This is a genomic window from Vibrio fluvialis (genome assembly GCF_900460245.1).
In the GTDB taxonomy this organism is placed as follows: Bacteria; Pseudomonadota; Gammaproteobacteria; order Enterobacterales; family Vibrionaceae; genus Vibrio; species Vibrio fluvialis.
In genome coordinates this window covers 1,439,497-1,554,839 of sequence record NZ_UHIP01000002.1, presented here as the reverse complement: position 1 = coordinate 1,554,839, position 115,343 = coordinate 1,439,497, and the positions used below count along the sequence as shown (strand labels likewise).

General features: G+C 44.9%; 91 protein-coding genes, 2 pseudogenes and 1 CRISPR repeat array (1 of these 94 running past the window's edge). Of the genes and pseudogenes, 63 read left to right on the top strand and 30 right to left on the bottom strand.

Going from position 1 to position 115,343, the window contains the following annotated elements; all coding sequences use genetic code 11:
• Positions 1-809: the 5' end (the start) of an FAD-dependent oxidoreductase gene (locus tag DYA43_RS22135; protein ID WP_061055712.1), read on the bottom strand. The gene continues 895 nt to the left of window position 1, outside the view; only the first 809 of its 1,704 coding nucleotides appear in the window; the start codon lies at positions 807-809; the stop codon falls past the left edge of the window.
• Positions 810-865: 56 nt separating this feature from the next.
• Positions 866-1,051: a YgaP family membrane protein gene (locus DYA43_RS22130; protein ID WP_020328450.1), complete on the bottom strand. Its 186-nt coding sequence runs from the start codon at positions 1,049-1,051 to the stop codon at positions 866-868.
• A 154-nt stretch (positions 1,052-1,205) separates the two neighbouring features.
• Here DYA43_RS22130 and DYA43_RS22125 point away from each other — a divergent pair, with 154 nt between their 5' ends.
• From DYA43_RS22125 to DYA43_RS22105, 5 genes are read left to right on the top strand one after another with little or no spacing between them, the layout of a single operon-like run.
• On the top strand, positions 1,206-1,508 hold the full coding sequence (locus DYA43_RS22125) for an ArsR/SmtB family transcription factor (RefSeq protein WP_020328451.1): 303 nt from the start codon (positions 1,206-1,208) through the stop codon (positions 1,506-1,508).
• 35 nt (positions 1,509-1,543) lie between these two features.
• Positions 1,544-1,963, top strand: coding sequence for a YeeE/YedE family protein (locus DYA43_RS22120; protein ID WP_020432696.1), 420 nt, complete (start codon positions 1,544-1,546; stop codon positions 1,961-1,963).
• Between the two features lie 24 nt (positions 1,964-1,987).
• On the top strand, positions 1,988-2,446 hold the full coding sequence (locus DYA43_RS22115; RefSeq protein WP_055453490.1) for a YeeE/YedE family protein: 459 nt from the start codon (positions 1,988-1,990) through the stop codon (positions 2,444-2,446).
• A 45-nt stretch (positions 2,447-2,491) separates the two neighbouring features.
• Positions 2,492-3,496 carry an efflux RND transporter periplasmic adaptor subunit gene (locus DYA43_RS22110; RefSeq protein ID WP_061055711.1) on the top strand — a complete coding sequence of 335 codons (1,005 nt, stop codon included), beginning with the start codon at positions 2,492-2,494 and terminating at the stop codon, positions 3,494-3,496.
• A 1-nt stretch (position 3,497) separates the two neighbouring features.
• Positions 3,498-6,659, top strand: coding sequence for an efflux RND transporter permease subunit (locus DYA43_RS22105; protein ID WP_061055710.1), 3,162 nt, complete (start codon positions 3,498-3,500; stop codon positions 6,657-6,659).
• Between the two features lie 72 nt (positions 6,660-6,731).
• Here DYA43_RS22105 and DYA43_RS22100 read toward each other — a convergent pair whose 3' ends face one another.
• Positions 6,732-7,634: an endonuclease/exonuclease/phosphatase family protein gene (locus tag DYA43_RS22100; RefSeq protein ID WP_172465309.1), complete on the bottom strand. Its 903-nt coding sequence runs from the start codon at positions 7,632-7,634 to the stop codon at positions 6,732-6,734.
• 293 nt (positions 7,635-7,927) lie between these two features.
• Here DYA43_RS22100 and nrdD point away from each other — a divergent pair, with 293 nt between their 5' ends.
• From nrdD to DYA43_RS22080, 4 genes are all read left to right on the top strand, one after another.
• Positions 7,928-10,048, top strand: a complete 2,121-nt coding sequence (gene nrdD, locus DYA43_RS22095) for an anaerobic ribonucleoside-triphosphate reductase (protein ID WP_024375453.1) — start codon at positions 7,928-7,930, stop codon at positions 10,046-10,048.
• 4 nt (positions 10,049-10,052) lie between these two features.
• The gene (gene nrdG, locus DYA43_RS22090) at positions 10,053-10,520 is read left to right on the top strand and encodes an anaerobic ribonucleoside-triphosphate reductase-activating protein (protein ID WP_020328458.1); all 468 of its coding nucleotides are present in this window, start codon (positions 10,053-10,055) and stop codon (positions 10,518-10,520) included.
• A gap of 73 nt (positions 10,521-10,593) precedes the next feature.
• The gene (locus DYA43_RS22085) at positions 10,594-11,775 is read left to right on the top strand and encodes an amino acid aminotransferase (RefSeq protein ID WP_061055709.1); all 1,182 of its coding nucleotides are present in this window, start codon (positions 10,594-10,596) and stop codon (positions 11,773-11,775) included.
• A 26-nt stretch (positions 11,776-11,801) separates the two neighbouring features.
• Positions 11,802-12,473, top strand: a complete 672-nt coding sequence (locus tag DYA43_RS22080) for an ATP-dependent zinc protease family protein (protein WP_020328460.1) — start codon at positions 11,802-11,804, stop codon at positions 12,471-12,473.
• A 155-nt stretch (positions 12,474-12,628) separates the two neighbouring features.
• Here DYA43_RS22080 and fruA read toward each other — a convergent pair whose 3' ends face one another.
• Genes fruA through fruB form a run of 3 tightly spaced genes read right to left on the bottom strand, consistent with a single transcriptional unit; the run spans position 12,629 to position 16,487 of the window.
• The gene (gene fruA / locus DYA43_RS22075; protein ID WP_055453494.1) at positions 12,629-14,371 is read right to left on the bottom strand and encodes a PTS fructose transporter subunit IIBC; all 1,743 of its coding nucleotides are present in this window, start codon (positions 14,369-14,371) and stop codon (positions 12,629-12,631) included.
• Between the two features lie 18 nt (positions 14,372-14,389).
• Entirely contained in the window at positions 14,390-15,343 is a 954-nt protein-coding gene (gene pfkB, locus DYA43_RS22070; protein WP_024375458.1) for a 1-phosphofructokinase, read from the bottom strand.
• A 10-nt stretch (positions 15,344-15,353) separates the two neighbouring features.
• Positions 15,354-16,487, bottom strand: a complete 1,134-nt coding sequence (gene fruB / locus DYA43_RS22065) for a fused PTS fructose transporter subunit IIA/HPr protein (RefSeq protein ID WP_061055708.1) — start codon at positions 16,485-16,487, stop codon at positions 15,354-15,356.
• A gap of 330 nt (positions 16,488-16,817) precedes the next feature.
• Between fruB and cra the strand changes: the two genes are divergently transcribed.
• The 4 genes from cra to DYA43_RS22045 all read left to right on the top strand — a co-directional run bounded on the left by cra (position 16,818) and on the right by DYA43_RS22045 (position 24,357).
• On the top strand, positions 16,818-17,801 hold the full coding sequence (gene cra, locus DYA43_RS22060; protein WP_024375459.1) for a catabolite repressor/activator: 984 nt from the start codon (positions 16,818-16,820) through the stop codon (positions 17,799-17,801).
• A gap of 181 nt (positions 17,802-17,982) precedes the next feature.
• Positions 17,983-19,125: an exonuclease SbcCD subunit D gene (locus DYA43_RS22055; protein WP_061055707.1), complete on the top strand. Its 1,143-nt coding sequence runs from the start codon at positions 17,983-17,985 to the stop codon at positions 19,123-19,125.
• Between the two features lie 3 nt (positions 19,126-19,128).
• The gene (locus DYA43_RS22050; protein WP_061055706.1) at positions 19,129-22,170 is read left to right on the top strand and encodes an SbcC/MukB-like Walker B domain-containing protein; all 3,042 of its coding nucleotides are present in this window, start codon (positions 19,129-19,131) and stop codon (positions 22,168-22,170) included.
• A gap of 138 nt (positions 22,171-22,308) precedes the next feature.
• Positions 22,309-24,357 carry an ATP-binding response regulator gene (locus DYA43_RS22045; protein WP_020432686.1) on the top strand — a complete coding sequence of 683 codons (2,049 nt, stop codon included), beginning with the start codon at positions 22,309-22,311 and terminating at the stop codon, positions 24,355-24,357.
• A gap of 35 nt (positions 24,358-24,392) precedes the next feature.
• On the opposite strand, the gene cqsA is transcribed toward DYA43_RS22045, so the two are convergent.
• The 3 genes from cqsA to clcA form a co-directional block, all read right to left on the bottom strand.
• Entirely contained in the window at positions 24,393-25,574 is a 1,182-nt protein-coding gene (gene cqsA, locus DYA43_RS22040; protein WP_061055705.1) for an alpha-hydroxyketone-type quorum-sensing autoinducer synthase, read from the bottom strand.
• A gap of 218 nt (positions 25,575-25,792) precedes the next feature.
• A complete protein-coding gene (locus DYA43_RS22035) occupies positions 25,793-26,749 on the bottom strand; it encodes a TDT family transporter (protein ID WP_061056082.1) in 957 nt (318 codons plus the stop codon).
• A gap of 164 nt (positions 26,750-26,913) precedes the next feature.
• Positions 26,914-28,311 (bottom strand): H(+)/Cl(-) exchange transporter ClcA, encoded by a 1,398-nt coding sequence (clcA, locus tag DYA43_RS22030; RefSeq protein WP_020328471.1) that lies wholly within the window; start codon positions 28,309-28,311, stop codon positions 26,914-26,916.
• Between the two features lie 460 nt (positions 28,312-28,771).
• On the opposite strand from clcA, the gene DYA43_RS22025 reads away from it, so the two are divergent.
• Positions 28,772-29,761, top strand: coding sequence for a CobW family GTP-binding protein (locus tag DYA43_RS22025; protein ID WP_061055704.1), 990 nt, complete (start codon positions 28,772-28,774; stop codon positions 29,759-29,761).
• Positions 29,762-29,818: 57 nt separating this feature from the next.
• Here DYA43_RS22025 and ylqF read toward each other — a convergent pair whose 3' ends face one another.
• Both ylqF and DYA43_RS22015 read right to left on the bottom strand, forming a co-directional pair.
• Entirely contained in the window at positions 29,819-30,763 is a 945-nt protein-coding gene (gene ylqF, locus DYA43_RS22020; RefSeq protein ID WP_020328473.1) for a ribosome biogenesis GTPase YlqF, read from the bottom strand.
• 607 nt (positions 30,764-31,370) lie between these two features.
• Positions 31,371-31,612: pseudogene (locus tag DYA43_RS22015) on the bottom strand (phage integrase central domain-containing protein); the annotation flags it as partial.
• A gap of 328 nt (positions 31,613-31,940) precedes the next feature.
• Between DYA43_RS22015 and hcp-2 the strand changes: the two are divergent.
• The 6 genes from hcp-2 (at position 31,941) to DYA43_RS21985 (ending at position 38,252) form a co-directional block, all read left to right on the top strand.
• The gene (gene hcp-2, locus DYA43_RS22010; protein ID WP_020432677.1) at positions 31,941-32,459 is read left to right on the top strand and encodes a type VI secretion system effector Hcp-2; all 519 of its coding nucleotides are present in this window, start codon (positions 31,941-31,943) and stop codon (positions 32,457-32,459) included.
• A gap of 120 nt (positions 32,460-32,579) precedes the next feature.
• Entirely contained in the window at positions 32,580-34,559 is a 1,980-nt protein-coding gene (tssI, locus tag DYA43_RS22005) for a type VI secretion system tip protein TssI/VgrG (RefSeq protein ID WP_115241601.1), read from the top strand.
• Positions 34,556-35,341 (top strand): DUF4123 domain-containing protein, encoded by a 786-nt coding sequence (locus DYA43_RS22000; protein ID WP_061055703.1) that lies wholly within the window; start codon positions 34,556-34,558, stop codon positions 35,339-35,341. Before tssI ends, DYA43_RS22000 begins: the two co-directional genes overlap by 4 nt.
• Complete coding sequence (locus DYA43_RS21995; RefSeq protein ID WP_061055702.1) at positions 35,331-36,950, top strand: hypothetical protein; 1,620 nt, start codon at positions 35,331-35,333, stop codon at positions 36,948-36,950. The genes DYA43_RS22000 and DYA43_RS21995 overlap by 11 nt, the downstream gene beginning before the upstream one ends.
• A 205-nt stretch (positions 36,951-37,155) precedes the next feature.
• Positions 37,156-37,944: a hypothetical protein gene (locus DYA43_RS21990; protein ID WP_061056081.1), complete on the top strand. Its 789-nt coding sequence runs from the start codon at positions 37,156-37,158 to the stop codon at positions 37,942-37,944.
• An 8-nt stretch (positions 37,945-37,952) separates the two neighbouring features.
• Positions 37,953-38,252 carry a type VI secretion system PAAR protein gene (locus DYA43_RS21985; RefSeq protein ID WP_061055701.1) on the top strand — a complete coding sequence of 100 codons (300 nt, stop codon included), beginning with the start codon at positions 37,953-37,955 and terminating at the stop codon, positions 38,250-38,252.
• 945 nt (positions 38,253-39,197) lie between these two features.
• On the opposite strand, the gene DYA43_RS21975 is transcribed toward DYA43_RS21985, so the two are convergent.
• Positions 39,198-39,773, bottom strand: coding sequence for a hypothetical protein (locus DYA43_RS21975; protein ID WP_123946149.1), 576 nt, complete (start codon positions 39,771-39,773; stop codon positions 39,198-39,200).
• Between the two features lie 253 nt (positions 39,774-40,026).
• Between DYA43_RS21975 and DYA43_RS21970 the strand changes: the two genes are divergently transcribed.
• From DYA43_RS21970 to DYA43_RS21960, 3 genes are all read left to right on the top strand, one after another.
• Positions 40,027-41,463 (top strand): hypothetical protein, encoded by a 1,437-nt coding sequence (locus DYA43_RS21970; protein ID WP_123946147.1) that lies wholly within the window; start codon positions 40,027-40,029, stop codon positions 41,461-41,463.
• Between the two features lie 213 nt (positions 41,464-41,676).
• Positions 41,677-42,330, top strand: a complete 654-nt coding sequence (locus tag DYA43_RS21965) for an inovirus Gp2 family protein (protein WP_061055697.1) — start codon at positions 41,677-41,679, stop codon at positions 42,328-42,330.
• A gap of 115 nt (positions 42,331-42,445) precedes the next feature.
• On the top strand, positions 42,446-42,874 hold the full coding sequence (locus tag DYA43_RS21960) for an RNase H family protein (RefSeq protein ID WP_061055696.1): 429 nt from the start codon (positions 42,446-42,448) through the stop codon (positions 42,872-42,874).
• A gap of 84 nt (positions 42,875-42,958) precedes the next feature.
• Here the strand turns inward: DYA43_RS21960 and DYA43_RS21955 are convergent, their stop codons facing one another.
• The 6 genes from DYA43_RS21955 to radC all read right to left on the bottom strand — a co-directional run bounded on the left by DYA43_RS21955 (position 42,959) and on the right by radC (position 46,901).
• Complete coding sequence (locus DYA43_RS21955) at positions 42,959-43,621, bottom strand: YagK/YfjJ domain-containing protein (protein WP_061055695.1); 663 nt, start codon at positions 43,619-43,621, stop codon at positions 42,959-42,961.
• A gap of 97 nt (positions 43,622-43,718) precedes the next feature.
• Positions 43,719-44,003: a hypothetical protein gene (locus DYA43_RS21950; protein ID WP_020328477.1), complete on the bottom strand. Its 285-nt coding sequence runs from the start codon at positions 44,001-44,003 to the stop codon at positions 43,719-43,721.
• Between the two features lie 291 nt (positions 44,004-44,294).
• Positions 44,295-44,993, bottom strand: a complete 699-nt coding sequence (locus DYA43_RS21940) for a hypothetical protein (protein ID WP_061055694.1) — start codon at positions 44,991-44,993, stop codon at positions 44,295-44,297.
• 497 nt (positions 44,994-45,490) lie between these two features.
• The gene (locus tag DYA43_RS21935) at positions 45,491-45,940 is read right to left on the bottom strand and encodes a DUF2787 domain-containing protein (RefSeq protein ID WP_020328479.1); all 450 of its coding nucleotides are present in this window, start codon (positions 45,938-45,940) and stop codon (positions 45,491-45,493) included.
• A 68-nt stretch (positions 45,941-46,008) separates the two neighbouring features.
• Positions 46,009-46,443, bottom strand: a complete 435-nt coding sequence (locus DYA43_RS21930) for a DUF2787 domain-containing protein (protein WP_020328481.1) — start codon at positions 46,441-46,443, stop codon at positions 46,009-46,011.
• Positions 46,440-46,901, bottom strand: a complete 462-nt coding sequence (radC, locus tag DYA43_RS21925) for a RadC family protein (protein ID WP_061055693.1) — start codon at positions 46,899-46,901, stop codon at positions 46,440-46,442. The genes DYA43_RS21930 and radC overlap by 4 nt, the downstream gene beginning before the upstream one ends.
• Positions 46,902-47,060: 159 nt before the next feature.
• Here radC and DYA43_RS21920 point away from each other — a divergent pair, with 159 nt between their 5' ends.
• The gene (locus DYA43_RS21920) at positions 47,061-47,237 is read left to right on the top strand and encodes an AlpA family transcriptional regulator (RefSeq protein WP_020328483.1); all 177 of its coding nucleotides are present in this window, start codon (positions 47,061-47,063) and stop codon (positions 47,235-47,237) included.
• Between the two features lie 231 nt (positions 47,238-47,468).
• Here the strand turns inward: DYA43_RS21920 and DYA43_RS21915 are convergent, their stop codons facing one another.
• The gene (locus tag DYA43_RS21915) at positions 47,469-48,353 is read right to left on the bottom strand and encodes a helix-turn-helix domain-containing protein (protein WP_061055692.1); all 885 of its coding nucleotides are present in this window, start codon (positions 48,351-48,353) and stop codon (positions 47,469-47,471) included.
• Between the two features lie 206 nt (positions 48,354-48,559).
• Here DYA43_RS21915 and DYA43_RS21910 point away from each other — a divergent pair, with 206 nt between their 5' ends.
• The 10 genes from DYA43_RS21910 (at position 48,560) to DYA43_RS21865 (ending at position 63,129) form a co-directional block, all read left to right on the top strand.
• Positions 48,560-49,900: an MATE family efflux transporter gene (locus DYA43_RS21910; protein WP_061055691.1), complete on the top strand. Its 1,341-nt coding sequence runs from the start codon at positions 48,560-48,562 to the stop codon at positions 49,898-49,900.
• Positions 49,901-50,244: 344 nt separating this feature from the next.
• The gene (locus DYA43_RS21905; RefSeq protein ID WP_061055690.1) at positions 50,245-51,525 is read left to right on the top strand and encodes a carbohydrate porin; all 1,281 of its coding nucleotides are present in this window, start codon (positions 50,245-50,247) and stop codon (positions 51,523-51,525) included.
• Positions 51,526-51,800: 275 nt separating this feature from the next.
• On the top strand, positions 51,801-53,702 hold the full coding sequence (locus DYA43_RS21900) for a methyl-accepting chemotaxis protein (RefSeq protein ID WP_061055689.1): 1,902 nt from the start codon (positions 51,801-51,803) through the stop codon (positions 53,700-53,702).
• Between the two features lie 264 nt (positions 53,703-53,966).
• Positions 53,967-54,971 carry a LacI family DNA-binding transcriptional regulator gene (locus tag DYA43_RS21895; RefSeq protein WP_061055688.1) on the top strand — a complete coding sequence of 335 codons (1,005 nt, stop codon included), beginning with the start codon at positions 53,967-53,969 and terminating at the stop codon, positions 54,969-54,971.
• A gap of 18 nt (positions 54,972-54,989) precedes the next feature.
• Positions 54,990-56,234 (top strand): extracellular solute-binding protein, encoded by a 1,245-nt coding sequence (locus tag DYA43_RS21890; protein WP_061055687.1) that lies wholly within the window; start codon positions 54,990-54,992, stop codon positions 56,232-56,234.
• A gap of 68 nt (positions 56,235-56,302) precedes the next feature.
• Complete coding sequence (locus tag DYA43_RS21885; protein WP_061055686.1) at positions 56,303-57,292, top strand: carbohydrate ABC transporter permease; 990 nt, start codon at positions 56,303-56,305, stop codon at positions 57,290-57,292.
• A 91-nt stretch (positions 57,293-57,383) separates the two neighbouring features.
• Positions 57,384-58,190, top strand: a complete 807-nt coding sequence (locus tag DYA43_RS21880) for a carbohydrate ABC transporter permease (RefSeq protein WP_370446027.1) — start codon at positions 57,384-57,386, stop codon at positions 58,188-58,190.
• A gap of 10 nt (positions 58,191-58,200) precedes the next feature.
• On the top strand, positions 58,201-59,550 hold the full coding sequence (locus DYA43_RS21875; protein WP_061056080.1) for a GH1 family beta-glucosidase: 1,350 nt from the start codon (positions 58,201-58,203) through the stop codon (positions 59,548-59,550).
• The gene (locus tag DYA43_RS21870) at positions 59,550-60,641 is read left to right on the top strand and encodes an ABC transporter ATP-binding protein (protein WP_061055684.1); all 1,092 of its coding nucleotides are present in this window, start codon (positions 59,550-59,552) and stop codon (positions 60,639-60,641) included. Before DYA43_RS21875 ends, DYA43_RS21870 begins: the two co-directional genes overlap by 1 nt.
• 76 nt (positions 60,642-60,717) lie before the next feature.
• Positions 60,718-63,129 carry a glycoside hydrolase family 94 protein gene (locus DYA43_RS21865; RefSeq protein ID WP_061055683.1) on the top strand — a complete coding sequence of 804 codons (2,412 nt, stop codon included), beginning with the start codon at positions 60,718-60,720 and terminating at the stop codon, positions 63,127-63,129.
• Between the two features lie 50 nt (positions 63,130-63,179).
• On the opposite strand, the gene DYA43_RS21860 is transcribed toward DYA43_RS21865, so the two are convergent.
• Entirely contained in the window at positions 63,180-64,121 is a 942-nt protein-coding gene (locus DYA43_RS21860; protein ID WP_061055682.1) for an aldose 1-epimerase, read from the bottom strand.
• Between the two features lie 64 nt (positions 64,122-64,185).
• On the opposite strand from DYA43_RS21860, the gene DYA43_RS21855 reads away from it, so the two are divergent.
• From DYA43_RS21855 to cas6f, 10 genes are all read left to right on the top strand, one after another.
• Positions 64,186-67,263, top strand: a complete 3,078-nt coding sequence (locus tag DYA43_RS21855; protein WP_061055681.1) for a GH116 family glycosyl hydrolase — start codon at positions 64,186-64,188, stop codon at positions 67,261-67,263.
• A 103-nt stretch (positions 67,264-67,366) separates the two neighbouring features.
• Entirely contained in the window at positions 67,367-68,383 is a 1,017-nt protein-coding gene (locus tag DYA43_RS21850; protein ID WP_061055680.1) for a LacI family DNA-binding transcriptional regulator, read from the top strand.
• A gap of 164 nt (positions 68,384-68,547) precedes the next feature.
• On the top strand, positions 68,548-70,833 hold the full coding sequence (locus DYA43_RS21845) for a glycoside hydrolase family 9 protein (protein ID WP_061055679.1): 2,286 nt from the start codon (positions 68,548-68,550) through the stop codon (positions 70,831-70,833).
• A 327-nt stretch (positions 70,834-71,160) separates the two neighbouring features.
• On the top strand, positions 71,161-72,012 hold the full coding sequence (locus DYA43_RS21840) for a BrxR family transcriptional regulator (protein WP_474791026.1): 852 nt from the start codon (positions 71,161-71,163) through the stop codon (positions 72,010-72,012).
• 114 nt (positions 72,013-72,126) lie between these two features.
• A complete protein-coding gene (gene cas1f / locus DYA43_RS21835; protein ID WP_061055678.1) occupies positions 72,127-73,116 on the top strand; it encodes a type I-F CRISPR-associated endonuclease Cas1f in 990 nt (329 codons plus the stop codon).
• Positions 73,113-76,481: a type I-F CRISPR-associated helicase Cas3f gene (gene cas3f / locus DYA43_RS21830; RefSeq protein ID WP_061055677.1), complete on the top strand. Its 3,369-nt coding sequence runs from the start codon at positions 73,113-73,115 to the stop codon at positions 76,479-76,481. The genes cas1f and cas3f overlap by 4 nt, the downstream gene beginning before the upstream one ends.
• Positions 76,481-77,776 (top strand): type I-F CRISPR-associated protein Csy1, encoded by a 1,296-nt coding sequence (locus DYA43_RS21825; protein WP_061055676.1) that lies wholly within the window; start codon positions 76,481-76,483, stop codon positions 77,774-77,776. The genes cas3f and DYA43_RS21825 overlap by 1 nt, the downstream gene beginning before the upstream one ends.
• A complete protein-coding gene (gene csy2 / locus DYA43_RS21820) occupies positions 77,773-78,660 on the top strand; it encodes a type I-F CRISPR-associated protein Csy2 (RefSeq protein ID WP_061055675.1) in 888 nt (295 codons plus the stop codon). The genes DYA43_RS21825 and csy2 overlap by 4 nt, the downstream gene beginning before the upstream one ends.
• A gap of 11 nt (positions 78,661-78,671) precedes the next feature.
• Positions 78,672-79,703 carry a type I-F CRISPR-associated protein Csy3 gene (gene csy3, locus DYA43_RS21815; RefSeq protein ID WP_020328489.1) on the top strand — a complete coding sequence of 344 codons (1,032 nt, stop codon included), beginning with the start codon at positions 78,672-78,674 and terminating at the stop codon, positions 79,701-79,703.
• A 9-nt stretch (positions 79,704-79,712) separates the two neighbouring features.
• Positions 79,713-80,351 (top strand): type I-F CRISPR-associated endoribonuclease Cas6/Csy4, encoded by a 639-nt coding sequence (gene cas6f, locus DYA43_RS21810; RefSeq protein ID WP_020328490.1) that lies wholly within the window; start codon positions 79,713-79,715, stop codon positions 80,349-80,351.
• A 155-nt stretch (positions 80,352-80,506) separates the two neighbouring features.
• Positions 80,507-81,734: a CRISPR direct-repeat array (repeat unit 28 nt; unit sequence GTTCACTGCCGTACAGGCAGCTTAGAAA).
• Positions 81,735-82,210: 476 nt separating this feature from the next.
• Here the strand turns inward: cas6f and norR are convergent.
• Complete coding sequence (norR, locus tag DYA43_RS21805) at positions 82,211-83,743, bottom strand: nitric oxide reductase transcriptional regulator NorR (protein ID WP_020328498.1); 1,533 nt, start codon at positions 83,741-83,743, stop codon at positions 82,211-82,213.
• 197 nt (positions 83,744-83,940) lie between these two features.
• On the opposite strand from norR, the gene norV reads away from it, so the two are divergent.
• The 4 genes from norV (at position 83,941) to DYA43_RS21785 (ending at position 88,218) form a co-directional block, all read left to right on the top strand.
• The gene (norV, locus tag DYA43_RS21800; protein ID WP_020328499.1) at positions 83,941-85,431 is read left to right on the top strand and encodes an anaerobic nitric oxide reductase flavorubredoxin; all 1,491 of its coding nucleotides are present in this window, start codon (positions 83,941-83,943) and stop codon (positions 85,429-85,431) included.
• A gap of 9 nt (positions 85,432-85,440) precedes the next feature.
• A complete protein-coding gene (norW, locus tag DYA43_RS21795) occupies positions 85,441-86,589 on the top strand; it encodes an NADH:flavorubredoxin reductase NorW (RefSeq protein ID WP_020328500.1) in 1,149 nt (382 codons plus the stop codon).
• Positions 86,590-86,626: 37 nt separating this feature from the next.
• A complete protein-coding gene (locus DYA43_RS21790) occupies positions 86,627-86,968 on the top strand; it encodes a TehB family protein (protein ID WP_020328501.1) in 342 nt (113 codons plus the stop codon).
• Positions 86,969-87,051: 83 nt separating this feature from the next.
• Positions 87,052-88,218, top strand: a complete 1,167-nt coding sequence (locus DYA43_RS21785) for a methyl-accepting chemotaxis protein (RefSeq protein WP_020328502.1) — start codon at positions 87,052-87,054, stop codon at positions 88,216-88,218.
• 73 nt (positions 88,219-88,291) lie between these two features.
• Here the strand turns inward: DYA43_RS21785 and DYA43_RS21780 are convergent, their stop codons facing one another.
• Positions 88,292-89,362 (bottom strand): HPP family protein, encoded by a 1,071-nt coding sequence (locus tag DYA43_RS21780; RefSeq protein ID WP_020328503.1) that lies wholly within the window; start codon positions 89,360-89,362, stop codon positions 88,292-88,294.
• A gap of 288 nt (positions 89,363-89,650) precedes the next feature.
• On the opposite strand from DYA43_RS21780, the gene DYA43_RS21775 reads away from it, so the two are divergent.
• Positions 89,651-90,298 carry a hemerythrin domain-containing protein gene (locus tag DYA43_RS21775; RefSeq protein ID WP_061055674.1) on the top strand — a complete coding sequence of 216 codons (648 nt, stop codon included), beginning with the start codon at positions 89,651-89,653 and terminating at the stop codon, positions 90,296-90,298.
• Positions 90,299-90,353: 55 nt separating this feature from the next.
• On the opposite strand, the gene narL is transcribed toward DYA43_RS21775, so the two are convergent.
• Positions 90,354-91,034, bottom strand: a complete 681-nt coding sequence (gene narL / locus DYA43_RS21770; RefSeq protein WP_044363207.1) for a two-component system response regulator NarL — start codon at positions 91,032-91,034, stop codon at positions 90,354-90,356.
• Between the two features lies 1 nt (position 91,035).
• Positions 91,036-92,634 carry a histidine kinase gene (locus DYA43_RS21765; protein ID WP_225869368.1) on the bottom strand — a complete coding sequence of 533 codons (1,599 nt, stop codon included), beginning with the start codon at positions 92,632-92,634 and terminating at the stop codon, positions 91,036-91,038.
• A gap of 442 nt (positions 92,635-93,076) precedes the next feature.
• Between DYA43_RS21765 and DYA43_RS21760 the strand changes: the two genes are divergently transcribed.
• The 6 genes from DYA43_RS21760 (at position 93,077) to DYA43_RS21735 (ending at position 101,830) form a co-directional block, all read left to right on the top strand.
• The gene (locus DYA43_RS21760; RefSeq protein WP_269467197.1) at positions 93,077-94,477 is read left to right on the top strand and encodes a NarK family nitrate/nitrite MFS transporter; all 1,401 of its coding nucleotides are present in this window, start codon (positions 93,077-93,079) and stop codon (positions 94,475-94,477) included.
• A 98-nt stretch (positions 94,478-94,575) separates the two neighbouring features.
• On the top strand, positions 94,576-98,340 hold the full coding sequence (locus tag DYA43_RS21755) for a nitrate reductase subunit alpha (protein WP_061055672.1): 3,765 nt from the start codon (positions 94,576-94,578) through the stop codon (positions 98,338-98,340).
• Positions 98,341-98,342: 2 nt separating this feature from the next.
• Positions 98,343-99,881 (top strand): nitrate reductase subunit beta, encoded by a 1,539-nt coding sequence (gene narH, locus DYA43_RS21750; protein ID WP_061055671.1) that lies wholly within the window; start codon positions 98,343-98,345, stop codon positions 99,879-99,881.
• Positions 99,881-100,603: a nitrate reductase molybdenum cofactor assembly chaperone gene (narJ, locus tag DYA43_RS21745; RefSeq protein ID WP_061055670.1), complete on the top strand. Its 723-nt coding sequence runs from the start codon at positions 99,881-99,883 to the stop codon at positions 100,601-100,603. The genes narH and narJ overlap by 1 nt, the downstream gene beginning before the upstream one ends.
• Positions 100,600-101,277, top strand: coding sequence for a respiratory nitrate reductase subunit gamma (gene narI / locus DYA43_RS21740; protein WP_061055669.1), 678 nt, complete (start codon positions 100,600-100,602; stop codon positions 101,275-101,277). The genes narJ and narI overlap by 4 nt, the downstream gene beginning before the upstream one ends.
• Before the next feature lie 106 nt (positions 101,278-101,383).
• Positions 101,384-101,830, top strand: a complete 447-nt coding sequence (locus tag DYA43_RS21735; RefSeq protein ID WP_061055668.1) for a hypothetical protein — start codon at positions 101,384-101,386, stop codon at positions 101,828-101,830.
• A gap of 215 nt (positions 101,831-102,045) precedes the next feature.
• Here the strand turns inward: DYA43_RS21735 and DYA43_RS23195 are convergent, their stop codons facing one another.
• Positions 102,046-102,321: a hypothetical protein gene (locus DYA43_RS23195; protein ID WP_061056078.1), complete on the bottom strand. Its 276-nt coding sequence runs from the start codon at positions 102,319-102,321 to the stop codon at positions 102,046-102,048.
• Positions 102,322-102,528: 207 nt separating this feature from the next.
• Positions 102,529-103,209 carry a LuxR C-terminal-related transcriptional regulator gene (locus tag DYA43_RS21725; protein ID WP_202983439.1) on the bottom strand — a complete coding sequence of 227 codons (681 nt, stop codon included), beginning with the start codon at positions 103,207-103,209 and terminating at the stop codon, positions 102,529-102,531.
• Between the two features lie 601 nt (positions 103,210-103,810).
• Between DYA43_RS21725 and DYA43_RS21715 the strand changes: the two genes are divergently transcribed.
• Positions 103,811-104,392: a DUF2913 family protein gene (locus tag DYA43_RS21715; protein ID WP_061055666.1), complete on the top strand. Its 582-nt coding sequence runs from the start codon at positions 103,811-103,813 to the stop codon at positions 104,390-104,392.
• 27 nt (positions 104,393-104,419) lie between these two features.
• Here the strand turns inward: DYA43_RS21715 and DYA43_RS21710 are convergent, their stop codons facing one another.
• On the bottom strand, positions 104,420-104,683 hold the full coding sequence (locus DYA43_RS21710; RefSeq protein WP_020328513.1) for a hypothetical protein: 264 nt from the start codon (positions 104,681-104,683) through the stop codon (positions 104,420-104,422).
• 762 nt (positions 104,684-105,445) lie between these two features.
• Between DYA43_RS21710 and DYA43_RS21705 the strand changes: the two genes are divergently transcribed.
• The 7 genes from DYA43_RS21705 to DYA43_RS21670 all read left to right on the top strand — a co-directional run bounded on the left by DYA43_RS21705 (position 105,446) and on the right by DYA43_RS21670 (position 112,711).
• On the top strand, positions 105,446-105,658 hold the full coding sequence (locus tag DYA43_RS21705) for a hypothetical protein (protein WP_055453625.1): 213 nt from the start codon (positions 105,446-105,448) through the stop codon (positions 105,656-105,658).
• 22 nt (positions 105,659-105,680) lie between these two features.
• The gene (locus DYA43_RS23190) at positions 105,681-106,691 is read left to right on the top strand and encodes an EAL domain-containing protein (RefSeq protein ID WP_061055665.1); all 1,011 of its coding nucleotides are present in this window, start codon (positions 105,681-105,683) and stop codon (positions 106,689-106,691) included.
• Positions 106,658-107,425, top strand: coding sequence for an EAL domain-containing protein (locus DYA43_RS23185; RefSeq protein ID WP_081094702.1), 768 nt, complete (start codon positions 106,658-106,660; stop codon positions 107,423-107,425). Before DYA43_RS23190 ends, DYA43_RS23185 begins: the two co-directional genes overlap by 34 nt.
• Before the next feature lie 394 nt (positions 107,426-107,819).
• On the top strand, positions 107,820-108,089 hold the full coding sequence (locus DYA43_RS21685) for a hypothetical protein (RefSeq protein WP_020433458.1): 270 nt from the start codon (positions 107,820-107,822) through the stop codon (positions 108,087-108,089).
• 632 nt (positions 108,090-108,721) lie between these two features.
• The gene (locus DYA43_RS21680; RefSeq protein ID WP_061055663.1) at positions 108,722-110,383 is read left to right on the top strand and encodes a methyl-accepting chemotaxis protein; all 1,662 of its coding nucleotides are present in this window, start codon (positions 108,722-108,724) and stop codon (positions 110,381-110,383) included.
• Positions 110,384-110,548: 165 nt separating this feature from the next.
• Positions 110,549-112,168, top strand: a complete 1,620-nt coding sequence (locus DYA43_RS21675) for a sensor domain-containing phosphodiesterase (RefSeq protein WP_172465308.1) — start codon at positions 110,549-110,551, stop codon at positions 112,166-112,168.
• Between the two features lie 138 nt (positions 112,169-112,306).
• Positions 112,307-112,711 (top strand): H-NS family histone-like protein, encoded by a 405-nt coding sequence (locus tag DYA43_RS21670; RefSeq protein ID WP_061055661.1) that lies wholly within the window; start codon positions 112,307-112,309, stop codon positions 112,709-112,711.
• Positions 112,712-112,872: 161 nt separating this feature from the next.
• On the opposite strand, the gene DYA43_RS21665 is transcribed toward DYA43_RS21670, so the two are convergent.
• From DYA43_RS21665 to DYA43_RS21655, 3 genes and pseudogenes are all read right to left on the bottom strand, one after another.
• A complete protein-coding gene (locus DYA43_RS21665; protein WP_061056076.1) occupies positions 112,873-113,619 on the bottom strand; it encodes a DNA/RNA non-specific endonuclease in 747 nt (248 codons plus the stop codon).
• 196 nt (positions 113,620-113,815) lie between these two features.
• Positions 113,816-113,938, bottom strand: a pseudogene (locus DYA43_RS21660) (IS3 family transposase); the annotation flags it as partial.
• Positions 113,939-114,010: 72 nt separating this feature from the next.
• Complete coding sequence (locus DYA43_RS21655; RefSeq protein ID WP_061055660.1) at positions 114,011-115,222, bottom strand: tyrosine-type recombinase/integrase; 1,212 nt, start codon at positions 115,220-115,222, stop codon at positions 114,011-114,013.
• Positions 115,223-115,343: the final 121 nt, after the last annotated feature.

The following is a 115,343-nucleotide window of genomic DNA, read 5'->3' as shown; positions in this document are numbered from 1 at the left end:
TTGGTTTCTGGGCGCACACCAATCGCCATGATCAGAATATCGGTGGTCAGTGTTTCTCCATTGCTCAATGTCAGGTCGAGCTCACCGTTCATGTGTTGATGTTCGATATTTTCACCGGAATCAATGCTTGGCATTGAGGTGGCTGGTTTGAACTCTACCGCTTGCAGCGCTACACCCAGACGCAAGTCGATGCCTTTCGCGCGAATTTCTGCGTGGGCAAAACCAGCCATTTCGCGGTCAACCGGTGTCATCACCTGATCGGCCATTTCAATCAATGTGGTTTTGATACCCAATTGGTGGAACGCTTCCATCATTTCCAAACCGATAAAACCACCGCCGATGACCGTTGCGTGATCAGGCTGGTTCATCTGAATGGTTTCCAGAATACGGTCCATATCCGGAATGTTACGCAGAGAGTGGGTGAGTGGGTTATCCAAACCCGGGATCGGCGGCACGATAGGGCCGGCTCCTGGGCTCAGCAACAGAAAGTCGTAGCTTTCTTCGTACTCGGATTGATCGAACAGGTTACGTACGGTGATGGTTTTATCTGCACGATTAATACGAACCACTTCATTCATGACTCGCACGTCAACATTAAAACGAGCCAGAAAACTTTCTGGGGTTTGCAGCAGTAGATTCGCGCGTTCTTTAATGTCACCACCGATGTGATAAGGCAAGCCACAGTTGGCAAACGAAACGAAGGGACCACGTTCAAACATGATAATTTGTGCATCTTCGCTTAAACGACGCGCACGCGCAGCCGCGGAGGCACCACCGGCGACACCACCGATAATCACAATCTTAGTCATAAATTACTCCAAATATTTTCTAGCCCAACTGACATTACAAACATAGTGTGGACTTATTATTTAAACCCAAGTTTTTTCAAAAAGTAGGCCGCTGGACAAATCCCTGTAAACGCACTTTGGATAAGGTTCACCCCGACAAACACGGTGAGCCAGATAAAGTTCGGGTGAACATAAAACGTCAAAATCAAAGAAAGCAGTACCATGCTGCCCGCGATTACTCGTACGCCATTATCAATCGTCATGTGAATACCCTCCGTTGGATGATGGATTTACTATAGTTATATAAATTAGAAAAGTCTAATGTTAATTTGTCTAAATTTTAAAAATCTAAATAAGGTTTGACTAATTTATGTTTATTAGTATCATCTAAACAACAAGTTCACTAAGGGGATAATGATGGAAGCCGTCAATATTGATCAAATGAAGTCCAATGCGGTGGAAGTGTCTGAGCTATTGAAAATCATGGCTCACCCTGAACGTTTGATGGTGCTGTGCCAACTCACCAAAGGTGAAGTGGGGGTCGGGCAGTTGCAGCAGAGTTCGTCACTCAGTCAATCGGCATTTTCTCAGCATTTAACGGTGCTTAGAAAGCACGAGCTGATCAAAGCGCGGAAAGAATCACAACAAGTGTTCTATTCACTCGCCGATTCGCGGGTTGCGCAACTGATTCAAAGCCTTCAAACCGTATTCTGTGGCTAAGTATTTTAAATTCAGAGAGATAATAAGAGGACACTATGACGTTTACCATGCCTTGGGAATCCCTGCTAGGAGGCGTGCTATTGGGTATTTCAGCGACAGTGATGTTGCTCATGAACGGAAAAATCGCGGGTATCAGCGGTATTCTAACCGGACTGTTGACGCCCAAGTCGCGTGATTTTGCGTGGCGCTTGTTGTTTGCGGTCGGCATGGTGTCCGGCGGCGTTTTAGGTGTATTGGCATTTGGCAGCCACATTCCGACGGAATTTAACGCCAGTTCTCTGCTATTGGCTGTTGCGGGTCTGTTGGTTGGTATTGGCACCCGTTTAGGAAATGGCTGTACGAGTGGCCATGGCATCTGTGGCATTGGCCGTTTGTCTAAGCGTTCGATAGTCGCGACGTGTGTCTTTATGGTTGTTGCCGCGGTTACAGTCTTTGTACGTCTGCACCTTGTTTAAAAACGTCAGTAGTAGGTCATCACAATGAATAATGTTTTGTTTCGATTAACGTCTCTGTTTGCTGGGCTGTTGTTTGGTTTGGGTATGGTGATTTCAGGCATGGCAGATCCTGCGAAAGTGTTGGGCTTTCTTGATGTCGCCGGTGATTGGGATCCGAGTTTAATGTTTGTCATGGGCGGCGCATTGATGGTGTTTATGCCGGCTTATTTCTTCCTGATCAAACCGAAAAGTAAACCTGTTAATGCCGAAAAGTTTTGTCTGGCGACCAATCAGTCTCTGGATTCACGTCTGATAAGTGGGGCGGCGATTTTCGGTATTGGTTGGGGGTTAGCTGGTATCTGCCCGGGACCGGCCTTATCAAGCCTTGCGCTGGGTAATCCGGGAGTTTGGATCTTTTTCGCATCAATGATGGTTGGCTTAGGTACGACCAACTTATTGATCTGCGTTAAAAATAACCGAGAGAGTCAAACACAGACCGCTTAACATCACTATGCTTTAAGCAGCTGAATGTCCAAGGAGATTGGCACGATGAAATGGTTAACTTTGAGTATCATGGCAGCACTGAGCCAATCGGGTCTGGCGCATGCCGAAACAGTAAACAATGTCTTTACCGTCAAATCGGAGCCAATGCCGCAGGTGATTCAGCTGGATGGGGTCGTGGAGCCTGTTAATCAGGGCACGGTGGCCGCACAAACCTCCGGTCGGGTGATTGGTGTGTTTGTTGATGTGAATGATCACGTTACGCAAGGTCAGGTCTTGCTGGAAATCAGTGATGTTCAGCAATCGGCATCGTTAGACGCCGCGCAGGCGCAACTGGCAAGTGCGCTGGCACAAAACCGCGAAGCGCAGGCTCAGGTCAACCGCTATCGCCAGTTGTTTCCCAAAGGCGCGATCTCGCGCGATCAAATGGATTCCGCCGAAGCGCGCGCGCGCAGCGCAGCAGCGTCGGTGAAATCGGCCCAGGCAGCGGTCGCGCAGGCTAAAGAGTCGCTCGGCTACACCAACATTACGGCGCCGTATGCCGGCGTGGTGACGCAGCGCCATGTTGAACTGGGCGAAACGGTGGCGCCGGGAACGCCGCTGATCAGCGGTTTTTCACTGGAAAAACTCAGAGTTGAAACCGACATTCCCCAGCGTTATCAGGATAAAGTGAAACGGGAGGCGCAGTTCCATGTTCTCGCGCCATCCGGTGACGCGGTGATGCCGACCGATTACAGCCTGTTCAGTTATGCCGACCCCCAATCCCACAATTTCAAAATTCGCTTATCGTTGCCGGACAACACGCCGCTGTTGGTACCAGGTATGTGGGTCAAAACCGATTTTCAATACAGCAGCCGGGACGTACTGTTGGTGCCGAGCTCCGCGGTCATTCGCCGCGCGGAACTGAGCGCTGTTTATCGCATCGTCAACGATGCGCGAATGCTGAATCCGATTCGCCTTGGTCAAACATACGGAGACTACGTTGAAGTTCTGTCGGGCTTAGAACCCGGGGATGTAATCGCAACCACGGTATTAGCAGCAGAAGGGCAATGATATGGACAAACGACTCGGTATTTCGGGTCGCATCGCTGCGGCCTTTCAAAATTCGGCCATGACGCCTTTGTTGGCGTTGGTTGGCCTGCTCATGGGATTGTTTGCGGTTATCATCACGCCAAAAGAGGAAGAACCTCAAATCGATGTGACGTTCGCCGATGTCTATATTCCGTTTCCCGGAGCAACACCTGCAGAAGTGGAGAGTCTGGTTACAACTCCAGCAGAGCAAATCGTCTCTGAAATTCAGGGTATCGATAAAATCTATTCCTTTTCCCAGCCCGATGGCGCCATGATCGTCGCCATCTTTAAGGTTGGCGTATCGCGCAATGATGCGGTGGTGCGCATCTATAACAAGCTCTATTCCAACAAAGACTGGATGCCGCAAGGTGTGGGCGTCGGGGAACCCATTATCAAGCCAAAAGGCATTGAAGATGTCCCGATCGTAAATATCACGTTGTCTGACCAATCTGGTCACTATGACCAGCAACAGCTCACTCAGGTCGCGCATGGGTTGGAAACGGAACTCAAGCGTATTAAAGGCACGCGCGACATCTACACCGTGGGCGGGCACAACACCATTGTCGATGTGCGTCTGGATCCTGCGAAAATGAACAGTTTTGGTATCACTATCGATCAGCTCAATCAGAGTATTCCGTCTGCGAATGCTCGTTCAACGGTGTTGGAACTGACCAGTGATAATCAGACCTTGCCGCTGCAAATCGGTCAGTTTTTGACGCATGTTGAGGATGTCAAACAGTTGGTGGTTGGCGTGCACAATGGTCTGCCTGTTTACTTGGAAGATATCGCGGCCGTTGGGCTGGGCGTAAACACCGCAACCCAGAATGTCTGGACCAGTGATAAGAACGGGATCTATCCGGCCGTAACTCTGGCGATTGCTAAGAAGAGTGGTGAAAACGCGGTAGACGTCGCCAAAGCGGTGGAAACTCGTGTGGTTGAGCTGCAAAACCAGCTGATTCCGCATGGCATCAAGGTTGAAATCACCCGTGATTACGGTAAAACCGCCGCAGACAAAAGTAACACCTTGATTGGTAAGCTGGCATTTGCCACCACCGCTGTCGTGATTCTGGTCTTGCTGACTATGGGGTGGCGCGAAGCGATTGTGGTGGGGCTGGCAGTGATCGTGACGTTGATGAACACCCTGTTTGCTTCATGGGCCTGGGGCTTTACCCTCAACCGCGTGTCGCTGTTCGCATTGATCTTTTCCATCGGGATATTGGTTGATGATGCGATCGTGGTGGTGGAGAACATTCACCGTCATATGTCGATGGGTAAACGCAAACTGGCGGAGTTGATTCCGCCTGCAGTTGATGAAGTGGGTGGCCCGACCATTCTGGCAACGCTAACGGTGATCGCCGCTCTGTTGCCGATGGCGTTTGTCAGCGGCTTAATGGGGCCGTATATGAGCCCGATTCCGATCAACGCGTCGATGGGGATGCTCATTTCTCTGGCGGTGGCTTTTGTGGTGTCTCCATGGCTCGCCGGACATCTGTTGAAACCCGCCCAACACGACAGCGAAGGGAAAGCCGCGAATTCCGTATTCCATCGCATTATGACGCCGTTTGTCACCGCCAAACACCAAACTCGTAACCGCTTTATGCTGCTGCTTGCTGTATTGGCACTGATCGCAGGTTCGGTCTCGTTGCCTGTGTTCGAAGCCGTAGTGCTGAAAATGCTGCCGTTTGATAACAAGTCAGAGTTTCAGGTGGTGTTGGATATGCCGGAAGGTACATCACTTGAGCATACTCAGCGCGTGCTGTTTGATATGGGACAGGAACTGAATAAAGTGCCTGAAGTGACTGGCTACCAGATTTATGCAGGTACGGCGGCGCCGATCAACTTCAACGGACTGGTTCGCCACTACTTTATGCGCGAACAAGCCAATCAGGGTGACATTCAAGTCAATTTGGTTGGACGTAAGGAGCGTGACCGCGACAGCCATGAGATTGCCAGTTCGATTCGCCCCGTGCTGAACAAAGTTGCTTTGAAGTTTGGCGGTAAGGTGAAAGTGGTCGAAGTCCCGCCGGGCCCGCCTGTATGGTCACCAATTCTGGCGGAAGTGTATGGTCCGACACCGGAAATTCGCCATCAGGCGGCGCGCCAGGTGCGTCAAATCTTCCGTGAGACTCAGGATATTGTCGATGTCGATATGTATCTGCCGGAATCGCATCAGAAGTGGCAGGTGAATATCGACCGCAGCAAAGCGGCGCGCCTGGCTGTCCCTTACTCAGCCATTGTGGACGCGTTAGCGACGGCTGTGGGTGGTAAGCCTGTCACCTATCTGCACAGTGAACACAATAAGTACCCGATTCCGGTGCAGATCCAGGCGAGTGAAACAGCGAAAGTGCGTCTTGAACAAGTGCTGAACATGAATGTATCCAGCCAGAGCGGACAGGCTTATGCGCTGTCAGAACTGGTCAGTGTCAAACAGACCCGAATGGAAGATTACATCGTGCACAAAAACATGGTGCCGATGGTGATGGTGGTGGGCGATATGACGGGTGACATTGATAGCCCGCTGTACGGCATGTTCACTATTGGTTCTACGCTTGATCAGCAGATGAATCTGGAACAGTACTATATTCATCAACCGGATGGTCTGAGCGGCGTGGCGGTATTATGGGATGGGGAATGGACCATTACCTACGAAACATTCCGTGACATGGGGATTGCCTATGCGGTAGGTATGATTTTGATCTATCTGCTCGTCGTCGCACAGTTTAAATCCTATTTGGTACCGCTCATCATCATGGCGCCGATTCCGCTCACCATTATTGGTGTGATGCCCGGTCATGCCATGCTTGGCGCGCAGTTCACCGCGACATCGATGATCGGCATGATTGCTTTGGCCGGCATCATTGTGCGTAACTCGATTCTGCTGGTGGATTTCATTAATCAACAGGTCGAGCAGGGTGTGGCGTTTTCAGAAGCTGTGATTCAATCCGCGGCGGTGCGGGCAAAACCCATCATGTTGACCGCTCTGGCGGCGATGATTGGCGCGATGTTCATTCTGGACGATCCGATCTTCAACGGTTTGGCTATCAGTCTGATTTTCGGGATTTTTGTTTCGACAATATTAACCTTGTTGGTTATTCCCGTCCTATACTATGTGGTGATGAAAAAACGCTTTGAACTTCAGCAATGAAGCATAAGCGATAACGATAGATTTGAGTAACTTGTGTCTTGCCCCGCCAGAGATGGCGGGGCTTTTTTATGCCTACCAGCTCACTTGACTGCTCAGCGGGCAATGATCGCTCAGTTGGTAGCTCAGTACCTGTTGGCTATCAAAGTTAACCTGCCGGGCTTCGTCCGCTTTGAGGTTAGGGCTGATGATGACGTGATCAATCAACGAACGGAACTGATGCAACTTATTGGCTTGCTGGCGGGAGCGCACTTTGCAGGTCGCTTGGGTTTGCCGGCTGGCAAGTGTCGGCTCAGCTTTCGTGCCCTGCGTCATGGTTTGCCACAACCAGTCACCACGATACGCAAGGTTGTGATTGAAGTCGCCCATGATCAGATACGCTTCCTGCTTCGACTCGCGTTGCTTTATCCAAGCATTCAGCGCTTTACCTTGCTTAAGTAGTGTCTGGCAGCTCGACTGGTTTGATTGAAACTTGCCGGAGCAACCCGCTTTTAAATGTACCGACAACGTATGCAGCGCGTTTGGTGTATCCGGATAGAGCACGATATAAGCCGCAAACCGCAGCTTGTGATTACGTTTGTCGTACAAGTCGATGTCCGGTGGATCGCGAAACGGAATTCCGTTTCGTACGGCAAATCCGGTGTATTGGTTTATGTCACCGAACTGGTGCCCGGCATGATTCGGCTGCGAGCGATCAGACAGCACGACGTGATAGCCTGGCCCCACCACATTTTCCACTGCGTCGATGCTATCCACTTCCTGAAAAGCCAGAACATCACTATTGAGCTTCGCAAAGTGCTGCCTGAGCGCGGTGAAGTCCTGCTCGGAGCGTTTACCTTTATCTTTCGGTGCAGACGGATTCAGCGTCAGCCATTCGATATTCCAACTGCTCACGGTCAGGGTATTGGCCGATACCCATGGAGAAAGTGTGAGCAGTATGACTGACGTTAAAATCGCGGTGATTTTATTTCGTTTCATCGCATTTCTTCTTATTGATTCGGTTCAGAGCACGTGCTGTCAGTGTTCCACAAAAAGCAATTATTTTTATCACAAAATAAAGTGTTTCTAGGGTTTCTTTCAGCTTTGAGATCTCAAGCTATAAGATCGATTTGTTCTTGTCCATAGGCCCTGATCGCTTGATCTAAATCAATACTTTTTCCTATGTCATCTCGTCTAATACGACACAACATATAGTGTCAGTTGGATAAAGGTAAGCCCTATATAGTGTATTTGTGGATAATTCTGTGAATATGCTGGGGTAAGGAGACAAGGTGAAACCTATCGTAATCAAACGCGACGGCTCAAAAGCCCCGTTTAACCGAGATCGTATCCAGGCTGCGGTCGAAAGTGCCGCAGACGAAGTCAGCAGTGAAATCGCCATATACGCGCTAAATGTTGCGCTCGCGGTCGAACTCAAACTCAAAGAATACGATGAAGTTCATATCGCAGAAATTCAGACACTGGTAGAGAACGAGCTAATGCAAGGGCCTTACAAAGCATTAGCTCGTTCATACATTGAATACCGACATGATCGCGACATCGCGCGTGAGAAGCAGAGCAAACTGACCCAGGAGATCGAAGGCCTGATTCAGGAAAGCAATGCAGATCTGCTGAACGAAAACGCCAACAAAGATGGCAAAGTGATCCCGACTCAACGTGATTTGTTGGCGGGTATTGTGGCAAAACACTATGCGAAGACCCGCATTTTGCCGCGCGATATTGTTCAGGCGCACGAAGAGGGCGACCTGCACTATCACGATCTCGATTACGCACCATTCTTCCCTATGTTTAACTGCATGCTGATCGACTTGAAAGGCATGCTGACCCACGGTTTTAAAATGGGTAACGCGGAAATCGATACGCCAAAATCCATTTCAACCGCGACGGCAGTGACTGCACAGATCATTGCTCAGGTCGCGAGCCACATTTACGGTGGTACGACCATCAACCGTATCGATGAAGTGCTGGCACCTTATGTCACTGCCAGCTATCAGAAACATCTGGAGATCGCGAAAGAGTGGGATATTCACAGTCCGGAAGAGTTTGCCAGCGCCCGTACAGAGAAAGAGTGTTATGACGCGTTCCAGTCATTGGAATACGAAGTAAACACACTGCATACCGCCAATGGCCAGACTCCGTTTGTGACCTTCGGCTTTGGTTTGGGTACCAGCTGGGAATCGCGTTTGATCCAAAAATCGATTCTGAAAAATCGCATTGCAGGCTTGGGTAAAAACCGTAAAACGGCTGTGTTCCCTAAACTGGTGTTTGCCATCAAAGATGGTCTTAACCACAAAGCAGGCGATCCCAACTACGACATCAAACAGTTGGCGCTCGACTGTGCGTCGAAACGCATGTATCCGGACATTCTGAACTACGACAAAGTGGTGGAAGTGACCGGTTCATTCAAAACGCCGATGGGTTGCCGCAGTTTCCTCAATACCTATGAAGAGAATGGTGAGTTGGTCCATGAGGGGCGCAACAACCTTGGCGTTGTCAGCCTGAACCTGCCTCGCATTGCAATTAAAGCGAAGGGTGATCTCAACAAGTTCTACGAGCTGCTGGATGACAAACTGAAACTGGCTCGCCGTGCACTGGAAACTCGCATCAGCCGCCTGGAAAATGTGAAAGCGCGCGTTGCGCCGATTCTGTACATGGAAGGAGCATGTGGTGTGCGTTTGAATGCCAATGATTCGATTGCGCAGATCTTCAAAAACGGTCGCGCTTCAATTTCACTGGGTTACATCGGTGTACACGAAACGATTAATGCTCTGTTTGGTCAGGACAAGCACGTATACGATGACAGCGAACTGCGTGAACATGCGGTCAATATCATCCGTAAACTGCGTGACGCAGTAGACAGCTGGAAAGAAGAAACAGGCTACGCATTCAGCCTGTATGGCACCCCGAGTGAAAACTTGTGCAGCCGTTTCTGCCGCATCGATACCAAAGAGTTTGGCGTGATTGCAGGGGTTACCGACAAAGGCTACTACACCAACAGTTTCCATCTGGATGTTGAGAAGAAAGTGAACCCGTACGACAAGATCGATTTTGAATTGCCGTACCCGCATATCTCAAGCGGTGGCTTCATCTGCTACGGTGAGTTCCCGAATATGCAACGTAATATCGAAGCTCTGGAAAACGTTTGGGACTATAGCTACACCCGCGTGCCTTACTACGGGACCAATACGCCGATTGATGAGTGTTACGAGTGTGGTTACACTGGTGAGTTTGACTGTACCAGTAAGGGCTTCGTGTGTCCTAAGTGCGGCAACCATGACTCAAGCAAAGTTTCCGTTACCCGCCGTGTGTGTGGTTATCTCGGCAGCCCGGATGCACGGCCGTTCAACTTCGGTAAACAGGAAGAAGTGAAACGCCGAGTCAAACACCTTTAACGCTATGAATTATCATCAATACTATCCGATTGATGTGGTCAACGGGCCGGGAACGCGCTGTACGCTGTTCGTTTCCGGCTGCGTTCATCAGTGTCGTGGTTGCTATAACCAAAGCACCTGGCCACTCGACTCTGGTCATCCGTTTACTCAGGACATGGAAGACCAAATCATTCGCGATCTCAACGATAGCCGGATTTTCCGCCGCGGTTTGTCTCTGTCTGGTGGCGATCCGTTACATCCGCAAAACGTCACATCGGTGCTTAAACTCGTGCAGCGGGTGAGGGCAGAGTGCCCGGGCAAAGATATCTGGCTCTGGACGGGCTATTTGCTGGCTGAACTCAATGACGCGCAGCGTGACGTGGTCGAACTGATTGATGTGTTAATCGACGGGAAGTTCGAGAAAGAGCACGCTGACCCGAGCCTTGACTGGCGGGGCAGCAGCAATCAAGTCATCCATTGCTTCAAATTGTAAAAATCGCTTTAGGTTTTCGCGTATCTGGTGTTTACTGAAAGTCATACTTGAATTTCAAAGGGTTGTGACTTTCATGTTTTCCCACTTACCAACACCAGCTTTAGATCCAATTCTCTCTTTGTCCGTTGCTTACCGAAATGATCCTCGTTCTGAAAAAGTGGATCTTGGCATCGGCGTGTACAAAAACAGCCAAGGCGAAACGCCAATCATGCGCGCTGTGCAACAGGCACAGGATATCGTCGTATCCACACAGAAAACCAAATCTTACGTTGGCCTTGCTGGCTGCGAAGAGTTTAACCGCAGCATGCTGAACCTGGTGCTGGGCGAGTCACTGGTCAATGAACGTGTGACGGCTATTCAAACTCCGGGCGCCAGCGGCGCGCTGCGTATGCTGGGCGACCTGATGCGTGTCGCTCAGCCTGAGACAACCGTCTGGATCACGGATCCGAGCTATGTGAACCACAAACCCGTGATGGAAGCAGCAGGCCTGAAGGTCAAGTACTATGCTTACTTCAGTCGCGATACCAAAATGGTGGATACCGACCGCATGCTGAGCGATTTGGCGCATGCCGGTCCGAAAGATGTGGTTCTGCTGCACGGTTGTTGTCATAACCCAACGGGAGCTGACATCGATTTTGCAGCTTGGCAGGCAATTACCGAACTATCACAGAAAAATGGTTTTATTCCGTTTGTCGACATTGCCTATCAAGGCTTTGGGGATGGTTTGGAAGAAGACGCGAAAGGGCTGCGCCACATGGCAAGCAATGTTGAAGAGATGTTGGTGACATCGTCTTGTTCGAAGAATTTCGGTCTGTATCGAGAGCGCACTGGCGTCGCTATTGTGTTGGGCAAAAATGCCAATGATGTCGCGAATGCGCGAGGCAAAATGCTGACGCTCGCACGTTCCACCTACACCATGCCGCCGGATCATGGCGCTGCGCTTGTCAAAACCGTGTTACAAAACGAACAGCTTACGGCTATTTGGAAGCAAGAGCTGAGTGAAATGCAACAACGTTTGTTAAGCCTTCGTCAAACCTTGTGTAAAGAGTTGAGAAATCAACATAATACGGCACAATTCGACTTTATCGAAAGCCACAAGGGCATGTTTACGGTCCTGGGGTTTGCGCCAGAGCAAATGGCTCGTTTGCAAGAAGAGTTCGGTATTTATGGTGTGGCTGATGGCCGTATCAATATCGCAGGCCTGACGGAGAAAGATATTCCTTACGTTGCGGATGCGATAGTTAAAGTCTCATAACGTTAGTAGTTTGATTAGGTGAATGAATGAAACAACAATGGAAACTCCTGGTTCCTCTGATGCTCAGTGGTGGTCTGGTTGCTTGTGCAACGACGTCGACTGAACCATCGGCCAATGTGGATCAAAAGGAACAAACCACTCAAGTTGAACAACCTAAGCAGGAAGCAACCGAAAGCGCCAAGGATGTGGCTGATACCAAGTCTGAACCCAAAGTCGAAGAGCCGAAAAAAGAGGTGAAGAAAGAAGTGGTCGTGCTGAAAGCGACGAAAACTTCTGACGGCAAGCTCATTCTGGGCGAAAAGGAATGGGTTTATGTTCCGGGTTTGAAAGAAAACTTCTTGGCTCGTATTGATACCGGTGCAACCACTTCGTCTATCAGTGCTGTCGATGTGGTGCCGTTTGAACGCGATGGCAAGGACTGGGTGAAATTCCGCATTGAACACGAAGGCATCAAGAGCGAGGAAACCAGTCTTCCGGTTGAACGTTGGGTTCATATTCGCCAGTCAAGCACTGATGACACGCAGCGCCGTGCGGTCGTGGTGGCCTGGATTCAGATCGGTGACCTGAAAGAGAAAACCGAGTTTACACTCGCTGACCGAACCCATCTGACTTACCCGCTTCTGTTGGGGCGCAGCTTCTTTAAAGACGTTGCTGTCGTGGATGTTAGCCGCAAATTTGTTCAGCCTAAGCACAAATAAGCGGGTTGAACTGATAAATGAAAAGCCAACAGATGTTGGCTTTTTTTATGCGTGTGCTGAATGGAAAAAAGCCAGTGAGTGAAACACTCACTGGCAAAAGTCGAGGGGACTTTTAAGGGGAGCCAAGATCGGTAGTTGGCTCCAATACGGGAACATTAAGCGGTAACGGCGTCTTTCGCTTGAGCGCGAGACTTCAGGAATGCGTAGCCCGCACCTGTTACAACGGTACCCACAGCAATCGCAACCAAGTACATCAGTACAGGAGTGATTGCATTTGGAATCAGCAGTACAAACAGACCGCCGTGTGGAGCCATCAGTTTTGCACCGAACAGCATAGAAAGTGCACCAGTAATCGCGCCGCCTACCATACATGATGGGATTACGCGCATTGGATCTTTCGCGGCGAATGGGATAGCACCTTCTGAGATAAAGCACAGACCCAGAACAAACGACGCTTTACCCGCTTCGCGCTCACTTGGTTCAAACTTGTCGCGAGCCAGGAATGTAGCCAGCCCCATACCCAGAGCCGGAACCATACCCGCGGCCATGATGGCAGCCATTGGTGCGTAAGTTTGTGAAGCCAACAGGCCAACACCAAAGGTGTATGCCGCTTTGTTTACCGGACCACCCAGGTCGAAACACATCATTGCGCCAAGGATAATACCCAGTAGAACAGCGTTTGCTGAGCCCATGTTGTTCAGGAATTCAGTCATTGCTGACATGATGCCCGCAACCGGACCGCCCACCACGTAGATCATCACCAGACCAGTTACTAAGCTAGCCACAAAAGGAATGATCAGAATCGGTTTCAGTGCTTCCATGGATTGTGGCAACTGAACTTTATCGGCAATGAACTTGGCTGAGTAACCCGCGATGAAACCCGCAGCGATACCACCCAAGAAACCTGAGCCGATAGAGCTTGCCAACATACCGCCGATCAAACCCGGTGCAAGCCCCGGACGGTCAGCGATGGAGAACGCGATGTAACCTGCAAGAACCGGAATCATCAGTGCGAAGGCCGACCCACCGCCGATAGACATCAGCGCAGCGGCCAGTGTGCCTTCTTCTTTAAACGCTTCGATACCGAACACGAATGACAATGCGATGATCAAACCACCGGCAACCACTACTGGCAGCATGTGTGATACGCCTGTCATCAGGTGTTTGTAGACGCCTTTTTTCTCTTCCGTTGCTGCTGAAGAGTTCGCGGAACCAGAGTGTTGATAAACAGTTGCCTGGGCGAACGCTTTATCCATCTCTTCTGAGGTTTTCTTCAGCGCAGGACCTGTCTTGGTACGGTACATTTTCTTACCGTTGAAACGGTCCAGTGGTACTTCGATGTCTGCCGCAATGATCACCAGATCCGCTTCAGCAATTTCTTGCTCAGTCAGCTGGTTTTTGGCGCCAACAGAACCGCGTGTTTCCACTTTGATTTGGTGACCACGACGCTTACCTTCTTCTTCCAGAGCTTCTGCCGCCATGAAAGTGTGCGCCACGCCTGTTGGGCATGCGGTGATCGCGACAATTTTCTTAACGCCTTCCGAAACTGCAGCAACCGGCGCCTGGTACGTAGTCGCAGCTGACGCGGAAAGTTCAGAGGCTTGCTCTGCAGCGGCTTTCAGGTAGGCAACCGGATCGCTTGTGCATGCTGAGATTTCGCTTTGATATACTTTTTTACCGACGAAACGAGTTGTGTCGATGGGCGTATTTGCCGCGACAATCACCAGCTCTGCAGCTGCGATTTCAGCGTCGGTAAGTGTGTGTCCTTCCAGCACGGATGAATGGCATTCAACAGCTGCTGTCCAGTTGAGGGATTTTGCTGCCTGTTCAAGCAGACCAGCAGCGATAATGCTATTTGCAACGCCGCTAGGGCACGCAGTAATAATGGCAATATTCATAGATGCGACCTTCTGTCCTTAGTTGTTAGTGGCAACACTAACTGGTTGTAATTGGATTTCTTTTTGTAGGGTGACTAATTGCTCAACGCTTGGTACACCAACACCTACCTGCGTAACTGCAAGAGCAGACAGGGCAGTGGCAAACGTGATCAGTTCTTCTTTATTCATGGCTTGCATATGACCCCAGCACAAACCAGCCACCAGGGTATCGCCCGCACCAACGGTACTGACAACACTCATGCGTGGCGGCTTAGCGTGAAGCCATTTACCTTGGTTTAACCACATGGTGCCGTCGGCACCCATGGAAACCACAATATTCTCGATACCTTTGTCTGCCAGATGTTCAGCAGCGCTGCGGCACTCTTGCGGAGAGTGAAGTTCACGTCCCACAAATTGAGAAAGTTCTTCATCGTTTGGCTTAATCAGCCAAGGTTGTGCGTTCAGCCCTGCGGCCAAGGCGTCGCGGCTGCTATCAAACAGAACCTTCTTGCCCAGCGCGTGCAGCTTTTCAATCCACGAAGCGCACAGCTCAGGTGACACTCCGGATGGCAGACTGCCCGCCATGACGAAGTATTCGTGTTCCTCAGCCAGAGCCATCAGAGTGTGCTCAAATACCGCGATGTCTTCAGGAAGCACCTGAATACCCGGGAAATTGATGTCGCTGACTTCACCGTTCGCTTCAACCAGTTTGACGTTGATGCGGGTCGCGCCGTCGATGCGCACGAATTGGTCGTTGGCCCCCATTTCAGCAAACAGCTGGCAGAACATTTCCTGATTGTCTCGGCCAAGGAAACCTGTAACCGTAACCTCTGCGCCAAGATCGCTCAGTACTTTGGCAACGTTGACACCTTTACCTGCCGCGTGAAGATTGCTCTCTTTCACCAAGCTCACTGAGCCCACATTCAGCGTGCTCAGGCTACCAGTGAGATCCAGCGCAGGGTTGAGTGTGATGGTGACGACTTTTTTAGTCATGTCGCGCTCCTTAACCTTCACCCAGACCAGCGTTGATCGCTGCACCGATGGATTCCAGCGCTTGCGCGGCATCTGGGCCTTCTGCGGTGAATTGCAGTTGGTGACCGTGTTTTACGCCGAGCGCAATCACTTTCATCAGGCTCTTCGCGTTTACGATTTTGCCGTCGCCATCAAGGTTCGCCACTTTGATGTTGGACTCGAATTTCTTCGCTTCCGCAACCAGCATCGCGCCAGGGCGGGCGTGCAGGCCGTGTGAGTTTTTGATCTTGAAGATTGCAACATTACCTTCGCCAGCAGCAGGAGACTCTTGTTCTTCTTGAGTGAACAGGGAAACCAGAGCTTCCGCAGAGGTGTTCAGCAGTTTTTCTTGCTGTTGGTTAAAGACGATGTCTGAGATTTTGCTCAGGAAGGCTTGATGAGCACTGTTGCATGCAGCAAACGCAATCAGCGCTTTAACAGCCACACCTTCGTATTCACACGCATTGGCTGTCGAAACAAATGACATGCCAGTGCGTTTTACCGCTTTGTCGCTGCTCACCAGCCACAAACCTTTACCTAGGTGCGTTGGCTTTTTAGTGACCAAATCCGCGACGAATTCCGCTTCTGCGCAGCCAGTGTTTTTCAGCAGGCCGCCAGCCACTGCGCTCATCTGTACCATGTCGCTTGCCGGGAACAGCAGTTGAATCAGAGAGGCGTCGAAGTCGGCTTCAAACTGAACGTCGCCGTTCAGTAACGCGATGATGTCGTTTGCGGCTTTCGCTTGTTTCAGTTTCTCTTCTACACCGTCAGCAGACAGCACTTTAGTCAGCTGTTTCAGGATGCCTAAGTGTTCGTCAGATTTTGCAGCGATACCGATAGCCACGTAAACGGTGTTACCGTCGCCCCAGTCAACGCCAGCAGGGAAGTGGTGAACCGCAACGCCGGTTTCTTTTACCAGATCACGGGTATCAGTGGTGCCGTGAGGAATGGCAATACCGTTGCCCAGAAACGTTGAGTTCTGTGCTTCGCGGTTCAGCATACCTTCCACGTAGCCCTGATCGACTAACCCTTTGTTAGCAAGATCAGCGGCGATAGAACGGATTGCATCCAACTTGTTTGACTGTGCTTGCGCCAGTTGAATGTCTTTAGTAGTGAGTTGCAGCATGTTTGGCCCCTTTCCGCCATCGATATGGCGTTTTGTTGTCACCGCATGGCAATTGCGGCGTCAGGTGTTACCCTGCTTTATAATTTTAGCTGAATCGTTTCAGCATTTAGTTCAAAAAATTCAGCAAAACCACCAATTGGCGAAATCATTTGCTGTTATATGTTTAGTTTAAAAAAGCGCTAAGCTCCAAAAACTCGACATCGCTATCAATTTGAGATTTTGCTGAATCCTTTCAGCTTCAATACTGAATCGATTCAGCGTATAATTCAACATCATCAAGGATCGAAAGGTTATTTCTATGATCCGACGCACAGAACACGAGTAGTGGATATGACACTAGATGAAATCGCCAAATTGGCGGGTGTTTCCAAGACAACCGCAAGTTATGTGATCAATGGAAAGGCACATAAGTATCGGATCAGTGAGAAGACACAACAAAAAGTGATGGCGGTAGTCGAAGCTCACAACTACCGACCAGACCACGCCGCTTCGGCGTTGCGAGCTGGTAACAGCCGTTCATTCGGCCTGATTATTCCTGATCTGGAAAACACCAGTTATGCCAGGCTCGCAAAACTGTTGGAGCAAAATTCAAGGCAGGCTGGATATCAGATTCTGATTGCCTGCTCAGACGATGATCCGGAAACCGAAATGAGTGTGGCGGATGCGCTGGTTTCGCGCCGCATTGACGCACTGTTTGTCGCCAGCACCATGCCAAATGCCAGCGAGTTTTACCTCAAAATGCAAAACTCTGGTACGCCAGTAATCGCGATTGACCGTCCGTTGGACGACGAATACTTTGCCTGTGTAATCAGCGAAGATTTTGGCGCGGCCTTTGAACTCACCAGTTCAGTATTGGGCAACGCAGTTAAAACGGTGGGTTTGGTTGGCGCGCTGCCTGAACTGAACATTTCGCAGGAGCGTCAACAAGGTTTCGAATCTGCGCTCAAACTCAATCACATCCAAGCCAAAGTGGGTTATGGCGAACACTTTAACCGCCATGAAGGCCGCCGGGTGTTTGAACAATGGGTCGCTGCCGGAGACGTCCCGGATGCCGTTGTCGCAACGTCATATACGCTGCTGGAAGGGATTTTGGATGTGCTCTTGGCGCACCCGGATTTAATGCAAACCATTCGTCTGGCAACGTTCGGTGATAATCGTTTGCTGGATTTCTTGCCGATAAAAGTGAATTCTTTGCCGCAGCAATTTGAAGTGATCGCCGATAGTGCGCTGGCTCTCGCGCTCAATGCTTCTGCGAAACGTTATCAGGCCGGGGTCGAATTGGTTCCGCGCCGTTTGAAAGTACGAACTCGTTAAATCGACAATATTCGAAGGAGAATGAATAATCATTCATTCTGTCTTAGCGTCGATCTCTGTGGCACCTAGTGCCGCAGGGATCGATCTATGTTCAATCTTTTCCTTTCATTCATCGCAATTCCATTTAAAACGAGTATCATAAGCACAAATTACTCATAGATATTCGTTCAACAGGCTAGGAATGAAGTTTCTGCACACCTCTGATTGGCACTTAGGTCGCCAGTTTCACAATGTGTCCCTTCTGGAAGATCAACGTTACGTCCTTAAACAACTGATTGATTATTTGAAAAATAACGCCGTCGATGCGGTTATCGTCGCCGGGGATGTTTACGATCGTTCCGTTCCGCCAACCGTGGCGATTGAGTTGCTTGATGAAGTGGTAAGTTCGATTTGCACGGACCTCAATATTCCGATGATTATGATTCCCGGTAATCATGATGGTGCCAAGCGTCTCGGTTTTGCCGCGAAACAAATGAAAGGCGCAGGATTACATATCATCAGCGATTTTGAGCAGATGATGACACCTGTGGTACTGAAATCTGAGCAGGCTGGCGACGTTGCTTTCTATGGGATGCCTTACAACGACCCGGAACAAGTTCGCCATCACTACCAAAACAGCGTCACTACTCACGATGAAGCGCACCAGTTTCTGTGTGAATGTATTAAAGCGCAACGTGATACGTCACAACGTCACGTATTGATCAGTCATTGCTTTGTCGATGGAGCGATGGAATCGGATTCAGAGCGTCCTCTGTCGATTGGTGGTTCAGATCGTGTTAACCACGAACACTTTGCTGATTTCGATTATGTGGCACTGGGCCATCTTCATCAGCCGCAAAAAAAGGGTGAAGAACACATTCGTTACTCCGGCTCACTGATGAAATACAGTTTCTCAGAGCAGCATCAGAAAAAAGGAATGACACTGGTCGAGCTGAATGATGCAGGCTTTGTTGCCGCAGAGCACATTCCACTGAGCGCACCTCATGACATGCGTATTATCGAAGGTGAGTTGGATCAACTGCTTGAACAAGGCAAAACCGATCCGAGTGCTCACGACTATCTTTTGGTGCGCCTGCATGACAAACACGCCATTCTCGATCCAATGGAAAAGTTACGTAAGGTCTATCCGAACGTTTTGCACCTCGAAAAGCCCGGCATGCTGATTGGCGTCGACCAGGAGATGGGACGCGCGCGTCTGGCCCGTGGTGAAATGGATATGTTCCGTGACTTTTTCCTTGAGGCGAAGCAAGAGCCGCTGTCCGAACAACAAGAGTCGGCGATGGCCGAAGTCATCCAGTCACTCAAACAAACGGAACAACACTGATTTATGCGTCCGATTAAACTGACTCTACAAGCCTTTGGTCCATTTGCGTACCAAGAAGTGGTGGATTTTACCGAACTCGGTCATGCGCCACTGTTCTTAATTAATGGTCCGACGGGAGCGGGGAAAAGCTCGATTCTTGATGCGATCTGTTATGCGATGTATGGCGAAACGACGGGCAGTGAACGCACGGGCGATCAGATGCGCTGTGATTACGCCGAAGAAGGTTTGCTGACTGAAATCCAGTTCATGTTTGAACTGAATGGCCGGGTGTTCAACGTGACCCGCAGCCCGGATCAGGAAGTACCGAAAAAACGGGGTGAAGGCACGACCAAGAAATCGCATAGCGCGACACTGTGTGAAATCGTCGAAGGCGAGGAAAAACTGCTGGCGAACCGCCCAAGTCCGGTCGCCAAAGCGATGGTTGACTTGATTGGCTTGGATGTAAAACAGTTCCGCCAAGTGATGGTGATACCGCAGGGGAAATTCCGTGAGCTGTTGATCGCCAACTCGAAAGAGCGTGAACAGATTTTCGGCCAGCTATTTCAAACGCATATCTATACCCAGATTGAACGTACGCTGTTTGAACGCGCTGCAGGGATTCGTAAAGAAAAAGACGAATTTGATAACCAGATTAAAGGTGCGCTGGATGTGGTGTCGGTGAGCTCTGAAGAGGAGTTGAAAGACGAGAAAAGCAAGCTGGCGCCCGTTTTGAAAGAGGCGGAAATATCGTATCAAGCGGCACAAACGTCGCTGGATACGGTGAAACAGCAACACGGCGCAGCGATAGAGCTGCAACAGAAGTTTGCGCAAAAAGAAGCATTGGACAAAGAGTTGCAGCTTGAGGTGGCCAAGCAGAGTGAAATGGACGTTGTCCGCGCTCGCAAGCAGCAAGCATTGCAGGCCGCTCGTCTGGACTCTCCGTTCAACGAAATGAACGCGGCGGAAAAGCAACTTAACCAAGCTCAAAGTGCGGTGGTTGCCAGAACAGATGCCGTGGCGCTTGCAACAAAGCAAGTCACGGAAGCGGATACGGTGTATCAGGCGGCGATAAGCAATTGTAGCCAGCTTGAGTCTTTAACCGCCCAACTTCATCAGTTGGAAGCAACAGGTAAGAAGTTTGCGGCACTGGATGAACAGCAAAAACAACTGGCGGCGGCGTCACAATTGTTTACCAGCGCTAAACACGCTTTTCAGCAAGCTGAGTCGGCACTGCAAACACTGGACCAACAAATTCAGGTGAAACGCAAAGAGAAAGAGGCGGCTCAGCTGCAACTGGCTACTTTGGATAGCCAACGTTCGAGCCTGAATATCATCAGTGAACATATTGAGCGACGCACACGTCTGCAACAACTGACACAACAGCTGCACGACAAGGCGCAACTGCATCAGCAAGCGGAGCAGGCTTATAAGGAAGCGCAAGAAAAGACGCGTCTGGCGAAGCAAAGGGCTGATCAACTCGAATACGTCTGGCATACCAACCAAGCGGCGGAGTTGGCCAAGCTGTTACAGGAAGGTGATGCCTGCCCGGTGTGCGGCAGCTATTCGCACCCTCAATTAGCGCAGTTCTCTGGTGACGTTGTCACGAAAGAACAAGTTCAGCAGGCGCGTGATCACCAGCAAACAGCGGCGAACACTGAGACACAAGCACTCAAGCGTCATGAAGCTCTAACAGCAGAGCATCAGCATCTCAAGCAGGATGTTGAGTTGCTTGAAACCGCGATTAAAGAAAAACGCATTCCCGAGTTAGCTGAATTACATGCGAAGCAAACACAACTGACCACTGAAATTGCCCGCTTACAGGCGCTCAATCCGGCTCAGCTTGAACAGCAATTGCAGCAATTGGAATTTAGCTTCAACGCCGCCAAGCAAACGCTGGACAATCAACTGGCTGCCCGTCAAACCGCAGAAATCGCTGTGGCGGAAGCGCAAACACGCGTCAATGATCTGCAACGCGATATTACCTCTGAATTTACTCATGTGGACGAAGTGCGTCAGCGTTACAGTCAGGTACAGAAACAGATTAAAGCGCTGACGGAAGCGGAGCAGCAAGCAAGGGCTGCTCTGAACGCTGCTCAAAATCAGCTGTCGTCCGCGCAAGCTGCGCTGGCCAGTGCTCAGGAGCAACACACATCATGGAGTCGTGAAGTGAAACGCGTACAGCAGCAGTGGCAACAGGTGTTGGCGGAAACGCCGTTTGCTGATCGCGAAGCGTATCTGGCCGCCAAGCTGGATGAACAGGCATTAGCTGCGTTAGATGAACAACTTCGTCGTTTTGATGAAGGACTGGCTACGCTTAAAGGTAAGTTGGAAAGTCTGGTTCAATCTCTGGCGGATAAAACTCTGCCACAGATGGAAAACTTAGAATCGGCACTGGCGGAACGTCAGTCTGCAGTCACCGCGGCCTTCAACGTACTTGCCGTGCACCGTTCACGCATGGACAGCTTGGTTCAGGTGGAACAAAAACTGGCTCGTCTGTACGAAAAAAATGCGGAACTGGATAAAGCGTATCAGGTCTATGGAACATTAAGCGACATCGCCAACGGTCGTACCGGGGCTAAAGTGAGCTTACACCGCTTTGTGTTGGGCGTGCTGCTGGATGATGTTCTGATTCAGGCATCACAACGCCTGCAAATGATGAGTAAAGGGCGTTACTTACTCAAACGTAAAGAAGAGCGGGCGAAGGGTAACGCGGGATCTGGTTTGGATCTGATGGTTGAAGATGGCTACACCGGCAAGTGGCGCGATGTCGCGACGCTATCGGGTGGTGAGTCGTTTATGGCAGCGCTGTCTCTCGCGCTGGGCTTATCGGATGTCGTTCAGTCATACAGCGGGGGGATTAGGCTAGATACCCTGTTTATTGATGAAGGTTTTGGCAGTTTGGATCCTGAATCGTTAGATTTGGCGATTCAAACCCTCATCGACTTGCAACAAGGGGGAAGAACCATTGGGATCATCTCTCACGTTACAGAACTGAAAGAGCAAATTTCATTGAGGTTGGACGTTGAAACCAGCGGCCGTGGCAGTTCGATTAAGTTAGTCGCATAACTGGTTGTAGTAGGCATCCGGTTTCATTTGTGCTACGTGTTATTAGTAGTGCATTATGGAAGCCGTCACTGTTTGTTGAACAGCAGATAAAATAGTAACTCGTCTAATAATGATTAAATCAGAGTTTGGTAAGAGCACATGGAAGTAGTAAAGAAAATTTACCAGTATGCTGAGCCTAACCTCACCCTCGTGGGGTGGATGGGCTTTATTGGTTTTCCACTCTACTACTATATTTGGCAGTACGTCTTTCCACAGCCATACGAATCGTTGCTGCTACGAAGCTTTTGTTCGTGTTTGTTCGGTGGCATCGCGTTTCGTAATTCCGTGCCCAAATTATGGCAGCGGTATCTGCCGTATTATTACCTGTTTATGATAGGTTTCTGCCTGCCATTCTTCTTCGCTTATATGATGCTGATGAATGACTGGTCGACCGTATGGGCGATGTCCTTTATGGCATCAATATTCCTGCACATTCTGCTGGTGCATGAGACCAAAGTTATGCTGCTCCAGGCCGCGATATCCATATTGGCAGCCTACGGTGCGGTGTATTGGATTCAGCACTATGAGCCGCAACAGTATATTTTGTGGCCGTACGTACCGATTTTCCTATTCACCTATGTGTTTGGTAACCTGTTTTATTTCAGGAACCAGAGCTCTCACGAATCAAAAGTCTCCATTGCCAAATCGTTCGGAGCGGGCATCGCGCATGAAATGCGTAACCCGCTGAGTGCATTGAAGTCATCGGTTGATGTATTGCGCTCCATTCTTCCGGCTCAAAATAACATCTCACGTGGCGCGCATATTGATGAGCAAGATCTGACGTTGCTGCATGAGATTCTCGATAATGCCGACGACGTTATTCACACCGGTAATGAAACCATCGATCTGTTACTGACCTCGATCGATGAGAACCGAGTATCGCGTTCCACGTTCAGGAAGCAGTCGGCGCGCGAAGTCGTTGACTACGCGTTGCATTCGTTCTCCTATAAGCGTGCGATTGATCGTCAATCGGTGACTTTAGTGGTCGAGGACGACTTCGACTATTTCGGCAGTGATACGCTGTTGAAATTTGCACTGTATAATTTGCTGAAAAACGCCTTCTATTATCAGAACAGCGAGCAATTCCATATTGATGTGACCCTGAAAACCCAGGGCAATCAGAACCTCATCGTGGTCAAAGATAATGGCGTAGGCATTGCGCCGGATCGCATCGACGATATTTTTAAAGATTTTTATACCTTCGGTAAAAATGGCAGCTACGGACTTGGATTACCCTTCTGCCGCAAAGTGATGAAATCTTTTGGCGGTAACATTGCGTGTGCGTCGGTGCTGGGGGAATGGACCGAATTTACTCTGAGTTTCCCTCTGTATGAGTCGCAGGAAGTCTCACACATCAAACTGGATCTGATGAAAAATAAATCCGTTCTGTATATTGGAACACAAGGATTAATGAGTCGCCATTTAAGTGAGACATCGTTTTATCAGGGATTCCGTCTGCACCTTGTGACGTTGCAGGAAGCTCTGGTACGCGAAGAGTATGAATTCGAATATGATGCCATTGTGCTGGATCTCGAACAGATTGAAGATCACTGGCAATCGGTGGTCGAACTGGAAAGTAAACTGCACTTTACTGAAGCGCAAATTGTCTACCTGTTTGATAAACAGCGGGAATATCCGATCAATATTGAGCGCCATTTACGCGTAACGCCGCTGGACATTCGTCAGATGTTACGGGATACGGACAAAGAACTGGACAAGCTGTTCTTTGATGTCGCGGAACTGGTTCAGGATCGCAACGTGATTCCGCAGAAGAAACAGACGTATGAACGCCGTATTCTGGTGGTGGATGATAACCAGTCGTTGCGTACCTTCACCGCGTTGATGCTAGAAAAGCAGGGTTATGAAGTGGTACAGGCAAATGATGGTCAACAGGCGTTGGATGCGGTCGAGAGCAGCGATTTCGATTTGATCCTGATGGATATCGAAATGCCGTTTATCGATGGCATAGAAGCAACACGGGTTATTCGTGATTCGGACAAGCCGTACCGCCACATTCCTATTGTCGGGCATACGGGCGATAACAGCCCGATGACGATCGAAAAAATTCATAAATCGGGCATGAACGACTACATCGTTAAACCCGCTGATAAAGACAAACTACTTGGTAAACTGGCAAACTGGATCTAGCTCTGAACGGAGGTCCAGAGCTAGGTCTCCCGTGGTTATTTAAAGTAAAGGTCGCTTCTGTTTACCGCATTTTGGCAGACCGATAAAATACGGTCGATCTGTTCAGCAGTGACAGAACTGGTTAATGACAAGCGAATAATATTCTTAGTTTTCGATGTGGCTGGTCGGCAAAATACTGCGCCAAAAATACCGTTATCTTCTAAATAATCGCGGACTTTTTCTGTATTTCTTTCATCTCCAGTTTCTAACGCTATTATTTGCGATTGACTGCGAATATTAATACCAAGGCTATTTAATCCCTTAGACAATATATGTGTATTATGAAATAAACGCTCACGTCGTTCATCGGCGGATTTAATCACATCCAGCGTTGCTTCGAGAGCTGCAATTTCATAAGGCAAAATTGTTGAGCTGAATATCGCCGGATAACCCACGAATGGAACGCACTGATTGACGTTATTATTTGCCCAGATAACTCCCGCCCGATAAGCAAACGTTTTTGCCAGGCTCGCAGTCATAAAATCCACTTGATCAGATAAACCTAACTCTGCCAGTAAACCTGCGCCATTCTTACCGTGGGTGCCAAGAGAGTGCGATTCATCAACGAGAATAGCGCTGCCGGTCTCTTTAGCGATCGCGACTAATTCAGCTAGCGGCGCAATGGTGCCAATGGTGCTGTAGATTGAATCGACGACGATAATTCCCGGGCCATGGCGTTTTATCTGCTTAAGTAAATGGTCGCAGTTGTTGTGCATAAACGGATGAATAGTGGCATTCGCGTAACGAGCGCCTTCCCACATAGACATATGAGCAAAGAAGTCGATATAGACATTACTTCCTGGCGCGCAGATGGTTTGCAGCAAAGCGGTATTGGCATTCCAGCCCGATTGCGACAGCAGGCAGGAGTCAAAGTGAGCGAACTCTGCCAGTTGATGTTCCAGGCTTGGTTTCGACTCATCATCCTGCAGGAAAATCGCCGACATAAAGACGCTGTCATGAGTATCGTCGATGGCCTTTTTCAAACGCGCACGAATCAACGGATGGTTAGCCAGACTGAGGTAATCGTTGCTTTGTAAAACAATATCGCCTTGTGAAGGGCGTTTACCTAATACCAGATGTTTACCGTTGTTATTACTTTGAATTAAATCGCGAACGAAGAAATTTAAACGGTCCTGAATAAACTCAGGTAACCGATTATTTTTGGCATCAGTTTTCATGGTGAAAATATCCTTCTAATTAAAATTTAATGCCAGCTGACAAAGGATATATGGATGATGTTGAGTAAAAATGCATTCGCCAAATTTGAATATTTTGGAAGCAACAGCAAACTGAGTTATATTGAGTTTGCTATTCCGCCATAAACATTACACTCGGCGAGTGCGATACAAATAAACGCGTGCAACGCGTAATATTAAATAAATCTAAAGATTCAATATTATTGAGCTTTTGGGAATATCTCAGGCCAGTACATTTTGACGTACCCGTAAGACACCCAGATGACTAATCCGGTTGCGACACTTAATTCGAACAAACCGAAACTGTGCAGCCAGTGCCAATGTGGGAACTGATCCTGAAAGAAGCTGGTCAGGCGATGCATGGCAATTGCACTGATTACGGAAGGGAACGTCACCGCGGCAATAGATGGCTGGAACTTTAATCGCAGCAGGCGGATATAGCAGAGATAAATCAGCAGCGTCATGGTAATGGCAATGCCAGCCAGCGCGCCGGTCAGGATTGGGTCAGGGTGTGGGAAATTCACCAGATAGCTGGCAAGGGTGAGGTTAATCGGGGCGGCCATAATGGCCAAGGTCGGTCGGGCTCGTCTTGGTAGCATACCCTCAAAGACCAAGCGGTACAGCACCAGCGGTAACATGAAGAAATAGATAGCGATGCATACGGTAACCAGGGTTTCCGAAAACAGCGTGTGGCCAAACTGAGTGCCAGCCAGTGAACTACTGATCAAACCGACGGGGTAAAGAAACCAGCTCGGTACAATGTTCGACATTTTAAAATCGAGCAATTGAAAGCTGAAGAACAGCATCATCATGGTGAAGTGCAGCAAAAGGGCTATGGCCCAAATCGGATACGCAATGGTGGGGGAGATGACAGCCAGATAGTCACACAGGATGAGCAACGCCATACTCATCGGCGCCATCAGGCTCCCCGACAACGGATGACGGATATCGTTGATAAAGGTGGAATAACTGGTGAGGTAACGTGCGAGTACCGGAAGCAGCAAAATAGCGCCAGCGACGACTAAGTAAGGACGAAGGGCTAAACCGATTTCCGGAACATAGAGTGCCCAAGCCTGACCAAGGCCAATCACACCCAATGCCAGTGCTGCCTGCGAAGGCGGAACACTTTGTACCTGAATCAGTCTTTTCCAGTTCAACACCAAACTCCCTTTTATTGACGTCTAACGGCACCGAACAGGGCGAGAATGTGTTAAAAAACAATCGCCGCGTACTCAATGTTAAGTGCGCGGCGATTCTATCAAGAATTGGATAAATTTGTGTAACAATTCTGCGTGTTACAGTCACAAATTGATAAACAAAACTACTCCTGCTGCGGCAGATCCTGTTGACGAAGTTTTTCGTTTTTCAGCGTTCGATGTAGCAACTGACTGTAGATCGGCTGACCACCAAACATCTGCGCAAACACCACGGCGCCAAGGCTGGTGATGATCAGTGGCAGAATGAGGTAATAGTTGTTGGTCATTTCAATGACCAGCAGAATGCCTGTAATTGGAGCCCGTACCGTGGCTGCAAATAATGCCCCCATGCCTGCAATCGCAAACATGCCAGGTTCGATATCCATTTCTGGCAGCAGGCTTTTCGCGATGAGGCCAAATGCGTAACCAAACAGAGTACCCAGTGCCAGCATCGGTGCGAAAATACCGCCAGGGGCTCCCGAGCCAAAACAGAGCAGCGTGGTCAGCACGCGGCCGACAAACAGCAACAGCAAAATGTTAGCGCTGTATCCACCATTGGTGATGGTTGGAATTAACGAAATACCGCCACCAGTCAGCTCAGGAATGTAGAGCAGGGTTAAACCAAAACAGCCACCCAGCAAAGAACCAGTGATCAGATAACGTTTACGATCATTGCGATGGATCTTAACGAAAATATCCTGGGCCACGGTGACCAAATGATTGAACAGGACGCCGAACACGCCAAACAGCATACCCAGCAATAAGAACAGTCCCAGTGTTGGCAGGCTTGGTGCCTGATACTGCGGCATGGTAATCACCGCTTCCTGGCTGTTAACCATACGGAAAACAATATTGGCAGCAACCGATGAGATAATCACAGCGCGCACAGAAATTAGGGTGTAGCGAAACTGGGGGCGCATCTCCTCGATCACAAACATGATTCCGGCTAACGGAGCGTTAAAGGCGGCAGACAAACCGCCTGCAGCACCGGAGGCAAGAAGTGAATGTCGGGTGTCATCATTTTTGATGCGGAAGATGTCCGTCACCATTCGGCCGATGGCACCGCCCATTTGAACGGTGGGGCCTTCACGACCAAGCACCATACCCGAACCCAGCGCGCCCATACCACCGAAGAATTTTACTGGCAGCACTCGCCACCAACGAACCGGGCGCATGCCATCCATCGCGCCTTCAATCTCAGGAATACCTGAACCGGCTGCTTCAGGGGCAAACCGATGGACAAGAAAATAGCCGATAAAGGCGAGGGCTGCACTGATAATAAATGCCGCTAACCACAAAGGTAACATGCTGCCGATTTCACTTTTCAGCCACTCAGTGCGGGTTTCTGAAACCAGACGCACCGCGTGTTCGAAATAAGTGCCCACAAGGCCGGCCAGAATGCCAACAATAAGGGACAGAAGCAGAACGGAAACCGGGGTTTTATCTTTGGAGAGAAATTGGTTGATGGCGTCTTTGGGAACTTTGGCAAGTAAACTGTGTTTAAATTTCTCTCTCTTAGACATTTAAAAAGGGCCTCAAGTGTTGATATACGGGGGATGGCCTAGAATTATACCCTGCACATCATCCAACTATAGCTTCAAAGTTGCAATATTGAATTTCACATATGATTGATTTATGGAATGTTCTGGCGAATTCGGGATCGGCGTTAAAAACTTACTATCAAAACTTGTTTTCTGAGCAAAATGAACCATAGTTAAGTTGTAAGGCAGATTTGAACATTTCTTATGGAGGATATGAGGGCCTTACAGACAATTTGGATGGATTCAAACATATTTCAAATCAAATACCCTCGTACATGGTCGGATTGCATCTATAGATATTCCGACTCGCAGACTCACGATTGAGTTACGAGGAACGAGGCGCGCTCTGGGTAGTGCGCCTTTTGCTGTTAATGCCCCTTGAAATTCCGGGGTGTACTCTAGTACGTTTTCCTCGGTATACTCCTGCAAAAGGAGTGACTCAATGACAACTAAAGTTCCTACCAATATCATTACGGGCTTCCTCGGCGTGGGTAAAACCACAACGATTCTCAATCTTCTCAAGAATAAACCGCAGCATGAAAAATGGGCGTTACTGGTCAATGAATTCGGCGAAATCGGTATCGATGGCGCGATGATGTCGGAGCATGGTGCGTTGATTAAAGAAGTACCTGGCGGCTGCATGTGTTGTACCGCTGGTGTACCGATGTCGGTTGGTATCAATGCATTGTTGCGTCAAAAGCCGGATCGTTTAATCATTGAACCGACCGGCCTTGGTCATCCGAAACAGGTCATTGCCACACTGACTTCTGTTCAGTATCAAGATCACGTCGATTTGAAAGCCACCATCGCGCTGGTTGACCCACGTAATCTGCGTGATGAGAAATACACCACCAATCAGAACTTCAATGACCAATTAGCCAGTGCTGATGTGATCATCGGGAATAAAGTGGATGAGTGTACTGCTGACGATATCGATGCATTTAACGACTGGGTGACGGTTCAAACGCCTGCCAAAGTGTTTCACAAGTTGGTGACTCAAGGTCATCTGCCGTTGGAAGTGCTGGATATTGAACGTTTGGAAAACGGCGCATCACATCGTGTTGAAGAACATCACCATCATCATGCGGCCATGGAACCCCAATTCCAGCTCGATCCAAAACAACCGTTCCTGCGTCGTGAAAACAAAGGTCAGGGCTACTTTAGTTGTGGTTGGTTGTTTGGTGCGGAATACCGATTCCCATTTGATGGTTTGTTCTCACTATTCAGCGAATTAACGGCAGAACGCGTCAAAGCTGTGGTGAATACGGAACGCGGCTGTTATGCCTTTAATGTGGCCAATGGCGTAGTTTCCGTGAATGAAATGAGCCTGGAAGGTTTTGAATCCCGCATCGAAGTCATCGATTCGCAACTGATGCCGTGGGCTCAGTTGGAAGATATTTTGCTGCAGCTTGCTGGTATCGAAAAGCCGTAAATAAAAATCAGGTAACAAAAAGGGCGATATCGCATCGCCCTTTTTCTATTCAACAAGTCAGCGTTTGTTGCGTAGGTAACGCTTGCGACGCTCTTCTTTGATTTTGGCTTTCTCTTCAGCTTTACGGGCTTCTGCGATTTCCACTTCGATCAGCTCTTGAGTGATCATCTCAGGCAATTCCAGAGTGATTTGACCGATAATACCCTGACGAAGTTCGTGCAGCAGAATTTCAGACGCTTTGTGTAAGTCAACACGCGCACCAGCGCGCAGGGCACCACGTTTACGGCCAATCGCTTCCATCCATTCAACATCGGATTCTGGCGTCTCTTCGATTTGGTAACGCTCTTTCAGCTTCTCTGGGTAGTGTGCTGCCAGATACTCCACCGTATAGAACGCCACTTCATCGTATTCCATCGCTGTATCTTTCACTGCGCCCGTCGCGGCTAAGCGAAAGCCACTGTGCGGGTTTTCAACTTTTGGCCACAGGATTCCCGGAGTGTCTGACAACACAATTCCGTTTTGCAGATTGATGCGCTGCTGACGACGAGTGACCGCCGGTTGGTTGCCCGTTTGCGCGATGACGCGGCCAGCGAGCGTATTGATGATGGTCGATTTACCCACGTTAGGAATGCCCATGATCATGGTGCGAATGTTTTTACCAATCTCTTCACGGTGCGGAGCCAGTTTACGGCACAGCTCAAGAATCTTGTGCACTTCTTGAGTGTTCGACGTGGTGATGGCCATCGCTTTTACACCCTTTTCTTTTTCCAGATGCTCAATCCAAAGCTGGGTCAATTCCGGATCGGCAAGGTCGCGCTTGTTCAGCACTTTTACCACGGGCTTTTCACCACGCAGTTGAGAAATCATGGGGTTTTCGCTGCTGAAAGGGATACGCGCATCGAGCACTTCGATGATCACATCAACCTGAGGAATCGCTTCTTCGATCTCCTTGCGCGCTTTGTGCATGTGGCCTGGAAACCATTGGATATTATTGTTAACCATTTGAATTTATTGCCTTAAATGTTTTCTTTGTGCCTGGTGGGGTATCGAGTGGGGTACCAAATCAATTTATTGATTTTGTGTGTGACCATTTTTAACAAAACTCGATCACTACAGCTTGATGGGTTTCATTTTAGCATTTTTATCATAATGCGGGAATCTTCACATTAGGGTAAGCCCGTTTGACGACTTCATCTATGGTCAACAAATTCCGGACACAGATTCAAGTCGATTTTCGGTATTGACTGGCGGCAGCTCATCATTTTCTTGATGAAACCATTGCCGATTATAGTAGTTCATCAAATAATAGCTGACATCTTTCTTCGTTTGAGTTTGGTTCAAGTAACCTGTTGCTCGTACCCGTTCAGTTCTTAGGCGTCTAAATAGTCTCTCCATAGGGTTTATTATCCCAAGAATTGCCTCGACGACTCATGCTTCGGTAGTTGTCCCTAAGAAGTTGGGGCATCAGCCACACTATGAATTTTTCCGTGATCTGTTTTACCACTTCAATTTTAAATTCTTCTGGGTATCTTTTGCGGCTAATAAGCATCTCTCTGTTAGTCATTTTGTTTAACTAAAAGGTGTCTACCAAGTTGGTTTGTAGTGGCTACTCAATTAAACAACGAGTGGTACGCTTTATACTGGCATGAGCTCTGGGGGCTCTGTCGGTGACAATGCGGCCATATTTTCTTTTTTGGGCTTTTTTAAAGCAGCACGAATACCAGTCGGTGGGTTGGCTTGGACTAGGCCACAGATAGCAGCATAGTTCATCACCTCATTTAGTCTTTGAACTAGTCGCTTAACTGTTTCCAAGCTACCTTTGGTCTCAATTGGCTTAAGAAGTTCTATGACTGGCGTTAAGTTGATTTTGATTAGTAATTAATTGAATTTTAATGTTTTATTTCGGTTTTTTTGATTTGGTTACTAAGATGGTTACTAAAATAAAATGCTTTAAATACTTAAGTGTTTTTAGCGATCTATCGTTGATGACATTTATCTGACTTTTCGATGCGTCGCAAGCAACAAGTTGCCCGGCTGGCAAGTTATTGCTTGATAGTGGGAAGTTTTTTGTGCCTTAAGACTATATTTTGTTTCAGTCTTCTGAATTTTGCTTGGTTTCTAGTTTGGCATTCTTCTTGTAGTAGTTGGTTGAATATCTTTACTTACTAAAGGAAAAACGATGCCAACTCCATGTTATATCTCTATCGAAGGTCAAACTCAGGGCCTAATCACCGCTGGTGCCTGCACTGCGGATTCTATCGGCGATTCATTCGTTGAAGGTCACGAAGACGAGATGCTGGTTCAGCAATTCGATCACACAGTGACTGTTCCTACTGATCCACAATCGGGTCAACCATCTGGTCAGCGTGTTCACAAACCATTCAAGTTCACTGTTTCTCTGAACAAAGCCGTTCCTCTGCTGTACAACGCACTGGCGTCAGGCGAGAAGATGACCAACGTTGAACTGAAATGGTACCGCACGTCTATCGAAGGCAAACAAGAAAACTTCTTCACGACTAAGCTGGAAAACGCGTCTATCGTCGATATCCAATGTGAAATGCCGCACTGCCAAGATCCAGCAAAATCTGATTTCACTCAGAACCTGACGGTCTCTATGTCTTACCGCAAAATCACGTGGGATCACGTGAACGCGGGTACTTCAGGCTCAGATGATTGGCGTAAACCAATCGAAGCGTAAGCCTTCCTGTGATTTCGGTGCTCATCATCCTGTGAGCACCTGAAACCTTAATCCCAAGTTATCCCGACGGGTGATTTGTGTTTAAGGTTTTTGTCTTTTATCTGAGAAAGGAGGAGCGCCATGGCGACATTGGCGTACACCATTCATGTTGAAGGGCTGAGCGATGATGCCCTTGTGGTCACAAAGTTTGATGGGCAGGAATTCTTGTCCTCCAGTACTTTTCATCATCGTCCGTGCTACGGCTTTTGCTATCATATTGACTTGGCAAGCCGCCAATCCAATCTCACCGCGGAGCAGATAGTCGACAGAAATGTAGAGCTCAGAATGTACCGTGACCAAAAGCTGGTTCAACGAGTACACGGCGTTGCCAGATCTTTTGTTCAGGGTGATACTGGTCATCATTTTACTCTTTATTCATTGATTCTCGTTCCCGCGCTTGAGCGTCTTTCCCTTCGTCATAACAGCCGTATTTTCCAATACAAAACAGTCCCCGAGATCATTTCCACTCTGCTGCAGGAAATGGGGATACAGGACTACGCCTTTTCTTTAGAGCGAGACTGCGCGCAGCGTGAATTTTGTGTTCAGTACCGTGAAACAGATCTGGCCTTTCTTCATCGTTTGGCCGCTGAAGAGGGTATTGTTTACAGTTTTGTTCATGAAGAAGGTAAGCACACTATTGCCTTTAGTGATTCAAGCGCGCTGCATCCATCATTGACCGAGCCGGTACCTTACAACGCGATGGCTGGTGGCGCCGTTGATACACCATACATTAAAGGTTTTCGCTATCAGTCTGAGGCCGCAGTCAGTGAGGTCCAATTAAAAGACTACAGCTTCAAGAAGCCAGCTTATTCGTTCAGTCAGGCCGTTCAGGGAACGGATATGGACTACCAGCAAGCAAGATATGCGCATTTCGACGCGCCAGGGCGTTACAAGGATGATGTTAATGGTAGCGCCTTCACTCGGGCCCGCATTAACTACCTACGACGTGAATCTCAGGTGGCTTCTGGTCAGAGTAACGAGCCACTACTTCGTGCTGGCTACAAGTTTACGCTGTGTGATCACTTGGACTCAGCTTTCAACCGAGACTGGTTATTGGTCTCGGTCAACCATCAAGGTGAGCAGCCACAGGCTTTGGAAGAAGAAGCTGGACAAGGTGCGACGACTTACTCAAACCAGTGGTGTGCCATTCCTGGCCATCAACACTGGAAGGCTGAACCCGAATCGTCCCCCAGAGTTGATGGCCCCATGATCGCCACGGTGGTCGGCCCAAAAGGCGAGGAAATCTTCTGCGATGAGCATGGGCGGGTAAAGGTGCATTTTCATTGGGATCGCGACAGTCAACAGGATGAACATAGTTCATGTTGGGTGCGCGTTTCACAAGGATGGGCGGGCAACCAATACGGGGGGATGGCAATCCCACGTATTGGGCATGAGGTGATTGTCTCTTTCCTCAACGGAGATCCAGACCAGCCGATCATTACCGGGCGCACGTATCACGCAACGAACAAATCGGCTTACGCTCTGCCTGAGCATAAGACCAAAACGGTACTCAGAAGCCAGACCCATCAGGGAGAAGGATACAACGAACTCAGCTTTGACGATCAGGCAGACCAAGAGCTGGTTTATCTGCGAGCACAAAAGAACTTGCAAGTTGAAGTTGAAAACTCCGCAGATACTCGCGTCAATTACGACCATGTGGTCAGTATTGGTCACAATGAACAGCGAACGATTGCGCAAGACCGTTCACTGAAAGTGGAGGGGAAACAGCAACAGACAACGGTGGGAGACTATCTCTGCCAGATTCAAGGGGATGAGCATGAGTCTGTTCAAGGCGATTGGGCGAAAAAGATAGCGGGAGCTGTCGGTATCAACGCTAATGGGGATATCACGATCAAAAGTGGAAATAAAATCACCCTTCAAGTCGGGGGGAGTTTTGTCGTGATAGACAGCAGTGGCGTTGCCATTGATGGAGCAAAAATACTGATCAAATCCGGCGGGGCTCCGGGATCTCTTGCGCTGCCCACCTGCCCTGACGTTTTAGAAACTGCTGCAGCCAATGGCAGTGCATTTGTCGCCAACTGCCCGGGAGCGAAGTCATGAAGATGTCCCAGACTTTTGCTGTCGTTGATCGAGCCATCGAGCCGGATGTATTAGCCGTCTGTGACCGTTTTGAGTGCGAGTGTTGGTGTCTTTTCCCAGAGCCTGTGGATGATGAATTTGCTCGTGTGGCACCATACCTAGTCCGTGTTAACGCTGAACTGGTCGATTGGCTCAAACCCAAAGCGATGCCTTGGGGATTCATTTTTGAGTCAGATGAGGCGCCGAAAAGTCTGCGGGCGCACTTGAGAAGATTGTTGGATGTGGTCGTTGAGGAAAACTCTCAACGTTTGTTTTTACGCTTTTATGATCCGCGAATATTGTGGTCGTTGTTGAATGCATTCGACCCACTGCGACTGAATCACTTTCTCGGACCAATACAGTCAGTGAGAACGTTTTTTCCTCAGCAGGAACAGTCAGGATTCGAGCAATTAGCGCCGTATCGTCCCTTTGGCTATGAGATTTATAGTCCGTTTCCGATATCACAAGGTCAATATGATGCAGTGCTCGATAGATGTCGTCTCAACTTAATTGCCGATGTCGCTTTGGTGCTTAACGATGACTCTGCAGAGTTCAGTGCTCAGTTAGTCAATCAACTCATCGAGTGGGATATCGCTCAGCCTGAGTCGATAAAACGTATTGCGGCATTATGCCAGGAGCAGAATGTAATGAGCTGGGCACTCTTCCCTAGTGACTGGCAAGTATCCTTGTCTCAAACGGACCTTTCATCGGATTTTCGTGTCAACAGCCTGCTGCATCAAGTAAGGAGTCAACATGTCTTGTAAGCATTTACCTGGCGAATCGTGTCATTGCAATCAGGCACTACCGTGTTTAACCAGCTACCAGGTGGACAGTGAAGCGGGCAGCATGCAATACAAAGGTGGAAAATTTAATCGCCGGGACATAGGGGTTGTGGATAAGGGTAAAGGTGCCACTATTTCTGTGTCGGTGGTTGGAGATTGCTGTAGCGATCTATCAACCTGCCCATCTGGCTATATTACTGATCATAAAAAATTTTCTGAGGCATTGTCCGCAACAGCCTGCCAACAGCACGTGTTAACTTACAATCCAGAACCCAGTCAGAGGATGGATCTGCTGGGTGCAATTCAAAATCTGTTGTCGGAGAAGAAAACCACTAGAGTACCCAGTACCCGCTATCAAATTTGCCTGACTCAATGCGCAGGAAAACCACAGCAACCAACAACGGTGTGGTTATCTCCGCCAGTGTCTTATTTACTGGGTGTTAGCCCAGCGGATAGTTTTGTTGATGTTTATCCGACCGTCACCATCAAGTCGAAGCTGACGCTAGCGGGAAAGCGGGTTCGTAAATCCATCTCAGATAAAGAACGCTATCAGGCCTATCAGCACAAAGAAAGTGCCGCGCAACTGGATAGCTTGAGTATTCCTACCGAAGACATCCAGAAAGGTTTTGCTATTTCGGGCAGTCTCATCATTCATGAAGGCAGTCAGGAAACGCAATATGGGTTGGGGTACGAGCACACGGACTCTAACATTCCGGGGAAACCGAGCAAACGAGAGCTGACCGCAGAGTTTGATAAGATTAAGAAACAGATGAACCTCATCCGGGCGGCGAGTGGCATCGTAGAGCAGATTCAGTCGGGCATTTACACCGATGAGCCCGGAAAGGGAAAAGACGAAATCAAAGCTTTTGACTACCAAATCCTGCCGCCATCTCTCAGCATTGAGGGAGAACAACGCCTTGAAATGATAGATAATGGATTGGGCGTGTCAGGGGACGTGACGATAAAGTTAGCACCGATTATCGGCATTGAAATGAAGCTCGATATGCTGATGGCTGCTGCGAAATACTTTAAGGCGGGCGACATCATCAAGATCATGCGGGAGAAAGCGGCTGAGCTTGAGAAAAAAGTGGAGGCGGGTGGGAAAGGCGCGTATGCAGGGGCTGAGTTTGACATCCTGCTGAGTGCCACATTGAATGCTGAAGGTCAGATTCACTATGCTGGCAGACAAGACCCCATGTATCGCTTTGAGAGTACCGCTAAAGTTCCTATCACAGGCAACCTGAACGTCCGGGCTGGAGCCAATGTGTGGATCATGGTAGGGGCGTTTAAGCTGAAAAGTCGCATTAAAGCTGAAGGGCTACTGGCATTAACCACTGAGACGAAAGACAAGAATGCTCAGGTTGAGCTGGTGTTTTTCCATGACGGCATCTGGGCCGAGGTTACGATTGATAACTCTTTCACTTGGAACAAAGGGAAGGAAGAAGAGTCATCGAACGGAGATTCTGGTTGGGGCGGCTTAGAAAATAAAAACAAGGCAAAATCCGAAACCAATGTCAAAAAACAAAAATGGCAATGGGTTGATGCGCAAACGAAACAGGCGTCGCCTTACCGGGTTACGGTCATCGGATAAAAAAGAGGAAAGAATGAAGAAGACCTTTATTGCAGCATGCCTTGTCGTATTGGCAGCATGTTCAGGAGATAACGAATTAATGAGTGCCAGAGAACGCATGTCCACCGTGGACATCCAAATAGAGAACGAAGACCAGAAACCCGATGTGATTTACACCACGAACATCCAAGCGGAAACGGTGTATTGCCTGGGCTTGTTTAATAAAATGCAGATGTTGGACAATTTGAAAACGAGCAGCGGTACGTTCTCGTCGGGCTTTAATCCGACCGCCTACTTGCAACCGGGTGAAAATAGCCTGGATATCTCTGTTGCGCCAATTGGTGTCTATGATGACGATTACACCTACAAGGACAGTGACCAATGCGAAATGACGCTATTCGGGGCATTCCCCGATGGCAAGAAGGTGGAACTATCGTCACTGCACATCACTGTCGACGAGGGAAAGCCGACAGCGAAAACGTCCCCCACTTACCCAGCTAATCATCAAACACCACTAGAAAATATGGATGGCACTGTTATCGGCTATACAACCCAGTTTTCTCGCTCCTTTAACATCAAAACCGTTCCTCGTTGGCGTTGGGTGGATGCGACACCGATTCGTGAGGACAACCCAGAGCAAATGAAGCTGTTGTATCGTGCGTATACAGACCTCATCAAGTTAATGGAAGCGCGTGATTTCGAAGGACTGAAGATGGCGTATTCTCTGTCGATGCGAGAGCACGCGAAAGCGGATGGATATTTCTCATCGGCTGATGAGTTTTATAAAGGCGTTGCATTTGAGCCTACATTTAAGGAATGGGATGACGCCGCTGTCAGACCTCGTAGAGACTGGAGCGAATATACACTCGAATCGCGCATGGATGGACGCCTTGTGCGGTTGAAAGATAAGCGTGGTCATTCGCCATTGCGTATTGGTTCAACCAAAAATGACTTGGTGACATCTCCAACGCCTTATTTTTCAATGATCGACGGCCGGGTTGTCGTTTCTCGATAGGAGGCACTATGCCAGGTGCAGCAAGATTGGGTGACATCGGCTCTGAACATGATTGTTTTCCGCCAACGCCCATAACGGCAGGGAGTTCAGGTGTCATGATTAATTACCAACCGGCGATTCGACAAGGAGACCCGTTGCAAGACCATGGTTGTCCCTGTGACAAAACGCCTCACGGGAATCATCCCAGAGCGGTGTCTGGCGGCTCATCGGGTGTGTTTATCGATGGGAAGCCAGCGGCTCGCTTAGGTGATGCCATTGATTGCGGGGGCGCTATAGCCTCCGCATCTTCGGATGTGATGATTGGGTAGTAAAGTGATAAAAAACATACTCGTTTCCTTATTTTTACTTTCTATGCCTCTCTCGATTGTGTCGGCGATCATTTTTAATGAACAAGGTGGACTTATTATCGCGCTCTGGTTTGCCATTGCGATCGGACTCACTGGGTTTGGGGCAGTTCGTCGATTTAGAGAGGAGCTGTCTTGGCGGTATGGAGAAACGACGGGGATCATCGTCGAATTTGAGGAGTCCGTTAGATACGAGCAGGCTGGAGAGTCAATCACTGATCGAGAGTACTATTACACACCGATCATTGAGTATACGTGGGAGGAAACAGTCTACCGAACGGAAACACTAGTGGGGTACGGGTCGAATGCCCTTCGGCTTTCAGGGCGAAATGTCGGAGATGAGGTTGTCTTGCGTGTTCCGATTGAATGTCCTGAGCAAGCGAGGGAGAAGACTTTCTTCTCCGTCTACGTTCATTTGTTTATTGGCATAGTATCGTGCTCTCTGTCTTTGGGGCTCATCTGGATGATTGTTTTAATGCCTCGCCCGATATAGACGCAAATCACTTCTAGTGTATAGGTTGGGGCGTCTGAAGAGACTCGCCTCAAAGGGATACTAGCCTCTCTACTCCGTGATGATTTGACTCTTAATCAAACGCCATGCCTGATAGTCGTATGATCAATAGGGTTCAACTACCCAAGGAAATAACGGCAGTGGATAACCATGAATACCTTGGAGATGAGTGCAATTTTGGCTAAGCGGTGTCTATCAAGTCGGTGGCTATTCACTAAAAGTCAAAGATGTGGTGAACGTCTTGAGGCACCGTGAAACTCTAACTCACAGATTTTTTATTGCAGGTAAGAAAAAAGACGTCCTGAGAGCTAGCGTAAGTTGATCTTGTGTTTTAATTATTTTATTTTTAATAAGTTGTTATTGTTTAATTTTTATATTGGTTGCTAAAATAAAATTCTTTAAATATTAGAATGTTTTTTTTGAGATATCAGCTCTTCATTTTCCTTTTGAAGTCTAGCGCATTCCTCTTTCAATATATCTAGTTCAATTCTCATTTCATCAATGTTGGTAAGCGCTGTGAATAGTTTTTCTACACTAGTTGTTTCTTTTTCAAAATTAGGAGTTTGAAGATATGCTTCAAACTTCTTGTTTTTGTTCTTTTTGATCTTATGTATTGCTTCGACTAGAAGAGCATTTACGATTTTAGCTTTAGGCATATCTAATCGTTTAGATAGGTAACTGAGAGCTTTCTGTGCATTTTTTGTAAGCAAAAATGTAGATGTCTGTTCTCGTTTTGTATGGCTTCTCCATGCGCTTTTCAGCAAATTGACTTTGTACTTGTCATCATCATTTATCGAATATTTGTTTGTCCAGCTGCCGAGAAAGTTTCTCGCGAATTCTACGTTAGATTCATATTTAATTATATTATTGTTATCCTCTTCCTTTCTTGAATAGTTACCGATCCAATCATGGCGTTTGGCATAACTTCTCAACCATTCCGCCATTTCTTCATTTTCTGGATTAAACCATTTCATTCTATCCTTAAGCAACTTGTTGCTCATAATGTCATGCCCTATATTGAATCATTCTAAAATAAATAAGTTATAACCTTGTTTGGTACTTCATTACAAACTTAATTTTAAATTACTTTAAACTGTGATAAAACTTGTTTTAAATTAAGTGCTGAATTAAATATTAGATAGGGTATTTAGGGTTGATTCGTTTATGAGGTTAGTAAGGTATTTGTCAGGTATAAAGGGCCTGTCTCCAGAGGGAAGGTACTTACTGTTGGCAGTTCTATTTGCACAACTGGAAGAGGGAAACGATCAGGCGCAGCGAACAACTGATATGTCCGTTGCTCGATTGCGTTCAGACTTTGGTGTGAGCCATAAAGTTGTTCGTGAGGTGATAGGATACTTAGAGTTAAACAATATTTGTGAAATTGAAAGAGACAGGCACGGTAAGCGCTCGTGTATTTTTAGGGATAGATACATATCGAAGTTACAGGGAAACGAACCTGAGTATATTCGAGTGGCACTTTATGGTTTTTTTTCTAGGGATGCCAAAGATGATCGAGAAAAGCTAGAAAAATCCTTAAAAACCAAGTTGAGACCTTCCAATCTGCTCTTAATGGCGATTTTTGTCCTTCACTCCGATGAGTTTGGTCTTGTCCAACAGAACATCTTTCATGAAAACAGAGCATCGTTGTTGCTTTCTGAAAGTAAACTTCGTTATTTGATGGGAGATATCAGCGAAAGCCGCTTAAAAACCCAGATTGAAACGTTAAGAAGTATCGGTTTTATAAAAAAAGAGGCCCATGGAGGTGTTTCTTCGACCTATTTTGGCAAGTTCAGCAAACGCTATCTAATCGATCTTGGGTTAATAGCTAAAAGTTTAGCATTAGTACCTAGAGTTGATGGTGCCGTATTAAAAAACGTTAGTACCTTAACTTATGAGGTTCCTGATCAGTATTTGACGTATAAAAGAATGAAAGAGTGCTCGTTACGTTATGAATTCGATTTTGAATTACCGTTTAAACTATCGTTCTTTGTTCTGAAAAAGATTTTTCTGGATCAGTTCGTTAAAGAAAAGTTTAAAGACTCTGAACGTGGGATGTATTGTGTCGATGGATTTGACTTAACGAAACTTGATGGTGTGCCTTTTGTTAGGGGGATTTATCTTACTTCTGCAATATTGACTAAAGTTGAAATCTTGACGGCATTTATCTTGAGTAACTATTGGGGTAATTTGATACAAGACTCCACTCCGTTGTTCTCTAACATTGAGCACGATGAACGATTTCAGAGTGTCTTGTCGGAAAAAGCTATCTTCACCCAGAAGTTCTTAAGTGGACATGAAGACCTAAACGCTCTTGATGTTACTTGGAGATTTTGGCAAAAATTTTTACTTAACTTATCGATAAGCTTGGCGAAATCTTTAGCCAAAATGATTCAGCTACGAGACGATTTTACTCACTTGAAATCTGCGAGTGTTTTGTTGTATGGCTTCGAACACTATAACGTGGAAAAGGGAGGGTATCCTTCTTGTAATATCTGGTTATCTTTCTCTGTAGGTGAAAAGCATTACGGAATAGACATTGTCAGTCAGAAAATTACGCCTTCAGAAGCCTTCATTAGAAGAAATGTTCAATATATTAATCATGATGATAAGGCGAATTTAAATTACACCTATACTGTGCAGGAATCATGGCTTGATGGCTCTTAATGTCAGAGTAGTCCAAGAGTAGTAATGTCACCGTGTTTGTCTGGTTTTGGATTTCAGAGGGCAAAACTTTATATCACGTAGGGCTCAGATGACATTTGAAAGCCTAGTAAATGCAAAGCCTAAGCCGAAATGAATACGGTATTAGTAGTATATATTGTATTATTTAACCGTCTCATCACTTTCCTATACCTAGATAACTAAGAGGTATAGAGAATGAAACAACCCAAACACCTTACAACTATTGTTAAATCGACTTACTTGGGAAGAGAACTTTGTAAGGGTAAATGTAATAAAACCTTAGAGATGTTCAAAGAGTACTTAGATAGAATTGATGATGTGATGGATAAAGCAATCAGTGACTATCCAAGGACCACAGTTATTCGAGTTGACCTTAAATTTCCATATTCGATTAAATATGACGTTGACCAAGTGATGAAACGTTTTATTGGCTCCTTATCTTCTCAAATTGATGCAGATATAAAAAGAAGACGAAAACATGGCAAGCGAGTGGCGGATTGCAAAATTCGTTATCTATGGGCCAGAGAAAATAAACTATCGATTAATGACCATTACCATGTGGCTCTATTTTTGAACAAAGATGTCTACGCTTATTTGGGGAGTCTAGTTAATACTGACAATCTAGCTTATCGGATTAAAAGAGCATGGTGCAGTGCGCTCGATTTAGATATTGATGAAGGTGGAGGATTGGCGCATTTTCCAGACAATTGTCGTTATTGGTTAGATCGTAAAGCCAATAACTTCGATGATATGTTTAATCAGGTATTTAAACGTCTCAGTTATTTTGCAAAAACCGATACCAAAAAGAGTGGAGATAGACGCCGTCGCTTTGGCTATTCTCTACGATAATCCCTCTTATTGAATATCTCAGCGTAATGTATCGGTACCTTCTTTTTTTACCATGAGAACTTATCTGTTGAAGAGGCGCAATCCTGTGACTCATTAAATGAAGAAGGTACATCTCATGACTCAAGCTCGCTGTTCTATTTACATCGGCGTATCGGTTTATAAAGACCAAGGCGCTATCGGTATTGCGGTATACGATGATACGCAGACATTGTCTGGCAGCCACAGACTGCTTATCGATAGGCCCACCGACAGCGCTGAGTTGGAGCTTATCGCTTGCATTGAAGGTTTACGCTACGCCATCGATGGCGATGTCATCTACAGCAGCAGTGAATTCTGTGTACGTGGGTATAACGAATGGTTGGATGATTGGAAGAGAAGAGGCTGGCGTAAGTCAGATAAGAAGCCAGTAGCGAATCGTCAGCTCTGGCAACAGGTGGATGAAGAGCGCAGTCGCAAGTTGGTTGATGTGTGTAAGCGCCGCTCATCACCGGAACTGGATTTTGCTTACCAACTCGCCAAAGGGCTGTGGACGGAAGCTGAGTAAGGTGGAAATGGTATAGTCGCTAGAGGTGAAGGTATGACCTCTAACGACTTATCCTAACGGATTGGGAGTGTTTAAGGAAAGGGATTATACTCGCAGCCCTCCAAATGTTGTTCGAATTTGGACTCGGTCTCGCACGCGATGAGTCATGCGGGCCATTTTGCTGAGACAAAAAAAGGCCACACGCAATCTATCGGTGTGGTCACGCCAAGAGGTGTCCAATGTGTGGTACGAGTTCAAAGGAGTATGCAGACTGACTGTGGGTTGATGGTCACAGTGCGACGCGAGTGCCTCTTCCCAGCAACGTTTCACGGCGGCCCGCATTTCCTGGCCCCCTTTTTTAAAGTCAAAAGTGAAGCGTTCAAACGCTTCGGCGTTCATCAGTATCGCCACATCCACTCGGCGATGAACAATCAAAGTGGGTTGTTGGGACCACATGATGGTCATCGTATGCACAAATGGGGTGCGACTTAATCGTGTTTTCTTAGCGCTCAAGTCTTCATCAACCGTGGCTTTGAGTTTTTCGCCAAATAATTTCATGGTGTCAGCAATAGAGTGCGCGTAATCCGTGGGTATCGTCAGCTCATACCGCACGATACTGGTTTTACCTTCTGCAGAGAGTGTGGATTGTACGGCTTTGTGCAGTAAGCCTAACGCTTCGTACAACAACCCTTGCGGGTCGTACTCCAACGGTAGATGGTGGAAGGTTCGTCCGACATAGACGTGATAGGGTTTGGATTTCTTAGCCATGTGATGCACCTTGTATTGAGTGGGGTCATAACAAGAGAAAGGCCGTTAAAAAAAAAGGGCAAAAAAAGCCAGGCGCATCCACCTGGCTTTTGAGAGGTTATTGAATATCAAACTGCGCTTTGAGAGCGCGATACGTTTGCTCTATTTGGCGCTCGACCATGGCGCGGCGCTCTTCGATTGGTGCTCGGTCAGAGATGACCGAAGCTTTGGTGTCAATTTGGTTGAGCTCTGCGCGATGCCACTGCTCAATACGTTGCTCGATAATCTCCGAAGAGACGTTCTTTTTAATGAGCTCGACCGACAAACTGTCAATGACAGGATGGGCGAATACCGTGCTTGAGAAAGCGAAAGCCAGTGAAAATAGGGATGTATTTAGGTTCATAATGAACTCCTCAGTTGAGTCAAAGTCGGGGTGTGAAACCAAAACAGGGGAAAGGTGTTCACCTTTCCCCTGACACGAGAGTTAAGCCCGCGGCGAAGGTCGCCACATTGAGCAAAACCGTGAGTCTGCCTTCTCTTGGCAGGCTGGAGTTAACAAAGGACCTGCCTTGTTTTGCTCTGCGAGGCGTCAACGCTTTGGTTTGACTCATAGGAGACCAATAAGCCAAAAGTTGAAACACAGAGAGCATACTCACGGGTGCGACATGAGGTGCCGGATGGATAAGCATCATGTTCATGAAGATTTTTGGGCGGGGTCAGTCACGACTTCCGTTAAGGAGAAGTTGTCCGGATAGTCGAAGGTATAGGTACTGACGTGGATGGCGTCTATCTCAGGGAGAGACACCGTACATCGCGTGCCTTGGTATTGGTAAACCAACAGCAACTCATCGTCCTCCAAGATGAGTCCCAAAGGGTGAACCACAGGGAGGTCGGTGTTGTCGTTGAGGACCAGACGTATGGCTCTCTGGTAATAAAGGGCCAGGCAAACCTTTTCAAAGACGCTCGCATCGTAGCCTGACGGGATAGTCCGAGGTCTGGGATAACGAATGTCCACTTTGGGACGCGGGTTAAAAGGGGGCAACCAGTGTGGCTGGGTGTCATCGATGGCGGCATGATACGTTTCAGGTAGCACCGCTTTTAGGTGAGCAAACGCCGTTTCCAGCAATATTGATGCTCTTGGGCTTGGTGGGACTCGTGAGCCTAAGCGTCTTCGGTAACCATACGGTTTGTCTCGGTCATCTTTGTCGACATCGAAAAACTTGACGACCAATTCGAGATTACGTTGAACGGTTCGGATATCACGATGTATCCCCACATCGCGCAATTGTTGGTGCAACTCACTTGCCGTGATTTTTCGACCTATCGGAATGCGATGATAGAGCTCAAGAACAATCAACAATTGGTCGACGGTCGTGGTTTTGTTCGGGGCCATGCCTTTGACTCCGTTGAGAAAGCAGAATAGGCACCATGCTAGAGTGGGGTGCGACATCAGATGCCGCAGGTGTACGCCATCAACCTGACAGGCGAATATTGGAGACGGTGTACCCCCGTTTCAGTAGCTCTGCTGCGGCGACCCAGTACTTAAGGTGATGAGGGGGATTCGCCTCAACCCAGTCAAACAAGTCGTGGTCACTCCGCTCTGAGGCTTCACGATGGAGGCGTTGATAGTGGTGATTGAGGTACCGGCCGCCTAGAAAGACGGCGTGACAACAGGCACGTATCAGATGTGCCTTGACATTGGATTTTATGGTCATGGGGTGACTCTCGAGGTTTGCGTGCGACAACGCACTGCGGGTTAAAGGGAAAGGGTGAATGATAATGTAAATGGTTTGTAGGTTGTTGTAAGTTGTTGATAATTAATATAAATATGCTTAGTGGCGTTCGACCTGTGAGGGATGACTGGTAACGAAGGCGTGTCGACACTCCTGGTCAACAAGGTGTGACAGAGAGGTCATCAAAGGCGTCCATATCGACGTAAGCCAGAAAGTTACTTTCCCATAACTGGTACAGCTCTTTGGCATCTCGGCGGCCTTGCATGGGTAACCAACCTCGATGAGCGACAAAGAACTCACCGACACGAAAATCAAAATCTAAGCTTCGTTCAAGCTCGGGGTAGTAATTTCCGATGTAGGCAAAATCGGTGATGTACTCAATGCTCCAATCGCCACTCGCGGTGTGGCAAATTGCAATCTCAACCGGATGAAACCCACCGTCTTCAGCGCTATAGCTTTTATCGCGAAAGTTGAATACCAGGTCACGACTGGCCGCGAGAGTGCCGGTGTCATCATTGACTAACTGTTTGGTGAGTTGCTCACTCAGTAGGGCATGCAGTTTGTCTGAAATCGGTAAGAGAGAAGATGTGAAAGTTAATGAAGACATAGCAAGACCTCCTTAGGTCAGGATGAAGTCGAAAAAGAAAAGGGAAAGAGAGATCAACCGGTGCTGAACTAAAACTGACGCACCACAGAGAGCTCCAGCTCATCAAACACGTTGCGTGAAAGATGACGAGCCAAAGCGTTCATCCACACCATGAGCAGTTCAAGTACCTCAGGGTGAGATAAATCGGCCGCCCCCGCATTGGGCTGATAGCACCAGCGATTGAGCAGATGGAAATAGAGTTCAGGTTCAACCAGGATACTGCTTTCTTCGGGATAGGAAAAACTGGTCATGCACACGACCTGCCAGGCTTTGGATGGGGATTCACGTTTAAATTGCACTTCAATGGGGTGCAGTCCTTGTCGATGTGAGTAGTAAGCCGTTTGGCGACCGTTAAGCACAATACGCTCCGCCGTATCGGGTATGGAATAGAGGCGCAACAATTTCTCTAAGGCAGCGTGCAGAGAAGGAGCAAGATGTATATCACCAGAATGGAGCTCAATCATAACCAGCCCCTTTCAGCAAAAGAGACACTGTCTTTCCCCACCACAATGTGGTCCAGCACTCGTACATCCACCAGCGTTAAAGCGTCTTTGAGCCTTTCGGTTATACGTCTGTCGGCTTGTGACGGCGTTGAATCCCCGGATGGGTGATTGTGAGCCAATATTACCGCCGCGGCATTTGCTTCTAATACCACTTTTACCACTTCACGCGGATAGACACTGGCCGCATCAATGGTGCCGTGAAACAGCTCTTTAAACTCAATCAGTCGGTTTTGGTTATCCAGTAGCAGTAAGGCAAACACCTCCCGCTCATAGGCCCCCAGTTTACAACGGATGTGCTCCTTAGTGGCATCTGGATTGGTGAGCGCATCACCGCGCACGTAACGGTGGGCAAGTATCTCAGCGGCATGTTCAAGAATCTGGTTTTCTTGATAGCGCTGCTCTTTTGTGTAATCGGTCATATCAGGCTCCGAGTGAGGTTCATTAATGGGATACACATCAATGACATAGACCTGAAAAATTTTTGATTAAGCCTTGGCGCGCCAAGGCTTCACACATCACCGTCTTTTTTTACGCCAGCGCTTTATCCCATGAGGACCACAGACATAGGAGAACGTCCCATGAGATTTTTAAAGCTAAAAGAAGTGATGGAAAAGACAGCACTGAGCCGTTCAGCGATTTACCGAAAGATGAATGACGGAGAGTTTCCGCAATCAGTGAGCTTGGGTGACAGGGCAGTGGCTTGGTTAGAAAGCGAAGTGGATGAATGGATGTCTGGTTGTGTGTTGGCGCGATAGTGAAATAATTTGGTCTGAGGTGTAAAGCAATACAAGGACTAGTTCTAAAATTCAGAAAGTCCAATATTCTTATCTCGGAAACTGTCCATGATTTTCATCGCCGCCCTTCTATATTGCAGAGCTTACAAAAGCTATGATTACCATAGTTGATGATCGTGTTGATAACAACACTGGTAGCTTAAATAATGAACTTTAACGTGTCCACTCCCTGATAGAAACTTTCGGTGCCATCTATAGATCCAGTTTAGGCTTTTTCCTGTCTATAAATTGGCGTGGGCTTAAGGTGAATTTTTTCTTAAAGCATTTGGAAAAATAATTACTGTCGCTAAAACCGGATTGCTCTGCCACTTGCTGAATCGGCATCGGGTTGTCATTGGTCAGTAAGGTGTGCGCGTACTTGAGCTGCATCTCTCTTAAATACTGATTCGGCGATGTATTGAGAAACTGTTTAAACAACCTTTCGAGCTGTCGCTGGCTAATAAATGCGGCTTGGGCGATATCGTGACTATGCATATTGCTGTCGGTAAAATTTTGTTCAATAAATATAAGCGCTCTGCCTAAAGCCATGGTGGTTTGAGGAAGGTCTTGCGTTTGTTGTTGGTACATTCGCGCCAGGGTAACCGCCAGTTGCTGCATTAAACTGGTCAGCATGGTCTCAAAACCGTTCTCAGCTCGGTCATATTCTTGCCCGATTGTCTGAATGAGCTGTTCAACGATAGAAAACTGTTCGACGTTTAAGGTTAGCTGTGAGCGGTACTTACTGGTTTGACGCGCAACCGGCTCAACTTTGAACATCGCTTGATAACCAGAGAGCCTTCTGAGTGAAGGTGTCTCAAAAAGTGGGGCATCGGCTTCAAACATTAAGTTAATGATTCTTAGCTTATCGACATCCTGAAAAGCATGTTCAATATCCCCGTTTATTACGAATATATCTCCGGGATTGAGCGGGTAAATGTGCGACGATACTAAGTGGTTGCCTTTACCACTGATCACTAAAAACAGTTCAGAGTAATCATGACTGTGTAAGCCAAAATCATGGTAGTGATGACAATCCAGATAAGCAAACTTCAGGTGTGGGTACCGCTGATGGTGTTTTAGATGATAAGTGGTCTCCATGTCGTTATTTTCCTTTTATTGGTCGCGTTTTTGGTAGAATTTGCCTGTTGCCTATCATAGACTTAAACGCCAAAAAATATCAAACCCATACTTGCATATCCCGTTCGGGCAAAAATATAGAATTAACCACTCTTTTATCTAGCCAGTGATGACACCCTGTTAGCCCACTCTGGGACAGCGTTACTATCCCTTTTAAGGTCAAAATAATGCCCAAAAATGAAAAATTTCATCAACGTATGTCTATTGTTGCTTTAACGTGGCCAATATTGGTGGAAATTTTGCTGAGGACCGCACTCGGTACCAGTGATGTATTTATGCTTTCTGGTTATTCAGATAAAGCGGTTTCAGCGGTTGGGGTCATCACTCAGCTAACCTTTTTCCTGATCATTGTTTCTACATTTGTCAGCAGCGGCACCGGCATTCTTATTGCTCAATACAATGGAGCGGAGCGAACTCAAGATGCGACTAATGTGGGCGTAGCCAGTATTGCGCTTTCCGTCGTTGTCGGTTTTCTGCTGAGTATTGCCGCGGTGCTGGGTGCTGTGCATCTTATTTCTTTTTATGGTCTCGAACCTCAAGTTGAACTTTATGCCCAAGAATATCTTATCATCAGCGGCGCAATGACTTTTAACGTGACGATCGGTATCGTCTTTACCACCATTCTGCGCAGTTATGGCTATTCTCGCTCACCTATGGTGGTGAACATGGTCAGTGGTTTGCTGAATGTGGTTGGTAACTATATAGCGCTTTATCAACCGTTCGGGTTGCCTGTTTATGGGGTTGAAGGTGTGGCGATAGCGACGGTTGTGAGTCAGATTGTTGGAACGGTGACTCTCGGCTTTATATTGAAATACAGTCCTATTTCATTGCCGATGGGCTCATTAAAGAACGTTCCTGCTGGGGTATACAAAAAAATTCTTAAAATAGGCGGAATGAATGCGGGTGAAGTGTTGTCCTATAACATGGCACAGATTGCAATTGTCTACTTTGTTGTGCAAATGGGAACCGCTTCGCTTGCTGCTTTTACCTATGCGCAAAATATCGCGCGTTTCTCGTTTGCCTTCGCTTTAGCGATAGGTCAAGCAACCCAGATTCAGACGGGTTACTACATAGGCAAAGGCTGGATAGAGAGTATTCTTAAGCGGGTGCAGATCTATTTCTTGGTGAGTTTTGTTGTCTCTATTTCTGCTGCCAGCTCTATTTATTTGCTTAGAGATTCGATATTGCCTCTGTTTACTCATCAACCGGAGATCTTGTATCTCACAGGGACATTAATGATGGGGTCGATCATTCTTGAAGCAGGACGGGTGTTTAACCTTGTTTTTATCTCTGCTTTGAAAGGGACAGGGGATGTTCGTTTCCCAGTACAAATAGGCATACTGTGCATGTGGGGTGTCGGTGTGTGTTTCTCTTACCTTTTAGGCATTCATTGGGGCTTTGGGGTCATTGGTGCTTGGTTGGCGATAGCTTTAGATGAATGGGTGCGTGGCATCATTATGTTGGTGAGATGGCGTTCATCATCTTGGGTCAGGTTCAAACTTCTGTAACATAAAGCTGTTTTCATATAACGGTGGAAGAAAGTTGCCCGTGAAAGTTTTCATAATATTGAAACTTTTCACGGGCAGTTTGTTTTTTAAGCACAAAGAGCACGAATTTTTCGTGACTAAATTCGCTAAACCTCATGAAATGAAAGCGATTTCATTGTTGGTGAACTAGGAAATTCATTCTTAACTAATTGAATTCCATTTAATATCCCTATCTAAAATTCTTCACGACTGTTTCATGTTAATTATTTCGATGTGCGGGTGTGAAGTCGGCAAATATTTTCAAACCTTTCATTACTTATTATTTTCCTGAATTAGAACAAACCTAAATCTAATAGGGAAATAACATGAAGAACTTTAAAGTTTTACCAATAACTTTTGCTGTGGCATCTATTTTATCCTCTGCCTCTGTGTTCGCGGCAGATACCGATATTTCAGCTTTAGAGAAGCGTATTCAAGAGCTGGAAGCTAAGGTTGTTGAAATTGATTATGTAAATGATCAACAACAAGCTGTATTGACGCCAGATACAAAAGTACCTCAAGGAATTATCTTCTCTGGTTATGCTCGCTACGGCGCACATTATTCAGATAGCGACAGCCGTTATGTGGTAGTAGGTAGTACCGGTAAATCACTGGGACGCCTAGGTAACGAATCAAACGGTGGTGAGTTTCAGTTGGGTAAAATATTCCAAGCTGATAATGGTGCTAAATGGGATGTAGTTGTGATGTTCGACGAGTGGGCTCATCGTGACTGGGGTTCTGATGGTGGTGTGAGCTTGAAAAAAGCCTACGCTGGTGTGACTAACGTATTTGAAAGTCAGCCTGAGCTTTACATGTGGGCAGGGCGCGATTTCCACGGTCGTTTACAACAAGGCCTGAATGACTACTTTTTACTAACCCATGACGGTCAAGGTGCAGGCTTCAATAACTTAAACCTTGGTGGTATTAAGTTGGATATGGGGTTTGTAGGAAAAGTCGACTCTGATGGGGGGAGCTTGAACAACGATACTGGTGTCTACGCGATCACGTCAAAACTTCATGGTATTAATGCAGGATTTGGCACTCTAGATCTATATGCCAACTATGGCTTCGCCTCTGACCAAGCTGGCGCTGAAAAATCCAAAGAAACAGCGTGGCAGGTTGGCGCCGTACTATCTCTTGGTAGTTCAAATAAATTGGTTATGAAATACGCTGACGGTGCTGATGATTCTACATTTGATCTAGCGGGCGACAAACAAGTGGTATATGCGAGTTTGGAAGGTAACGCTAAAGCATCGGATCAATTCATCATTGATTACTTAGTGTCATACAAAAATATTGCTGGTACTGACGCCGATGAGAAGAACGAATACGCAGGTATCATTCGTCCTCAGTATCAATGGGATGAAGTGCATTCAACTTGGCTAGAAGCGGGTTATGCGATGGAAGATTGGGATGACGGCAAAGAAGTGAATGGTTGGAAACTAACACTCTCTCAAAACGTTTCACTTGGTGGCCTACCTTGGAGCCGTCCAATGCTACGTTTCTACACCACTGTGGGTGATGTTGAAACGACTGAAGCAGGTTCTTCTACTTCAACAACTGTCGATACCGTTGCAGTAGGTGCAATGTTCGAAGCATGGTGGTAATCCACTCATAGTTTACTGTCTATCTATGTTTTAGCCCCAAAGGCAGATTATTGGGGCTTGGTTTACCAACCAATTTAACTCCAACTTTGGGCACCAATGTGTGCCCATTTTTTATCTTGCAAAGAACAGCATGTAGTGAATTGTTTATTAGTAGGTGGAGTATGCCCTTTCAATCGTTAGTTTCTCGTCTCTATCTTGGTTGTGTGTGCGTTATCGCAATTATGATCGGGTCTGCATGGCTATCTGTCAGTAGTAACCAGAACGTTACGGCTAAGATGGAATCTATCACTCAAGATGCAACGCCGCTGATGCTTCGCTCAGCGCAGCTTACCATTGATTTTCTTAACATTAACCGCAGTTTGACTCCGTATTTATCGGCGCAATATCTGGATGAACTGCCGCCCTTTGTTGAGTCAATTCAAGCCAATATCGAGACTTATAATACTCAGCTTCGTTGGTTTGTTGCTCAAACACAGCAACGCCCAGACTTGTACGATTACGTAGAGCCAATCACAGTGCAGGGTGAGCAGGTATTAATTGTTTTGAATGCTGTTATTGACGCACATGCCAGTTACTTAGATCAGTTAGACCAGAGCTATGTGTTACAGTCTCAGTTCCAATCACTCATTACTCAGTTGGGAAATGCGCTACAACTCGCACGCAGCAGCGCAGATTCGGAAGAGACGCTAAAAGCTTTGGATGGACTCACCAACCAAGTTGGTTTGTTAAACAACGAAGCTAATGAAGTGTTCAAGTTGCAAGATATGACGGAACTCCGCTCCGTTGCGCGTCGCCTGACCAATCGCCAGCGATACCTTGAAGAGAGCGAACAACTACTGTTCAAAAAACACTCTGGGCTTTACTCTTCGCTTGAAACACCACTATCCATACTTAAACAACTCACTTTCCAACCAACAGGCGCTGTCAAGATGCATGTTGATGTAGTTGAACAAGCTGAGGATCTCGCAGAATTACGCTCTGAGTTAGAGCAAAAAATTGATGCTCAGTTGGCGAACGTCGATAACCTTTCCCGTTATGCAAACCAAATCGCCAACCAACTTTATGATGAAGCAAGACAAGCATCGAGCGAGACTCGTTCGCTGTTTATTGCTATCTCACTGGCATCCATTTTTGTTACCGCATGTCTGGTGCTGAGTTTTACCAATATGGTGCGTAAAGCGACCGGACTTTTGCTGAATGCTTTAAATCGAATTGCAGCTAAAGATTTGACTCAGGAAGTGGAGTATTCGGTAAATAATGAATTTGGACAAGTGGCGGAAAAGGTCAACCTCGTTGTTCGTCATCTATCGCTGATTATTGAACGCATACGTCAGTCAAGTTCACAGCTCAACAGCACGTCATTAACTAATCAAGGTATCAGTACTGAGCTCAATGACGCTATTTACGAGCAAACTTCGCAAACTGTATCAGTGGCTTCCGCGATGGAAGAAATTGAATGTTCAGTGACGGATATTGCACAGTCGACTGAGCACACACTTAGCTTAGTGACTGAAGCGGTTAAGCACTCTAGTAAGGCGCAAACGGATATGACTGAGAATGTGGTTATGTTGGAGCGACTTTCTCAAGAATTAAATCAAGTCACGACAACGAATCAAGCTCTGGAACAAGAGAGTATCAGCATTGGATCTATTTTGGATACCATTTCTGGTATCTCTGAACAGACCAACTTACTCGCGTTGAATGCTGCGATAGAAGCGGCTCGCGCAGGTGAATATGGGCGAGGATTTTCAGTGGTTGCGGATGAGGTCAGGATTCTTGCGGCTCAAACTACCCATAGCGCGAAGGAAATTCAAAATAAAATTGAGCGCTTGCAGCGACAAACGGAGATGGCTGGCAAGCAGATTTCCAATTGCCTTGCTGGCATGACCCAAAGCATGCAGCAAGCCAAGCAGGTTAATGGGCGCTTTGTGAAGCTGCATGAACTGCTTAATCAAGTATCTTATCGCAGTCAACAAATCGCTTCTGCAACAATTGTTCACCAATCCGTTGCCAGCGAAGTGACGAAAAATGTCAGTCATATTCATTCGTTATCCGAGCAGAATTTACAGCGTTCAACCCAAGTGGCAGATCATGGTGAAAAACTCGAACGATTGGCTGAAATTCAATTTGAATTGACGGAAAGTTTTGTTTTGCGACCGAAAGAAAGAAATAAATAAGTCGTATAAATAAGAATTAAATGTTGTCGTTTTAGATATTTTGATGTTTTCAATAAGAATATTAATAGCTACTAAAGTTCAACAGGAAAATTCAGTTTCATGAAACTGTTTCATGGGTGAGGGTGAAATTGTAAGAGCTCTCTACTTTTATGAAAGCTCTATTTTTTCCAAAAAATTAGTGTGACCATACTCACTCATTACACCCACTAACTACGGAATACTTAGCTTGTAAGCGTTTTCAACAAAAGTAGTATTGAGGTATCGGTGGCAACAATTAAACACGTCTCTGAGCATGCGGGGGTATCTCAGGCGACAGTATCCAGAGTGATTAATGGTACTAGTCGTGTGAGTCACGATAAAAAGCTAAAAGTCGAAAAAGCGATTAAAGAACTGGGCTACCGTCCTAACTCTATCGCTCAGGCTTTAGCATCGAGTCGTACTGGCAGCGTGGGAATTGTCGTTCCGGAACTAAATGGCTTTTATTCGGGCATGCTTCATTGCTTGGAAGAGAACCTACGTCGCTTTGGTTACCATGCCATCGTGACCGCTGGTTCCAATAAGGAACATGGACAACGCGAGTCTGTGGAGTTTCTGCTAGGGCGCAGAGTCGATGCATTGATTCTCCATGTTCATCATCTGAGTGATGATTACTTAATCTCTTTGGAAGAGCAGGGCATTCCAGTGGTTTTGGTGAACCGCTTTGTTCCAGAGATGTCCCGAAGCTGTATTGATATTGATAACGAGCTGGGGGGAAAACTCGCGACACAATATCTGTTGCAGAAAGGCCATACCAAGATCGCTTGTATTACCGGGCCTTTAGACAAATCTGATGCTCGAGGACGCTTACAAGGTTATCGAAGAGCCTTGGAAGATGCAGGGTTGGAGTATAACGAAGCACTGGTGTCTGAAGCAGGCTTTACGGAAGAAACAGGTGTTATCGCAACGAAGAAATTGCTGAAAAGGGACTGTCGGTTCACTGCGATTTTTGCGTCAAATGATCACATGGCGTTTGGAGCATTTGAGGTGTTACGGGAAGCCGGTTATTCCATTCCTGGTGATATTTCACTTGTGGGCTTTGACGATAACATTTTTGCTCGTTATCTCACTCCCTCTTTAAGCACGATTAATTTTCCAATTGAGCAGATGAGCATTGAGGCTGTGCAGCTCACTCTGCAAAAGCTTAACAAGAATAAGCAAGATGTGAATTTCAAACTCAACCCTGCGTTAGTAGTGCGAGATTCAGTCAAGGATATAACGAGAACCCTATAACTACATTAAGGATAAAGCATGAAGTTTAATACCTTAGCACTTTCGAGTGCGATTGCACTGGGAGTTGCGACAACGGCAACCGCAGCTGATAACCAGATCCGTTTTGATGGTTTCCCTGATTTTGATAGCAGCTTGAAAGTACTGCTACCTGACTTTGAGAAAGAAACGGGCATTAAGGTTGATTATCTGATGAACAACCATGGTGACCACCACACTAAGCTAACGACTAACCTTGCAACGGGGTCAGGTGCTGGTGACGTGATCGTTGTGGATGTAGAGAAAATCGGCCCGTTTGTAGCGTCTGGTGGTTTAGTTAACTTGTCTGAAAAATACGGTGCTGATAAATATGCTGAACGCTTCGCTCCGTATGCTTGGGCACAAGGTAAAGGTGCTGATGGCTCAGTTTACGGTATGCCTGTCGACCTTGGCCCAGGTGTAATGTACTACCGTACAGATATCTTTAAAGATGCAGGGATCGACTTGAATGAAGCGATCAAAGACTGGGATTCATATATTGCGGCTGGTGAAAAGCTAAAAGCGAAAAACATTCAATTGATTGCTTCAGCATCTGACGTCGCGCAAGCCATTATTTTTACTACTGTACCTGAAGGCGAAGGTCTGTACTTCGATAAAGAAGGTAACCCAGTGGTCACTTCTGAGCGTTTTGTGCACGCGTTTGAAGTTGCGAAGAAAATTCGTGACAAAGGCTTAGATGGCAAAATTCTGGCTTGGTCAAACGAGTGGTATGAAGGCTTCCGTAACGGTACGTTCGCAACTCAGCTATCTGGTGCTTGGCTACTTGGCCACTTAAACAACTGGATTGCTCCGGGAACTGCAGGCAAATGGGGTGTATCTCACCTACCTGATGGTATCTACGGCAGTTGGGGTGGCTCTTTCCTTTCTATCCCTACCCAATCAACTAAACAAGATGAAGCGTGGAAGCTAATTGAATACATGACAACTCGTCGTGATGTACAGCTTAAACACTTTGAAACTATCGCAGCTTTCCCTGCCAACGTAACCACTTACGATGACCCTATGTTCGAAGAAGAAATACCATTCTTAGGTGGTCAGAAAGCGCGTTTGTTGTTTGCTGAAGTGGCGAAGAATATCAAGCCTGTTGCGCCAGCGAAAGGTGACCACGTGGCGCGTTCTATCGTTCTAGAAAATGCACTGATGGAAGTGTTAGACGAAGGCAAAGATATCAAGACTGCGCTTCAAGAAGCTGAGCGCTTGATTAAACGTCGTACACGAAATATGTAAGCCAAAGTAAAGCTTGTGTTAATTTTGGGAGGCGTTACTTACGCCTCCCTAGGTAAGAGGTTGTTACTATGAATCAATCTACAGGTAACTCAGCGAAAACATCAGGCGGCGAAAGCCTTTTTTCTCGCCTGAATTTGAAAGCGCTTACACCGTATTCGTTTCTGTTGCCGTTTTTAGTTATTTTTTCTGTATTTGGAATTTTTCCGTTACTTTTTTCTGTTTTCTTGTCATTTCACTCGTGGAACCCTGTGGAAGGGTTAGCGGCGATGGAATATGTGGGCGTTGAAAACTACCAAATTGCTCTCACAGACCCATGGCTATGGCGTTCTCTGCAAAATACCTTTTGGTTAGCGATTACATCTGGCCTAGCTCAGCACTTAATTGCCATTCCGGTTGCGTACATTCTTGTTTCGATGGGGGATAAAATCCGTCATTGGTTAACATCAGCGTATTTTCTTCCGTACATCACTTCTACGGTTGCTGCATCACTGATCTTCTTCAACATGTATTCACCAAACTCAGGCATCATCAACCAGACTTTGATGGCGCTGGCAGACAGTTCACTGTTTGGTTGGGCATTTGCGTGGGTGAATGATTTCCAGCCAATTCGCTGGTTGGATGATGCAACTTTGATTAAGCCATCTATCGCTATCATGGTGTTCTGGAAGTACACAGGTTTCAACATCGTACTGTACACCACAGGCTTAATGACGATTCCAAAAGATATTCTTGAAGCTGCCCGTATGGACGGTGCTAACGCACTACGTCGCTTCTGGAACATTTCACTACCTATGATTCGCCCGTTTGTTTTCTTCGCTGTCACTATGACCATCATTGGTAACTTACAGTTGTTTGAAGAACCGTTCGTGTTGACGCGCGGCGGCGGCGGTACTGGTCAGGCTGGTCTTACTATCTCTATGTATTTGTACAAAGTGGGCTGGGAATGGCTTGAAATGGGGACGGCGTCAGCTATCTCTTGGTTGCTGTTTGCGCTGATTGCCGCTTGTACCATGGTTCAATTCTTCTTCTTCGGTAAAAAAGGTTTGGGGGAGCAATAACATGACGACTCAATCTGTTACATCAAACTCGTCGTTGTTGGCTTCGATTAAGCCTAGTGACCGAGCGCTTGAAAGTTTCACTAAGATCTTGATGGTTGTTTTGGCTCTTGTCCTGATTGTGTCAGCCGTTATCACTGTCTTTCCATTCATTTGGTCAGCTCTGCTTTCGACGCGTGACCGTGGGGAGATCTTCGGTACAGGAATCAGTTTTGCTATTGGTGACAGCCTTGCTATTAACTACGCCAAACTGCAACAGATCATGCCGTTTTGGCAGGCGATGTTCAACTCTATTTACGTTGCGTTCCTAGGAACAACCATTTCGTTGCTGTTCTGTAGTATGGGCGGATATGCCTTTGCGGTATTTAAGTTCCGTGGCAAAAACATTCTGTTTGGCATGTTGGTTGGTTCGATGATGATTCCGCCAGTGTTAAGCCTGATCCCGTATTTCATGATCGTTAAATTCCTAGGCTTGCTGGATAACCATATTTCGGTATGGCTTCCATTTACTACCACTCCATTTGGTATTTTCCTGATGCGTCAGCACGCAGTGGCTTCGATTCCAAAAGAGCTTCTGGAAGCGGCAAAACTGGATGGTGCGGGTGAGTTCAGAACGTATTGGAGCGTGGTATTACCCTTGATGAAACCAGCCCTTGCCACTCTGGCCATCGTTCAGTTCGTCTTCTTCTGGAATATGTTTATGCAACCTTTAGTGGTACTGAACTCACCAGAAAACTACGTGATTACGCAAGCACTACGAAGTGTACAAGGTATTCCTAATACTCCTTGGGGAGCAGTAATGTTGGGCACTACTATCTCGATTCTTCCTCTGGTTGTGACTTATCTCTTTGCATCTAAACAGATGATTAGTGGCTTAACGTCCGGTGCAGTAAAAGGTTAAAAAAATGACAATAAATAAATATCAACTGCCGAAGGATTCGGCATTACTTACTCAAGATTTTGTTTTCGGTGTCGCGACGTCTTCTTATCAGATCGAAGGCGGTATTAATGAAGGTGGTCGTTCTCCTTCTATTTGGGATACGTTTTGTAAGATGCCAGGTAAAGTAGATAAAGGTGACAGCGGAGATGTTGCTTGTGACCACTATCACTTGTGGAAGCAAGATATCGAAATGATTGCAGATCTAGGTGTGGATGCGTACCGCTTATCAATGGCATGGCCAAGAATCCTGCCTCAAGACGGCGTTGTTAATCCTGAAGGTCTTAAGTTCTATGAGCAGATCATCGATGAGTGTCATGCTCGCGGTTTGAAAGTTTATGTGACGCTTTACCATTGGGACCTTCCTCAATATCTGGAAGACAAAGGTGGTTGGCTGAACCGTGAAACTGCGTACAAATTTGCTGAGTATGCGGACGTAGTCAGTGCGCACTTTGGTAATAAGATCGATGTCTACTCCACTCTAAATGAGCCTTTTGTTGCGGCTTTCCTAGGCTACCGTTGGGGGGAACATGCGCCTGGCATTGAAGGTGATAAAGAAGGTTTCTTAGCTTCTCACCATCTGATGTTAGGTCATGGTCTAGCGATGCCGATACTGCGTAAAAATGCACCAGAATCACAACATGGAGTCGTCTTTAACGCTTCCCCTTGTTATCCATTAACACAGCAAGATCAAAGCGCGGCTGATTACTGTGAAGCAGAAAACTACCACTGGTTTGTCGATCCTGTACTCAAGGGTGAGTATCCGGCTCTGGTGAAAGAACGCCACGCAGCGAACATGCCAATGGTACTAAAAGGTGATCTAGAGATTATCTCCGCACCTGTGGATTATATCGGTATCAACTACTACAGCCGAGGTGTAGCTCATTATAACGAGCATGGTGACATTGAAAACGTGAAACCAGAAGGTGCTGAATACACTTACATTGGCTGGGAAGTATATCCGCAAGGGCTTACAGATCTTCTTGTCCGCTTTAAAGAGCGCTATGACAACTTACCACCGCTTTACATCACCGAAAATGGTGCCGCATGTAATGACGAGTCACGTGATGGTGTTGTGGTTGATACTCAACGTGTTGCTTATTTCCAGTCTCACCTAGAAGCTGTTGATCAAGCTATCCGTGCTGGTGTTCGTGTCGATGGTTATTTTGCTTGGAGTCTAATGGACAACTTCGAATGGGCATTTGGTTATGAACAGCGTTTCGGCATCGTCCATGTTGACTATGTAACCCAGAAAAGAACATTGAAGCAGAGCGCTGTTGCGTACCGCAATATGCTTCTAGAGCGCGCCGAGGAGAACAAGTGATGGCTAAAGTAGAATTTCGTAAAATTAAAAAGTCTTTTGGAAATGTGGACGTAGTTAAGCATTTTGATTTCACAGTAAATAATGGCGAATTCGTGGTTTTTCTTGGTCCTTCTGGTTGTGGTAAATCAACAACGCTACGTATGCTTGCGGGGCTTGAAGACATCTCTTCTGGCGAAATCTATGTTGACGATAAGTTGATGAACAAGATTGACGCTAAAGATCGCGATTTGGCGATGGTGTTCCAAAGCTACGCTCTTTACCCACATATGACGGTGTATGAGAACATTGCCTTTGCTCTCAAGCTTAAAGGAATGAATAAAGCTGACATCGACGTAGAAGTTCGCAAAGCAGCCAAAATGCTGGAGCTAGAAGCGCTACTGGACCGTAAACCGAAAGAACTTTCTGGTGGTCAACGTCAGCGTGTTGCGATGGGCCGCGCGATGGTACGTACGCCGAAAGTGTTTTTGTTTGATGAGCCGTTGTCTAACCTTGATGCCAAGCTACGTGGTGTGATGCGTGAAGAGATCAAACAACTACACCGTGAGCTGAAAACAACCACTATCTATGTAACGCATGACCAGATCGAAGCGATGACATTGGCTGATCGTATCGTGATTCTGAAAGATGGTTATGTGGCACAGGTTGGTACTCCAACGGAAGTGTTTAAACGTCCTGCAAACAAGTTTGTTGCTCAGTTCATCGGTAACCCGTCAATGAACATGCTAGATGCAAAATTGATTAGTGAGCAGAATGAATACTTTATTCTTTTGGGTGATGTGAAGATTCCACTCCCTGAGCGCTTTAAAGCGCATGCTTCTAAGAACCTTGCGCTGCACTTTGGTATTCGACCAACCGATATCCACTTACGTCCAGAGCAAGTCGATCATGATCGTGTGTTGCCAATTCCGGTAACGATTAAAGACAAAGAGTTACTAGGAGCGAGCATTTTGCTGAGAACAGAAGTGAGCGGTCAACCTTTGACTGTAGAAACACAAGCAGCAGAAGTAGAGAGCAAAGAACAGACGCTTTACGTTGACCTGGATGCTATTCACTTGTTTGACGCGTTGAGTGAAAAATCACTGGCTCACTAATAACCAGCCTAAATACAAAACCCAAGAATCAATTTAATAGTTAGCTCCCACGCGTATGGGAGCTAAGGATAGTGATATGAAATTCGGATATTTTGACGATAACAATAAAGAATATATCGCCACCACTCCTTGTACACCGATTAAGTGGTGTAACTATGTAGGTACACTGGAGTTTGGTGGTTTGGTTGACAGTAACGGTGGTGTTGTTTTATGTAAAGGTGACCCTGCGCTGAACCGCATCACCAAATACATTGCTCAACTGCCAAACTCAGACTTCAAAGGCTCTACTGTTTATCTGAAAGTGACTAACCATGAAGGTAACGTTGAAGTATTTTCACCTTTTTACACGCCAACATTAAACCCGCTGGAAAAGTTCGAAAACCACACTGGTCTTTCTTACACAAAAATCATTTCAGAAGGCTATGGCGTTCGATGTGAAGTTACTTTGTTTGTGCCTAAAGATGCTCCTGTGCTACTTGAAGACATCAAAGTCACTAACATAAGTGATGAAGAGCTACATGTAGATGTTGTGCCTGTGTTTGAGTTCACCCATTTTGACGCGTTAAAACAACTGGTTAACGCAGACTGGGTGCCTCAAACCATGACTTTGAAAGCGCATCAACAAGCGTCTGGACATACAGTTCTAGAGCAGTATGCCTTTATGAAACGCGACTACGCGGTAAACCTGATGACGGCGGATCGCCCTGCGACTTCTTTTGATGGTGACCGCCAGAAGTTCCTTGGCAATATGGGTTATGGCAGCTGGGCTGCGCCTGAAAAACTGTTTACTGCTGACCTGGGTAATAGTGAATGTCTGCGTGGTGACAACATTGGCGCATTAAACTTGCGTTTAGGTTGGTTAGCACCACAGCAGAACGAGCGTACCGTTGTACAGCTAACGCAAATGCCGAGCCTAGCACAAGCTGAATCTATGCTTGCGAAGTATCGTGATCATCAAGAAGTGGATAAGGCGTTTGACGCTCTGGCTACTCATTGGGACAACTATCTTGCGGCAGTTCAGGTTGAAACGCCTGATCCAGCAATGAACTCAATGCTGAACATTCACAACCCGCGTCAGTGTCATACAACGAAAAACTGGTCACGCTATTTGTCTTTGTATCAGCTTGGCTACGGTGCTCGCGGCATTGGTTTCCGAGACTCTTCGCAAGACACTCTTGGTGTAATTACTCATATGCCTGAAGAAGCGCGCGAATTTATCGAGCGTCTGCTTTCGGTACAAAACGTTGATGGTTCAGCGATGCACCAGTTCTTCCCATCTACGATGGAAGCGAACGCAGGTGACTCTCGTGAAGAAGAAGATCGCCCTGATTACTACGGCGATGACCACTTGTGGATTGTTTATGCAGTAACGCAGTACGTCAAAGAAACAGGTAATGCAGCGTTTCTCGATAAGCTAATTCCGTTCTATCAAAAAGATAAGCAAGGCAAACCGCTTGAATCGGCGAGCGTGTGGGAACACTTATGCCGCGCGATTGAATTCACTCGTGGTAATACTGGTCAACATGGCTTGCCACTGCTTGGTTTCGCTGACTGGAACGATACGGTGAACTTGCCAACAGGTGCTGAGTCTCTAATGGTTGCCAGCATGTACGGTAAAGCGCTACTCGATATGCTCGATCTCTGCCGCTTGCGTGGTGAAGATGACCGTGCCGCGCAATATCAGGCACAGTATGAGCAGATGAAGGCCATCGTTAACCAATGTGGCTGGGATGGTGAGTGGTTTGTTCGTTACTTTGACGAGCAGGGACAACCTGTCGGTTCTCATACCAACGCGCAGGGCCAAATCTATACCAATGGTCAAAGCTGGCCAGTGATTGCAGGCTTTGCTGAGCAAGATCGCGCGACTCAGGCGCTTAACTCGGTATACACCAAACTCAATACGGCAAACGGTATTAAGCTTTCAACCCCTGGTTACAATGGCTTTAACCCGAACCTTGGTGGTGTTTCAACTTACCCTCCGGGCGCGAAAGAAAATGGCGGTATTTTCCTCCACTCAAACCCGTGGGTGATGATTGCTGAAGCGAAAATGGGTAACGGTGATCGTGCCTACGAGTACTATCGCCAAATTAACCCAGCATCAAAGAATGATGTGATTGATATCTTTGAATCAGAACCTTACTGCTACCCGCAAAACATCCTTGGTGATGAGCATCCGCAGTTTGGTCTTGGCCGAAACGCTTGGTTGTCGGGCACATCTTCGTGGACTTATGTTGCCGGAACACAATGGATTTTGGGCGTGCGTCCTGACATTGATGGTTTGATTGTTGATCCTTGTATTCCATCTGATTGGAAAGAGTTTCGCGTTACACGCCAGTTCCGTGGTGCTACCTACTATATTCACGTAACCAACCCAGACAAAGTAAGTAAAGGTGTGGCGGAGTTGCGCGTGAATGGTGAAGTCCTAGCAGGGAACAAAGTGCCAGTGTTTACTGAAGGTGAACATCAAGTAGAGGTAAGACTCGGCTAGTGAATGAGGGGGAGCATTGCGCTCCCCACTTTTTGAACTCGTCAATAGAACTAGACAAATGTGGCTTGGCACTGCCACTCAAATTGAACGGTTTCCTCTGGAGCCAGCTCCAGTAGACCAATGTGATTATTGAATGCATCAGCAGGGCAGGTCATTGGCTCAATCGCAATACTAGGCTCCGAAGGAGGCGTGTAGAGTTGCACGAACGAGTAGCCCTTGCCTTGGTTGAACTGCAAAGAAGCGCTCTTATCATCACGTATCAGTTCAAGAGTTTGCTCTGATGAGTCACTGAACTGGTAGCAGTTATTGAGGTTAACGCCTTCCAATGAAGTTGGGGTAGAGAAGACGTTGCTAGAGAGATATTGCCCGGTAGGTAAATCGTGTTGGTGTTCGAGCTCGGTATGAGCCGCCATAGTGAGTTGACAATGTTTGAGGTCACAACCGAGAGAAAAGTAGGGGTGCCATGCGTCTCCAAATGGGAAATGTTCGGTACCTAAGTTGGTAATAGTCGTATTGCAGCTTAAGGTTCCTTGATAATCAATCCGATAACGGACATCAAGGCGAAACGCGAAGGGATACCCATCCGCTAATTTAGTGGTTTCAAAGCGAAATGTGGCTTCGGCGTATTCACTATTGGCTTCATGCGCGACCAGTTTAAAAGGTTGGTTATAGAGCAAACCGTGTACTGCATGCTCAGACCATGGAAAGTTGGCTGCCAGTGTGTAATCACGTTGTCTATAGCGGTATTGGCCTGCTTTTAGGCGATTTGGAAAGGGGAAGAGCTTTGCGCTACGCGAAAAGAAAGGATGAGATTGAATTAAATCATGGCTGTCTTGGTATCCCACAATAAATGAAAATGGACTGTGGTTAACTCGATATTGATTAATGATAGCACCGAAGTCTTGAATAATATCGACTTTAATTCCAAGTTCAGAGTTTAATATGGTTGTGGAATTGAGTTCCCCAAAATTGTTTTTAATTAATTTAAACATAAATATTCTCCTTTTTTTAGATATTAAAGGATGAGTTTAAATATTCAATATTGGATTTGAAATTATGATAAATAAAATTCCATATACATCGTATTCAGGTCAAGCTGGTGCATTATGCAGTAAAGGGAATGCCGTTGAGTTTCTTCAGCCTTGGTATACCCCGATCTCAACAACTCCTGCCAATACAGGGATGGCTGTGGGTGGTATAGGGTCGACATTTACCTTAACCCCGCAAGGTAACACCCCAAACTTTAGCTTTATTCCAGGTATATTTGTTGACTGTGAGTATGAAAGTATTCACTTTAATGATTTTTATTTTTCTGTGATGGATGAACACTCTCTGGATAATTTGGATATACCAAATGTTGGTGAGTTGTTACTGTTTTTGAAATATTATCCTGCGGATTTTTCTTTTGATATTCATCATGCCGATAATAAAAGTTATATTCTTTCTGGAATAAAGGATTGTTTGCGTTCAGGCTTGTTCTATCTAAATAATAAATCCAACTTTGAACGTTGGCAGATTGAATTTTCCGATAAAACCCAACAAGCGATCACCAACGATCCTTCTAGTCTTGAAACCCAGTTGCTTGTTGTGATCGATTTCTTCAATGGTTTATTGGTAAACAACTCGGCACGAGCTCTGTCGCTGACGGCTAATAATGGTTCAAGCGTTGAATCTATTGATCCAAGCGACATAGAGTACCGTGCTCTTTATCCGATCGCAGAGTACGAATATCAAGGGCTTGAGTCTGTTGCGCTAACGCGTCAGGTCATTTCACCTATTGTGAAAAACGACCAAATGCTTTGTAGCTTGCCGATGCACTGGAACCACTTCGAGATGAGTAACCGTAGTGACAAAACTCAGCTTGTCACCTTGGTTCAACCGTTACGCAATTTGATTGGTTCAACCTATAAGAAAGCACGTGAAGGTGTTCAGGATTCTTGTTGTCACTTAGTTCAAAATGCCATTAGCCAACAACATCAGCCAGTAACTATCTCTGGTGCTGGTTTTGAGTTCCATGGCGTGAGTATGACATCGAACTCACCTTATGATGGCGATATCTCTGGTGAGGTCTTGTATGGCGTGCATACCCAACTTGATGGGGTAGCGGCTGAACAAGTAACAGTGACCGTCAAACCTCAGGTCTACTGCAGCAAAGCGGACCAACAAGTTGAGCGAGCATTAAAAACAGGCCGTACCAATGCGCATTTTGATCGTGGTATCTATAGTGGTCGAGAGCCATTAAGTGCTTTGGTCTGTGTGCAAGTAACTCTTAAACCTGGTGAGACGATTGCACTTCGATTTGCTCAAGTGATGGATCACAGCAAAATCTTATTGGATGGTTGGGAAAGTGAAAAAGCTTATGCCCGTTACTTTGATGCTCAATCGCGAGCGCAATCTATTCTCAACCAGACTTTACCGAGACTGAGCGAGATCGAACAAAACATTATCAGCCAACAGCTCGAGTTCCTTGATAATGCCAGCCAAACCTTTGTTGATAATGACAGTGCGCTTCGTTTCGCCACCATGGCGATGAACAGCTTGTCCTTCCTAGCGGAATCTACGGTATGGGATAAGGAAAACGTACTTCTGGTGAAAGAGTGTGTTGATTACCCATTTTTTAACTCACTGGATGTGTATTTCTACGGTTCATTTTCTCTGCTCTATCTGCTTCCAGAGCTTGATGGCTGCGTAATGAAACACTTTGCCAAAGCTATCTTAAACAGTGACGAAAAGCTGCGACGCTACTGGGAATATGAAGATAAGCCTTATGCAGAGCTGGTGGACGAGAAATATCAGGGAAGCAGAGCTGAACGTGGGGCGGTCATTCACGATCTGGGCAGTCCTTTTGATATTGAGCCAGACGCTTACAGTTGGCATAACGTCAAAGAGTGGAAAGACTTAGCGCCTAAATTCATTCTGATGGTGTATCGCCACTGGCAAAAAACGGGCAACCGAGAAGTGGTTGAAAGTTGTTGGTCATCCGTGAAAGAGAGTATCGATTATCTGACCAATCTTATTGAAGATGGAGATACTCTGCCTTTGACCCGCGGCACTGATGACACCTTTGACAATCTTGCTTCTCATGGTGTTTCAATCTACTGTGGTGGCTTATGGGTAGCAGGGTTGCGTGCCGCGAGTGAACTGGCTTTGTTAGTTGGTGAGAAAGAGCTGGCTCAGGGGTATACACAACGTTCTAAGGAAGCTCTTGAAACATTAGAGCGCGGGCTTTGGGATGAGCAAAAAGGCTACTACCATTTCTTCATTACACCAATACAGGCTAAGCATTTAACTGGAAACGGGTTTGAATCACTTGAAAAACTTGGCTTAACGCTGACGGGTAATACTGTACATGATGCTAGCTTGGTCAACGCTTATTTAGATGCTTACGACGTAGACAGTAGTGTCAGCAAGCGCGACCAACGTTTGGCTAAGAAACAACGACTGATCGACCTAGCGCCGCAAGCATTCAGTGCTGAGTTTGCCAAATTAGAAGCGGATTCCGACAACAGTTTTGGTGACGCACTATTGGCGGACAGCTATCTGAAACAGGTCGATTTACCGGGCTTGTTTGATTCATCGCGCATTGAACGTACGCTAGATTTTATCTATCAAACCAACTTTGTTAGCAACAGCCCTAAATTGGGGGTTGCGAATATGACGCTGGCAGATGGTAGACCTCACGATGCGTTTCAGGCGCAAGATGTTTGGATTGGCGTTCAGTTTAGTGTTGCGACTGCACTGCGTCTTGCGGGTAAACAAGAGCAAGCAGAATGTTTGATGGACACGGTATATCAGGCACTTTACAGCATGGCAAAAATTCCTTTTGCAGCTCCAGAAGGGTTTAACTGCTCTGTTACTGTAAGCGGCAAAGACATTGCACAACGCTTTGACCTGAAGTCAGAGGTGGCGAGTGAGTTGTTACTGCAATTACAGAAGGTTGGCCACTTGTTTGCTGATGGTCGGGTGAATCCTGAGCTGACTCAAAATATTGAGGAGTTTGCGCTGAGTTTGTCCAAACTACCGTCAAACGTCGACTATCGTGATCTCCACACTTGGTTGTTGAGTACCGGTTTGAAATACACAGCCGGACGTTATTTCCGTCCTGGAATGATCTACGCCTATCTCTATAGATAGAGTGATTAGGTAGTTCAAAGGTAGAATCTGTGGGATTGAGTGTAAAAGCCAATCCCACCTTATGCTTCATATACTTATAAAAAAGAACGAGGGGGTAAGTCTTATGACCAACAAAAAGAATAAAGCTCCAACTGTTTATGATGTAGCAAAATTGGCGGGTGTATCACCCAGCACCGTTTCACGCTTTTTGAACCGAACGACCTTTGTTGCGGAAGAGAAGAGTCATAAGATCGAACAAGCCATCACTACTCTTGGCTACAAGCCAAACTTCCAGATGCAGCAGGATAAAAGTCGCCGTTCTATGACGATTGGTGTCCTGGTACAGCATCCTGACAGCCCGTACACCAGTAGCATTCTCAATGATATGGAACGAGTCCTGTTGGCACAGGGCTATTCTTTAGTTCTGGCAACCGGACATTGGCAGAACAAGCTGGAGATGAATGCGCTTGAGTACTTAATGAAGTGTTCAGTTGACGGTCTCATCATCGTGACTGGTAGCCTAAGTGAACACATGATTTTGAAAACCGCGGAATCAATCCCTGTGGTAGCTGTGGGCTACAACATCGAGGGAGAAAACATCCGTTCACTCAATTTGGACAACGTGATGGGTGGCTATATTGCTACTTTGCACTTGTTACAACTCGGTCATATGAACATCGTTCATATTAAAGGGCTAGAGAGTCAACCAGACTCAAGAGCTCGTCTTAAAGGCTATAAAAAAGCTTTGCTTGAATCGAATATCAAACCTAATCCTAAGCTGATTAAGCAGGGCGATTTTAGATCAGAAACCGGCTATCAAATGACTGTGGAATTAATCGAATCAAAAGTGCATTTCTCAGCACTGTTTGCAGCCAATGATCTAACGGCTTATGGCGCGATCAAAGCGCTGACTGACCATGGTTATAAAGTACCAGAAGATGTCTCGGTGATTGGGTTTGATGATTTACCCGTTTCACAATATTTCACACCGGCATTGACCACCTTGCGCCAGCCAATAGAAGAAATTGGTGCTTTATGTGCGAGATCTATGCTGAATTTGCTTTCCGGAGAGCGACACGAAGTGAGATTACCTCCGATTGATCTTATCGTTCGTCAGTCTACCAAGTCGATTTATCGATGAGATTTTCTTGAAACAGATTCATACGCTCAGAGGCAAGTGTTAGTAGTATCACGAAGGTAAAAATAGGCATTTTTAGAGCATTTTTTTTGTGCACAGACATCAAATTATTCGCTATGAAATCGCTTACTTTCACAGTGTTGTAATTCATATGTCTAGGAGTAACTATGCACAAATTCAAACTCTCACTGGCAACCATACTGATTCTTTCATCGTGTTCTGTTTATGCAAATGAGCAGCTTATTAACGGTAAATTTGACGGTAGTATGGATGGCTGGTGGAATGCTGGTGCAGATGTAAAAATCAATAATGGCGAAGCGTGCGTCGAAATTAGAAACCCGGGTGAAAACTCGTGGAATGTAATTTTAGGCCAAGGCGGCATTGGTTTAGCCAATAACGCAGACTATCAGGTTTCATTTGATGCGTATGCAACCGTGAATACTCAGATGAGAACCCTTATTCAGCATGAAGGTCCTCCTTATACCAATTATTTTGTTGATGAGACAAAAGTCTCACCGAAGAAGAAGAGTTATAAGTTTAGGTTCAATCATGCTGTTGAAAGCGATGTTAAAACTGAGTTCCAGTTCCAAATGGGAGCACAGAAAAAGGGAAAAGTATGCGTCAGCAACGTTTCAGTCGTGGGTGAGAAATATGTTGAAAACCTTAAAATAAACTCTGTTCGCGCCAACCAAGTTGGTTATCTTCCTCAAGCCGATAAGTTTGTATTTGTCGCTAATGAATCTAAAGAGCCCTTAAAGTGGGTGTTAACCAACAGCAGTAATATCAATATCGATATGGGTAGCACGGAAGTTTTTGGTCTAAATAAGGCTTCAGGTGAGTTTATCCACCGTATTGACTTATCAAACTACAAATCGGATATGAGTGGTTTGAAAGTGAAAGTTGGCGAAGACGAGAGCTTCCCATTCAGCATCAACAAACATATCTACAACCAGTTGAAGTACGATGCGTTGTCTTATTTCTATCAAAACCGCAGTGGTATCGATATCGATAAAGCCTTAGTACAGCGTGACGATTTGGCGCGTCCGGGCGGCCATATGAGCGATGTGGTTACCTGTTTTGATAAGACGGACAGCTGGGGCAATAAATGGCCAGGTTGTGATTTTTCGGTTGATGTAACCGGTGGCTGGTATGACGCAGGTGACCACGGTAAGTACACAGTGAACAGCGGTATCTCAACCTGGACTCTGTTGAACCTGTTTGAAAGAGGTAAATGGTTAGATAACGCACCTATTCCTTTTGCCGAAGGGAAGGTGAAAATCCCTGAAGCTGGAAACGGTGTGAATCCTTTGCTCTCTGAAGCCCGTTGGAATATCGAGTTCATGTTAGCGATGCAGATCCAAAGTGACAAACCCGTCACAGTTCCTGTTGGCGACCAGTCTGGGGATAAAACACTTAAACTGACTAAGATTGACGCAAAAGGTATGGCTTTTCATAAAGTCGCTGATGAAGCTTGGACAGGGATGCCATTGCCACCGCATATGGACACCCAGAAGCGATATGTGGGTTACCCAACGACAGCGGCAACGTTGAACTTGTCTGCGATTGGTGCTCAATGTGCCCGAATTTGGAAAGAGATTGATCCTAATTTTTCGAAAAGCTGTTTGAATGCAGCGCAAAAAGCTTGGGAAGCTGCGAGCAAAAATCCTTATATTCTTGCCTATGATAACTTCACTGGATCAGGTCCTTATGATGATAAAGAGCTTTCAGACGAGTTCTACTGGGCTGCAAGTGAACTTTATATCACCACAGGTGATAGCAAGTACCTTAAAGCACTGAAAGCTTCTCCTCATTATCTAGAGACACCAAAAGGCAACATTGAAGCTGATGGTGAAATGTTCTGGGGGTACACAGCGCCTTTAGCGACGATAAGCTTGGCGGTAGTTCCTAACGGACTGGGTGACGATCAGATTAAAGTAGCAAGAAACAACCTAATCGCCACCTCTGATAACTTTGTGGGTCAGATTGAGAATGAGGGCTACCACATTCCTTACACGGTAGAAGAGTACCCATGGGGCTCGAACTCAAGTTTTTTAAACCGAGCTATCTTCTTAATTTATGCGAATGATTTCACTGGCGATATTAAGTATGTGAAAGCGGCTGCAAATGCGATGGATTACTTACTTGGCGCTAACCCAATGAACATCTCTTACATCACGGGTTACGGTTCCAATGCAGCTAAGAGCCCTCATCACCGTTTTTGGGCGCATGCCGCTGATGAAAACTCACCAGCTCCCGCACCAGGTGCGCTAGTGGGTGGACCAAACTCAACAAGTTACAGCGATCCTGTGGCTGCTCCAATGAAGGGGCTGTGTGTGGCCCAAACCTGCTATAGAGACAGCATTAATGCGTGGTCGTTCAATGAGATCACGATTAACTGGAATGCTCCTTTAGTTTGGGTTGCTACTACTTTGGATGAGGGGCAATTGAATTAATAAACTGTAATAATATCAATAGATCGCCTTACGTTTTCTTTTGGGAAGTCCAAAGTAAGGTGATCTTTGTTGACCACTACAACCACTACATAAAAACGCTAGGTTCGATTGCCAAAACCTAGCGTTATACATAACTATAGAACTTTCTTGGGGAAAGAGGGCAGGTCAGAGCAGTTGAATGTGTTGGAATCCGCGAGGAAGCTTAATAAGCTTTTTCACTATAGAATTTGTTTTTTGTTTATAAAAATTACGAGCTTCGATATGTAATATATCAGTTATCACGAATTAATCTTACTGATTATGTTAGCTTTTACTCCTTATTGATCGATGGATATAGTTAATTTGGCCATACACACTCTTCAAGAACGGCATCGGTTTTTGGAAATGCTTGCCTTGTGGCAAGGCTATATTCGCAACAAAGATCTGGTCGATCAATTTTCGATTACCCGTCAACAAGCCTATCAGGATATTCGAGCCTACCAAAAAGATTATCCTGAACGATTAAAGAAGATGGCTTCAGGTCCTTATCAATTTAGCACTCAATATCTATCCGAAGCCCCCAAAAACTCACTAGAGCGTTATTTACAGTGGTTAAGCTCAGGTCAGTTTTATGCGCCTCAGTCATCAATTAATACCGCGCTGGGTGAATACTGCTCAGTTCCACAGCGCTATGTTGCGCCACAGGTTATTGCAGCGTTAACGGAGGCGATTCGCCAGCAAAAACGTGTTGAGCTTGGGTATGTTTCATTGTCCAATCCCGAATGGGAGGGAAGAATTTTTCACCCCCATACCTTTGTCAAAACTGGTTTACGTTGGCATGTCCGTGGTTACTGTGAAAAATCACAGGACTACCGCGATTTGGTCTTAAGTCGCTGCCGTGGTGATGCTGAGTTGCTCGATGCTTCTGAGCATACCAAAGAGGATGATCGGGTTTGGAATACGCAGGTGGATTTAATTTTCGCCCCTGATCCACGTTTAAATGACGAGCAAAAAGAAGTCATCGCCCACGATTACCAAATGGAAAACGGACAACTGCGTATAACCACACGCGCCGCATTGGTTGATTACCTGCTCAAAGAGATGCAAGTCAAAACCCACTATCTCGAAGGCACGCCAGAAGCCCAACAACTGATTTTGGTTAATCCACGCGACGTCAAACCTTGGTTATTTGAACGTTAACACTCAGCCAAACCACGCTTAGGCAAAGTTACTTTACCTGAATAAATGCGCAGGATTGAGCTTAGGAAACAGATGCATAAAGTAGATGCATGAACGCTAAGCATGGAGCAAAAAATGGACGATCTCTCACCCTCTGATCTTAAAGTCATCCTGTACTCAAAGCGCGCCAATATGTATTACTTGGAATATTGCCGCGTGATGCAAAAAGATGGCCGCGTGCTCTACTTGACCGAAGCCGACAAAGAAAACCTCTACTTCAATATTCCGATTGCCAACACCACCGTACTCATGCTTGGCAACGGTACTTCAATTACTCAAGCCGCCATGCGCATGCTCACACAGGCTGGCGTATTGGTCGGGTTTTGTGGCGGCGGCGGTACGCCACTGCACATGGCTTGCGAGGTGGAATGGTTCACGCCGCAGAGCGAATACCGCCCGACAGAATACTTACAAGGCTGGCTCTCATTCTGGTTTGATGATGAAAAGCGCTTGGCCGCCGCCAAACAATTTCAAAACGCACGGATTGATTACTTGCAACGCGTTTGGCGATCAGACCGAGAGTTAACGCTTGAGAAATTTAATCTGCAAGATGAAGTAATAAACCAATCCCTTGATACCTTCCACCAACGTACTGAAGCCGCGAGTAAACCAGCCGATCTGCTGCTCACTGAAGCGCACCTGACCAAAGCCCTGTACAAATACGCCGCCAATAACACAGGCAAACAAGGTTTTACGCGCCAGCATCAGCCGGATAAAAAATGCACAGACAAAGCCAACGATTTTCTCAATCACGGCAACTATTTAGCCTACGGGCTTGCGGCAAGCTGCTTGTGGGTGCTTGGTATTCCGCACGGCTTTGCCGTCATGCATGGCAAAACCCGCCGTGGTGCCTTGGTATTTGATGTCGCGGACTTAATCAAAGATGCGATTGTGCTGCCGTGGGCTTTTGTTTGCGCCAAAGAGAACGCCAGCGAACAAGAGTTTCGCCAACAAATTCTGCAAGCCTTTATCGAACACAAAGCGCTCGACTTCATGTTCGACACAGTGAAACACGTCGCACTGCAAGGCAAAGAGGAAGAAGAGCGCGAGGCACACCAATTATGATGGTCACCTTTGTCAGTCAATGCGAGAAAAACGCCCTCAAGAAAACCCGCCGTGTACTCGATGCCTTCGCCAACCGCATTGGTGATAACACTTGGCAAACCCTCATCACCGAAGAAGGGTTACTCACGGTGAAAAAAATGCTTCGCCAAACCGCCAGCCGCAGCACTGCGGTGAGTTGCCACTGGATCCGCTCCCGTTCGCGCAGCCAGTTTTTGTGGGTGGTGGGGAACAAGAAGAAATTTAATGCAGAGGGATATGTGCCAGTAAACAGTACAGAGAAAGACCTGTTGAACAGTGAATTTGAAAATGATTGGAAATATTTACCCCTGATTAAAGCGATAACCGGAATGGCCGCTTTGCTGCACGATTGGGGTAAAGCCTCTTTACTTTTTCAGGAAAAGTTAAATCCAGAAATTAAAAACAAGCATAAAGGTGACCCGCTACGCCATGAGTGGATATCTTGTTTGCTGTTTCAACAATGGATCTCTAATCAAAATCATGAACGTCTTGATGAGGTTTGGCTAAATTCATTGATTGATAAAGGCATTGATGAAACTTGCTTTAACACCAACGTGTTACAAAAAGAGAAGGCACTTGCCGAATTACCGACAGCGACGGCTTTGATCGCTTGGCTGATCGTTTCTCATCACCGCCTGCCTCTACCCAAAGAGAAAGACTTGTGTGATAGACAACGAGAAGTCGATAACTCGTCGCTTTCGGACTTACTTGCCAGAATTACCCCGGCATGGGGTTATGAAAACCGCTTTGATGAGTACAACGCACTGCTGCCGAAATGTTTTGAATTTCCGTTGGGGCTGCTTTCTAATTCCTCGATTTGGCTTGCCGAACTTAAACGTCGTGCCAAGGATCTATTGCATCATCTACCTTTACTCGATCAGGCAATCAATGATGGTAGTTGGCGAGGGATTCTACACCATGCTCGGTTGTGCCTGATGTTAGGTGACCACTATTACTCTTCACAGCCTAATGATCATCAATGGAAAACGTCGATAGATCTGTATGCCAACACCGATCCCAGCACCAAAGCACGTAAACAAAAGCTGGATGAGCACTTAGTGAATGTCGCTAAAGTCGCGGTGAACACAGTGAAGTTATTGCCGTTTTTTGAAACCGAACCGCTCAAAGCCACCGAGCTTGGCGAGCTGGCACCTAAGGCCAACACGCCTAAAGCATTCCGTTGGCAAGACAAAGCGGTACGCAAAATCAATGAGTGGCGTGAACACACGGAAGATAAAAGCCAAGGCTATTTTGTGGTGAACATGGCCAGTACCGGTTGTGGCAAAACCATCGCCAACGCCAAAATTATGCAGGCGTTATCTGAAGAGGGTGAAAGCCTACGATTTATCTTGGCACTGGGTTTGCGCATACTCACTTTGCAAACCGGAGACGAATATAAGGAAAGACTCAAACTGCAAGAGAGCGATTTAGCAGTACTGATTGGCTCTAAAGCCATTTCGGAGTTGCATAAATCGGGTAAGGCGGTTGAAAAAGACGACATTGAACCTGAACAAGCGGATGCTGGTTCTGAGTCTTTGGAGAGTCTTCAAGATGAAAACGATGTTCTGGATTGGCAAGGTGTGCTGCCTGAAGAAGAACTCACGACCGTTTTAACCAAAGAAAAAGACCGAAAACTTCTGTATGCCCCAGTACTGGTTTGCACCATCGATCACATCATGGCCGCGACTGAAACCAAGCGTGGTGGACGCTATATTCTGCCCTGTTTACGTTTAATGTCATCAGACTTGGTGATTGATGAAATTGACGACTTTACCGGCGACGATCTGATTGCGATTGGCCGATTAGTGCATTTGGCAGGCATGCTGGGGCGCAAAGTGATGATTTCCTCGGCCACCATACCGCCGGATTTAGCATTGGGTTTATACAATGCCTATCGTCAAGGATGGAAAGTCTTTGCTGCCAGCCGTGATCGGGTCAGCACTGTTAATTGTGTTTATGTCGATGAATTTAGCGCCGATGTTCAGATGGTGGGCTGCGATGATGCTGATTTAGCTGCTTATGAGGCTTTCCAGCAACGCTTTGTGTCTAAACGCGTAGATAAGCTAAAACAGCAGGTCGCGAAGAGAAAGGCCGATATCATTCCATGTATTAAACAAAACGATCAGCCGCTAGAACAACAGTATTTCGAGATAGTCAAACAAGCTATTTTGGCTAAACACCAGCACCACAACACCTTAGAGCCAGAAAGCCAAAGCAGGGTGTCGTTTGGTGTGGTTCGGGTGGCCAATATTCAACCTTGCGTCGAATTAACCCAATATCTACTCAGTTGTGATTGGCCAGCCGATACCGAGGTGCGCTGCATGGCTTATCACAGCCAGCAGGTGCTGTTGCTGCGCCATGAGCAAGAAAAGCATTTGGATGAAGTACTCAAGCGCAAAGAGAAAACGGGAGAATTACCCGAAGCGTTTGCTCATCCCGTTATTCGTGATCACCTAACGACTTGCCAAGCGAAAAACCTGATTTTTATTTTGGTTGCCACCCCAGTTGAAGAAGTGGGGCGTGATCATGACTTTGACTGGGCGGTGATTGAACCCTCATCTTTTCGTTCGATTATTCAAATGGCAGGTCGGGTGCGCAGGCATCGCGATGGCGAGATTCAGGAGCCCAATATTGGCTTGTTGCAATACAACGTCAAAGGCTTCAGGGGCGGCGCTGAGCGAGTATTTAATCATCCCGGTTATGAAACAGACAGCACCACCCAGCTCGCCACTCATGATTTATCTGAGTTGGTGGATGAAAAGTCGCTACTGCAAGCGGTTAATGCCATTGTCCGTATTCAAAAGCGAGCCGTGCTAGAACCGCGCAACAACTTAGCGGATTTAGAGCACTTTGCCACCGCGAAAACCCTTGGCCCCGATCAAATTGGCAAACCACAGCAAGCCAATACTAGTCGTCAGGATAGATACAGCCGTAATCGTCGCAACAGTGCGCCGCAGTCATGTTGGCACGAGCATCTGCATGGTCATATTCACGGCTACTGGTGGCTTACCGCACTGCCGCAATACTTCAAACGCTTTCGTAAAAGTGAACCTACAGTGCAAATCTATTTAGTCAAAAAAGCGCGTAGTATCGGGTTTTGTTTGCCTGACGAGGAGATGCCTTCAATCGATGAAGTGTTAAATATTAAACACCTGCTGCTTCCACCAATGCAGCAACAGAAGCTCTGGCTACAGCGTGATTACAGCGAGCTAGTCAGTTTATACAGCGCTAGCGCTGAGCAGGAGTTAGCCACCTCAGTGCGCTATGGCGAAATCAGTTTTGTCTACCGTGAAGGTAATCAGCAATACAGCTACAACGACCAACTAGGGTTGGTTAAGGTTAAATAATGGAGGGGAGTCGCGTGTTAGATCCAGCAATAGCTGCCTTTTTTGCGGAGCGTAAAGAAGCATGGCTAAAGAAAAACATCAGTGCAGCAATGTCTGATACAGAAGTATTGGAAAAACAACAGGAGTGTGAGCAAAACTTTCTATTAGACAATTGGTTGCCTGATGCGGCGCGTAGAATAGGTAGTAGGGCGTTAACTACTCATCCAAGTAAATTTAGCCATCCAAGTACAGGTGTTGGAAAAACAAATATTAAGGATGGCACATTTGTATCTCCTGTATTATTTGAAGGAAATCAACGTAATGATGGTTTTGTCAGATCTGGCAATGTGAGATTTGATTTGACTGATTCAGTTGGAGACGCTGGCGCGTTGGCCGCTGAAGATTTTCTTCGCGTTACTCTTTCTGATGGTATGAGTGTTCTTAAACACATCGAGTCTGAAACTAAAGTAGCTAGAGCGCTTTTAACAGTTAAAGGTGTTGACTATGAACAACTCCGGTCAAGCTTCTTAGCTATTAAAAGTACAAGTGAAGGAATATCTACGAACTCAAAAATCAAGCAGGTTTATTTTCCGGTCGCAGATCAGCAGTACCACTTACTTTCTTTATTGACCCATTCAGGGCACTTATTTGAGCTCCGACAACGACTTGATGCCCTTCGATTTAGTAATGAAGCGAACGAGGCAAGAGAGCGTAAGAAAGTAAATCGGTTTCATCCCGTTGGTTACCAAGAAACCTTTGGCCTAACCACGATAGGATTTGGTGGAACTAAACCCGCAAATATAAGTGTGTTAAACAATAAATTTGCAGGTAAAGCACATTTACTAGCCTCTATTCCACCGGAGTTAACACCTCGCGATATTCGTCTGCCGAGAACGGATTTTTTCAAAGAGAGTTTTACCGCTTGGCAAGCCAAAGAGGTGCTTGAAGCGCTGCATCGACTCTTTCAAACCGACTACAACAACGTCAATCTCCGCGATGGCCGTGACTATCGCATTCAGCAATACGTTGATTTGGTGATTGAAAAAATGTGGCAAGTACGCCTGTTTCTTGAAGCGTATTCCGGTGAATTATCGAGTGCGTTGCCTTTGGAGCAAAAAATTTGGCTTTATCCGGAGTTTGCTGATCTGCGTCATCAAGAAGATGAGTGGCTCGATAAAATCACTCGCCACATTGCCCGTGGCTTAATCAACCACTACAGCCGCAGCAAAGTGATCACAAGCCCCATTACTCTGGCTGATCAAGAGCTGTTGGCGATTGAAAAGGTGGTGGCCAGCAATAAGGAGAACTTGCGATGAATGTATTGATTTTACCGCATCTTAAAATTCACAACGCCAATGCACTTTCAAGCCCGTTTACCATTGGCTTTCCGGCCATGACGGCATGGCTAGGCTTTGTACATGCCTTAGAGCGCAAGCTCAGCCAAGCAGGGTTATCCGATCTCATGCTGCATAGTGCTGCTGTAGTGAGCCACAGGTGTGATGTACAGACTCATAAAGGCGAAGGTGACTTTGTTCATTCAATTATCGGTACTGGCAATCCACTTGATAAGGATGGTTCACGCTCGGCATTTATCGAGGAAGCACGCTGTCATTTAGATGTGTCCCTTGTCATTGAGTGGAGTGGCAATGAAGAGCAAGTTCAGCAGCCAGAGTTTACCGAGCAGTTACAAGCAGTGATCGCGACGATGAAAGTCGCAGGGGGCGACGTTCTTTCCATTGGGAAGCCCTCAATTAAATCTGTGATTACGGAACAGGATACTGCTCAAGTCCTACGCCAATTAATGCCAGGTTATGTGCTGATTGAACGCCGCGATTTAATGCTTGAAGCAATGAAACAAGGCGCTGACGCCTTAGATGCGCTGCTGGGTTACCTCACCGTACACCACCATTGTGAGCAGCTTGAAGACCAAAGTGTTGTTTGGCATAGCCAGCGCAAGACGAGTGGCTGGATTGTGCCGATTGCCACTGGATTTCAGGGCATTTCACCATTAGGTACGGCTAAAAATCAGCGCGATCCATCAGTGCCACATCGCTTTGCCGAAAGTGTGGTCACACTGGGTGAATTTGTCATGGCGCACAAAATCAAACATCTCGATGACATCCTTTGGCAATACAACCCTGATTTGGAAAACGGTCTTTACCTTTGTCAGCAAGTTAACGCTATCAACGAACATCAATAAGGAACAACCTCATGGCTAAAAATAACGACACCGCATCAGTACTCGCATTTGAAAAAAAATTAGTCCCATCTGACGGCTACCTCTTTGGATGTCAGTGGGAAACCAAAGCGCAAGCCACTCCATTAGCCTTGCAAGAAAAATCAGTGCGCGGCACCATTTCCAACCGTTTAAAATCCGCAGTGAAAAACGATCCCGCTAAGCTGAATGCGGAAGTTGAAAAAGCAAATTTACAGCGGGTAGATGCCTGTGCCTTGGGGCAGGATCACGATACTTTGAAGCTACATTTCACTCTCAAAGTATTAGGGGGGCTTGCCCAACCTTCTGCGTGTAACAATGCGCTATTCAAACAGAGCTACAGCACTGCGGTTTCAAAGTACATTACCCAATATGGCTGTTTTGAATTGGCGAAACGCTATGCCACCAACCTTGCTAATGCCCGTTTCTTATGGCGCAACCGCGTTGGCGCAGAAGAGATTGAAGTACAAGTCAAGGCATTGAACAAAGAGGCTGAGCAGGCGTGGACTTTTAATGCTAAGCAATTCAGTACTAAACATTTTGATCATAACGATTCACAGATCAATAGTTTGGCCGACAGAATTGCTCAGGCACTGGCCAGCGAAACAGATCATTTGATGTTGCAAATTGACTGCTACGCTAAGGTCGGTAAAGCCCAAGAAGTTTACCCCAGTGAAGAGTTAGTGCTGGATAAAGGCAACAGCAAAACCAAGAAAAGTAAAATCCTGTATGCGGTTAATGAGCATGCTGCGATGCACTCACAAAAAATTGGTAACGCACTGCGTTCCATTGATACTTGGTACCCAGATTACGCATCTGAGGAGCAAAGTGCGGGAGCCATTGCGATTGAACCCTATGGCGCTGTCACCAATTTAGGAAAGGCGTTCCGCACCCCGAAAGATAAGCAAGATTTTTACACTTTCTTTGATAAATGGGCGCGTGGTGAAAGCTTGCCCCGTGAAGAAGATGAGCATTACGTCATGGCGGTATTGGTGCGTGGTGGTGTGTTTGGCGAAAGTGACAAATAGGTGGCAGTGATGAACTACTACCAAGAGATCACGTTATTGCCAGACGCCGACATTGCCTTGGGTTTTCTTTGGCAAAACGTTTTTCAACAAGTGCACATTGCTTTGGTGGAGCACAAAGTGGCCAGCAACCAATCTCTGGTTGCGGTCGGTTTTCCTGATTATCGTCAAGCAAAGTTTCCGCTCGGCGCAAAGCTGCGTCTCTTTGCAAAAGAGCAAGCGACATTGGAAAAGTTAGCTATCCACCGCTGGCTAACTCGGCTAGAAGACTATGTGCACATCAAAGGGATCAAACCCGTACCAAACGATGTAACTTACGTAAGCTTTGTACGCAAGCAGGTGAAATCGCCCGAACGAATAGAACGGGATATGCAGCAAAAAGCCGAACTATGGGCAGCAAAATCTGGCAAACCGCTGGTGGAATGTCTAGCGGATTTGCGACAAAGCAAGCCGACAGCATTGTGCTCTTTGCCGTTTATTTACTTGCATAGCCAGCAAACCAAGCAACGCTCACCAGAAAAAAATAGCAAGTTTCCGCTGTTTATTCAGATGCAGCAGCAAAGTACATCACAAGATGGGGGCTTCGATTGCTATGGTTTGAGTAGCAAAGCGAATGGCCAATCAGCATTGGCTACCGTACCGCACTTTTAAATTGAACGAAAAAGGGTATTTTTTACCCTTTATTTTTGCTATTTAAAAATATGCTTTAAATACAAATGGTTGCAAATGGTGGTTTTTAACAGGGCAAAAATGCATTTTTCATCCTAACTACTTGTTGCAGCATTCTTTTATAGAATTATTTTATTGTTCACTGCCGTACAGGCAGCTTAGAAACCAATAGGGGCTTTTATTTTACCTCGTCAAATGTTCACTGCCGTACAGGCAGCTTAGAAAAAACGTGCTTCTGTGGAACTGGCTCAGATTAAGTTCACTGCCGTACAGGCAGCTTAGAAAACTTTGTTTTTTCCACATATCCATGCGTAGCCGTTCACTGCCGTACAGGCAGCTTAGAAAGCCAGTACCGGACGAAGAAACAATCAATAACAGTTCACTGCCGTACAGGCAGCTTAGAAATTGTATTCGCAAGCGTAGCGCGCCAGTGTTTGGTTCACTGCCGTACAGGCAGCTTAGAAAAAGACGAGGCGTTTCAACTGGTGGCACGACGTGTTCACTGCCGTACAGGCAGCTTAGAAAATATTGATCGGGTTAACCACACATTTTACATCGTTCACTGCCGTACAGGCAGCTTAGAAATATGAAGTCGAACGACGTGAACCGGATTACGAGTTCACTGCCGTACAGGCAGCTTAGAAAAGGCACACCGGAAGATATGGCTGGTGCGATCCGTTCACTGCCGTACAGGCAGCTTAGAAATTTACGGTTCCGTCACGGTTCTGAATTACCACGTTCACTGCCGTACAGGCAGCTTAGAAATTCAATGTCTGCCGCAAAACCGATTTTCGCGAGTTCACTGCCGTACAGGCAGCTTAGAAAAGCCCAACATAACGGTTGCCAAGCGTATCGATGTTCACTGCCGTACAGGCAGCTTAGAAATGACCATTGAATTAAGTTCCGATCGTGTTTAAGTTCACTGCCGTACAGGCAGCTTAGAAATTTTCGTCGCTGGCGACGGACTTGATTCGTTTGTTCACTGCCGTACAGGCAGCTTAGAAACCGCAGGGATAAGGGAGCAAGCCTGCGACCGAGTTCACTGCCGTACAGGCAGCTTAGAAAGTGATGACCAAGCAGGAATAGCCCTTGCTCATGTTCACTGCCGTACAGGCAGCTTAGAAAAAATACCTGCAGGACTACATCAAAACCCAATGGTTCACTGCCGTACAGGCAGCTTAAAAAGCAATCAAAAGAAGTGGTGACGGTGATTGAAAGTTCACTGCCGTACAGGCAGCTTAGAAATGCAGTATGTAATGTTGGGTCGGTTGACTCCGGTTCACTGCCGTAGAGGCAGCTTAGAAATAAACCTGTTTACCTGGTGTTAATGAGTGCCTGTTCACTGCCGTACAGGCAGCTTAGAAAATTCTAAAGCGCACGACAAACGTTCTTAAATCGTTCACTGCCGTACAGGCAGCTTAGCTGTATATGAATTTCTGTTTACTGCCGTACAGGCAGGTTAGAAATTGACGAAGTACTTTACCCCAACTGCCCGCTAGCTCACTGCTACACAGGCAAGGTAGAATTAAAACGGGATTCATGGCAAACGGTCGTGGAAGTTGTATCTTACACAAAAACCTAACGACGTCGATATCAATAGGTTTTTATGTGTATTTATTGGTATATTTAGTGCGTTATTCTGAATTGGTTGCAAGAGACCAACATTAAATTTTTCATAATTGTTTATTGATTTGGTTAAATCATACGTTATTTTCGATAACAACAATGACATTTTAGGTTCGCAAGTATCCAATGATGTTTTATTTCCAGCATTACTATTTCTTACATTGCCACAAAGCATCCTTGTTCATATTACCCAACTAGTGACAGTGTCTCCGTCATTACTTGATACCCAATCTTCTCGCTAGGCGGTGTAGGTTTCCACTATCCAGTTCCAATTGTCGAGCCGTCGCTGCCCAGTTGCCTTGGTTATGATTGAGCGTTTGAACAATGATTTTTTTTTGATACCTATCCGTTGCTTCTTTAAGCCCCATACCTGATTCACTAATCGGCGAAATGTTGGTTGTGTTCATTACAACTGAATTTGAAGACGATGACGTCTCGATATCAAAGTCTGATACTAACAATTCGATGTCCGATGAGTGTGTGCGAGCTTTGGACAATACACCTGCACGCTTGATCATATGCTCCAGCTCTCGCACGTTCCCTGGCCACGAATATTGTTTCAATGCTTGAATAAGATCTGATGAAAAGCGAATACTATTTAGTCCCAATTTGCCTCGTAGCTGTTCTGCGAAGAAACCAGCTAACAATATTACGTCCTCCTCACGTTCACGTAGTGGCGGAACACGAATTGGGAAGACGCTTAAACGATGATACAAATCGGATCTAAAACGTCCTGCCGTAACTTCATCATGCAAAATTCGGTTTGTGGCTGCCACAATACGAGTATTGACACGAATATGCCGATCATCTCCGACTCGTTGAATGTCCCCGTACTGCAAAGCTCGCAACAGTTTTGCTTGTAATTCAAGTGACAGCTCACCAACCTCATCTAAAAATAAAGTACCACCGTCGGCCTGTTCGAATTTACCTTTGCGATTGCTGATTGCGCCAGTGAACGCCCCTTTTATATGTCCAAACAATTCACTTTCTGCTACGGATTCAGGTAGCGCTGCACAATTTAAGTAGACCAATGTTTTATTTGCGCGGTTAGAACGATAGTGGATGGCATTGGCGACCAATTCTTTTCCTACCCCTGTTTCGCCCATGATTAATACAGACAGTTCAGTATCGGCAACGGCATTAATTTGTTGTTGCAATGACTTCATCTCTGGCGATTCACCAATAATGTCGTCATTCAATGTACGTTTTTCAGTATATGATTCTCTCGGCAAGCTAGTTTGTGTTTCCAATTGTTCTAGAAGCAATGCGGTATGAAGCCCGCCAGCGGCCAACGCACTGATAAAACGTAGCTCATGATTTAGAAGTGAATCAAACTGGAAGGGATCAAAAGCATCAATGGTGATTGCGCCAATGAGATGATCGTCTATTAACAAGGGTAACCCGATACATGAATGGATGTGTAATTTGTCATCATGATTAGGGATCAAGCCGTCGTAGGGATCGGGTAAGTTACTATCTGATGGAAAACGCACAATATCGCCCGCGCGGGCAATCGCTTCTAATCTTGGATGTTCATTGATAGAGAAACGGCGGCCCAATACTTCTTTTGCTAAACCGTTGATGGCTAGTGGTTTAAAATGTTGATCTTCATAAAGAAGTAGAGCAGAAGAATCGCATTTTAAGACTTCTCGTATTGTGGTGAGCAAGGTGTCAAAGCGAGCTTGTCGAGTAAGAGCTGAATTCAGATCTTGTGTAATGTGAAGCCATTGGGCGATTAGTGTAGTCATATTGAATACCTATGATTGTCAATATGACAATTGTAATGTCGTAATGACAGCTGTCAACATTGTCATAGTGACACTAATTATGTGAAGTATTATTTTTAAAGTATTGATAATTAAAGAAATATTGTTATTGGCATGCCTTGTGCATTATCTAATGTATCAGAGATAAATTAACTTAAATTCACGTTAAGGTAGTGACAATGACAATTCATGTTAAAAACAATATTCACTGGGTAGGTCAACGCGATTGGGAAGTGCAAGATTTTCATGGTACAGAATACAAAATGACTAAAGGTACAAGCTACAACAGCTACCTTATTAGAGAAGAAAAAACGGTATTAATTGATACCGTTGATCATCGATTCAGTCATCAATTTCTTCAAAATCTTGAGATGGAAATTGATCTTAAGTCCATTGATTTTATCGTTGTAAACCATGCGGAAGAAGATCACTCAGGTGCCTTATCTGCATTAATGGAGAAAATTCCTAACACCCCCATTTATTGTACTGAAGCCGCAATAGATTCAATTGTTGGACATCACCATCATCCTGAGTGGAATTTCAAAACGGTAAAAACGGGTGACAGCATTGATATTGGTAACGGAAAACAACTCGTTTTTGTTGAGGCGCCCATGCTTCACTGGCCTGACAGTATGATGACTTATCTGACGGGGGACGCGGTGTTATTTAGTAATGATGCATTCGGCCAACATTATTGTGATGAACGATTATTCAATGATGAAGTCGATCAAAATGAGTTGATGGATCAGTGTTTACGTTATTACTCCAATATCTTGACACCGTTTAGCAGCTTAGTAACTGCAAAGATTAAAGAGGTACTCAGTTTTAATCTGCCTGTCGATATGATTGCTACATCACATGGTATTGTGTGGAGAGATAATCCTGCTCAAATTATTGAGCAATATTTAGAATGGGCGGACAACTATCAAGAGGATCGCATTACGATTTTCTACGATTCGATGTCAAATAATACTCGAATGATGGCGGATGCGATTGCACAGGGTATTCATGATGTTGATTCTGGCGTTGCCGTTAAGGTTTTCAACGTCTCTAAGCATGATAAGAATGAAATTCTAGCTAACGTCTTCCGCTCTAAAGGTATTTTGGTCGGGTCTTCAACCATGAACAACGTCATGATGCCAAAAGTGGCAGGTATGCTAGAGGAAATCACGGGGCTTCGTTTTAAAGCGAAAAAAGCTGCCGCTTTTGGTAGTTACGGTTGGAATGGCGGTGCAGTTGATCGTATACATGCACGGTTAACCGATGCAGGATTCGAAACTGCGATAAGTTTGAAAACTAAATGGCGACCAGATGGAAAAGCAATGCGCGAATGTCGTGAACATGGTCAGGCGATTGCTAAATTATGGGTCAACAACTCACTATCAAGATCTACAAAAGTACATTCGACAGCTCTCGAACCCGCATCTCAGGCTCCTCAAGTGAATCCGCGAAAAGTCGAAGAAGTTCAGCTTGGTGTCCAACAGGAACAGCTACACCCGGAAGGGTGTCAATGCATGATATGCACAGTATGTAACTGGGTATATGATCCTTCACTCGGTGAGCCAAACCAAGGTGTTGAGCCAGGAACAGTATGGTCTGACATACCCGATTACTTCCTATGTCCAGAATGTCACTTGGGCAAAGATGTCTTTGTTGAACATAAAGCGTAAGGAGGCAGTATGCAGACACCTATAGTAATCATTGGTAGTGGTTTTGCTGCTTACCAGCTAGTTAAAACAGTGCGTCGAGTGGACGCACATATTCCAATTCAGGTTTTTACTGCTGAAGATGGTACCGAATACAACAAGCCAGATTTGAGTCATGTCTTTAGTCGAAAACAAACAGCCTTGGATTTAGTTGTCAAATCTGGTGACGTGTTTGCAAAAGAGCATAACATCGAGCTGTTTGCAAACACCAAGGTTGAAAAGGTGGATGTTGACGCGCAGCAGGTGACTGCAAATGGGCAAGTTTACCCCTATGGAAAGCTGGTGTTTGCTACGGGAGCCAAAGCATTCGTACCATCAATGAATGGTGATGGAGTAAGAGACGTATTGACGTTGAACTCGTTACAAGAGTACCAGGCGGCTGAGACACAGATTAGCCGAGCAAAGCGGGTTTTGATAATCGGTGGCGGGTTAATTGGTGTTGAAATCGCTATGGATCTTGCAACCAGTGGTAAAAACGTAACAGTTATCGAGCCAAATACACGCTTATTGGCAAACTTAATCCCTGAGTTCATAGCATTGCCAATAGAAAGACAGCTTAAGCAGCAAGGCGTTCAACTGGCGTTAGAAACTAGCGTCCTCGCTGTAGACCGTTCAGAAAATGGCTCAACGGCAACATTAAGCTCTGGGCGCACAGTTGAAACCGATATCGTGATATCAGCGGCTGGCTTGTGTGCCAATACACAGTTGGCTAAAGAAGCGGCTATTAGAGTTAACAAAGGGATTGTCGTCGATAGTTGTTTGCAGACTTCAATTCGTAATGTCTTTGCGTTGGGAGATTGCGCAGAAATCCAAGAGCGAATGATGCCATACCTACAACCCATTGTGCTAAGCGCCAACGTACTAGGCAAACAACTATTGGGGCAAGACGCCGAGCTGGTGTTACCTCCCATGATGGTCAAGGTCAAAACACCTAGTTACCCAATTCAACTCGCGGGGACCGTAAACGGTGTTGAGAATTGGGAGGTGAGTATCTCTGCCCCTGGTATTGTGGCGAAAGCGAAAGATGATAACGGTCATCTCGTTGGTTTTGTCGTTACGAGCGAACAAGTCACGCAGGCATTCCCACTGCTTCGCGAATTGTCAAAATCATCTGGTCGATAGAAACATCGTTCAATAAAAGTTAAACAAAGAGGGTATTATGTCGCACCTACGTATTCCAAAAGAATGGACGATTCAACGCTCAACACCATTCTTCACAAATGATAATGTGCCGAAAGCGTTACTATCTCACCATAACACAGCGGAAGGTGTGTTCGGTCAATTGTGTGTGATGGAGGGACAAGTGACTTACTATGGCTTTACCGATGCGAATGCCACAGAACCTGAAGTGGTTGTTGTCATTAATGCGGGCCAATTTGCGACAAGTCCACCGCAATATTGGCATCGTATTGAGTTGAGTGATGATGCCCAATTCAATATTAATTTTTGGTCCAATTCAAATAAAACCAATCAGCCAATGTATCAGTCACAGCTTAAATAGTTTTATCTATATATCTTGGGGCAACATTAGTTGCCTCAAATGAAAATAAATATCTATGATTAGTCTTAAAATAAGGAAAATTGATGCGTTCACTATTTATTCGCATGCGATTTGTGCATTGGTTAGGTGTTATTATTCTTGTAATGAATGCATTATTTCTTACTGAAAATATTACTTCTCAGATACTTCAAGGCATCGTTGTTATTTTTTTAATTATACACGATATAGATGAAAAAATTTGGGGCGTTGATTCTCTAAAGAATGTAACTATGTATATGAAAAACTTTGAAAGGAAAGATTTATCAACACCATGCAACGTTAACAGCCAATATAACAGTGAAATTACGAATGTGTTGAATGTAATCAACACATTCAGACGCAATGTTAAGTTGGCGCTTGAAGAAATACAGCAACAAGCGATGGCGTCAGATGAGATTTCTACGCAATTGAAATATAAATCGACAAATATCTCGGATCGAATTTTAAGGCAGGATGCTAGTGTGAGTTCGCTAAATGAACAGCTTGAAAAGCTTGATAACACTTCAATCGCTCTTAAAGTGAAGGCTGAAGAAACCCAGATGCAAGTAAAGAGTACACACGCGAAGCTTGAGCATTCTGTTGGGATGATGGACAACCTTGTCCAAGGCCTCGATCAATACTTAGAAAGTAACCACCAGTTACAGAAGAGTTTCAATCAGCTTTCCGCGCAAACACTATCGATAGAAAATGTCGTTTCAGTTATTGCAAAATTAGCTGACCAAACGAATTTACTAGCATTGAATGCTGCAATTGAAGCGGCCCGTGCTGGAAATCAAGGTCGAGGTTTTGCGGTTGTAGCAGATGAAGTCAGAAGATTGGCGCAATCAACGCAAGAGAGCTTGCATGAAATTAACTCGATAGTTTCTGAGATATCAACGACTGTAAAAATGGCTGGAGCGCAAATGTCGTCGCAAACTTCGACGATAACTCTTCTATCTGAAAATACGATTAAAAGCCAAACTGAAATTCGCATCGCCAATGAAAGCATTGGATCTGTACTGTCATTTATTGAACATAATGAAAGCGAACAAGAAGTTAACATTCATACGGTAAGTCAACTAGTTGGTGAAGCAAATGCTAAAGTTGATGAGTTGAAACAATTGTCTAGTTCGAACGCTATTGACTGTGAGGCCCTTATAAAACAGGGTATTAATTTAACAAAGGTAACAGAAAATGTTGTTGAAAAACTGAGTATGTTCAAAACTGCTTGAGTGAAATTGGTTGGTTTTAAACTATTAAATCAACCAACCATTTCATAGGAAATAAATCTATTAATCGTTTAATTTATTGTTTTAAGTTGTATAAGAATTCAATTAGATCTGACTGTGTGACCATTCCGATTAATTGGTTATGGTCATTTGTAATCGGTATATGGTGAAACCCCGAGGTCAAATATGGAATAAGACGAGCTACATGTTGATCTTCATGCATAGAAATCGGATTTCTTTTCATATATTGGCCAATAGTCTTAGACGTTTTTTTCTTCGCTAAGAGGTATAAACCTACGAATGAATTTATTTTTCTTTTTTCGACATAAAGTAAAAAATCGACTAATGAAAAAATACCTACAATTTCCTTATCGGAGTTTATAATAGGAATTGCGCTAAATTTATTTTTTTGAAGTGTGTTGAGACCTTCGTAGACTGAATCATGTTCTGTGAGTGCCAGAATGTTTTCTGTCATTACATGTTTGCAGGTCAATTTTTGACTTTTGTGCTCTAAAGCGAGCAGGTGGGTTTGTTTAAAAATTTCGTCGAGCGTTTTTTCATCAATGTCTAACCATTCATTTCTCGTTTCCAAAACTTCATGTAATTCATCAAAGTAGAGTGATGACTTTTCATGCGCAGACTTTGAGTTCATTGATGACTTTTCAGTTGTGTTCGAAGATCTCATAGTGATCCATCTACGATACGTGATACCAGATAAGGCTAGGGGAAGCACGTTCAATAAAACGGGATCGAGTAAGAAGTTGAGATCTGGTTGAGATGTATTACTCAGCACAGGGACAAGCGCAGTTGCTACGCCTGGTGGGTGAACACATTTTAGTACAATCATAATGATGATAGTGCTGGTTATTGATAGTGTTATCAAGACTATGACATTATCGAATGCCGTCGATAAACCAATACCCACCAACGCCGCCGTGAAATGTCCACCGATCAAGGGCCATGTTTTTCCCATTGGACTGCTAGGTATCACAAAAATGATCGTGACGGAAGCCCCTATTGATGCAATCAACAAAGGGGTTGCGGAAGTGGTATGCCCGTAGTTTGCAAGTACCGCAATGATAGCTGATGTAAGGAGCACAGGTATTGCAATGTATGAAAGGTTGAGTAAGCGGTCAAAATGCGACATAGGAATCAAAGTAAAAGTTAAAAACGGAATTCTATTCGATTATTAAATGTTAATAAAGCGTTTACATTTTAATAATTATAATTTAAAAGAACATGAGTTACTTAATATTTATATAAAATAATATTGATTTCCAAATGAAATTATCGTATGAGATTTATATATATGGAATGTTATTTTTCAATATTGTCATAATCATTTGGTGGTAAATTTAAAATAATTGTATTTTACGACTAAGAGGTTAGGTATCTTTAGAGTAGAATAATAGTGTTATGAAAGGAGATAACTGATATGAACGTAAACAGCATTACTCTGTGTGATATTATAAAAAACATTCCAGGTTCAATGAAAATATTAAAGTCGAACAACATCAATGCTTATATAAACTTAAGAAAAACATTAAATGAAATTTTAGTAATCGATGATATTGCTAAGTATTCTGACATGATTGATAAATTAAATAACTTGAGTCGAGACAATAAAGAGTTGCTGAAATTTTGTGATATCCCTCATCAAGAGTTGATAAAATATATCATTGCTAACTTTCACATAAAACACAGAGACCAGTTGAATCAAGCGATAGAGTTAGCAAAACGTGTTGAAACAGCACACTATGACCATCCTCAATGTCCTATTGGTTTGAGCGAATGCTTAGAAGGGATTGCGAATGATCTATGCAGTCATATGGAGAAAGAAGAACAAATCTTGTTTCCGATGATCAGTCAAGGGATCTATCCTGATGGTCCTATTTTCGTCATGGAGCAAGACCATGATGATCATATTCAGGCATTGAGTGAATTAATGACTTTGGTGAACTATTTAGAAGTTCATGAAGATGCATGTCAGTCATGGATAAAACTATATTCATTGTTAGAACAATTTGAAAGTGATATTCTCACGCATATTGCATTAGAAAACAATATATTATTCAAACATTAATTAACACCGAAAATTAATTTCTGCTTAATCTACATGTTTAGGCAGAAATATCTAATTATTCGAACCTAATTTTTTCTTGATGTACCCAAACTGCTGCTTCAACTCGAGAGCGTAATTGTAATTTTTTCAAGATGCTTTTTACATGAACTTTTACTGTGCTTTCGGAGATAAAAAGTTTATTGGCAATCATTTTGTTGGATAAACCAATAGCAATGTTTTTCAGAATATCTTGTTCCCGAGTACTAAGAACATCAATAGTTACATTGGTTAGTTTTTCTTGCTTCTTTTCTCTTAGATTCCCTACTAAAATAGATGTTAACTCTGGGCTAATGACTGTTTTTCCTAGACATGCATTTTCAATGGAGGCTAGTAGTTCTTCTGGTTCCATATCTTTTAAAAGATACCCGTCTGCACCTAATTTAATTGCCTTAGACACATCTTCATCGTAATTTGAAACGGTAAAAATAATAATCTTGCTTGTGATGTGTTTATCTCGAAGTAATTTTAACGTTTTCAATCCATCTAACTCTGGCATATTGATATCTAATAGGATTAAGTCTGGTTCGTAGTCAATTGCATACTCCACCCCTTGAAGTCCATTACTTGCTTCTGCAACAACGGTTAGGTGTTTTCTAGTATTAAGTAATTGCTTAATACCACTTCTCAACATTGGGTGATCATCGATCAAAAGTATTGTGGATGCATCAGCATTGGTAAATGTGAGTTCTTTAATCATATTATACTCGTGAATATATAGGAAAAGTTAGATAGAATTCAGTTCCTTTGCCAGGAGAGGAGATGATATCCCATTTTCCTGATAGAGACTGTGCTCTGTCACCAATAATTTTTAGGCCATAACGAGAGTTTTCTTGTGAAGTAGAGAATCCACAACCATCGTCGAGAATAATTAAGGAGACGTCATTACCTTTCATTGATAAATCTAGCGTTACATCTGAAGCGTGTGCATGTTTATAAATATTATTTAATAGCTCACGAATGATTTGAATTAAATGTATTGAATGATGAGCGGATATTTTATTGGCTGGAATTTCATAATTTAAATTTATTTTCGTTCCTATTTTTTGGTTATATTCCTTAACCGTGTTTTCTAGTGCAGGTAAAAAACCTAGTCCATCTAACTTCAACCTAAAGGTAGTCAAAAGTTCTCTAAGTTGACAATAAGCAACATTTACTTCTTCTCGCATTTCCCCAATTATCGATATCTGTTCTTCATCTAAGTGTGATAAATCCATTTGTAAAATACTCAATTTAATCTTGAGACAAGATAGGGACTGAGCGATTGAATCATGCAGTTCGCGTGCAATTGTATTTCTCTCTTTTAATATTAATAACTGCTGATCTTGTTGAACTTTATAGAAAACAGAAAGCGATTGCGTTAATAGTTCTGAAAATGCAATTATTAATTGCTCATTTTCTGTATTTAAAGGGGATTTACTATTGTTAGAGATGACGATTCTTCCATAATCATGACTAGAATCCTTTAGTTTTATAGTTATCTCTGATAGATTTGCTATAAACACTTTTTTCTTATCAAAACAAAGGTTGCAACTTATGTTTTTACAAAATTCAGGCCTACTTAATGAGCCAAAATCAAATGTTTGAGTGTTATCACTTTCTTGATAATCATTAATTAAAATTGTAACCTTATGTATTCCAGTTAATTCAATTAGCTCTTTAATTAATGGTGCTAACATATCGCAGCTATATTGTTCATTATTAAACTTTTTACATGCTCGATATAAAAAGTCTAAGTATCTATTTTTTCTATTCAGATCTTCTGTTTTATGATACACAATATTTTCTAAATTTATATATGTCTCTTTTAAACTTTCTGACATTAAATTAATGGAGTCACCCAGTTCATTCATTTCATCTTTATGTCTCTGAACGCTAAACTTTTTACTAAAGTCTCCAGATTTAATCGATCTTGATATATCAAGTATTGACATCCAAGGCTTAAATAGCCTTGAGTATAAGTTTCCAATGGCATATATTCCAAATATAATTATCATTATAGAAAATACTTTTTGGATATTTTCTAGAGATTTAATGTTGTTCTCGGTATTAAGCTCTACGTTATAGATCAGGTTATCTATTATTTTTACAAATTCATCAGAGTTTGATCTTATTGATTCATAACTCTGGTTTTCTATCTTTTCCTGAAAGAATGCTAACAAATTTCCATGCTCATCGTTTAAACCACTTTTAATCATGTACTTTATTATGTTTGGATTATTCAGTTTTGTATTTATTTTTATTATATTTTTTGAAGTAATACTTTTATCTGTAGACAAAATAGATTTATAGATGAGCATTCTTATCGAACCAATTTGATTAACGATGTGCGTTCGACCTTGGATATTATCTACCGTTATGAGTGAAATAAACATGCCAGATAGAGATATACTGCAAAGCATTAATATAAAGAATGAAATTTTTTTGGTTATCGATATATTGAAAAAATTCATTATTCCATCTAATAAACTAGTCAGTTATATCTAACAATTTACATTTAATTCATGGTATATGACATACCACTTGTGGGTTACCACTGAATAGTTTTCCAAGCCGTTTGTTTGTGAATTTTTTAATTTACACAATGATATCAATGAGTTACAGGTTTTTGTTGTAACTACAATGAGTAGTATGACTGAGCAGTTCGGTTTTATTAAGAAGATGCTTTTGATCTAAGTCAATAATTTAACTACGTGATTATCACTAAATGTAATGGTTTTCCCAATAACAACGGTGTGAATCATGTCAATAAATATAGATACAAAAGACATGGAGTCGTCTGGTCGAGTAAGTGCGCATTCGATTAAACAATGGTTTCCTGAGGATAGACAGTTTTGGTTATCTCAAGGACAATACATTGCAAAGCGAAACTTATGGATTTCGATTCCCTGCCTACTATTGTCTTTTTGTGTTTGGATGATCTTTAGTGCAGTTGCAGTAAATTTGCCTAAAGTCGGCTTTTCATTTAGTACCGAGCAACTTTTTTTGTTAACCGCATTGCCCTCAGTATCAGGAGCGATTGGTCGTATTCCTTATTCTTTCACAATTTCAATATTTGGCGGTAGACGTTGGACTGCATTCAGTACATTGATGCTTGTTGTACCAATGGTTTGGCTAGGAATCGCCATCAGTAATCCTCATACTTCGTACTCCACTTTCGTCATGATTGCGCTGCTATGTGGACTAGGTGGTGCAAATTTTGCCTCAAGTATGGCAAATATCAGTTTCTTTTATCCAAAGGAAATGCAGGGGAGTGCGCTTGGCTTAAATGGTGGACTTGGCAATCTCGGTGTCAGCGTAATGCAGTTGGTGGTTCCTATTGCTATTTCCGTTCAATGGTTTACTTCGCAATCTGAAGGGCCACATCTACAAAACGCCGCATGGATTTGGGTACCGTTAATTTTACTCTTTAGCCTTATTTCCTGGTTTGGAATGAACGATATAGAAAATGCAAAAGCCTCGTTCAAAGAGCAGGTCAAAGTACTTAAACAAGGACACTTATGGTTAATGAGTTTATTATATCTTTCCGCGTTTGGTTCTTTTATCGGTTTCTCTGCTGGTTTTGCAATGTTGTCTCAAACGCAATTTCCAGAAGTTGAAGTTTTGAAATTTGCCTTTATAGGTCCACTTATTGGTGCTCTTATGCGACCTGTTGGTGGAGCATGGTCAGATAAATTTGGTGGCATAAAAGTAACGTTTTTAAACTTCGTACTCATGGCGTTATTAACCGTTCTTATCTTCTTTACTATTCCATCGGAAAGTACATCAGGTAGTTTTGTTATTTTCCTTATAATTTTTATGGGATTATTTGCTTGCTCGGGTATTGGTAGTGGATCAACATTTCAAATGATAGCAGTTTTATTCCGCCGTATTGTCACGCAACAAGCGAGAATGGCAGGATTGGATGAGGAGACTATCACGCGTAAGACAGGAACGGATACAGCAGCAGCATTAGGATTTATATCTGCTATTGGCGCGTTTGGTGGTTTCTTTATTCCACAGGCATTTGGTCTATCGCTCTCTCTTACAGGCTCAGCCTCAAGTGCTTTAATACTATTCCTATTTTTCTATGTCGTTTGCTCAATCATTACGTGGTTCGTTTATGGACGAAATATAGAGAATGGTTACGCAACGAAAAAATAAGTCACATATTTAATTCGAACTTTCTATCGTAGATATTAACTTAAATTATCAATTAAATATAAATAGTAATTAGTTCCTAAATATAGGAGAAACACTGAATGAGCAAGTTTTTGGATCGATTTCGATACTTTAAACAAGTCGGAGATTCGTTTTCTGGTGATCACGGACAAACACTTAATACAAATCGTGATTGGGAAGATGGATACAGGACGCGTTGGCAGCATGATAAAATTGTGCGCTCTACTCACGGCGTAAACTGCACTGGATCTTGTAGTTGGAAAATTTATGTTAAAAATGGGTTGGTGACATGGGAAACTCAACAAACAGATTATCCTAGAACACGTCCAGATCTTCCTAATCATGAGCCGAGAGGATGTCCGCGAGGGGCGAGTTACTCTTGGTACTTATATAGTGCGAATCGTCTCAAGTACCCAATGGTACGTAAGCCGCTATTAAAGCTTTGGCGTGAAGCAAAACGCCGCTTTGCAGATCCTATCGATGCATGGGAATCTATTGTCACTAACTCTGAATCGACGACTGCTTATAAAACAGCGCGAGGACGAGGCGGATTTGTACGTAGTTCTTGGGCTGAAGTTAACGAAATTATTGCCGCATCTAATATATACACCATAAAAGAACATGGACCAGATCGCGTGGTGGGTTTCTCCCCAATTCCAGCTATGTCTATGGTGTCTTACGCCGCTGGTGCGAGATACTTGTCTCTTATTGGTGGTTCCTGTTTGAGTTTTTATGATTGGTATTGTGATTTACCACCAGCATCTCCGATGACGTGGGGGGAGCAAACAGACGTTCCTGAATCAGCAGATTGGTACAATTCTTCATACATTATTGCTTGGGGTTCTAACATCCCTCAAACCCGCACTCCTGATGCGCACTTCTTTACCGAGGTCCGTTATAAAGGGACGAAAACAGTCGCAATTACACCTGATTACGCTGAAGTTGCAAAACTCTGCGATCATTGGCTTAACCCAAAACAAGGTACGGACAGTGCTGTAGCACTCGCAATGGGTCATGTAATTCTTAAAGAATTTCATGTTAAACGTCAGTCCGAATACTTCCAAAACTACTTGCGGCAATACTCAGATATGCCGATGTTGGTGAAGTTGGAGCCTAGAGCTGACGGTAGCTACAGTGCAGGTCAGTTTTTACGTGCATCAGAGCTAGTGAATAACCTCGGAGAGTCCAACAATCCTGAATGGAAAACCATCGCTATTAACGAAGTCGATGGGGAATTCGTTGCACCTAATGGTTCTGCTGGTTTTCGTTGGGGAGAAAAAGGTAAGTGGAATCTTGAGCAGCTAGCGGGAGATGGCCAGGATAATGTGAAGTTGCAATTAGGGATAAAAGATGCGGATGACACCGTTGATGTTGCTTTCCCCTATTTTGGTGGTTTAGAGCACGAACACTTTACTCATGTGCCACTATCAGACCTCATTAATCGCAAGCTGCCAGCCAAACGTATTACTTTGGAAGACGGAACCGAAACATTTGTCACAACCGTATATGATCTGACACTCGCGAATTATGGTGTAAAACGTGGATTAAGTGATCCGAGTTGTGCAGCAGAGTATTCCGAACTCAAAGCCTATTCTCCTGCATGGGCTGAAAAAATCACAGGAGTTTCAGCCGAAGAGATCATTCGAATTGCAACTGAGTTTGCGGATAATGCAGAGAAAACTCGCGGGCGTTCGATGATTATTGTCGGTGCAGGCTTGAACCACTGGTACCACATGGATATGAACTATCGCGGTTTGATCAACATGTTGATCTTCTGTGGCTGTGTTGGGCAAAGTGGCGGTGGTTGGGCGCATTATGTCGGACAAGAAAAACTTCGTCCTCAGACAGGATGGCAACCTCTAGCGTTTGGATTAGATTGGCAGAAGCCTCCTCGTCATATGAATGGCACATCTTTCTTCTACAACCATTCAAGTCAATGGCGATATGAGAAGTTAAAAGTCGATGAATTATTGTCTCCAGTAGCGGATAAAACGCGCTACAGCGAACACTTGATCGATATGAACGTTAAAGCAGAGCGAATGGGATGGTTACCTTCGTCACCACAACTTAACGTAAACCCGTTGAATATTGCCAAACAGGCACAAAGCTCAGGACAGTCAGCAACTGATTACGTTGTGAATGCGTTGAAAGAAGGCGAGATTCGTTTCGCATCAGAACAACCTGAAAAACACTATCCACGAAATATGTTTATATGGCGTTCGAACTTACTTGGCTCGTCGGGCAAAGGTCACGAATACATGCTCAAATATTTACTCGGAACCGAGCATGGTATTCAAGGTAAAGATCTGGGCGAGTTTAGTGCAACAAAACCGAGTGAAGTGGAATGGAGTGATCAACCAACACAAGGCAAGCTTGACCTCGTTGTGACGCTAGATTTTCGTATGTCGAGCACGTGTTTATTCTCGGATATCGTTCTTCCAACCGCAACGTGGTACGAAAAAGATGATATGAACACGTCGGATATGCATCCATTTATTCATCCTCTATCGGCAGCGGTTGATCCAGCATGGGAAGCAAAGTCTGACTGGGAAATCTACAAAGGCATTACCAAAGCATTTTCGAGTCTTTGTGAAGGCCATTTGGGTAAAGAAACCGATATTGTTACTTTACCTATACAGCATGATTCTCCAGCGGAAATAGCGCAGGCATTTGATGTTAAAGATTGGAAACTTGGCGAATGCGAGTTGATCCCTGGTAAAACTGCGCCACATATTATGGCCGTGGAACGTGATTATCCTAATACCTATGCACGATTCACTTCTCTAGGGCCTCTATTAAGTAGTCAAGGTAATGGTGGTAAAGGAATCAACTGGAATACCGACAGTGAAGTTGAGCTACTTAAAAAACTCAATTATGTCCATCATGAAGGAGCCGCAAAAGGACTCGCCAAAATTGAATCAGCCATTGATGCAGCAGAAGTGATCTTGGCCCTAGCGCCAGAAACGAACGGGCAAGTGGCAGTAAAAGCATGGGATGCATTAAGTGAATTTACAGGGCGCGAGCACCGACACTTGGCCATCAATAAAGAAGAAGAAAAAATTCGCTTTAGAGATATTCAAGCACAACCACGAAAAATCATATCGAGTCCAACATGGTCTGGGTTGGAAGATGAACATGTGTCCTACAACGCTGGTTATACCAATGTCCATGAATTGATACCGTGGCGAACAGTAACAGGGCGTCAACAGTTATATCAAGATCACCAATGGATGAGAGATTTTGGTGAGAGTTTAATTGCTTATCGCCCACCTATTAATACTCGTACTGTTCACGACATTATGGGCAAGAAGGGCAATGGCAACAAAGAGAAAGCGTTGAACTGGATTACGCCACACCAAAAGTGGGGAATTCACTCTACGTACAGCGAAAACTTGCTGATGCTGACATTATCACGTGGTGGCCCAATTGTGTGGATGAGTGAAATAGATGCAAAAGATCTTGGTATTGAAGATAACGACTGGATCGAAGCATTTAACTCGAATGGCTCATTAACGGCGCGGGCTGTGGTCAGTCAACGTGTGCCTGAAGGGATGGTCATGATGTACCACGCACAAGAGCGCCTTGTTAACTTGCCAGGTGGTGAGATTACTGGACAACGAGGTGGGATACATAACTCTGTCACTAGGGTATGTCCAAAACCTACTCATATGATCGGCGGCTATGTGCATCAGGCTTATGGCTTTAACTACTACGGAACAGTAGGTTCGAACAGAGATGAATTTGTTGTTGTTCGTCGAATGAAGGAAGTCAAATGGCTAGATGGCGAAAACAACGACTATACACAAGCACCGAATATGTACAGTGGTTTAGTGGGAGATAAATAAGTATGAAAATTCGTTCACAAGTCGGCATGGTATTGAACCTTGATAAATGCATCGGATGTCATACCTGTTCAGTCACCTGTAAAAACGTTTGGACTAGTCGCGAAGGCATGGAATACGCGTGGTTTAATAATGTCGAGAGTAAACCTGGTACAGGGTATCCAAGTGATTGGGAAAACCAAGATAAGTGGAAGGGAGGATGGATTCGAAATATTAAAGGAAAGCTCGAGCCAAAAATGGGCAATAAAATTGGCGTTATGGCGAAACTGTTCAATAACCCAGATATGCCGACCATAGATGATTACTATGAACCGTTCACTTTTGATTACGAGTATCTCCAAAATGCACCACAAAGTAAGCATCAACCGATTGCTCGTCCTCGTTCTCTGATCACTGGTCAGCGGATGGACAAAGTGGAAAAAGGGCCAAACTGGGAAGAAATTCTGGGGGGAGAATTCTCAAAACGCTCTGCTGATCAGAATTTCAATGACATGCAAAAAGAGATGTATGGTCAGTTTGAAAATACGTTCATGATGTATTTACCTCGTTTATGCGAGCACTGTTTAAATCCAGCTTGTGTGGCGACTTGCCCAAGTGGTGCAATATACAAGCGGGAAGAAGACGGTATCGTATTGATTGACCAAGACAAATGTCGTGGATGGAGGATGTGTTTGACAGGATGCCCATACAAAAAGATTTACTTCAACTGGAAGAGCGGCAAATCGGAAAAATGTATCTTCTGTTACCCAAGAATCGAGTCTGGTCAGCCTACTGTGTGTTCAGAAACCTGTGTAGGGCGTATTCGCTACTTAGGTGTGATTCTATACGATGCAGATAAGATTGAGCAGGCGGCGTCCGCAGAAAGTACGACGGATCTTTACCAAAACCAGCTAGATATATTCTTAGACCCGAATGATCCTGAAGTTATAGAAGAGGCCTTCAAACAAGGTATTACGGAAAATGTACTAGAGGCCGCGCAGAAATCACCTGTGTATAAAATGGCGATTGACTGGAAACTTGCGCTGCCTTTGCATCCAGAGTATCGCACCATGCCAATGGTTTGGTATGTACCACCTTTGTCACCAATTCAGTCTGCGGCAGATGCTGGATATCTGGGTAATAATGGCGTTCTTCCAGACATTGAGAGTTTAAGAATCCCTGTGCAATACCTTGCAAATCTTCTGACTGCGGGAGATACCGCTCCTGTGCTACGAGCATTAAAAAGAATGCTTGCGATGCGGCATTACAAACGCGCTGAAACGGTTGATGGGCAAACAGACATTAGTGCATTGGAACAGGCTGGGTTGACAGCACAACAAGCTGAAGAGATGTATCGCTATTTGGCAATTGCAAATTACGAAGACCGATTTGTCATTCCTTCAAGTCATCGAGAACTGGCGCGTGAAGCCTTTCCTGAAGCTAAAAGTTGTGGATTCAGTTTTGGTAACGGATGCCATGGTGGTGATGATACTCGAATCAATCTATTCAATAGTCAGCGTATCAATTCTATAGACATTACCGCTAAGACGATAGGAGACAAGTAATGGAACTGAAATCTCTCAGATTAATTGCGGCCTTATTGGATTATCCGAACTGTGATACTTGGGATTTTCCACATGAATTGATTGGCATCGTAAAACATTGCGAAGAATTAAATATAGATCAAAAGAAAATACTCGTTAAATTTATTAATAGAATTTTAGATTTGGAGCTAATGGATGCACAATCTAATTATGTTGATTTATTTGATCGAGGACGGTCACTATCTCTTCTCTTATTTGAACATGTCCATGGAGAATCAAGAGATAGAGGTCAAGCAATGATTGATTTGATGAGCCAATATGAAAAAGTTGGGTTGCATCTTAGCGGTGGTGAACTTCCTGACTATTTACCTAGATATCTAGAATATGTGTCTCAATTGAATGAAAAACATGCCAAGGAAGGACTGAAAAATATTGCTCCGATTTTAGCAATTATTACTGAACGGTTAAAACAAAGAGACAGTTACTATTTTGATCTATTTAAAATATTGTTGGAGTTATCGGAAGGGAATGTAGACACTGAAGCTTTGCATCAACAAGTATCTAATGAAGATGAGGACTATACACCAGAAGCCTTAGATGCCATTTGGGAAGAAGAACAAATCCGATTTTTAGGTGAAGAAGGATGCAATTCTGCGTTGCAACATCAGCATCAAAGACGATTTGTAAATAATGTTTCACCGCAGTATTTAAACATTAGTGATATTAATGGAGTTCAGCAATGAGTTTTTTAAATGGTTTCTTTTTTAATATCTATCCCTACATCGCTGGTTCCGTATTCTTGATCGGTAGTTGGATAAGGTATGACTATGGCCAATACACCTGGCGTGCAGGGTCTAGCCAAATTCTAGACAATACCAATATGCGATTAGCTTCGGGGTTATTTCATGTTGGTATCATAGGCATATTTCTCGGGCATTTCTTTGGCATGTTAACGCCTCACTGGGTCTATGAATCATTTCTGTCATTAGCCGCCAAACAGTTAATTGCGATGATCGCTGGTGGCATTTTTGGCATTATGACCATCGTAGGAGGAGCAATGTTACTGAGACGACGTCTGACTAATGTTCGAGTGCGTGCAACATCATCTTTTGCTGACATCCTCATTCTTACACTCCTTGTCATTCAAGCATGCCTAGGTGTCTTGACGATTCCTTTTTCTGCACAACACTTGGATGGCAGTGAAATGATGAAGTTAGTTGGTTGGGCGCAAGATGTCGTGACATTTCAATCTGGTGCAGCAAGCAACTTAGATGGCGTGAGTTTTATATTTCGCATTCATATGATATTAGGAATGACGATATTCCTTATTTTTCCATTCTGTAGATTGGTTCATATTTGGAGCGTCCCATTTGAATACATTTCAAGACGTTACCAAATAGTAAGAAGTAGAAGGTAATACTAGTAAGCGAAGTGAGTACTGCATGCCTTTATTAAGTGCTCACTTTGTTCTGTAACGTATTTTAAAGTAATTTTATTATGGATTTAAAGTTAAAGGAAGATATATGGTTTACCATGTTTCAAGAAAATACATTTTACATAAAATATTAGAGTCATTTTTTATCGCATTTTTCTGGCCTTTTTTGATTTATCTAACTTCACAATTCGCTAACCTTGACATGAGTGAAGAATTAATTTATCAAGTTAAAATATTTTCCATTATTGTATTTTTGATTGCGGTTGTTATTGCTGTAATAAATGTTTACTTTTTAAAAAACACTGTTCTTGTCATAGACAAAAATGGAGTGGTTTATCGAGTAAGAAATAAAGTTTTTAAGTTTCCATGGGCTGATTTATCAAGAATTAAAATTTATAAGTCCAAAAGAAAGATTATAAGTATTGTTCTATTTCCTTACAAAAGTAAGTTGAGAGTATACTGTTTTGATAGGATGGATAAATTTATTAATGATATAGAAAGACATGGGAAAAATAAAGTTCATATTATTTATTAGTTCTTTAATATTTAAAGGTTATAATTTAAAATATATTTTATGAGAGAGTGCGAATGGAAACGTGTGGGAAATATAGGCGGTTTTTCAGAGGAAAAATTACGGACAAGGAAATTTTTGAGGCATGGCAACAGCCTACCCATATGAAGAGACAGGCTTGTTACTCATATATACCTAAAAAATAAAATCAAATATCTCAGAAATTATAAACAATAACTCTATATTCGTTTGTTTCGGATAAGAGCACGTCTTACATTTTTACACATTTTTCCAAGTGAATATATTTCGTCAAATGTAGGCGAAATTCCTCGGTTCAACTGGTGCTGCCAATATGATAATTCTGAATCGACAAGCTCCATTAACTTTTTAGGACAACCGATACAACTATTGTCTGTGCCACATTTAAATGTATCCTCATTGTATAGGGGGAACTCATCTTTAACAGCGTCAATTATCTGCTGCATCGCTGTTATTCTGTCTGGTTTTTTTCTCATAAGATTACCTCTCGAGAAGATATTATCAACAATAAACATACAAATTTCAGTTGCCCTAAAGAGTTAAAAATTGCAAAAAAATCATTAAATTTTTTATATTTTGGTTGGTTAAATACTGGTGTGTTTTATTAAACAAAAAAATATAAGGAATGGCACACAGTGGGTGAATGCGATAAACAGCACTTATCTTTAAGGAACATTGAACACTTATTCGGCTTTTATGTCGTTTGGTTTTGCGTCTAAACCCAGGCTATCTTTTGCCCAAATGACGGCCTGAACCCGGTTCTTCGCGTTGATTTTTTTGAAGAGATTATGCAGATGGGATTTTACGGTATTCAGACTTACGCCAAAATGCTCAGCGATTTCAGGGTTCGTTTGTCCTTTCACTAATAATTTAACGACCTCATGCTCACGTTTGGTCAGCACGGCACCTAGCATTCGGCTGGAGAGCACAGGGATATTGCTGCGAAAATGTAGGATATAGTCCTGAGAGAGTTGCCTGGACAGCCACATTTCACCTTGCATGATTTTATGGGTGCCTTGCAAAATCTTGTCAATATAGTCATCGGCATAAAACACCCCATACAAATTGGGCCACTTGAATAAGTACGCCACGCTGATGTCTCTCGGGCAGTTAATCAGTATTTCTTTGGCGTGTAAGCCTATCTGATATTTGATGTTGTAGTAGTTGTTCTCGAACTCATCCGTAATGTGGGCAAAATCAATAAAAATGTATTTTGCGCAGGTACTTTTCTCGATGCTCAACTGGCTGAAACGTTGTAATTCAACCGACAAAGGAAGGTTTCGCCCCAGAGTTTCTTTGAGCATGGTCGACGTAAGGCTTTCTTCTGAAAAAAGCAGGGCGTTCTGGATGCCTGGATAGTTCATGGGTACCTTTCGATATAGGCAATACGTTGTCTATTACTCTACCGCGATGATTTTGTGTCTCAAGAGGGATGTGGCGAATTGTGATAACCGTCAACGTAGCAATAAAACACTCACCCATGGAAAGAGGGGGCGTCCGTGTTGTCATCGCCTGGTTATGGCATTCACGGCCTTAATCGCACGTTAAACTCGCCCGACACTCCCTTTGAAAGGCGCGGTCCAAATTAGGACAATACTGCGTTAACGATATCTCCATGGCTTTAAGAAGAGCAATGTAGATGTCTTCCGCTTGCTCGTAACTGATAGCGTTGCTGTCGATGGAGAGTATGGTTTCACCCCTCAGAGAGAAATGGTACTGAAGACCATCGAGGCTGAAGGTCGGGGCCAACTGATTCTTTGTGTTCATCGCGAATCTTCACATAGTCGCTGTATACCTTAACTTTAGTATTAGAAATAACAATACGCCACATTATGCTTATCAGCTTCAGGACAAAGAGTGAGAGCAGCCGTCACGTCACGCGGTCTGAAAGCCAGCGGCATGGTGCATTGTTATTGCGAGTAAAAGGGGGTTAAATGAGGGCTTCTTTGGCTCTTACGAACGCGTATGAAACACGATAGCGATTACTACTCACAACTGGCAGCGTTAGTGTGCCATGCATTGCTTCATCTTTTTATGGAAGTCTCCGCGACACCTCGGTTTGTGCCTGTCTCAAAGCGAAACGACATATTGGTTCGTTATCTCAAGCACAAGTTGAACGCGCGGCACGGTCATCAGTTCAAAAAGGACATCAAAGCCATGATTCAGTTAGGGCGCAGCTCTAACGGGAATTTAGAAGCCAAGCTTTTAAGCCTACATGACAGCATGACTATGGCGAACACGACCGATATGGCTAAGTTGCATGCTTTATTGTTGTATCTGAATGAGAGGTTGGGAGTAGAGTCCGAAGTCTTTCTTGAAGGACAAGAACCGAGTCCGGACATCCTCTATATGCTGGAAGAGCAAATCCAACACGGCTTCAACGACCACAAGCAGCAAGTGGCACCGCTGTCGATGTTGCTTCAATCGGACCAAGCGCACCGACTTGAGTCTGTGGTGAATGAACATGGTGGCTTTATTGCGGAAACCAAGGAATGGAACGCTGACACTCAGCAGCTTCATCTGTTGCTGCATCCTTTGAGAGGTTGACGCTAAAGGCGCAAAAACGTCTTCAGGCTAAATCGCATAGTCTGGTGAAATATCTTCAATTTTCACCAAATGAACATCGACTTCCGAGAGTCGAGCAAAAGTGGGCTCATCTGAGGGTTGTTCGACAATATGGACGATATTGGCCACCCGATAACACCCAGCGCTGGGTGCCTTGAAGAAAACCGTTTCATCCAGTTTCGGCAATAGCGGAGTGGTATTGTCGACAGACGTAATTCGATTTCGGATAGATAGCGAGCCATCGGGCGCCACTTCATAAAAGTTAACAATCATGCGCTTCTCTGGGGTTGTTCAGTGAATGTCCTGTACTAAAACAAAGTTGCAGAATAATCAACGCCATGATTGTAAAACTGACAAGTAGGTCCTCTCGAACTACCCTTAAGTGGGTATCCTGCCTCTATTGTCCACCTCAGTATTACGGCCAACGTTGCGGTGGGTTTTTAAAAAGTGCTCATGCAATGTGAGAGATTTGAGATGAAAGAAAGAGTCTACCATGAAGCGCTGCTGGTTATTCAGGCGCTGGTTGCGCCTGACACTCGGTATCCCGCGGCTTTTTGCACGAGAGACTTTATCCAGCAATGCCAGCTTTGTGGGATGTCCGGGAGCGTTAGCCTGTCCGGCGCGAATCGGTTGTTGCGCGAACTGACTCAAAGGTGCGATGCGGTGTGGCAAGGCTGCCAATTTAATCCTGACTGCAACTTAAGTTGGTACTATCGCCGTTGAACCAATTAACGAACCCATGTTCCGCGCGGTTTGTATCACCAGAGTCATTAGGACATGAGTCACATTTCCGCATCTCCGTTCATCGTGTCATGCACGTTTGCCTATACTGAGGGAATAGAGGCCCTACCCAACCTCTATTCACTACCACGATTGATAAAACCTCAAAGCAGCCGCCGTTTGGCGGCTCTTTTTTTCAATGACCAAGCGCACAGTTCTCTCGCCATTCTTCCAAAATTGATTTACGAACAGAATGCCGTTCGTTTACAGTCATGCATAACCACTCACGACCGACATGGATGTAAGAGGTGAACCATGATGCACAGCCATGCTGACAGTTGGGACCGATACCATGCTGCCTGCGAACGCCTGGCACTGCTCGAAGCCAGCTATAACCATACGCAGCACCGTTATCTTCAAGGTCAGGTTTCTCAGGAAGTGTACGAACTGGCGTGGAGTTTGAAACTCTCGGCAGAGCGACAAGTCCGAATTTTACGTCACCAGCTCGCGATGGAAGTTTGCGGCTGAGAGCAGAACGAAGGAGTCACTGATGGCCCCCGTATCAACGTCAACTCAATCCGAATCGTCACGCACCATGGGCCAGGCTGCCTTTATCTCGGCGGCGGAGTCCAAAATGCACACCGCACGATATCAGAACATCTCGCTGGTGCTTGCCATCAAGCCCGCCAGTCTGGATCCCAGAGCGTTTGACGTTTTCCACAAAGTCATGCAAACCGTGAAAAGTGCTCAGGTGGTCGGGAATCTGAATCAGAGTTTCCTGTTGGTCTACGTGTGCGAACCGATATGCATTAGCCAGAACCAGGCCCGCGCGATTCATTTCAGCATTCGTCATTTCTTTTCTGAAGTGAAGCAGGCCGATGAGCGCATGTATCGGTTTTTAATTTCCGGGAAAGTCGGTGTGTCGGTGTTGGGGAAGGACACCCATTCCATGAAAAGGGCCGTCGTGCATGCCTCTCAGGCGACATTGGCTCAGCAAGCCGGACACAAAAGCCGTATTCAGTTCTACGATACCGATTTGCAACTGACGATTAAGCGTTACGTGCTGTTAGAGGACCTTGTACGAGATGCCATCGAGAAAGGCGCGATAGGCGTTCAGTATCAGCCCATCATACGTTGTCAGGACTGGGCGGTGGCAGGTTATGAGGCGCTGTGCCGTTTTAACCTGGACGCGGCGCTTAACGCAACAACCACGGAACTGATTGGGCTGGCTGAGGATTTAAATCTCATCTCAGAGTTGGATTTACTGACTTACCAGAACGCGTTTTCCCAGTGCGCGCCGTGGCTGAAAAAGTCCGGCCGTTTCCTGAATCTCAACCTTTCACCGAATACCCAACAGAGTTTGTCCGAAGTTCTGGAATGCATGGTACTGCTTGCGAAGCAGGAGCAAGTCGAGCCACGGCACATTGTCATCGACATGAATGAAGTCAAAAGCCCAGCGGCACGCTCGATGTCTCAACGCTACTCCCGGAGTTTCGTCAGCGGGGCGTACAGTTTGCGCTGGACGACTTGTCCGAGGGATTCCGACTGGCTGACTTATTGAGCCAGGGGCAATTTCAGTACCTCAGAGTCAGCCGCGAGCTGATTGAACGCAGCCATGAGCGGGGGGAATACTACCAGGTCATTAAGCTGTTGGTCAGACTATGCCACCGCCTGAACGTTGAGGTGATTGCTGAAGGTATCGAAACGCCGGACGAAGCCCGTTTGCTGTCTTACCTGGGGGTGGACTATATGCAAGGGTACCTGTTTGCTAAGCCGGTTGATTATGGCGACCTGCAGGAGGCAGAGAAACAGCTTGAGACAATACTTCGACAACTGCATGCCGATGGCCTGACGGATAGCTCGGATGCGGATGAAGAAGCCATCACCTTACTCAATATTGCCAGCAAAAGCCTGCCTCGTTTAGACCCCGGTGAGCCGCTCATCCTGGCTAACGAATACTTAAAACCCGACGCCATTAATGTGATCCCCGTTATCAACAAAGGGGAATGTGTCGGATTGGTGGACAAAGCTCAGCTCAATCTTCATCTGACTCCGGCCATGGGAACTGAACATGAAACCATGAAAGAAGCGGGCATCTGGAATAAGCCGGTCGCCAGTATGATGAACACGCAGTTGACCATCATGGACGCACAGGCACTGCTTACAGATGTGCTCCCGTTACTCAAAGAGAGCGCGCTTTCTCTGCCCATCGTCTTGGTCACCGATAATCGCTATAAAGGCTTGGTGACGGAAACGGACATTACACACTATCTCTTAAAGCGGCTAAAATTGTAGCGTTGTCTTTCGTTTGCGTTGTGCTGGAAGTCAGGGATGAATCGATATTACGTAAATAAATGTGTGAATTCGCAAGGGCACCATGAGGTTCACCGATTGGGCTGCGCTCTGCAGGCGAAAGTTGAAAGCCGAATCTATTTGGGCGTATTCCCATCAGGGACGATGGCCTTGGTGTTTGCGCGTCGATTGTATGGTGATTCGCAGTACTGCGTACTTTGCAGAAACGCCGATAGCAGTGAACCTGCCACATAGCCGCTCTCCTAAATGAGAACTCCACCTGAGGAGTGTTAAAAATAACGTTGAGCAAATAGGCCCTCACAGGCCATAAGCAATTCTTCGGTTCGTTGACTACTCTTTTTCTACCACTCACGATTTAGAATGGAGAAAGAGTGTGATGCTCATTTGTGACGATACCAGACAGTTCATCATCGCGACGATTGACGATATGCAGACTCGTCTCAGTGACGATAAGCCGGTCTGCGCTCGCTTACAGTTGACGAATGATTGGCTCAAGCTTTGGATTGACTATCAATACTGGGATATGGTTTTTCATCTCGAGCGACCGGTTGAAGGGATGCTGGCAACGTCAGAGCTGAATATCTTCGCGTTTACGGCTGAGCATATTGCTGATGCATTAATCGTAGATATAGAAAAGAGAATATGACCTATCAGATAGTTGAACTGGACGACTACAAAACTAATACATTCCTAAGCAATTATTTTATTCCTTCCGATGGGATCAGTTTTCTTGATGTTTAACGTGAGAAACAGTAACAGATGAGGTAGTACAGGAATGAAAACTCGCTTATCTTCTTGTACAGAGGCCCATCGTGTTTACAAGTTAACGAATCTAGTATATCGATTGCATTCAAAGCTCTATCTACATGTGTGTATGTTTGCTTGAATTTCTCGGTCATTATGTCGCACTGCATAGTCTGGTATCATCTAAATACTTTCTGAGACATTAACAACTTGAACATTTTAATCATAGATTTAGCTAATGAGGGGGGTATTAGGATATCCTCAAGAAAGTGTTGATGCTAGAGATATTGATTTAATACATCTACTGATGACAAATTATCAACAACAAATGGGATATTGAAGCCCTACCAAAGCCATTTTAGTTAAAGGTTTTTACATTTGGTTACTTTATGCATTCTAATCGGATTTGTGATAGGAAAAACCAGTGATATGGTTTGAATGGGGGAGTATCTAAAAAAAAACAATTTTCTCCACTGATGTCCGTCGGCTTTTCATTTAACATAAACAAAAAATCTAAGATTTAAGGGACTAGCCATGAATATGAGCATTAGACATCGACTTTACATTTTATCCTTCCTGCCAGTACTTATTGTGTCTGTTGCTTTGATGTTTGAGGCAATGACAGAAGCGAAAAGCATGAGTGCCGATCAAATTTCCAATGCCCACAAGAGCATGCTTGAAATGAAGCAAACAGAACTTCGCTCCTATTTGGAAATTGCGGATAGTGTTTTGTTACCGTTGAAGCAAGCACAAGCACCCCGTGAAGAAGTGATTTCGCTATTGCGAAACATTAAATTTGATGGTTCTGGGTACTTGTTTGGTTATGACACCAAAGGTGTCAGGCTTTTATTAGGTCAGAGTGAAACCGGCATAGGTGAGAATTTCTATTCTATGCAGGATGCAAGAGGAAACAATTTCATTCAAGAACTGATCAACAATGCGAAAGAAGATAAATTCACAACTTACTATTTTCCAAAGCCAGGTAGCACTACTCCAATCGGTAAATTGAGTTACTCGATTTATCTTCCAGAATGGGATCTTGTCATTGGTGCTGGTTTTTATATCGATGACGTAGAACAACAGTTAGTTGATATGGATAACAGAGCCACAGATAGGCTAGAAGAAAGCTTATGGACATTGATATCTATTAGTGCCGTTGTGACTCTTATTGTCATCGTCATGTCCTATTTCATGAATCGCAGCATTATGAGACCACTTGAGCTTTTTAGTCACTCTATTCGCTCTTTTGCCAGCGGAGATGCAGATTTAACGGCTCGTATGGAATCATTTAAGGCTCCTGAATTTAATAACCTAAGTAAGGACTTCAATACATTTGTTGATAGCCTTCAAGTTCTCATCAAGCAGGTTAGAACAGTAAGCCAACAGGTAGTTGAAGAAAGTGTTGCTATGAACCAACGAGCTTCGGAATCAGCGCAACTTTCATCTGGCCAGCAGAAAGAAACAGAGCAAGTCGCTACGGCTATGACTGAGATGACAACTACAGCAGAAGAAATTTCAAATAATGCTAGTCAGGCTGCTGAATCGGCAAGAACAGCCGACGACAATGTGAATGTGGCGCATAAAGTGGTTGTTGCAACAGCGAACTCTGTTTCAGGCTTATCTGAAGAGATTGCGCAGGCCAGCATTGTGATATCCAGATTAGAAGGAGATGTAAAAAACATCGCCTCATCACTGGATGTAATTCAGGAAATCGCAGAGCAAACTAATCTTCTAGCGCTAAATGCTGCGATAGAGGCAGCGAGAGCAGGTGACCAAGGACGTGGCTTTGCCGTTGTTGCGGACGAAGTTCGCAAGCTAGCAAGCCGCACACAAGATAGCACTGGAGAAATCCACGATATGATCCAGAGGTTAAAAGCGGCCTCAGATGATGCGGTGGATGTTATGGGGCGTAGTCAGAAGCGCAGTGTTGATACTGTTTCTCAAGCAAACTCGGCAACCGATGCACTTCAGCTTATTCGAGATTCTGTACAGAACATTTTAGATATGAATGCATTAATTGCGACAGCAACAAGTCAGCAAAGTGTTGTTGGACAAGAGATATCGCAGCGAGTTGTTGTTATCTCTGAGCAAAGTGAACGCTCAGCTAAACTCGCCGAAGACAATAGAGATGGAAGTCAAAACCTCGATCATAGAGTAAAAGAGCTTTATCAATTAGTTGCACGATTTAAAGCCTAAATTTTTCTTGTTTGGGCATTCTCATTTTGAGTGGAGAATGCCCCAATCCTCTCTTAAAATTCAAACCCCTTATCCGATTACTCTTATATGTCATGCATAATTATGAAAGAATAGATTGTGTTAATGCGATCTACTGACGTTAGGATTTGATTTATGGAAGAGAGTATGAAGCAAAAAACATTATTAAATAAGCTCATACATGTTTTTGATTCTTCGAAAGATGGTCTCTGGTACATGGGGTACGATAATCGGGTACAGTTTTACAATAGCCGATTTTATGAACAGTTTGAAATGCCAGTAGAAGATTCCACGCTTGATGACTGGATAAAGCTTATCCACCCACTCGATAGAGATAGTTTCTCCAAACGCGTAATTTCCCACAAAGAGGGTAATACGACACGTGTTATAAGTGAATATCGTGTGCTTACTCGCCAGGGGAGATATCTTTGGATAGAGGCAACCGGGATCATTGTTGAAGACGACGACGAAACTTACATGGTGGGATGCCACCGAGATGTATCTGAAAGTAGGCTCTTCAACGACTATCTGTCAGTTATGGTACATCATGATAGTGAAACGGGTTTGTACAATCGCCATAAATGGCTTGAAGTAACAAATGCTTGTACCAAAGAAGGTGTAGTATTTGCGGTATCGATCAGAAATATGCACAACTACATACGTCAATGGGGTGGTAGGGTCACGACGGAAGTTGTTTCAGCCTTGTCTGATTGGTTTGATTCTAGGTTGGAGGAGGTGGAACTATATCGTGTATCCCCTGAGGTTTTTGCTCTGCGCTGCCCATACCCAATTCCGTGTCTACAGGTTACTCAAATCGCAAATGAGGCGACTGATGGTCTGCTTAAAAGCGAGGATCTCGGATTTTCGATAGCGAAGAGTGATGTTGCTATCGCAGTGATAAATGAATCGGAGTTTGAGTCAACCTTGCCACTCAATATTCTAATGCAAGTCATTGATTATGCGTATAGCCATGGCGGCGTCTCTATTTATACTGAAAAAGTAAGAACAGCGGTGGACCGTTATTTTGTGATCAGTGATAGTTTAAATGAAGCAATTTCAAACGAATCTATCTATATAGCGTTGCAACCTATTGTTGACCGCAGAACCAACACTATCAGAAGTTATGAAGCCTTAGCCCGTTGGGATCACCCACTTTTAGGCCGAATCAGCCCAGCCGAGTTTATTCCTTTGGCGGAAAAGCTTGATTTAATGACGGAACTTGGTTACTTAGTGATTAAACAAGCTTGTCGATTTGTCGCCGGATACGATCGTTCACATTCCGACAGACCATCAGTCAATATCAACGTCTCTGTACTTCAATTAGCAGACAAAGACTTTCTAGAAATACTCTGTAATATTGCCAATGAACAAGGCGTTGCTTCTGATCGGATTGTACTCGAAATAACCGAATCTCATTTTCTTGACCAAGATGAAACATGCGTTGAAATGGTGAAGAAGATCAAGTCGAAGAGTTTCAAGATATCTTTGGATGATTTTGGGGCTGGTTATAGTTCTATTACCAGCTTATTTAGGCTTCCATTACACCAAATTAAGCTTGACCGCTCTCTTGTTGAAGACGCATTAACGTCGGATCCTTGCAGAAGTCTGATTAAGTACTTAGTTCATCATTGCGAAAACCAGAATATAGAGCTGGTAGCTGAAGGTGTAGAAACGGAAATCATTGAGAATCTATTGGAAGGGATAGGAGTTTATACTATGCAGGGCTTTGGATTGTATCGGCCTGAGCCCGCAGAGACTTGGCTTTAAAGGTCAATATTTTTAAATTGATTCGAAAATAGAACTATTAAAAGGGCGGTAATGCATGATATTTATTCAATACTATGTTATTTTCATAGGCATTAAGTCTCAGATTCATTATATTGTTCAAAATTAAACGAGAATTTTATGGACGAACTTACTAAAACCTTATTAAACATTCGTAGTCTTCGCGCGTTTTCGCGTGACCTGACCATAGAGCAGCTTGAAGATGCTCTGTCAAAATTATCAAGCGTTGTAAAAGAGCGTCGATATGCAGAATCTAAGCGTATTCAGGAACAAAAAGAAAAAGAAGAACGTTTGGCTGCGATAGCGAAACAAATTAGTGAGGAAGGTTTGGATTTAAAAGATTTACTTTCTACATTATCAAATAAGTCTGCAACAAAAAAAGTTCAACGCAAAGCTCGCCCTGCAAAATACAAGTATACTGACGCTTCTGGTGTGATGAAAACCTGGACAGGGCAAGGCCGGACACCAACTATCATTCAGGAAGCCTTAAATAGTGGTAGGGCATTAGACGAATTTGTCATTTAGCTGGCAATTCATCTAATCATAAAACGCATAAACATCTCTCTATATTTTGTCAGGGATGTTGGGCGGGTTCAGATTAGTAGTGACGCTTTTTGCAAAAATTTACGCTATTTGATAATACTCAATTAGGTTGTAAGCAATAGAGTGCGTAATATAATGGCACTTTAATGCTCGTTGTTACACCCCAACTCTGTTTTCAATTTTATATTATCAACAAGGCTGGGAAGTTCGAAACTTGTTAGTTCTTGTATACTGCGAATTGAAGACGTTTTTGAGCAATAGCCATCATTCCTTTCAGTACTCTGGGCCATTATAAATCCAACGGCACCTTTACGGTTATAAACGATCTTAAAGTAGGCAAAAGGAACAACATGATCTTCATCCGCTTTTGGCAACTTGTTCATTTCGGAATTAAATAATGGGCCAGTAACCACGTAGAGTGGATCTTCGTAGCTAGCAACGTCCCTGACTTTATCCTCTAGCTCTTTCCACGGGCCTTGATTCAGGTCTTCATCTTGTGGAGTGATATTACTTAAGTAGTTTGCCTCATACCAATAGCGAGAACCTGCGAAACTAGCAAGTGGTGCCTGATGGCCTCGATCAGCTTCTAATTCGCTGGAGTTTGCTCCTGTATAGTCTGATGGTTCAAGAGTCTTGCTTTCGTTAATCAATGGATCACTATTCCAGTTACGTCCCGGTGATACCCCGTAATTAATTGGATTGACTTCATAAGCTACCCAATCGGCGAACTTGGTCATTGGGTTGTTCGAAAGCGCATAGATGTGCGTGAACACGAGATCATTGGCTTTAGGGTTGGAAGGGCATCCTAGAGGGCAGTGAACAGAGAGTATTTCAGCATGAGCAGAGAGAGACAAGATACAGAGTAAACCCAGAGTATGACGAAGTTTCATAATGATTAACCTATTTTGGTATGTGAGTAAGTAAACCGCCATAAAGAATAGGATATACACAACCAGTTGCAATTGGTAAATAGGCTAAAAGTTAATCCTATGATTTTGCTCCCTGTCCCAACTGCAAAGACGATCATGCATCGGAGCTAGTAATCGGATTGGTTGCTTAAACTAATAGTAAAATTTTATAAATATGTCATTCCCAATACAGTCGTTCAGACTCATTGGGTGTCAGACCACCATTATATTGATGTGGCCTGAGTTGGCTGTAATAGCCTGTGATATATCGTGTTATGTGCTCTCTTGCTTCGCTAAAAGTGGGTAACTGTCAGATCGGGTCTGAATCAGAGATCCAATAAGAGGTCGTGATTCGTTCCGTGCCGTGTACTGCTTATTTATATGAATTGACAATAAAGTCACTCCACCAGCTCATTAATTCCTTTCGTTGCTCAAAAAAATCTGAACGGTTGTAGCTGGCGCGAGTTTCATTTTGATCTGAATGAGATAAGCATGCTTCAACAAACAGGGTGTTGAAACCTTGTTCATGTAATGCAGTAGAAGCGATTGCCCTAAGCCCATGAGCAACCAATTCACCTTTAAAATCAAGACTTCGTTTTAGAGCAGCATTCGCAGTAAAAAGACTAATGTGGCTGGAAGGATCCCTCTCTCCAGGGAAAACAAACTCATATCCTTTACTGTATGCGCGCATTTGTTTAAGAATAGCTAATGCTTCATCTGTCAATGGTACTCTGTGTTCTCTTCTACGTTTCATATCTTCTGCTGGTACATTCCAACATCGATTGTCTAGGTCAATATCTTTCCAACGAGTTCGGGCGGCTTCTCGCGGCCTTGTCATTGTGTGTAGTTGCCAAAGTAATAGCAGCTTTGTCTTATCTTGTAGCCGTTTATTATTTTTCAATCTTCTTAGCAGTTCATTAAGTGTCTCAGGGCGAATAGTTGGCATATGTTCAACTTTATGCTTTTCAAAAGCGTTGATCATTTTTGTAAGAGGGTTTGCAGCTAAGACGTCGTTTGCGACTGCAAACTCCATTATTTGATTTAAGCTCTGGCATATTCTTTTTATTGTCGACAACTTTCCATCTTTCTCTAATGGTCTAAGAACTGTAATTGCGTCTCTTCGCGAAATTTGGTTAATAGGGTAGGAACCAAGCTGAGGAAGAATATATTTTTCCAGAGTTCGCCAAATCCTTTCTCCGTGAAATTGTTCTACAGTTTTTCGTTTTCTTTCGAACCACATTTGAGAAATAGAGAGGAAAGTATTCTCATGCTCAAGTTGTTCGTCTCTCTTCTTTTTTTCTTTGGCTGTCTTAGGGTCTATGCCTTCCGCCAATTGCCTTCTATATTCGGCCGCTTCTAACTTGGCGCGTGCTAATCCTAGTGACGGGTATGTTCCCATAGGAATCTTGGTAACTTTCTTTGTTACAGGGTGACGATATTTAAATTGCCATGCTTTGGTACCTGAGCCTTGTTCCGAGCGTCTAGGACGAATTCTTAACTGTAAACATTCTTCTACCGTGAATGTGTATTCTTTTTCTTTGACCTCAAGATTCTTAATAGTTGTATCGGTAATTCGTTTCGCCATATACATTTCTTTCAATAGATTGAAGAGTGGAGAACATTGTACAGAAAACTCTCACTGTGGGGTATCCTGTGGGGTATCATAATCGTGAATTTTAGTGAGATCGTATGGGACGTCAGAAAAT

Bases quoted from the DNA above. Each gene is read 5' to 3' on its own strand.
- DYA43_RS22045 (WP_020432686.1), top strand. From the start codon at position 22,309: ATGGAAGTAGTAAAGAAAATTTACCAGTATGCTGAGCCTAACCTCACC.
- norR (WP_020328498.1), bottom strand. From the start codon at position 83,743: ATGACTACACTAATCGCCCAATGGCTTCACATTACACAAGATCTGAAT.
- norW (WP_020328500.1), top strand. From the start codon at position 85,441: ATGCAGACACCTATAGTAATCATTGGTAGTGGTTTTGCTGCTTACCAG.
- DYA43_RS21755 (WP_061055672.1), top strand. From the start codon at position 94,576: ATGAGCAAGTTTTTGGATCGATTTCGATACTTTAAACAAGTCGGAGAT.
- cas3f (WP_061055677.1), top strand. From the start codon at position 73,113: ATGATGGTCACCTTTGTCAGTCAATGCGAGAAAAACGCCCTCAAGAAA.
- nrdG (WP_020328458.1), top strand. From the start codon at position 10,053: ATGAATTATCATCAATACTATCCGATTGATGTGGTCAACGGGCCGGGA.
- DYA43_RS21780 (WP_020328503.1), bottom strand. From the start codon at position 89,362: ATGTCGCATTTTGACCGCTTACTCAACCTTTCATACATTGCAATACCT.
- DYA43_RS21855 (WP_061055681.1), top strand. From the start codon at position 64,186: ATGATAAATAAAATTCCATATACATCGTATTCAGGTCAAGCTGGTGCA.
- DYA43_RS21940 (WP_061055694.1), bottom strand. From the start codon at position 44,993: ATGGCCCCGAACAAAACCACGACCGTCGACCAATTGTTGATTGTTCTT.
- DYA43_RS22100 (WP_172465309.1), bottom strand. From the start codon at position 7,634: ATGAAACGAAATAAAATCACCGCGATTTTAACGTCAGTCATACTGCTC.
- DYA43_RS21790 (WP_020328501.1), top strand. From the start codon at position 86,627: ATGTCGCACCTACGTATTCCAAAAGAATGGACGATTCAACGCTCAACA.
- DYA43_RS23190 (WP_061055665.1), top strand. From the start codon at position 105,681: ATGGCCCCCGTATCAACGTCAACTCAATCCGAATCGTCACGCACCATG.
- DYA43_RS21950 (WP_020328477.1), bottom strand. From the start codon at position 44,003: ATGAACCTAAATACATCCCTATTTTCACTGGCTTTCGCTTTCTCAAGC.
- tssI (WP_115241601.1), top strand. From the start codon at position 32,580: ATGGCGACATTGGCGTACACCATTCATGTTGAAGGGCTGAGCGATGAT.
- DYA43_RS22050 (WP_061055706.1), top strand. From the start codon at position 19,129: ATGCGTCCGATTAAACTGACTCTACAAGCCTTTGGTCCATTTGCGTAC.
- DYA43_RS21850 (WP_061055680.1), top strand. From the start codon at position 67,367: ATGACCAACAAAAAGAATAAAGCTCCAACTGTTTATGATGTAGCAAAA.
- cas6f (WP_020328490.1), top strand. From the start codon at position 79,713: ATGAACTACTACCAAGAGATCACGTTATTGCCAGACGCCGACATTGCC.
- DYA43_RS21685 (WP_020433458.1), top strand. From the start codon at position 107,820: ATGCTCATTTGTGACGATACCAGACAGTTCATCATCGCGACGATTGAC.
- DYA43_RS22085 (WP_061055709.1), top strand. From the start codon at position 10,594: ATGTTTTCCCACTTACCAACACCAGCTTTAGATCCAATTCTCTCTTTG.
- cqsA (WP_061055705.1), bottom strand. From the start codon at position 25,574: ATGAAAACTGATGCCAAAAATAATCGGTTACCTGAGTTTATTCAGGAC.
- DYA43_RS21870 (WP_061055684.1), top strand. From the start codon at position 59,550: ATGGCTAAAGTAGAATTTCGTAAAATTAAAAAGTCTTTTGGAAATGTG.
- fruA (WP_055453494.1), bottom strand. From the start codon at position 14,371: ATGAATATTGCCATTATTACTGCGTGCCCTAGCGGCGTTGCAAATAGC.
- ylqF (WP_020328473.1), bottom strand. From the start codon at position 30,763: ATGGTTAACAATAATATCCAATGGTTTCCAGGCCACATGCACAAAGCG.
- narI (WP_061055669.1), top strand. From the start codon at position 100,600: ATGAGTTTTTTAAATGGTTTCTTTTTTAATATCTATCCCTACATCGCT.
- radC (WP_061055693.1), bottom strand. From the start codon at position 46,901: ATGACCGATTACACAAAAGAGCAGCGCTATCAAGAAAACCAGATTCTT.
- DYA43_RS22110 (WP_061055711.1), top strand. From the start codon at position 2,492: ATGAAATGGTTAACTTTGAGTATCATGGCAGCACTGAGCCAATCGGGT.
- DYA43_RS21825 (WP_061055676.1), top strand. From the start codon at position 76,481: ATGGAGGGGAGTCGCGTGTTAGATCCAGCAATAGCTGCCTTTTTTGCG.
- narL (WP_044363207.1), bottom strand. From the start codon at position 91,034: ATGATTAAAGAACTCACATTTACCAATGCTGATGCATCCACAATACTT.
- DYA43_RS22055 (WP_061055707.1), top strand. From the start codon at position 17,983: ATGAAGTTTCTGCACACCTCTGATTGGCACTTAGGTCGCCAGTTTCAC.
- DYA43_RS21860 (WP_061055682.1), bottom strand. From the start codon at position 64,121: ATGTTTAAATTAATTAAAAACAATTTTGGGGAACTCAATTCCACAACC.
- DYA43_RS21910 (WP_061055691.1), top strand. From the start codon at position 48,560: ATGCCCAAAAATGAAAAATTTCATCAACGTATGTCTATTGTTGCTTTA.
- DYA43_RS21995 (WP_061055702.1), top strand. From the start codon at position 35,331: ATGTCTTGTAAGCATTTACCTGGCGAATCGTGTCATTGCAATCAGGCA.
- DYA43_RS21975 (WP_123946149.1), bottom strand. From the start codon at position 39,773: ATGAAATGGTTTAATCCAGAAAATGAAGAAATGGCGGAATGGTTGAGA.
- DYA43_RS21900 (WP_061055689.1), top strand. From the start codon at position 51,801: ATGGAATCTATCACTCAAGATGCAACGCCGCTGATGCTTCGCTCAGCG.
- narH (WP_061055671.1), top strand. From the start codon at position 98,343: ATGAAAATTCGTTCACAAGTCGGCATGGTATTGAACCTTGATAAATGC.
- DYA43_RS21915 (WP_061055692.1), bottom strand. From the start codon at position 48,353: ATGGAGACCACTTATCATCTAAAACACCATCAGCGGTACCCACACCTG.
- DYA43_RS21930 (WP_020328481.1), bottom strand. From the start codon at position 46,443: ATGATTGAGCTCCATTCTGGTGATATACATCTTGCTCCTTCTCTGCAC.
- DYA43_RS21955 (WP_061055695.1), bottom strand. From the start codon at position 43,621: ATGGCTAAGAAATCCAAACCCTATCACGTCTATGTCGGACGAACCTTC.
- pfkB (WP_024375458.1), bottom strand. From the start codon at position 15,343: ATGACTAAAAAAGTCGTCACCATCACACTCAACCCTGCGCTGGATCTC.
- csy3 (WP_020328489.1), top strand. From the start codon at position 78,672: ATGGCTAAAAATAACGACACCGCATCAGTACTCGCATTTGAAAAAAAA.
- DYA43_RS22105 (WP_061055710.1), top strand. From the start codon at position 3,498: ATGGACAAACGACTCGGTATTTCGGGTCGCATCGCTGCGGCCTTTCAA.
- DYA43_RS22115 (WP_055453490.1), top strand. From the start codon at position 1,988: ATGAATAATGTTTTGTTTCGATTAACGTCTCTGTTTGCTGGGCTGTTG.
- hcp-2 (WP_020432677.1), top strand. From the start codon at position 31,941: ATGCCAACTCCATGTTATATCTCTATCGAAGGTCAAACTCAGGGCCTA.
- DYA43_RS21865 (WP_061055683.1), top strand. From the start codon at position 60,718: ATGAAATTCGGATATTTTGACGATAACAATAAAGAATATATCGCCACC.
- DYA43_RS21655 (WP_061055660.1), bottom strand. From the start codon at position 115,222: ATGGCGAAACGAATTACCGATACAACTATTAAGAATCTTGAGGTCAAA.
- DYA43_RS21665 (WP_061056076.1), bottom strand. From the start codon at position 113,619: ATGAAACTTCGTCATACTCTGGGTTTACTCTGTATCTTGTCTCTCTCT.
- DYA43_RS22125 (WP_020328451.1), top strand. From the start codon at position 1,206: ATGGAAGCCGTCAATATTGATCAAATGAAGTCCAATGCGGTGGAAGTG.
- csy2 (WP_061055675.1), top strand. From the start codon at position 77,773: ATGAATGTATTGATTTTACCGCATCTTAAAATTCACAACGCCAATGCA.
- DYA43_RS21675 (WP_172465308.1), top strand. From the start codon at position 110,549: ATGAAGCAAAAAACATTATTAAATAAGCTCATACATGTTTTTGATTCT.
- DYA43_RS22080 (WP_020328460.1), top strand. From the start codon at position 11,802: ATGAAACAACAATGGAAACTCCTGGTTCCTCTGATGCTCAGTGGTGGT.
- narJ (WP_061055670.1), top strand. From the start codon at position 99,881: ATGGAACTGAAATCTCTCAGATTAATTGCGGCCTTATTGGATTATCCG.
- DYA43_RS21845 (WP_061055679.1), top strand. From the start codon at position 68,548: ATGCACAAATTCAAACTCTCACTGGCAACCATACTGATTCTTTCATCG.
- DYA43_RS21990 (WP_061056081.1), top strand. From the start codon at position 37,156: ATGCAGATGTTGGACAATTTGAAAACGAGCAGCGGTACGTTCTCGTCG.
- norV (WP_020328499.1), top strand. From the start codon at position 83,941: ATGACAATTCATGTTAAAAACAATATTCACTGGGTAGGTCAACGCGAT.
- DYA43_RS22000 (WP_061055703.1), top strand. From the start codon at position 34,556: ATGAAGATGTCCCAGACTTTTGCTGTCGTTGATCGAGCCATCGAGCCG.
- DYA43_RS21735 (WP_061055668.1), top strand. From the start codon at position 101,384: ATGGTTTACCATGTTTCAAGAAAATACATTTTACATAAAATATTAGAG.
- cra (WP_024375459.1), top strand. From the start codon at position 16,818: ATGACACTAGATGAAATCGCCAAATTGGCGGGTGTTTCCAAGACAACC.
- DYA43_RS21765 (WP_225869368.1), bottom strand. From the start codon at position 92,634: ATGCTCATCTATAAATCTATTTTGTCTACAGATAAAAGTATTACTTCA.
- DYA43_RS21725 (WP_202983439.1), bottom strand. From the start codon at position 103,209: ATGAACTATCCAGGCATCCAGAACGCCCTGCTTTTTTCAGAAGAAAGC.
- cas1f (WP_061055678.1), top strand. From the start codon at position 72,127: ATGGACGATCTCTCACCCTCTGATCTTAAAGTCATCCTGTACTCAAAG.
- DYA43_RS21710 (WP_020328513.1), bottom strand. From the start codon at position 104,683: ATGATTGTTAACTTTTATGAAGTGGCGCCCGATGGCTCGCTATCTATC.
- clcA (WP_020328471.1), bottom strand. From the start codon at position 28,311: ATGTCTAAGAGAGAGAAATTTAAACACAGTTTACTTGCCAAAGTTCCC.
- DYA43_RS21680 (WP_061055663.1), top strand. From the start codon at position 108,722: ATGAATATGAGCATTAGACATCGACTTTACATTTTATCCTTCCTGCCA.
- DYA43_RS21670 (WP_061055661.1), top strand. From the start codon at position 112,307: ATGGACGAACTTACTAAAACCTTATTAAACATTCGTAGTCTTCGCGCG.
- DYA43_RS21880 (WP_370446027.1), top strand. From the start codon at position 57,384: ATGGTTGTTTTGGCTCTTGTCCTGATTGTGTCAGCCGTTATCACTGTC.
- fruB (WP_061055708.1), bottom strand. From the start codon at position 16,487: ATGCTGCAACTCACTACTAAAGACATTCAACTGGCGCAAGCACAGTCA.
- DYA43_RS22130 (WP_020328450.1), bottom strand. From the start codon at position 1,051: ATGACGATTGATAATGGCGTACGAGTAATCGCGGGCAGCATGGTACTG.
- DYA43_RS21840 (WP_474791026.1), top strand. From the start codon at position 71,161: ATGGATATAGTTAATTTGGCCATACACACTCTTCAAGAACGGCATCGG.
- DYA43_RS21960 (WP_061055696.1), top strand. From the start codon at position 42,446: ATGACTCAAGCTCGCTGTTCTATTTACATCGGCGTATCGGTTTATAAA.
- DYA43_RS21905 (WP_061055690.1), top strand. From the start codon at position 50,245: ATGAAGAACTTTAAAGTTTTACCAATAACTTTTGCTGTGGCATCTATT.
- DYA43_RS21715 (WP_061055666.1), top strand. From the start codon at position 103,811: ATGAAACACGATAGCGATTACTACTCACAACTGGCAGCGTTAGTGTGC.
- DYA43_RS21890 (WP_061055687.1), top strand. From the start codon at position 54,990: ATGAAGTTTAATACCTTAGCACTTTCGAGTGCGATTGCACTGGGAGTT.
- DYA43_RS21785 (WP_020328502.1), top strand. From the start codon at position 87,052: ATGCGTTCACTATTTATTCGCATGCGATTTGTGCATTGGTTAGGTGTT.
- DYA43_RS21965 (WP_061055697.1), top strand. From the start codon at position 41,677: ATGAAACAACCCAAACACCTTACAACTATTGTTAAATCGACTTACTTG.
- DYA43_RS23195 (WP_061056078.1), bottom strand. From the start codon at position 102,321: ATGAGAAAAAAACCAGACAGAATAACAGCGATGCAGCAGATAATTGAC.
- DYA43_RS21705 (WP_055453625.1), top strand. From the start codon at position 105,446: ATGATGCACAGCCATGCTGACAGTTGGGACCGATACCATGCTGCCTGC.
- DYA43_RS21920 (WP_020328483.1), top strand. From the start codon at position 47,061: ATGAGATTTTTAAAGCTAAAAGAAGTGATGGAAAAGACAGCACTGAGC.
- DYA43_RS22120 (WP_020432696.1), top strand. From the start codon at position 1,544: ATGACGTTTACCATGCCTTGGGAATCCCTGCTAGGAGGCGTGCTATTG.
- DYA43_RS21935 (WP_020328479.1), bottom strand. From the start codon at position 45,940: ATGTCTTCATTAACTTTCACATCTTCTCTCTTACCGATTTCAGACAAA.
- DYA43_RS21775 (WP_061055674.1), top strand. From the start codon at position 89,651: ATGAACGTAAACAGCATTACTCTGTGTGATATTATAAAAAACATTCCA.
- DYA43_RS21885 (WP_061055686.1), top strand. From the start codon at position 56,303: ATGAATCAATCTACAGGTAACTCAGCGAAAACATCAGGCGGCGAAAGC.
- DYA43_RS22025 (WP_061055704.1), top strand. From the start codon at position 28,772: ATGACAACTAAAGTTCCTACCAATATCATTACGGGCTTCCTCGGCGTG.
- DYA43_RS21985 (WP_061055701.1), top strand. From the start codon at position 37,953: ATGCCAGGTGCAGCAAGATTGGGTGACATCGGCTCTGAACATGATTGT.
- DYA43_RS21760 (WP_269467197.1), top strand. From the start codon at position 93,077: ATGTCAATAAATATAGATACAAAAGACATGGAGTCGTCTGGTCGAGTA.